At 64.9% G+C, this 111,803-nt stretch carries 108 protein-coding genes, 1 tRNA gene and 1 riboswitch (2 of these 110 only partly in view); of the genes, 42 read left to right on the forward strand and 67 right to left on the reverse strand.

Annotation, left to right across the window (positions count from 1 at the left end; genetic code table 11):
- The 3 genes from sphantq_RS05895 to sphantq_RS05905 all read right to left on the reverse strand — a co-directional run.
- Positions 1–1,507, reverse strand: partial view of a xanthine dehydrogenase family protein molybdopterin-binding subunit gene (locus tag sphantq_RS05895; protein WP_272799818.1) — the 5' portion only. 761 nt of this gene lie to the left of the window's left edge; the window shows 1,507 of its 2,268 coding nt (coding positions 1–1,507); it begins with the start codon at positions 1,505–1,507; its stop codon lies off the left edge, out of view.
- Positions 1,508–1,545: 38 nt separating this feature from the next.
- Positions 1,546–1,980, reverse strand: a complete 435-nt coding sequence (locus sphantq_RS05900) for a CoA-binding protein (protein WP_272799819.1) — start codon at positions 1,978–1,980, stop codon at positions 1,546–1,548.
- Between the two features lie 82 nt (positions 1,981–2,062).
- Positions 2,063–3,055 carry an Mrp/NBP35 family ATP-binding protein gene (locus sphantq_RS05905; protein ID WP_272799820.1) on the reverse strand — a complete coding sequence of 331 codons (993 nt, stop codon included), beginning with the start codon at positions 3,053–3,055 and terminating at the stop codon, positions 2,063–2,065.
- A 74-nt stretch (positions 3,056–3,129) separates the two neighbouring features.
- Here sphantq_RS05905 and hflK point away from each other — a divergent pair, with 74 nt between their 5' ends.
- The 11 genes from hflK (at position 3,130) to sphantq_RS05960 (ending at position 21,853) form a co-directional block, all read left to right on the forward strand.
- Positions 3,130–4,257 (forward strand): FtsH protease activity modulator HflK, encoded by a 1,128-nt coding sequence (gene hflK, locus sphantq_RS05910; RefSeq protein ID WP_272799821.1) that lies wholly within the window; start codon positions 3,130–3,132, stop codon positions 4,255–4,257.
- The gene (gene hflC / locus sphantq_RS05915) at positions 4,257–5,105 is read left to right on the forward strand and encodes a protease modulator HflC (protein WP_066604385.1); all 849 of its coding nucleotides are present in this window, start codon (positions 4,257–4,259) and stop codon (positions 5,103–5,105) included. The genes hflK and hflC overlap by 1 nt, the downstream gene beginning before the upstream one ends.
- A 135-nt stretch (positions 5,106–5,240) precedes the next feature.
- Positions 5,241–6,746 carry a Do family serine endopeptidase gene (locus sphantq_RS05920; protein WP_272799822.1) on the forward strand — a complete coding sequence of 502 codons (1,506 nt, stop codon included), beginning with the start codon at positions 5,241–5,243 and terminating at the stop codon, positions 6,744–6,746.
- A gap of 156 nt (positions 6,747–6,902) precedes the next feature.
- Positions 6,903–8,534, forward strand: a complete 1,632-nt coding sequence (locus sphantq_RS05925; RefSeq protein ID WP_066604389.1) for a helicase HerA-like domain-containing protein — start codon at positions 6,903–6,905, stop codon at positions 8,532–8,534.
- A gap of 35 nt (positions 8,535–8,569) precedes the next feature.
- Positions 8,570–8,959 (forward strand): hypothetical protein, encoded by a 390-nt coding sequence (locus tag sphantq_RS05930; protein ID WP_272799823.1) that lies wholly within the window; start codon positions 8,570–8,572, stop codon positions 8,957–8,959.
- Between the two features lie 126 nt (positions 8,960–9,085).
- Positions 9,086–10,390, forward strand: a complete 1,305-nt coding sequence (locus sphantq_RS05935) for an MFS transporter (RefSeq protein ID WP_272799824.1) — start codon at positions 9,086–9,088, stop codon at positions 10,388–10,390.
- On the forward strand, positions 10,387–11,316 hold the full coding sequence (cysK, locus tag sphantq_RS05940; protein WP_272799825.1) for a cysteine synthase A: 930 nt from the start codon (positions 10,387–10,389) through the stop codon (positions 11,314–11,316). The genes sphantq_RS05935 and cysK overlap by 4 nt, the downstream gene beginning before the upstream one ends.
- A 21-nt stretch (positions 11,317–11,337) precedes the next feature.
- Positions 11,338–12,672, forward strand: a complete 1,335-nt coding sequence (locus tag sphantq_RS05945) for a cell wall hydrolase (protein ID WP_272799826.1) — start codon at positions 11,338–11,340, stop codon at positions 12,670–12,672.
- A gap of 330 nt (positions 12,673–13,002) precedes the next feature.
- The gene (gene rpoB, locus sphantq_RS05950) at positions 13,003–17,166 is read left to right on the forward strand and encodes a DNA-directed RNA polymerase subunit beta (RefSeq protein WP_066604411.1); all 4,164 of its coding nucleotides are present in this window, start codon (positions 13,003–13,005) and stop codon (positions 17,164–17,166) included.
- Between the two features lie 84 nt (positions 17,167–17,250).
- Positions 17,251–21,537, forward strand: a complete 4,287-nt coding sequence (gene rpoC / locus sphantq_RS05955) for a DNA-directed RNA polymerase subunit beta' (RefSeq protein ID WP_066604414.1) — start codon at positions 17,251–17,253, stop codon at positions 21,535–21,537.
- A gap of 242 nt (positions 21,538–21,779) precedes the next feature.
- A tRNA-Gln gene (locus tag sphantq_RS05960) sits at positions 21,780–21,853 on the forward strand.
- A 107-nt stretch (positions 21,854–21,960) separates the two neighbouring features.
- On the opposite strand, the gene sphantq_RS05965 is transcribed toward sphantq_RS05960, so the two are convergent.
- From sphantq_RS05965 to sphantq_RS05985, 5 genes are all read right to left on the reverse strand, one after another.
- Positions 21,961–22,275, reverse strand: a complete 315-nt coding sequence (locus sphantq_RS05965; RefSeq protein WP_242495956.1) for a hypothetical protein — start codon at positions 22,273–22,275, stop codon at positions 21,961–21,963.
- A 25-nt stretch (positions 22,276–22,300) separates the two neighbouring features.
- Positions 22,301–23,917 (reverse strand): NAD(P)/FAD-dependent oxidoreductase, encoded by a 1,617-nt coding sequence (locus sphantq_RS05970; RefSeq protein ID WP_272799827.1) that lies wholly within the window; start codon positions 23,915–23,917, stop codon positions 22,301–22,303.
- A 42-nt stretch (positions 23,918–23,959) separates the two neighbouring features.
- Positions 23,960–25,231: a PepSY-associated TM helix domain-containing protein gene (locus sphantq_RS05975; RefSeq protein ID WP_272799828.1), complete on the reverse strand. Its 1,272-nt coding sequence runs from the start codon at positions 25,229–25,231 to the stop codon at positions 23,960–23,962.
- 14 nt (positions 25,232–25,245) lie between these two features.
- Complete coding sequence (locus sphantq_RS05980; RefSeq protein WP_272799829.1) at positions 25,246–27,282, reverse strand: TonB-dependent receptor family protein; 2,037 nt, start codon at positions 27,280–27,282, stop codon at positions 25,246–25,248.
- A 173-nt stretch (positions 27,283–27,455) separates the two neighbouring features.
- Positions 27,456–27,863 (reverse strand): DUF2946 family protein, encoded by a 408-nt coding sequence (locus tag sphantq_RS05985; RefSeq protein WP_272799830.1) that lies wholly within the window; start codon positions 27,861–27,863, stop codon positions 27,456–27,458.
- A gap of 106 nt (positions 27,864–27,969) precedes the next feature.
- Here sphantq_RS05985 and sphantq_RS05990 point away from each other — a divergent pair, with 106 nt between their 5' ends.
- Together sphantq_RS05990 and sphantq_RS05995 are read left to right on the forward strand one after the other, a co-directional pair.
- Positions 27,970–28,380: a MerR family transcriptional regulator gene (locus tag sphantq_RS05990; protein WP_066604422.1), complete on the forward strand. Its 411-nt coding sequence runs from the start codon at positions 27,970–27,972 to the stop codon at positions 28,378–28,380.
- Positions 28,381–28,423: 43 nt separating this feature from the next.
- On the forward strand, positions 28,424–30,226 hold the full coding sequence (locus sphantq_RS05995) for an acyl-CoA dehydrogenase C-terminal domain-containing protein (RefSeq protein WP_272799831.1): 1,803 nt from the start codon (positions 28,424–28,426) through the stop codon (positions 30,224–30,226).
- Positions 30,227–30,283: 57 nt separating this feature from the next.
- Here sphantq_RS05995 and sphantq_RS06000 read toward each other — a convergent pair whose 3' ends face one another.
- On the reverse strand, positions 30,284–30,415 hold the full coding sequence (locus tag sphantq_RS06000) for a hypothetical protein (protein ID WP_269076438.1): 132 nt from the start codon (positions 30,413–30,415) through the stop codon (positions 30,284–30,286).
- Between the two features lie 256 nt (positions 30,416–30,671).
- On the opposite strand from sphantq_RS06000, the gene sphantq_RS06005 reads away from it, so the two are divergent.
- Positions 30,672–31,967 (forward strand): amino acid permease, encoded by a 1,296-nt coding sequence (locus sphantq_RS06005; protein WP_272799832.1) that lies wholly within the window; start codon positions 30,672–30,674, stop codon positions 31,965–31,967.
- 97 nt (positions 31,968–32,064) lie between these two features.
- Here the strand turns inward: sphantq_RS06005 and dnaJ are convergent, their stop codons facing one another.
- Positions 32,065–33,204 carry a molecular chaperone DnaJ gene (gene dnaJ / locus sphantq_RS06010; protein WP_272799833.1) on the reverse strand — a complete coding sequence of 380 codons (1,140 nt, stop codon included), beginning with the start codon at positions 33,202–33,204 and terminating at the stop codon, positions 32,065–32,067.
- Between the two features lie 65 nt (positions 33,205–33,269).
- On the reverse strand, positions 33,270–35,171 hold the full coding sequence (gene dnaK, locus sphantq_RS06015) for a molecular chaperone DnaK (protein ID WP_066604431.1): 1,902 nt from the start codon (positions 35,169–35,171) through the stop codon (positions 33,270–33,272).
- Between the two features lie 174 nt (positions 35,172–35,345).
- Between dnaK and sphantq_RS06020 the strand changes: the two genes are divergently transcribed.
- Positions 35,346–35,822 (forward strand): copper chaperone PCu(A)C, encoded by a 477-nt coding sequence (locus tag sphantq_RS06020; protein ID WP_272799834.1) that lies wholly within the window; start codon positions 35,346–35,348, stop codon positions 35,820–35,822.
- Complete coding sequence (locus sphantq_RS06025) at positions 35,819–36,277, forward strand: vgr related protein (RefSeq protein ID WP_066604434.1); 459 nt, start codon at positions 35,819–35,821, stop codon at positions 36,275–36,277. The genes sphantq_RS06020 and sphantq_RS06025 overlap by 4 nt, the downstream gene beginning before the upstream one ends.
- 320 nt (positions 36,278–36,597) lie before the next feature.
- On the opposite strand, the gene sdhA is transcribed toward sphantq_RS06025, so the two are convergent.
- The 3 genes from sdhA to sdhC are packed head-to-tail and all read right to left on the reverse strand — an operon-like array spanning position 36,598 to position 39,184.
- Positions 36,598–38,400: a succinate dehydrogenase flavoprotein subunit gene (gene sdhA / locus sphantq_RS06030; protein ID WP_066604435.1), complete on the reverse strand. Its 1,803-nt coding sequence runs from the start codon at positions 38,398–38,400 to the stop codon at positions 36,598–36,600.
- Positions 38,397–38,789, reverse strand: coding sequence for a succinate dehydrogenase, hydrophobic membrane anchor protein (gene sdhD, locus sphantq_RS06035; protein WP_066604441.1), 393 nt, complete (start codon positions 38,787–38,789; stop codon positions 38,397–38,399). Before sdhD ends, sdhA begins: the two co-directional genes overlap by 4 nt.
- Positions 38,789–39,184, reverse strand: coding sequence for a succinate dehydrogenase, cytochrome b556 subunit (gene sdhC, locus sphantq_RS06040; protein ID WP_066604444.1), 396 nt, complete (start codon positions 39,182–39,184; stop codon positions 38,789–38,791). The genes sdhD and sdhC overlap by 1 nt, the downstream gene beginning before the upstream one ends.
- Positions 39,185–39,394: 210 nt before the next feature.
- Here sdhC and sphantq_RS06045 point away from each other — a divergent pair, with 210 nt between their 5' ends.
- From sphantq_RS06045 to sphantq_RS06055, 3 genes are all read left to right on the forward strand, one after another.
- Complete coding sequence (locus sphantq_RS06045) at positions 39,395–40,729, forward strand: methyl-accepting chemotaxis protein (protein WP_066604446.1); 1,335 nt, start codon at positions 39,395–39,397, stop codon at positions 40,727–40,729.
- 103 nt (positions 40,730–40,832) lie between these two features.
- On the forward strand, positions 40,833–41,828 hold the full coding sequence (locus tag sphantq_RS06050; protein WP_066604452.1) for a 50S ribosomal protein L11 methyltransferase: 996 nt from the start codon (positions 40,833–40,835) through the stop codon (positions 41,826–41,828).
- Between the two features lie 21 nt (positions 41,829–41,849).
- Positions 41,850–42,566: a dienelactone hydrolase family protein gene (locus sphantq_RS06055; protein ID WP_272799835.1), complete on the forward strand. Its 717-nt coding sequence runs from the start codon at positions 41,850–41,852 to the stop codon at positions 42,564–42,566.
- A 20-nt stretch (positions 42,567–42,586) separates the two neighbouring features.
- Here the strand turns inward: sphantq_RS06055 and ruvC are convergent, their stop codons facing one another.
- The 6 genes from ruvC to sphantq_RS06085 form a co-directional block, all read right to left on the reverse strand.
- Positions 42,587–43,078 carry a crossover junction endodeoxyribonuclease RuvC gene (gene ruvC, locus sphantq_RS06060; protein WP_066604456.1) on the reverse strand — a complete coding sequence of 164 codons (492 nt, stop codon included), beginning with the start codon at positions 43,076–43,078 and terminating at the stop codon, positions 42,587–42,589.
- The gene (locus sphantq_RS06065) at positions 43,075–43,476 is read right to left on the reverse strand and encodes an endonuclease domain-containing protein (RefSeq protein ID WP_082679083.1); all 402 of its coding nucleotides are present in this window, start codon (positions 43,474–43,476) and stop codon (positions 43,075–43,077) included. Before sphantq_RS06065 ends, ruvC begins: the two co-directional genes overlap by 4 nt.
- Before the next feature lie 49 nt (positions 43,477–43,525).
- The gene (locus sphantq_RS06070) at positions 43,526–44,269 is read right to left on the reverse strand and encodes a YebC/PmpR family DNA-binding transcriptional regulator (protein WP_066604461.1); all 744 of its coding nucleotides are present in this window, start codon (positions 44,267–44,269) and stop codon (positions 43,526–43,528) included.
- Between the two features lie 110 nt (positions 44,270–44,379).
- Positions 44,380–44,706 (reverse strand): heavy metal-binding domain-containing protein, encoded by a 327-nt coding sequence (locus sphantq_RS06075; RefSeq protein ID WP_201785498.1) that lies wholly within the window; start codon positions 44,704–44,706, stop codon positions 44,380–44,382.
- Between the two features lie 26 nt (positions 44,707–44,732).
- Positions 44,733–44,975 (reverse strand): DUF2312 domain-containing protein, encoded by a 243-nt coding sequence (locus sphantq_RS06080; RefSeq protein WP_006956223.1) that lies wholly within the window; start codon positions 44,973–44,975, stop codon positions 44,733–44,735.
- Between the two features lie 42 nt (positions 44,976–45,017).
- On the reverse strand, positions 45,018–45,317 hold the full coding sequence (locus sphantq_RS06085) for a DUF1244 domain-containing protein (RefSeq protein ID WP_129925885.1): 300 nt from the start codon (positions 45,315–45,317) through the stop codon (positions 45,018–45,020).
- 122 nt (positions 45,318–45,439) lie between these two features.
- Between sphantq_RS06085 and pyk the strand changes: the two genes are divergently transcribed.
- Positions 45,440–46,897, forward strand: a complete 1,458-nt coding sequence (gene pyk, locus sphantq_RS06090) for a pyruvate kinase (RefSeq protein WP_272799836.1) — start codon at positions 45,440–45,442, stop codon at positions 46,895–46,897.
- A 236-nt stretch (positions 46,898–47,133) separates the two neighbouring features.
- Here pyk and ykgO read toward each other — a convergent pair whose 3' ends face one another.
- Positions 47,134–47,259: a type B 50S ribosomal protein L36 gene (gene ykgO, locus sphantq_RS06095; protein ID WP_004210176.1), complete on the reverse strand. Its 126-nt coding sequence runs from the start codon at positions 47,257–47,259 to the stop codon at positions 47,134–47,136.
- A 198-nt stretch (positions 47,260–47,457) separates the two neighbouring features.
- Between ykgO and sphantq_RS06100 the strand changes: the two genes are divergently transcribed.
- On the forward strand, positions 47,458–48,063 hold the full coding sequence (locus sphantq_RS06100) for a hypothetical protein (protein WP_066604468.1): 606 nt from the start codon (positions 47,458–47,460) through the stop codon (positions 48,061–48,063).
- On the forward strand, positions 48,060–49,190 hold the full coding sequence (locus sphantq_RS06105) for a M14 family metallopeptidase (protein WP_272799837.1): 1,131 nt from the start codon (positions 48,060–48,062) through the stop codon (positions 49,188–49,190). The genes sphantq_RS06100 and sphantq_RS06105 overlap by 4 nt, the downstream gene beginning before the upstream one ends.
- 37 nt (positions 49,191–49,227) lie before the next feature.
- Here the strand turns inward: sphantq_RS06105 and sphantq_RS06110 are convergent, their stop codons facing one another.
- From sphantq_RS06110 to sphantq_RS06135, 6 genes are all read right to left on the reverse strand, one after another.
- The gene (locus sphantq_RS06110) at positions 49,228–49,506 is read right to left on the reverse strand and encodes a DUF2218 domain-containing protein (protein WP_129925882.1); all 279 of its coding nucleotides are present in this window, start codon (positions 49,504–49,506) and stop codon (positions 49,228–49,230) included.
- 1 nt (position 49,507) lies between these two features.
- Positions 49,508–50,167, reverse strand: coding sequence for a PadR family transcriptional regulator (locus sphantq_RS06115; protein WP_272799838.1), 660 nt, complete (start codon positions 50,165–50,167; stop codon positions 49,508–49,510).
- Between the two features lie 120 nt (positions 50,168–50,287).
- Positions 50,288–51,529 carry a threonine synthase gene (locus tag sphantq_RS06120; protein ID WP_272799839.1) on the reverse strand — a complete coding sequence of 414 codons (1,242 nt, stop codon included), beginning with the start codon at positions 51,527–51,529 and terminating at the stop codon, positions 50,288–50,290.
- A gap of 104 nt (positions 51,530–51,633) precedes the next feature.
- Entirely contained in the window at positions 51,634–52,188 is a 555-nt protein-coding gene (gene grpE / locus sphantq_RS06125; RefSeq protein WP_066604480.1) for a nucleotide exchange factor GrpE, read from the reverse strand.
- A complete protein-coding gene (hrcA, locus tag sphantq_RS06130) occupies positions 52,185–53,228 on the reverse strand; it encodes a heat-inducible transcriptional repressor HrcA (RefSeq protein ID WP_066604482.1) in 1,044 nt (347 codons plus the stop codon). The genes grpE and hrcA overlap by 4 nt, the downstream gene beginning before the upstream one ends.
- A gap of 31 nt (positions 53,229–53,259) precedes the next feature.
- A complete protein-coding gene (locus sphantq_RS06135) occupies positions 53,260–53,766 on the reverse strand; it encodes a DUF6438 domain-containing protein (protein ID WP_272799840.1) in 507 nt (168 codons plus the stop codon).
- A 143-nt stretch (positions 53,767–53,909) separates the two neighbouring features.
- Between sphantq_RS06135 and rph the strand changes: the two genes are divergently transcribed.
- Positions 53,910–54,626 carry a ribonuclease PH gene (gene rph, locus sphantq_RS06140; protein WP_272799841.1) on the forward strand — a complete coding sequence of 239 codons (717 nt, stop codon included), beginning with the start codon at positions 53,910–53,912 and terminating at the stop codon, positions 54,624–54,626.
- A gap of 114 nt (positions 54,627–54,740) precedes the next feature.
- Positions 54,741–55,370: an RdgB/HAM1 family non-canonical purine NTP pyrophosphatase gene (gene rdgB, locus sphantq_RS06145; protein WP_066604491.1), complete on the forward strand. Its 630-nt coding sequence runs from the start codon at positions 54,741–54,743 to the stop codon at positions 55,368–55,370.
- A 17-nt stretch (positions 55,371–55,387) separates the two neighbouring features.
- Here rdgB and sphantq_RS06150 read toward each other — a convergent pair whose 3' ends face one another.
- The gene (locus tag sphantq_RS06150) at positions 55,388–56,167 is read right to left on the reverse strand and encodes a hypothetical protein (RefSeq protein ID WP_066604493.1); all 780 of its coding nucleotides are present in this window, start codon (positions 56,165–56,167) and stop codon (positions 55,388–55,390) included.
- A gap of 65 nt (positions 56,168–56,232) precedes the next feature.
- Positions 56,233–56,889 (reverse strand): CAP domain-containing protein, encoded by a 657-nt coding sequence (locus sphantq_RS06155; RefSeq protein ID WP_443021532.1) that lies wholly within the window; start codon positions 56,887–56,889, stop codon positions 56,233–56,235.
- 49 nt (positions 56,890–56,938) lie between these two features.
- On the opposite strand from sphantq_RS06155, the gene hemW reads away from it, so the two are divergent.
- Entirely contained in the window at positions 56,939–58,126 is a 1,188-nt protein-coding gene (hemW, locus tag sphantq_RS06160; protein WP_272799843.1) for a radical SAM family heme chaperone HemW, read from the forward strand.
- 15 nt (positions 58,127–58,141) lie between these two features.
- Here the strand turns inward: hemW and sphantq_RS06165 are convergent, their stop codons facing one another.
- The 8 genes from sphantq_RS06165 to sphantq_RS06200 form a co-directional block, all read right to left on the reverse strand.
- Positions 58,142–59,851 (reverse strand): M56 family metallopeptidase, encoded by a 1,710-nt coding sequence (locus tag sphantq_RS06165; RefSeq protein ID WP_272799844.1) that lies wholly within the window; start codon positions 59,849–59,851, stop codon positions 58,142–58,144.
- Positions 59,848–60,216 (reverse strand): BlaI/MecI/CopY family transcriptional regulator, encoded by a 369-nt coding sequence (locus sphantq_RS06170; RefSeq protein WP_066604508.1) that lies wholly within the window; start codon positions 60,214–60,216, stop codon positions 59,848–59,850. The genes sphantq_RS06165 and sphantq_RS06170 overlap by 4 nt, the downstream gene beginning before the upstream one ends.
- A gap of 556 nt (positions 60,217–60,772) precedes the next feature.
- Positions 60,773–61,102, reverse strand: a complete 330-nt coding sequence (gene grxD, locus sphantq_RS06175) for a Grx4 family monothiol glutaredoxin (RefSeq protein ID WP_066604514.1) — start codon at positions 61,100–61,102, stop codon at positions 60,773–60,775.
- 57 nt (positions 61,103–61,159) lie between these two features.
- Positions 61,160–61,393 carry a BolA/IbaG family iron-sulfur metabolism protein gene (locus tag sphantq_RS06180; protein ID WP_066604516.1) on the reverse strand — a complete coding sequence of 78 codons (234 nt, stop codon included), beginning with the start codon at positions 61,391–61,393 and terminating at the stop codon, positions 61,160–61,162.
- A gap of 11 nt (positions 61,394–61,404) precedes the next feature.
- Positions 61,405–61,728 carry a DUF1476 domain-containing protein gene (locus sphantq_RS06185; protein WP_224548699.1) on the reverse strand — a complete coding sequence of 108 codons (324 nt, stop codon included), beginning with the start codon at positions 61,726–61,728 and terminating at the stop codon, positions 61,405–61,407.
- Between the two features lie 57 nt (positions 61,729–61,785).
- Positions 61,786–62,397 (reverse strand): 3-isopropylmalate dehydratase small subunit, encoded by a 612-nt coding sequence (leuD, locus tag sphantq_RS06190; RefSeq protein WP_272799845.1) that lies wholly within the window; start codon positions 62,395–62,397, stop codon positions 61,786–61,788.
- Positions 62,398–62,506: 109 nt separating this feature from the next.
- Complete coding sequence (leuC, locus tag sphantq_RS06195) at positions 62,507–63,958, reverse strand: 3-isopropylmalate dehydratase large subunit (protein ID WP_272799846.1); 1,452 nt, start codon at positions 63,956–63,958, stop codon at positions 62,507–62,509.
- Between the two features lie 89 nt (positions 63,959–64,047).
- A complete protein-coding gene (locus sphantq_RS06200; RefSeq protein ID WP_272799847.1) occupies positions 64,048–64,746 on the reverse strand; it encodes a glutathione S-transferase family protein in 699 nt (232 codons plus the stop codon).
- A 228-nt stretch (positions 64,747–64,974) separates the two neighbouring features.
- On the opposite strand from sphantq_RS06200, the gene sphantq_RS06205 reads away from it, so the two are divergent.
- A complete protein-coding gene (locus tag sphantq_RS06205; RefSeq protein WP_272799848.1) occupies positions 64,975–66,783 on the forward strand; it encodes a DUF885 domain-containing protein in 1,809 nt (602 codons plus the stop codon).
- Positions 66,784–67,082: 299 nt separating this feature from the next.
- Here the strand turns inward: sphantq_RS06205 and sphantq_RS06210 are convergent, their stop codons facing one another.
- Complete coding sequence (locus tag sphantq_RS06210) at positions 67,083–68,678, reverse strand: isocitrate lyase (protein ID WP_129925870.1); 1,596 nt, start codon at positions 68,676–68,678, stop codon at positions 67,083–67,085.
- Positions 68,679–68,820: 142 nt separating this feature from the next.
- Between sphantq_RS06210 and sphantq_RS06215 the strand changes: the two genes are divergently transcribed.
- On the forward strand, positions 68,821–70,218 hold the full coding sequence (locus tag sphantq_RS06215; RefSeq protein WP_129925869.1) for a helix-turn-helix domain-containing protein: 1,398 nt from the start codon (positions 68,821–68,823) through the stop codon (positions 70,216–70,218).
- Here the strand turns inward: sphantq_RS06215 and sphantq_RS06220 are convergent.
- From sphantq_RS06220 to sphantq_RS06250, 7 genes are all read right to left on the reverse strand, one after another.
- Positions 70,215–70,409 (reverse strand): hypothetical protein, encoded by a 195-nt coding sequence (locus sphantq_RS06220; protein WP_066604534.1) that lies wholly within the window; start codon positions 70,407–70,409, stop codon positions 70,215–70,217. The two genes, sphantq_RS06215 and sphantq_RS06220, sit on opposite strands and share 4 nt — an antisense overlap.
- Before the next feature lie 31 nt (positions 70,410–70,440).
- Positions 70,441–71,379, reverse strand: a complete 939-nt coding sequence (locus tag sphantq_RS06225) for a right-handed parallel beta-helix repeat-containing protein (RefSeq protein WP_272799849.1) — start codon at positions 71,377–71,379, stop codon at positions 70,441–70,443.
- 105 nt (positions 71,380–71,484) lie between these two features.
- Positions 71,485–71,844, reverse strand: coding sequence for an argininosuccinate lyase (locus tag sphantq_RS06230; RefSeq protein ID WP_066604539.1), 360 nt, complete (start codon positions 71,842–71,844; stop codon positions 71,485–71,487).
- Between the two features lie 87 nt (positions 71,845–71,931).
- Entirely contained in the window at positions 71,932–74,544 is a 2,613-nt protein-coding gene (gene metH / locus sphantq_RS06235; RefSeq protein ID WP_129925866.1) for a methionine synthase, read from the reverse strand.
- Positions 74,545–74,631: 87 nt separating this feature from the next.
- The gene (locus sphantq_RS06240; protein ID WP_066604545.1) at positions 74,632–75,678 is read right to left on the reverse strand and encodes a homocysteine S-methyltransferase family protein; all 1,047 of its coding nucleotides are present in this window, start codon (positions 75,676–75,678) and stop codon (positions 74,632–74,634) included.
- A gap of 94 nt (positions 75,679–75,772) precedes the next feature.
- Positions 75,773–76,678 carry a methylenetetrahydrofolate reductase gene (gene metF, locus sphantq_RS06245; RefSeq protein ID WP_066604548.1) on the reverse strand — a complete coding sequence of 302 codons (906 nt, stop codon included), beginning with the start codon at positions 76,676–76,678 and terminating at the stop codon, positions 75,773–75,775.
- Positions 76,675–77,646, reverse strand: a complete 972-nt coding sequence (locus sphantq_RS06250; protein ID WP_272799850.1) for an ArsR/SmtB family transcription factor — start codon at positions 77,644–77,646, stop codon at positions 76,675–76,677. Before sphantq_RS06250 ends, metF begins: the two co-directional genes overlap by 4 nt.
- A gap of 239 nt (positions 77,647–77,885) precedes the next feature.
- Between sphantq_RS06250 and sphantq_RS06255 the strand changes: the two genes are divergently transcribed.
- Together sphantq_RS06255 and sphantq_RS06260 are read left to right on the forward strand one after the other, a co-directional pair.
- Entirely contained in the window at positions 77,886–78,101 is a 216-nt protein-coding gene (locus tag sphantq_RS06255) for a hypothetical protein (RefSeq protein ID WP_037491279.1), read from the forward strand.
- Positions 78,102–78,180: 79 nt separating this feature from the next.
- Positions 78,181–78,423, forward strand: coding sequence for a hypothetical protein (locus tag sphantq_RS06260; RefSeq protein WP_066604551.1), 243 nt, complete (start codon positions 78,181–78,183; stop codon positions 78,421–78,423).
- A gap of 62 nt (positions 78,424–78,485) precedes the next feature.
- Here the strand turns inward: sphantq_RS06260 and sphantq_RS06265 are convergent, their stop codons facing one another.
- The gene (locus sphantq_RS06265; RefSeq protein ID WP_066604552.1) at positions 78,486–78,905 is read right to left on the reverse strand and encodes a glycine zipper 2TM domain-containing protein; all 420 of its coding nucleotides are present in this window, start codon (positions 78,903–78,905) and stop codon (positions 78,486–78,488) included.
- Positions 78,906–79,093: 188 nt separating this feature from the next.
- Between sphantq_RS06265 and sphantq_RS06270 the strand changes: the two genes are divergently transcribed.
- Entirely contained in the window at positions 79,094–80,107 is a 1,014-nt protein-coding gene (locus tag sphantq_RS06270; protein ID WP_066605661.1) for an esterase-like activity of phytase family protein, read from the forward strand.
- Positions 80,108–80,271: 164 nt separating this feature from the next.
- Here sphantq_RS06270 and rpmB read toward each other — a convergent pair whose 3' ends face one another.
- A complete protein-coding gene (gene rpmB / locus sphantq_RS06275) occupies positions 80,272–80,565 on the reverse strand; it encodes a 50S ribosomal protein L28 (RefSeq protein WP_066604556.1) in 294 nt (97 codons plus the stop codon).
- Between the two features lie 167 nt (positions 80,566–80,732).
- On the opposite strand from rpmB, the gene sphantq_RS06280 reads away from it, so the two are divergent.
- Both sphantq_RS06280 and sphantq_RS06285 read left to right on the forward strand, forming a co-directional pair.
- On the forward strand, positions 80,733–80,954 hold the full coding sequence (locus sphantq_RS06280) for a hypothetical protein (protein WP_066605666.1): 222 nt from the start codon (positions 80,733–80,735) through the stop codon (positions 80,952–80,954).
- Between the two features lie 41 nt (positions 80,955–80,995).
- Positions 80,996–81,454, forward strand: coding sequence for a nucleoside deaminase (locus sphantq_RS06285; protein ID WP_066604561.1), 459 nt, complete (start codon positions 80,996–80,998; stop codon positions 81,452–81,454).
- On the opposite strand, the gene sphantq_RS06290 is transcribed toward sphantq_RS06285, so the two are convergent.
- A complete protein-coding gene (locus tag sphantq_RS06290; protein ID WP_272799851.1) occupies positions 81,416–83,323 on the reverse strand; it encodes a hypothetical protein in 1,908 nt (635 codons plus the stop codon). The genes sphantq_RS06285 and sphantq_RS06290 overlap by 39 nt on opposite strands.
- Positions 83,324–83,368: 45 nt before the next feature.
- On the opposite strand from sphantq_RS06290, the gene sphantq_RS06295 reads away from it, so the two are divergent.
- Complete coding sequence (locus tag sphantq_RS06295) at positions 83,369–83,785, forward strand: GtrA family protein (RefSeq protein WP_066604566.1); 417 nt, start codon at positions 83,369–83,371, stop codon at positions 83,783–83,785.
- A gap of 85 nt (positions 83,786–83,870) precedes the next feature.
- Here sphantq_RS06295 and sphantq_RS06300 read toward each other — a convergent pair whose 3' ends face one another.
- The 3 genes from sphantq_RS06300 to sphantq_RS06310 form a co-directional block, all read right to left on the reverse strand.
- The gene (locus sphantq_RS06300) at positions 83,871–84,671 is read right to left on the reverse strand and encodes a LytR/AlgR family response regulator transcription factor (RefSeq protein WP_066604569.1); all 801 of its coding nucleotides are present in this window, start codon (positions 84,669–84,671) and stop codon (positions 83,871–83,873) included.
- Positions 84,668–85,774 carry a sensor histidine kinase gene (locus sphantq_RS06305; protein WP_408021498.1) on the reverse strand — a complete coding sequence of 369 codons (1,107 nt, stop codon included), beginning with the start codon at positions 85,772–85,774 and terminating at the stop codon, positions 84,668–84,670. The genes sphantq_RS06300 and sphantq_RS06305 overlap by 4 nt, the downstream gene beginning before the upstream one ends.
- 77 nt (positions 85,775–85,851) lie before the next feature.
- The gene (locus tag sphantq_RS06310; protein ID WP_066605673.1) at positions 85,852–86,334 is read right to left on the reverse strand and encodes a winged helix-turn-helix transcriptional regulator; all 483 of its coding nucleotides are present in this window, start codon (positions 86,332–86,334) and stop codon (positions 85,852–85,854) included.
- A gap of 112 nt (positions 86,335–86,446) precedes the next feature.
- Here sphantq_RS06310 and sphantq_RS06315 point away from each other — a divergent pair, with 112 nt between their 5' ends.
- Complete coding sequence (locus tag sphantq_RS06315) at positions 86,447–88,552, forward strand: RelA/SpoT family protein (RefSeq protein WP_066604572.1); 2,106 nt, start codon at positions 86,447–86,449, stop codon at positions 88,550–88,552.
- Between the two features lie 160 nt (positions 88,553–88,712).
- Here the strand turns inward: sphantq_RS06315 and sphantq_RS06320 are convergent, their stop codons facing one another.
- Complete coding sequence (locus sphantq_RS06320; RefSeq protein WP_272799852.1) at positions 88,713–89,360, reverse strand: LysE family transporter; 648 nt, start codon at positions 89,358–89,360, stop codon at positions 88,713–88,715.
- A 983-nt stretch (positions 89,361–90,343) separates the two neighbouring features.
- On the opposite strand from sphantq_RS06320, the gene rplJ reads away from it, so the two are divergent.
- Positions 90,344–90,859, forward strand: coding sequence for a 50S ribosomal protein L10 (gene rplJ / locus sphantq_RS06325; RefSeq protein ID WP_066604577.1), 516 nt, complete (start codon positions 90,344–90,346; stop codon positions 90,857–90,859).
- A 72-nt stretch (positions 90,860–90,931) separates the two neighbouring features.
- A complete protein-coding gene (gene rplL, locus sphantq_RS06330) occupies positions 90,932–91,306 on the forward strand; it encodes a 50S ribosomal protein L7/L12 (RefSeq protein WP_066604579.1) in 375 nt (124 codons plus the stop codon).
- 125 nt (positions 91,307–91,431) lie between these two features.
- Here rplL and sphantq_RS06335 read toward each other — a convergent pair whose 3' ends face one another.
- A complete protein-coding gene (locus sphantq_RS06335; protein WP_129925860.1) occupies positions 91,432–92,865 on the reverse strand; it encodes a porin in 1,434 nt (477 codons plus the stop codon).
- A 144-nt stretch (positions 92,866–93,009) separates the two neighbouring features.
- On the opposite strand from sphantq_RS06335, the gene sphantq_RS06340 reads away from it, so the two are divergent.
- Positions 93,010–94,506, forward strand: a complete 1,497-nt coding sequence (locus tag sphantq_RS06340; RefSeq protein ID WP_066605676.1) for an ABC transporter substrate-binding protein — start codon at positions 93,010–93,012, stop codon at positions 94,504–94,506.
- A 90-nt stretch (positions 94,507–94,596) separates the two neighbouring features.
- The gene (locus sphantq_RS06345; protein WP_066604589.1) at positions 94,597–95,019 is read left to right on the forward strand and encodes a DUF4112 domain-containing protein; all 423 of its coding nucleotides are present in this window, start codon (positions 94,597–94,599) and stop codon (positions 95,017–95,019) included.
- Here the strand turns inward: sphantq_RS06345 and sphantq_RS06350 are convergent, their stop codons facing one another.
- The 6 genes from sphantq_RS06350 to sphantq_RS06375 are packed head-to-tail and all read right to left on the reverse strand — an operon-like array spanning position 95,020 to position 100,645.
- Positions 95,020–95,847, reverse strand: a complete 828-nt coding sequence (locus sphantq_RS06350; RefSeq protein ID WP_272799853.1) for a ribonuclease T2 — start codon at positions 95,845–95,847, stop codon at positions 95,020–95,022.
- Entirely contained in the window at positions 95,840–96,706 is an 867-nt protein-coding gene (gene nadC / locus sphantq_RS06355; RefSeq protein WP_066604593.1) for a carboxylating nicotinate-nucleotide diphosphorylase, read from the reverse strand. Before nadC ends, sphantq_RS06350 begins: the two co-directional genes overlap by 8 nt.
- Positions 96,687–98,006 (reverse strand): DUF2254 domain-containing protein, encoded by a 1,320-nt coding sequence (locus sphantq_RS06360; protein WP_066604596.1) that lies wholly within the window; start codon positions 98,004–98,006, stop codon positions 96,687–96,689. Before sphantq_RS06360 ends, nadC begins: the two co-directional genes overlap by 20 nt.
- A 13-nt stretch (positions 98,007–98,019) precedes the next feature.
- A complete protein-coding gene (gene nadA / locus sphantq_RS06365) occupies positions 98,020–99,024 on the reverse strand; it encodes a quinolinate synthase NadA (protein ID WP_129925858.1) in 1,005 nt (334 codons plus the stop codon).
- Between the two features lie 44 nt (positions 99,025–99,068).
- The gene (locus sphantq_RS06370) at positions 99,069–99,782 is read right to left on the reverse strand and encodes a DUF4230 domain-containing protein (protein ID WP_272799854.1); all 714 of its coding nucleotides are present in this window, start codon (positions 99,780–99,782) and stop codon (positions 99,069–99,071) included.
- Positions 99,767–100,645, reverse strand: a complete 879-nt coding sequence (locus sphantq_RS06375) for an MBL fold metallo-hydrolase (protein ID WP_272799855.1) — start codon at positions 100,643–100,645, stop codon at positions 99,767–99,769. Before sphantq_RS06375 ends, sphantq_RS06370 begins: the two co-directional genes overlap by 16 nt.
- Before the next feature lie 145 nt (positions 100,646–100,790).
- Here sphantq_RS06375 and sphantq_RS06380 point away from each other — a divergent pair, with 145 nt between their 5' ends.
- Positions 100,791–101,177 (forward strand): hypothetical protein, encoded by a 387-nt coding sequence (locus sphantq_RS06380; protein WP_129925857.1) that lies wholly within the window; start codon positions 100,791–100,793, stop codon positions 101,175–101,177.
- 5 nt (positions 101,178–101,182) lie between these two features.
- Positions 101,183–102,073 (forward strand): tyrosine recombinase XerC, encoded by an 891-nt coding sequence (locus sphantq_RS06385; RefSeq protein ID WP_272799856.1) that lies wholly within the window; start codon positions 101,183–101,185, stop codon positions 102,071–102,073.
- A gap of 1 nt (position 102,074) precedes the next feature.
- Here the strand turns inward: sphantq_RS06385 and sphantq_RS06390 are convergent, their stop codons facing one another.
- The 4 genes from sphantq_RS06390 to rsmI all read right to left on the reverse strand — a co-directional run bounded on the left by sphantq_RS06390 (position 102,075) and on the right by rsmI (position 105,142).
- Entirely contained in the window at positions 102,075–102,674 is a 600-nt protein-coding gene (locus sphantq_RS06390; RefSeq protein ID WP_066604606.1) for a DedA family protein, read from the reverse strand.
- 156 nt (positions 102,675–102,830) lie between these two features.
- Positions 102,831–103,805: a glutathione synthase gene (gene gshB, locus sphantq_RS06395; RefSeq protein ID WP_129925856.1), complete on the reverse strand. Its 975-nt coding sequence runs from the start codon at positions 103,803–103,805 to the stop codon at positions 102,831–102,833.
- Between the two features lie 144 nt (positions 103,806–103,949).
- Positions 103,950–104,303, reverse strand: a complete 354-nt coding sequence (locus sphantq_RS06400) for a YraN family protein (RefSeq protein ID WP_129925855.1) — start codon at positions 104,301–104,303, stop codon at positions 103,950–103,952.
- Positions 104,300–105,142: a 16S rRNA (cytidine(1402)-2'-O)-methyltransferase gene (rsmI, locus tag sphantq_RS06405; RefSeq protein WP_272799857.1), complete on the reverse strand. Its 843-nt coding sequence runs from the start codon at positions 105,140–105,142 to the stop codon at positions 104,300–104,302. The genes sphantq_RS06400 and rsmI overlap by 4 nt, the downstream gene beginning before the upstream one ends.
- A gap of 11 nt (positions 105,143–105,153) precedes the next feature.
- On the opposite strand from rsmI, the gene sphantq_RS06410 reads away from it, so the two are divergent.
- Complete coding sequence (locus tag sphantq_RS06410; RefSeq protein ID WP_443021534.1) at positions 105,154–106,359, forward strand: penicillin-binding protein activator; 1,206 nt, start codon at positions 105,154–105,156, stop codon at positions 106,357–106,359.
- Between the two features lie 30 nt (positions 106,360–106,389).
- Here sphantq_RS06410 and sphantq_RS06415 read toward each other — a convergent pair whose 3' ends face one another.
- Both sphantq_RS06415 and sphantq_RS06420 read right to left on the reverse strand, forming a co-directional pair.
- Entirely contained in the window at positions 106,390–107,169 is a 780-nt protein-coding gene (locus sphantq_RS06415) for an ABC transporter ATP-binding protein (protein ID WP_272799858.1), read from the reverse strand.
- Complete coding sequence (locus tag sphantq_RS06420) at positions 107,163–108,161, reverse strand: FecCD family ABC transporter permease (protein WP_272799859.1); 999 nt, start codon at positions 108,159–108,161, stop codon at positions 107,163–107,165. Before sphantq_RS06420 ends, sphantq_RS06415 begins: the two co-directional genes overlap by 7 nt.
- Before the next feature lie 83 nt (positions 108,162–108,244).
- Here sphantq_RS06420 and sphantq_RS06425 point away from each other — a divergent pair, with 83 nt between their 5' ends.
- A complete protein-coding gene (locus sphantq_RS06425) occupies positions 108,245–109,054 on the forward strand; it encodes an ABC transporter substrate-binding protein (RefSeq protein WP_272799860.1) in 810 nt (269 codons plus the stop codon).
- Positions 109,055–109,090: 36 nt separating this feature from the next.
- Here the strand turns inward: sphantq_RS06425 and sphantq_RS06430 are convergent, their stop codons facing one another.
- Both sphantq_RS06430 and fdhD read right to left on the reverse strand, forming a co-directional pair.
- Positions 109,091–110,938: a TonB-dependent receptor plug domain-containing protein gene (locus sphantq_RS06430; protein ID WP_272799861.1), complete on the reverse strand. Its 1,848-nt coding sequence runs from the start codon at positions 110,936–110,938 to the stop codon at positions 109,091–109,093.
- Positions 110,939–111,103: 165 nt separating this feature from the next.
- Positions 111,104–111,317, reverse strand: a riboswitch (cobalamin riboswitch).
- A gap of 69 nt (positions 111,318–111,386) precedes the next feature.
- Positions 111,387–111,803: the 3' portion of a formate dehydrogenase accessory sulfurtransferase FdhD gene (gene fdhD, locus sphantq_RS06435; protein ID WP_443021552.1), read on the reverse strand. It continues 396 nt past the right edge of the window; only the last 417 of its 813 coding nucleotides appear in the window; its start codon lies beyond the right edge, outside the window; the stop codon is at positions 111,387–111,389.

The following is a 111,803-nucleotide window of genomic DNA, read 5'->3' on the forward strand; positions in this document are numbered from 1 at the left end:
GCGCCCATGTCTGCGTCAGCGCGCAAGGCGCGGCGACCTTCGCCAGCCAGCCTTCGATCGCGCCGTTGCGGCCGAGCTTGGCCGCCATGCGGGCGTGGGCGGGGGCGCTCGGCCGATCCTGGACCACATCCTCCAACCGCGACCAGAGGAGTTGCACCGGCCGCCCCATGTCGCGCGCCAGCAGCGCCGCCTGCACCCCGGCATCCCAATCCATCCTGCGGCCGAACGACCCGCCAGCATGGAGCGGATAGAGCGTCACCGCCCGTTCCGGCAGGCCCAGCGCATCGGCGATCGCCGCGCGGGCGAGGCCGGGCGCCTGCGTCGCCATCCAGATTTCCGCGCCGTCGTCGGTGACGCGGGCGGTGGCGCACTGGGGTTCGAGCGCCAGATGCAGCCCGGCATCGACCTGATATTCGCTGGCGAGGATGGTCGCCCCCTCGAACACCGGGGCCAGATCGCCCTGGGCATAGAGGCGGCGGCCGTCCGACCCCGCAAAAGCCGCCTCCAGCGCGTCGTCTATGCCACCGCTGCTGACCGGCACGCCGCGCAGCGTGAAGACCGGGTCGGACAGGTCGAGCGCCTTGTTCGCGGCCCACCAGTTGCTGGCGACCGCGGCGACCCAGCGTTCCTGCCGCACGAGCTTGAGGAAGCCGGTGACGCTGCCGGCGGCGCGCTCGTCCAGCCCGGCCAGCAGGGCGTCGCCGATCGGTCCCTGCCGGATCGAGGCATAGACCATGTCGGGCAGACGAATGTCGGCGGTGAAATTATGGCTGCCGTCGATCTTCGACGGGGTATCGAGCCGCGGCAGATCCTGCCCGGACAGGCGGCCATCCTGCCCCTGGCGATAGGGCAGGATATCGGGCAGGTCGAACCGGGCGGCATCCGCGACCACATCGCCGATCTTCGTGCGGCGCGCGCCGCCGTCGGAGATGATGCCATCCTGAATGTCGCAACTTTCCCAGGGAATGGCCCAGCGCGCCGCCGCCGCCTTGCACAGCAGCACGCGGGCAGCCGCGCCAGCATCGCGATAGGCGTCGCGGAACATCGGGACGGAGGTGCCACCGCCGGTCAGCATCAGCGCGCCGCGCGTCGCATATTGGCCGATCGCCCAGTCGCCAGCGTCACCGAGCAGCCGCGTCCAGTCGCTCGCGAGCCATGCGCGCGCCAGCAGGGTGTTGGCGTAGAGCGGGCTGATCGGCGCGCTCTGCACCGCGACTGTGCGCCAGTCCGCGCCCAGTTCGTCGGCCAATATCTGTGGCAGGACTGTGGTGACGCCCTGCCCCATTTCGGTTTGCGGCACGACGACGATGATCTGGCCGGATGCATCGATCTTCAGGAAGGCGTTGACGATGGTTTCGCCGGGACCGGCGTTGAGATTGGGCTGGTAGCTGCGCGGCCATACGCCCCAGGCGAGCAGCAGCCCCGCCGCTGCGCCACCGCCGATCAGCAGCGTGCGCCGGTTGATGCCCTGATGTTTGCCGGATTGCTTCCGCGGGGTGCGCGCCATGCCAGCCTGATAGAACCGCAGGCGCGCGCTGCCTAGCGTTAATCGGCACCTATCGGCGCAAGGCCGAGGCGGGGGATGTCGATCGCGGGACAACGATCCATCACCACCTTCAACCCGGCCGCTTCGGCGCGCGCCGCCGCCGCTTCGTTGACGACGCCCAGTTGCATCCACACCGCCTTGGCCCCGGCGGCGATGGCGTCGTCCACCGCCTCCCCCGCCGCTTCGCTGCGACGGAAGATATCGACCATGTCGACGGCCACGCCGATGTCGGACAGGCGGCCCCAGACAAATTTGCCATGGACATGCTCACCGGCGATCTGCGGATTGACCGGCAGGACGCGATAGCCATGGTCCTGAAGGAATTTCATCACGCCATAGCTGGGGCGGTCCGGGCGATCGGAAATGCCGACCAGCGCGATGGTGCGGATTTCCGACAACAAGGCGGCGATGTCCTGCGGGGCGGTGAGCGGCATGGCGTATCTCCTTTGCGACCGAGATGGGGAAGACGCGGGCGGACGCAAGACGTTCCTTTCCCGGCGCGACCGGGCGCTATAATCAGGCCGATGCCTTAAGCCAGTCGGCAACCTTGCGCGCGATGGCGTGGAAGGCGTCGGCATGGACGCCCTCGCCCGCCGCCGGCGGATCGCCCGCGTCCGAGCGGCGACGGATGTCGATCGCCAGGGGCACACGGCCAAGGAAGGGCATGGACAGGTCGCCAGCCGTGCTTTCCGCGCCGCCATGGCCGAACGGATCGGAGACTTCGCCGCAATGGGGACAGGCATAGCCGGCCATATTTTCGACCAGGCCGACCATCGGCACCCCGGCCTGATGGAACAGGCTGACCGCGCGGGTGGCGTCGATCAGCGCCAGATCCTGTGGCGTGGACACGATCACCGCGCCGGCGGGCTTGTGCTTCTGCACCATGGTCAACTGGATGTCGCCGGTGCCGGGCGGCATGTCGACGACCAGCAATTCCGTCTCGCCCCACTCCGCATCGATCAGCTGCGTCAGCGCATTGCCCACCATCGGCCCGCGCCAGGCCAGCGCCTTGCCCGGCTCCACCAGATGCGCCATCGACAGCATCGGGATGCCCAGCGCGCCGGTGACGGGAATCAGCTTCTTGTCGCGGGCTTGCGGCTTTTGATCTTCGCTCCCCATCAATCGCGCCTGCGACGGGCCGTAAATATCGGCGTCGACCAGCCCGACCTTCAGTCCGAGCCGGTGCAGCGCGACGGCGAGATTGGCCGACAGGGTGGATTTGCCCACCCCGCCCTTGCCCGACGCGACGGCCAGAATGCGCAGCGGCGCCTTGGCGGGCGGCGTTTCTGCGGGCTTTCGCTCCGCGGTCATGGCGATGCGGACGTCGGTGACGCCGGGCACGGTCAGCGCGCCTTCGCGGATCGCCGCGGCCAGCCCTTCGCGCCGGTCGGGGTCCAGTCCACCCACGTCGAGGGCGATGGTCATCACCCCTTCCTTGAGCCGCGGCGCGCTGGCGCGGCCGTCGGTCAGGGCGGTCAGACGGGCGGAGAAATCGGCAAGATCGGTCATGGCCATGCCCTGTAGGAAATAATCGCAGGCATTTGCACTGTTTTTCGGAGAAGAGCCTTCCTATAGAAGGTGGCATGAGAAGAATGTTCGGGTGGATGCCCGCGATCGCAGCGATGGTCCAAGGCCCCTGGGGCGGCAAGAATGACGGACCCGAAGGGGACGGACAGAGGGGTGGCGGCGACGGCGGCCCGCGCAATCCGTGGACCCAGCCGGGCAGACCGTCCGGCGGCCAGAAGGGGCCATCCGCCATCGAAGAACTACTGCGCCGCGGCCGCGAAAGCTTTGGCCAGGGCGGCGGCGGGAATGGCGGTGGCTTCGGCGGGCTTCCCCCGCGCGCGTCGGGCAAGGCGCTCTGGCCGATCGCCATCGCCCTGGTTGTGATATTGTGGCTGGTCCTGACCAGTTTCCATCGCGTCGGCCCGCAGGAGCGCGGCGTCGTCACCCTGCTCGGCAAATATAGCCGCACCCTGACACCCGGCATCAGCCTGACCATGCCCGCCCCGTTCGAGGCGGTGACGACGGTCGATGTCGAGGAAATCCGCACCATCGATATCGGCTCCGCCAGTGCGGAGAGCGAAAATCTGGTGCTGACCGGGGACCAGAATATCATCGATCTCGCTTATTCGGTGCGCTGGAACATCCGCAACCCGGAACTCTATCTGTTCCAGCTGTCGGACCCGGACGCGAGCGTGCGCGAAGTCGCCGAAAGCGCGATGCGCTCCGTGCTCGCCAGCGTCAGCCTGGACGATGCGCTGGGCGCCGGGCGGACCGCGATCGAACAGCAGGTCGAATTGCGGATGCAGGAGATATTGGACGGCTACAAGTCGGGCATCCGCATCCAGGGCGTCGCGATCAAGCAGGCCGACCCGCCGACCGCCGTCAACGATGCGTTCAAGGCGGTGTCCGCCGCGCAGCAGACGGCGCAGACCTACTTGAACGAAGCGCGCGCCGCCGCCCAACAGGTGACGGCCAAGGCGCAGGGCGAGGCCGCGGCTTTCGACAAGGTCTATGAGCAATATAAGCTGTCGCCCGACGTGACCCGCCGCCGCATGTATTATGAAACCATGGAGGGCGTGCTGTCGAACGTCGACAAGACCATCGTCGAGGGCGGTAATGTGACGCCCTATCTGCCGCTGCCCGAAATCAAGCGCCGGGCGCAGCCCACCCCGACGCCAGACGCCACCAGCACGGGAGGCCAGTGATGCCCGGCATATTGCGCCATCCCGTCGCCCTCGCGCTGATCCTGCTCGCCCTGCTGATCATGGTCGGCAGCACCGTGGCGATCGTGCCCGAAACCAAACAGGGCGTGGTCGTCCGCTTCGGCGATCCCAAGGCGATCATCAACCGCTATCGCCCCAACGAAAGTTTCGGCAACACCGGCGCCGGCATCATCTGGCGCTGGCCGTTCGTCGATCAGATCGTCTGGATCGACAAGCGTGTGCTGTCGGTCGAGATGGAGCGGCAGCAAGTGCTGTCGACTGACCAGTTGCGGCTTCAGGTCGACGCTTTCGCCCGCTATCGCATCGTCGATCCGCTGCGCATGTATATCGCGGCGGGCAACGAAGAGCGGGTCGGCGAGGCGCTGCGCCCGATCCTGGGGTCCGCGCTGCGCAACGAACTGGGCAAGCGGCCCTTCGCCGCGCTGCTCAGCCCCGAACGCGGCCAGGTGATGCAGAATATCGAGGCGGGCCTCGACCGGGTCGCGCGCCAATATGGCGCCGAGATCGTCGACGTGCGGATCAAGCGCGCCGATCTGCCCGACGGCACGCCGCTGGAAAGCGCCTTCACCCGGATGCGCACCGCGCGCGAGCAGGAAGCGCTGACCATCCGCGCCCAAGGCGCCAAGCAGGCGCAGATCATCCGCGCGGAAGCCGACGCCAACGCTGCGCGCATCTATGCCGAGAGCTTCGGGAAGGACCCGTCCTTCTACGATTTCTATCGCGGGATGCAGAGCTATCGCTACACCTTCGCGCCCGATCGGCCGGGCCAGACCAACATCATCCTGTCGCCGGACAATGAATTCCTGCGGCAATTTCAGGGACGACGTTAAACTTTCGTCATGATCCCCCGGAGATCATTACGGAACCAGCGTCATTCAATGAGGGTTAAGGCAAGGCGGAGCATCTGAGGGCTTCCTAAAAGTCCCGCCTTCCTTACCATGAAGCTTTGAAGAGGACCGTCACGAGTGCGTTACGCTTATGCCATCACCGGCGCCCTGCTGCTCGGCGGCACCGCCATTGCGGTCACGACCAGTTCCAATGTCGGGGCGCAGACCGCGCAGAATGAAGGCCTCACGGCTGCGGCGCCCGCGGGTGCGCCGGCCAGCCTGGCCGACATGGTCGAGAAACTGCAACCCGCCGTGGTCAATATCTCCACCAAGCAGCGGGTGAAGGTGCAGAATCCTTTCGCCGGCACGCCATTTGGCGAATTATTCGGTCAGGGTCAGGGTGGACAGCCCCAGACCCGGCAGGCGCAATCGCTGGGATCGGGCTTCCTGATCTCCGCCGACGGTTATATAGTCACCAACAATCATGTGGTGTCTGCCGGCGCTGAAGGCGCAAGCGTCGATTCGATCACGGTCACCATGACCGACAAGCAGGAGTTTTCCGCCAAGCTGGTTGGGCGCGACCCTGCGACGGACCTGGCGGTGCTGAAAATAGAATCGCCAAAGCCCCTGCCCTTCGTCAAGTTCGGCGACAGCAGCAAGGCGCGTGTGGGCGACTGGGTTGTCGCGATCGGCAACCCCTTCGCCCTTTCGGGTACGGTCACGGCGGGTATCATTTCCGCCCTGCATCGTGGCACCGGCGGCACCTATGACAAGTTCATCCAGACAGATGCGTCCATCAACCAGGGCAATAGCGGCGGCCCGATGTTCGACATGCGCGGTAATGTCATTGGCATCAACAGCCAGATCCTGTCGCCGTCGGGCGGCAATGTGGGCATCGGTTTCGCGATTCCCTCGGAACAGGCGGCGCCGATCGTCGATACGTTGCGCAAGGGCCAGGCGATCAAGCGCGGCTATCTGGGCGTGCAGATCAGCCCGCTGGGCGAAGACCTGGCCGACTCGCTCGGCCTCGCCAAGAATCGTGGCGAATTCGTCCAAGGCGTGGAGCCGGGCAAGGGCGCTGAAAAAGCCGGGATCAAGGCGGGCGACGTGATCGTCAGCGTTGCCGGCCAGGAAGTGACCGCAGACCAGAATCTATCCTCGATCGTCGCCAACCAGGACATCGGCGCGCGCGTGCCGATCATCCTGATCCGCAACGGCCAGCGGCAGACCGTCACCGCCGTTGTCGGCGAGCGTCCGTCCGAAGACGAATTGAACAATTTCGCCCAACCGCAAGGCGACGAAGATTTCAGCCAGCAGGACCAGAATCCGGGGCAAGCGACACAGCAGGCGCTGGGCATCTCGGCGATCCCGCTGACGCCGGGCATCATCCGCCAGCTCGGCATCGCCGCCGACACGAAGGGCGTCGTCATCACGGCGGTCGATGGGTCGACTGACGCGGGAGCCAAGGGCCTGCGCCGCGGCGATGTCATCATCAGCGCCAACAACCGCCCGGTCGCAAGCCAGGCGGAGCTGGACGCGCAGGCGAAGGCGGTGGCGGCCCAGGGCCGCAACGCTATCCTGCTTCAGGTGCTGCGGCGGGGTCAGCCAGCCATCTTCCTGCCGGTACGTCTGCGCGACAAGTAAGCGGCGCTTGCCGAACCGTCCTAGCCCGGTAGAGTGAGGACATCCTATCAGACCCGTTCGGGCTTAGCCTGTCGAAGCCTTCTTCTTCCCCTGAAGAACAGAAAGGTCCTTCGACAGGCTAAGGGCGAACGGGTTTTTCTTTTCGGAGTTGCAGCAATGAGCGACGGTATCTTCATCGGCCTGGGCGCACCGGAGAAGGAAGGCGGCGTTCCGCAGATGCTGAACCTGCGCCGCGCCAACCGTCATGGGCTGATCGCAGGCGCGACCGGCACCGGCAAGACCGTGACCTTGCAGGGAATCGCCGAGAGTTTTTCCGCGCTTGGCGTCCCGGTGTTCCTGGCCGACGTGAAGGGCGACCTTGCCGGCATATCCATGGCCGGTTCCCCCACCGCCAAAAATGCCGACAAGCTGGTGGCGCGCGCGGCGGAAATCGGCATCAGCAATTATAGCTATGCCGATAATCCGGCGATCTTCTGGGATCTCTATGGCGAGCAGGGCCATCCGATCCGCACCACCGTCAGCGAGATGGGGCCGCTGCTGCTCGCGCGGCTGATGGGCCTCAACGAAACGCAGGAAGGCGTGCTGTCCATCGCCTTCAAATATGCCGATGAGGAAGGGCTGCTGCTGCTCGATCTGGGCGATTTGCAGGCGATGCTGGCCTATTGCGCGGAAAATGCCGATACGCTGTCGGCCCGCTACGGCAATGTCACCAAGGCCAGCGTCGGCGCGATTCAGCGGCAGTTGCTGCAACTGGAAAGCCAGGGCGGCGACCATTTCTTCGGTGAACCCGCGCTCGACATCCACGACATGCTGCAGGTGGACGAAAAAGGGCGCGGTTACGTGAACGTGCTGGCCGCCGACAAGCTGATGCAGAGCCCCAAACTCTACGCGACCTTCCTGCTATGGCTGTTGTCGGAATTGTTCGAGACGCTGCCGGAAGTCGGCGACCCCGACAAGCCTAAGCTGGTCTTCTTTTTCGACGAGGCGCATCTGCTGTTCGACGACGCGCCCAAGGCGCTGACCGACAAGATCGAACAGGTCGTGCGCCTGATCCGGTCCAAGGGCGTAGGCGTCTATTTCGTGACCCAGAACCCGATCGACATTCCAGAGGATGTCGCCGGGCAGCTGGGCAACCGGGTGCAACATGCGCTGCGCGCCTTCACCCCGCGCGACCAGCGGGCGATCAAGGCGGCGGCCGAAACTTTCCGCATCAATCCCGATCTGAACGTCGAGACGGCGATCACGGAGTTGAAGGTCGGCGAAGCGCTGGTTTCGCTGCTGCAGGAGGACGGGTCGCCCGGCATCGTCCAACGCACGCTGATCGCGCCGCCGCGGTCGCGGCTGGGACCGCTGGATGCCAAGGAGCGGGCGATCATCCAGTCGATCTCGCCGGTCGCCGGCAAATATGACGACGCAGTCGATCGCGAATCGGCTGAAGAGATATTGGCCGCACGCGGGCAGGCCGCCGCTGCGGCAGCGCAGGCGCAAAAGGCGCAGGCAGAGGCCGACAAAACCGCCGCCGCCCAAGCCAAGATCGAGGCGAAGCAGCGCGAGGCAGAATTGAAGGCGCAGGCCCGGCGCGAAACGGTGGAGGCGCGCGAAGCGGCCAAGCCCAGCGCTTTCGACAAAGCGATCCAGTCGGCCACGCGGGCGGCGGGCTCATCGGTCGGAAGGCAAGTCGCCAACGAACTGGGCCGCGCCGTGTTCGGCGGCACGAGCCGCAAATCCTCGTCCGGCGGGATCGCCGGCAAACTGGTCCGCGGCATATTGGGCAGCCTGTTCAAATAGGCTATGCTGGTCTACCGGCAGGGAGGCGGTGCGTCATGCAAAAGACAGCGATTTGGACAGTAGTAGCGCTGGTCGCGGCCAGCCCGCTCCACGCCCAGACGATTGATCCCCATCATGTCATCGGCGCTGCGATCGCCAGCGACATCGCGCGCGACCGGCAGGCCGAGCGCGACGCCCGGCGCGCGCCCTATGCCTCGCCAGGCTATGGCGCGATCGCAACGGCCGCCGCCGCACGCGACGCCTGCGCGGCCAAGGCGCTGTACCAGGCCGGCCCCAACGGCAAGCTCATCGGTCGACCCCGCGCCAGCACCATGGCGACCGGATGGGAGGTGGAGGGCGAGATCGGCTTTGCCGAGGGCGGGGTCGTACCCTTCGTCTGCTCCGTGCGCAACGGATCGGTCAGCGGCGTGCTGTTGCAACGCTGATCGGCTATGTGGGGCGGAGCGATGGATCGCCGCCCGCCCCGCTCATAGGTCGCAAAGCAAATCTTGTTACATGGTGGGCCGCACCCCTGTTGCTTCGGCAATATAAGCGCCGCTAAAGCCGTGGCCATGACGGCTGCCCCCTCCCCTCGCCACCCCCTGCATTTCGGCAATTTCCGGGCCTATCTCGCGGGACGGCTGTGCGCCGTGCTGGCGCAATACAGCATGATGATCGTGCTGGCGTGGCAGGCCTATAATATCGCGCGGGAGACGATGACGACCGCAGGCGCTTCGGCGCAGCTTGGCCTGATCGGGCTGGCGCAGTTCCTGCCGCTTTTCTTCCTGACACCCGTCACCGGATGGGTCGCCGACCATTATGACAGGCGGATCATCACCCGGCTGACGCTCACCTTGCTGACGATCGCGGCCGGGCTGCTTGCCTTCGCCACCTATGAAGGCTGGGTCAGCCTGCCGCTGATCTTCGGGATCGCCGTGATCGTGGGCATCGCCCGCGCCTTCAACGGCCCGGCCTATGGCGCGCTGGCGCCCAATCTGGTGCCACCAGCCGCGCTGCCCACCGCTATCGCCATTTCCAGCGTCTCGTGGCAGGCCGGGATGATCGCGGGACCGGCGGTAGGCGGCTATGCCTATGCCGCCACCCCTTGGGGCGCCTATGCGCTGGCGGCCATCCTCTATGGCGTGGCGCTGGGCGCGATGCTGCTGATCGGGCCGGTGCCGCAGCCGCCGCGCGACACCAGCCGCCATCCGGTACGCCAGATGATCGACGGCTTCACCTATGTGAAGGGCAACCGGCTGGTGCTGGCGACGATCACGCTGGACCTGTTCGCGGTGCTGCTGGCGGGCGCGACCGCGCTGCTGCCGGTCTATGCCCGCGACATATTGCATGTGGGGTCGGCCGGGCTGGGCCATCTGGCAGCCGCGCCCGGCATCGGCGCGGCGGCGACCGCGCTCTGGTTCTCCTTCCGTCCGATGAAGACCGAGGTGGGGCTGAAGATGCTGGGGTCGGTCATCCTGTTCGGCCTGGCCACCATCGCGTTCGGCTGCACCGCCTTCCTGCCGCGCGACATCGCGATCGAGGCGGGGATCGCATCGCTGGTGGTGCTGGGCGGCGCGGACATGGTGTCGGTCTTCGTGCGCCAGTCACTGGTCCAATTGCACACGCCCGATGCGATGCGCGGGCGGGTGTCCAGCCTGTCGCAGCTTACCATCTCTGCCTCCAACGAACTGGGCGAGGCGGAGTCCGGTTTCCTCGCCGCGCTGGTCGGCCCTGTCGCGGCGGTGATCGGCGGCGGCGTCGGTGCTATCATCATCACCCTATTCTGGGCGCGACTCTTTCCCGAATTGCGCCTTGCACGAAGCTTCGATCCACCCGACATCGGGCGAGAAGAGAACAGCCAGGAGAAAAACCCATGAAAGCTGCCACGATTCTCGAAACCATCGGCAATACGCCACATGTCCGCATCAACCGGCTGTTCGGCGATGCGCCCGCCGGCACCGAAGTGTGGATCAAGTCGGAACGGTCCAATCCCGGCGGGTCTATCAAGGACCGTATCGCGCTGGCGATGATCGAGGCGGCCGAGGCCAGCGGCGAATTGCAGCCGGGCGGCACCATCATCGAGCCGACATCGGGCAATACCGGCGTGGGCCTGGCCATGGTCGCGGCGGTCAAGGGCTACAAGCTGGTGCTGGTCATGCCCGAAAGCATGTCGATCGAGCGCCGCCGGCTGATGCTGGCCTATGGCGCCAGCTTCGACCTGACGCCGCGCGAAAAGGGCATGAAGGGCGCGATCGAACGCGCGCTGGAGTTGGTGTCGCAGACGCCGGGTAGCTGGATGCCGCAGCAGTTCGAAAATCCCGCCAATATCGACGTGCATGTCCGCACCACCGCACAGGAGATATTGGCCGATTTCGCCGACATGCCGATCGATGCGCTGATTACCGGCGTGGGCACTGGCGGCCATATCACCGGCGTCGCCGAAGTACTGAAAAAAACATGGCCCGCGATCAAGATCTTCGCGGTCGAACCGACCCTCTCCCCGGTCATCAGCGGCGGCCAGCCCGGCCCGCACCCGATCCAGGGCATCGGCGCGGGCTTCATCCCGGCCAACCTGCACACCCAGTTGCTGGACGGCGTGATCCAGGTCGATCCGGCCGACGCCAAGGACTATGCCCGCCGCGCCGCGACGCAAGAAGGCCTGCTGGTCGGCATCTCGTCGGGCGGCACGCTGGCGGCGATCGCGCAGAAGCTGAAGGAACTGCCCGCGGGCAGCCGGGTTCTGGGCTTCAACTATGATACCGGCGAACGCTATCTGTCGGTGCCCGACTTCCTGCCCGAATAGGCTATTGGCGGCAAGCGAGGCATGACCGACCTACCTCCCCCGGCCAGGCCGCATCCTTTCCTGTGGCTGGTCTGGGCACTCCTGTTTGTCGGCCTGCCCGCACTGGCCGCCGCCTGGGACACGCGGGCGCGGCCGGACGCGGGCGCGCGCCGGATGGCCGTGGTCGAAGCCGGACTGATGAAACGCCCCACCACGCCGCCGCCAGTGGAGCCGGTCGAGGTCTTCGCGCTGGAGCGGAACCAGGCGGTGGCGTTCAACGCGACCATCCCCTTTTCGCGCGATCCCAACCCGGCCGCCCGGCCCTTCCGCTTTTCGGGCTCCGAAACCGATCTGGCGCGTGCGACCGATTGCCTGGCGGCGGCGGAAATCTTCGAAGCGGGCGACGACGCCGTGGGCGAACAGGCGGTGGCGCAGGTGGTGCTGAACCGCGTGCGCCACCCCGCCTTCCCCAAGACGGTCTGCGGTGTCGTGTTTCAGGGACAGGAACGGCGCACCGGATGCCAGTTCACCTTCAGTTGCGACGGGGCGCTGACCCGCACGCCGGGCGAGGCCGCTTGGGGCCGCGCGCGCGAGATCGCCCGCGCCGCGCTGGCGGGCAAGGTCTACAAGCCGGTCGGCCACGCCACCCATTATCATACCGACTGGGTCGTGCCCTATTGGAGCGGCAGCCTGGACAAGATCGCGGCGGTCGGCACGCACCTCTTCTTCCGCTGGCGCGGCTGGTGGGGGACGCCCCCCGCATTTCACCAGAGCGACGACAAGGGCGAGCCGCTGATCGGCCGGATCGCGCGCTTCTCGCCTGCGCATCAGGGTGGGACGGATACCCCCTTGATGCCGCCGCCGACCGTGGCGGCGGCGGAGGCTGCCGCAGCGCTCGCCGCCCGGCCGCAACAGACGATCGGCGCGGATTCGCTGGGGCGTACGGTGGCGGGGGTTCGGCTGATGGCGATCGCGCCGGGGGCGAAGAGCTTTCTGGTCGAACTGCCTGCCGGCAGCGGCGGCGCGGATGGCTGGCCGGCGATGGCGCAGACCTTCTGCGCCGGGCGGGTCGAATGCCGGATCATGGCATGGCGGCCGGGCGCTGCGCCTGCGGGCCTGCCTCTCAGCGACGCGCAGATGGCGACGATGAGCTTCGCCTATATCCATAACGCCGGCAGCGGCTTGCAGCGGGCGCTGTGGAATTGCGGGCAGACGCCGCGGACGGCGAAGGAGGAATGTATGCGCCAGCGCGTGCCGACCATTGTCCCCACCCTGCCCACCGAAGCGCTGGCCGGTGTCCGGCGCAAGGGGCGGTTCGAAACGGTGAAGATCGCGCCGGTCATGCCCGCCGGCGAGACAAGAACAGCGACACCTTGAACGCTTGGCGTTTTGGCGGCTTACCTGCCCCCTTCACAAACCGGGCGCCAGCGCCTATATCGGCGGCAATCCGGTCGTCCTCTGCGCTGTGCGTAACGGGATAGGCCGTCCCCCGGATCGCTCGGGGTCTGGCTTCGAATTGCGCGCGAAGCTGGCGGAATTGGGCGAATTTTGGCGGGTCACAAAGTGCTGACAGTGCGGATCGGACAGTCCCGGCCCGCACTTTTTTGCGTGGATTGGCGGGTGCGAATCACCCCCTATTCCATCGCGCTTGGACTGAGTTTTCGCTGGGATGCGGAAAAACGCGACGAATGAAGGCAAGGACAACGCATGGCGACCAGAGCTCTCCCCCCGATCAGCAACACCGGCGCGAAGAAGCGCATCAGAAAGGTGTTCGGCGACATCCACGAAGTGGTGCAGATGCCCAACCTGATCGAGGTCCAGAGGGAGAGCTATGAACAGTTCCTCCGGTCCGACCCGTCGATCGGCTATGTGTCGGGCCTGGAAAAGACGCTGCGCAGCGTGTTCCCGATCCGCGATTTCGCCGGCACCGCCGAAATGGACTTCGTCCATTATGAGCTGGAAGACCCCAAATACGACGTCGAGGAATGCCGTCAGCGCGGCATCACCTATGCGGCGCCGATGCGCGTTACCCTGCGCCTGATCGTATTCGAAGTCGATCAGGACACCGAAACCCGTTCGGTCCTGGATATCAAGGAGCAGGACGTCTACATGGGCGACATGCCCCTGATGACGGGCAACGGCACCTTCATCGTCAACGGCACCGAGCGCGTCATCGTGTCGCAGATGCATCGTTCGCCGGGCGTCCTGTTCGACCATGACCGTGGCAAGACCCACTCGTCGGGCAAATATCTGTTCGCCGCGCGCGTCATCCCCTATCGTGGTTCGTGGCTCGACTTCGAATTCGACGCCAAGGACATCGTCAACGTCCGTATCGATCGCAAGCGCAAGCTGCCGGTCACGGCGCTGCTGTTCGCGCTGGGCCTGACGCCGGAAGATATCCTGGGCGAATTCTACAACAAGGTGACCTATGTCCGCGGTGAAGGCGGTTGGGTGATCCCCTATCTCGCCGAAGCCTGGCGCGGCCTGAAGCCCGCCTTCGACATCGTCGATGCGAAGACCGGTGAAGCGATCTTCCCCGCCGGCACCAAGATTTCGCCGCGCGCCGCCAACAAGGCGGAAAAGGACGGCCTGGAAACGCTGCTGATCCCGACCGAGGAAGTCTATGGCCGCTACAGCGCCTATGACCTCATCAACGAGAGCACCGGCGAAATCTACATCGAGGCGGGCGACGAAGTGTCGCCTGAAAATCTCGAAAAGCTGGACAAGGCGGGCATCGACCGCCTGGAACTGCTCGACATCGACCATGTCGGCACCGGCCCCTGGATTCGTAACACGCTGAAAGCCGACAAGGCCGAGGATCGCGACCAGGCGCTGAGCGACATTTATCGCGTCATGCGCCCCGGCGAACCGCCGACGAAGGAAACCGCCGAAGCGCTGTTCGCCGGTCTGTTCTTCGATCCGGAGCGCTACGACCTGTCGGCTGTGGGCCGCGTGAAGCTCAACATGCGCCTGGACCTGGACGCCGAAGACACGGTCACCACCCTGCGCGTCGAGGACATCCTCGCCGTGGTCAAGGAACTGGTGAACCTGAAGGACGGCAAGGGCGAAATCGACGATATCGATAACCTCGGCAACCGTCGCGTCCGTTCCGTCGGCGAACTGCTGGAAAACCAGTATCGCGTCGGGCTGCTGCGCATGGAGCGCGCCGTCAAGGAGCGCATGTCGTCGGTCGACGTGTCGACGGTGATGCCGAACGACCTGATCAACGCCAAGCCTGCCGTGGCCGCCGTGCGTGAATTCTTCGGCTCGTCGCAGCTGTCGCAGTTCATGGACCAGACCAACCCGCTGTCGGAAGTCACCCACAAGCGCCGCGTGTCGGCGCTTGGGCCGGGCGGTCTGACCCGCGAGCGCGCAGGCTTCGAAGTCCGCGACGTTCATCCGACGCATTATGGCCGTATCTGCCCGATCGAAACGCCCGAAGGCCCGAATATCGGTCTCATCAACTCGCTGGCCACATTCAGCCGCGTCAACAAATATGGCTTCATCGAAACGCCGTACCGCAAGGTCGTAGACAATAAGGTCACCGACGACGTCGTCTATCTGTCGGCGATGGAAGAAGCCAAGCACACGATCGCGCAGGCGAACGCCGAAGTCGATGCCGACGGCCATTTCGTCGAGGATCTGATCTCCTCACGCGAAGCCGGCGAATTCCTGATGGCGCCGCGCGACCACATCACCCTGATGGACGTCAGCCCCAAGCAGCTGGTGTCGGTCGCCGCATCGCTCATTCCGTTCCTGGAAAATGATGACGCCAACCGCGCGCTCATGGGATCGAACATGCAGCGTCAGGCCGTGCCGCTGGTGCGCGCCGAAGCCCCGTTTGTGGGCACCGGCATGGAAGGCACGGTCGCCCGTGACTCCGGCGCGGCGGTCGCGTCCAAGCGGGCGGGCATCGTCGATCAGGTCGACGCGACCCGTATCGTCATCCGCGCGACCGGCGACATCGAAGCCGGCCAGTCGGGCGTCGATATCTATACGCTCCAGAAGTTCCAGCGGTCGAACCAGGACACCTGCATCAACCAGCGTCCGCTGGTCCAGGTCGGCGATCTGGTCGAAGCCGGCGACGTCATCGCCGATGGTCCCTCGACCGAGTTCGGCGAACTGGCGCTGGGCCGGAACACGCTCGTCGCGTTCATGCCCTGGAACGGCTATAACTACGAAGACTCCATCCTGATCTCCGAACGGATCGTGAAGGACGACGTCTTCACCTCGATCCATATCGAGGAGTTCGAGGTCATGGCCCGCGACACCAAGCTGGGGCCGGAGGACATCACCCGCGACATTCCCAATGTCGGTGAAGAAGCGCTGCGCAACCTCGACGAGGCGGGCATCGTCTATATCGGCGCGGAAGTGGAGCCGGGCGACATTCTGGTCGGCAAGATCACCCCGAAGGGTGAATCGCCGATGACCCCGGAAGAAAAGCTGCTCCGCGCCATCTTCGGCGAAAAGGCGAGCGACGTGCGCGACACGTCCCTGCGTCTGCCGCCGGGCGTCGCCGGGACGGTCGTGGAAGTCCGCGTGTTCAACCGTCACGGCATCGACAAGGACGAGCGCGCCATGGCGATCGAGCGGGAGGAAATCGACCGTCTCGCCAAGGATCGCGAGGACGAACGCGCCATCCTCAACCGGGCGACCTTCAACCGCCTGCACGAAATGCTGCTGACCCAGACGGCGTCTGCCGCGCCCAAGGGCGTCAAGAAGGGCGTCGTGATCGACGAAGCCCTGCTGGCCGAAGTCGAGCGTCACGAATGGTGGAAGTTCGCGGTCGAGGACGACAGCCGCCAGGCCCAGATCGAGGCGATCAAGGGCCAGTATGACGAAGCGGTGAAGTCGATCGTCGACAAGTTCGAGGATCGCGTCGACAAGCTCCAGCGTGGTGACGAACTGCCGCCGGGCGTGCTGAAGATGGTCAAAGTGTTCGTCGCGGTGAAGCGCAAGCTGCAGCCGGGCGACAAGATGGCCGGCCGTCACGGTAACAAGGGCGTCATTTCGCGCATCCTGCCCGTGGAGGACATGCCGTTCCTGGAAGATGGCACCCATGTCGACATCGTGCTGAACCCGCTGGGCGTGCCGTCGCGCATGAACGTCGGCCAGATCTTCGAAACGCATCTGGGCTGGGCCGCCCGTGGCCTTGGCCAGCAGCTCAAGCACGCGCTGGAAGACTGGCGTGAGGCCAATCCGAACCCATCGGCGGGCGACATGCCCGACGCGGTCAAGGAACGGCTGCTGACCTCCTATGGTCCGCGCTATGCCGAGCAGATCGAAGGCCGCTCGCCGGAACAGATCATCGACCTGGCCGAGCATCTTCAGCGGGGCATCCCGATGGCGACGCCGGTGTTCGATGGCGCCCGTGAAGCGGACGTGTCGGCAATGCTGTCGCTGGCAGGCCTGCACACGTCGGGCCAGTCGGACCTGTATGATGGCCGCACCGGCGATCGGTTCGACCGCAAGGTGACCGTGGGCATCATCTACATGCTCAAGCTGCATCACTTGGTCGACGACAAGATCCATGCCCGTTCCATTGGGCCGTACTCGCTCGTCACGCAGCAGCCGCTGGGTGGCAAGGCGCAGTTCGGTGGCCAGCGCTTCGGTGAAATGGAGGTCTGGGCGCTCCAGGCCTATGGCGCGGCCTATACGCTCCAGGAAATGCTGACGGTGAAGTCGGACGACGTGGTCGGCCGCACCAAGGTCTATGAGGCGATCGTCAAGGGTGACGACACGTTCGAGGCCGGCATTCCCGAAAGCTTCAACGTGCTGGTCAAGGAAATGCGCTCGCTGGGCCTCAACGTCGAACTCGCCACGATGGACCCGGTCCTCGACGAAGACGGCGTCGCGCTGGCTGCGGAATAAGGGAAGCTTCGGGCGCTGTCTCCCGACGACAGTGCCCTGCCCCTTCTTCACCCCAGAACTTTACCCTCTAGAGGGACTGAAAAAATGAACGAACTGACCAACTTCGCGAACCCGGTCCAGAAGGCCGAGACTTTCGACCAGATCCAGATCGGCCTCGCCTCGCCAGAGCGCATCCGGTCCTGGTCTTTTGGCGAGATCAAAAAGCCGGAAACCATCAACTATCGCACGTTCAAGCCGGAACGTGACGGCCTGTTCTGTGCCCGCATCTTCGGTCCGATCAAGGATTATGAATGCCTGTGCGGCAAATATAAGCGCATGAAGTATAAGGGCATCGTCTGCGAAAAATGCGGTGTCGAAGTTACCGTGAGCAAGGTGCGCCGCGAGCGCATGGGCCATATCGAACTGGCCGCCCCGGTTGCGCATATCTGGTTCTTGAAGTCGCTGCCCTCGCGCATCGGCCTCCTGCTCGACATGCAGCTCAAGCAGCTTGAGCGCGTTCTGTATTTCGAAAGCTATATCGTCATCGAGCCGGGCCTGACCTCGCTCGACAAATATCAGCTGTTGAACGAAGACGAACTGCTCGACGCGCAGGACCAATATGGCGAAGACGCCTTCTCCGCCGGGATCGGCGCGGAAGCGGTCAAGCAGATGCTGATGGACCTCGACCTGGAAGGCGAAAAGCAGATCCTGCTGGACGAGCTGGCCGTCACCAAGTCGGAACTCAAGCCCAAGAAGATCATCAAGCGGCTGAAGGTCGTCGAAAGCTTCCTGGAATCGGGCAACCGCCCCGAGTGGATGATCCTGGACGTCGTCCCGGTCATTCCGCCAGAACTGCGTCCGCTTGTGCCGCTGGACGGTGGTCGTTTCGCGACGTCGGATCTGAACGATCTCTATCGCCGCGTCATCAACCGGAACAACCGCTTGAAGCGCCTGATGGAGCTGCGCGCGCCGGACATCATCGTCCGCAACGAAAAGCGCATGTTGCAGGAAGCCGTCGACGCCCTGTTCGACAATGGCCGTCGCGGCCGCGTCATCACCGGCGCGAACAAGCGTCCTTTGAAGTCGCTGTCCGACATGCTCAAGGGCAAGCAGGGCCGCTTCCGTCAGAACCTGCTCGGCAAGCGCGTCGACTATTCGGGTCGTTCGGTCATCGTGACCGGCCCGGAACTCAAGCTGCACCAGTGTGGCCTGCCCAAGAAGATGGCGCTCGAACTGTTCAAGCCCTTCATCTACGCCCGCCTCGACGCCAAGGGTCTGTCCATGACCCTGAAGCAGGCCAAGAAGTGGGTCGAGAAGGAACGCAAGGAAGTCTGGGACATCCTGGACGAGGTGATCCGCGAGCATCCGGTCATGCTGAACCGCGCGCCCACGCTCCACCGCCTGGGCATCCAGGCGTTCGAACCCGTGCTGATCGAGGGCAAGGCGATCCAGCTGCACCCGCTGGTCTGTTCGGCCTTCAACGCCGACTTCGACGGTGACCAGATGGCCGTCCACGTTCCGCTCTCGCTGGAAGCCCAGCTGGAAGCGCGCGTGCTGATGATGTCCACCAACAACATCCTGTCGCCCGCCAACGGCAAGCCGATCATCGTGCCGTCGCAGGACATGGTGCTGGGCATCTATTATCTGTCGATGGAACGCGAAGGCGAGCCGGGCGAAGGCATGTTGCTGTCGGACATGCAGGAAGTGCATCAGGCCCTCTTCACCAAATCCGTCACGCTGCATTCCAAGGTCATCAGCCGCGTACCGCAGACCGACGAGGCGGGTAACGCCTATCTCAAGCGCTACGAAACCACGCCGGGCCGTATGTTGCTGGGCGAATGCCTGCCCAAGTCGCACAAGGTGCCCTTCGACGTCGTCAATCGCCTGCTCACCAAGAAGGACGTGGGCGACGTGATCGACGAGGTCTATCGTCATACCGGCCAGAAGGACACGGTCCTGTTCGCCGACGCCATCATGAGCCTGGGCTTCCGTCACGCATTCCAGGCCGGCATCTCGTTCGGCAAGGACGACATGGTGATCCCGGACAGCAAGGAAGGCACCGTCGCCGAAACCAAGGCGCTGGTGGCCGATTACGAGCAGCAATATCAGGACGGCCTGATCACCCAGCAGGAAAAATACAACAAGGTGATCGACGCCTGGAGCCGTTGCGGCGATCAGGTCGCGAACGCCATGATGGACGAGATCAAGGCCCAGCCCAAGGATCCGCAAACCGGTCGCCTCGCGCAGATCAACTCGATCTACATGATGGCGCATTCCGGTGCGCGTGGTTCGCAGGCCCAGATGAAGCAGCTGGCGGGTATGCGCGGCCTGATGGCCAAGCCGTCGGGCGAGATCATCGAAACGCCGATCATCTCGAACTTCAAGGAAGGCCTGACCGTCCTTGAATATTTCAACTCGACCCACGGCGCGCGCAAGGGCCTGGCGGATACGGCGCTCAAGACGGCGAATTCGGGTTACCTGACCCGCCGTCTGGTCGACGTGTCGCAGGACTGCACGATCGTCGAGGAAGATTGCGGCACCGAAAAGGCGCTGGAGATGAAGGCGATCGTCCAGGGCGGCAGCGTCATCGCCTCGCTGGGCGAGCGCATTCTGGGCCGCACCACGGCGCAGGACATCGTCGACAGCAAGGATGGCAGCGTCGTCATCCCGATCGGCACCCTGCTGGACGAACCGATGATCGCGAAGATCGAGGCCATCGGCACCCAGGCGGTCAAGATCCGCAGCCCGCTGATCTGCGAAAGCCGGATGGGCGTTTGCGGCAAATGCTACGGCCGTGACCTGGCCCGCGGTACGCCGGTGAATATCGGCGAAGCGGTCGGCGTCATCGCGGCGCAGTCCATCGGCGAGCCGGGCACGCAGCTCACCATGCGGACCTTCCACATCGGCGGTGCGGCGAATTTCAACGAAACGTCAAACCTGGAATCGATGGCGGACGGCACGATCGAACTGCGCGACATGCCGACCATCACCGACAAGCAGGGCCGTCGCCTGTCGCTCGCCCGCAACGGCGAGATCGCGATCATCGACAGCGAAGGCCGCGAGCGCGAAACCCATCGTCTGCCTTATGGCGCCACCATCCTGTTTGCGGATGGCGACGCGATCAAGAAGGGCGAGCGTTTCGCCGAATGGGACCCGTTCACCATGCCGGTGATCACGGAAAAGCCCGGCATCGTGAAATATGTCGACCTGATCGACAGCAAGACGCTGACCGAGCAGACCGACGAAGCCACCGGCATCGCCCAGCGCGTCGTGACGGAACATCGTGGCGCCGCCCGCACCAAGGAAGACCTTCGCCCGCGCCTCACCCTGCTGGACGACCAGTCCGGCGAAGCCGCCCGCTACATGCTGGCGGTGGGGGCGACCCTGTCGGTCGATGATGGCGCCCAGGTGCAGGCCGGTGACGTGTTGGCCCGTGTCAGCCGTGAAGCGGCCAAGACCCGCGACATCACCGGTGGTCTGCCGCGCGTCGCCGAACTGTTCGAAGCCCGCAAGCCCAAGGACAATGCGATCATTGCCAAGGTGTCGGGCCGCGTCCAGTTCCTGAAGGATTACAAGGCGAAGCGTAAGATCGCCATCAATCCGGAAGATGGCGGCGAGCCGGTCGAATATCTGATCCCCAAGAGCAAGGTGATCGACGTTCAGGAAGGCGATTTCGTCAAGCGCGGCGACAACCTGATCGGCGGTTCGCCCGATCCGCACGACATTCTGGAAGTGCTGGGTATCGAGCCGCTGGCCGAATATCTGGTGGCCGAAATCCAGGAAGTCTATCGCTTGCAGGGTGTGAAGATCAACGACAAGCACATCGAAACGATCGTTCGTCAGATGCTGCAAAAGGTCGAGATCATCGAATCCGGCGACACCACCTTGCTGGTGGGCGAGCAGATCGACCGCGAGGAGATGGACGAGATCAACGCCAAGCTCCAGCCGGGCTTCGCGCCCGCCGCGGGCAAGCCGGTGCTGCTGGGCATCACCAAGGCGTCGCTCCAGACCCGCTCGTTCATCTCGGCGGCGTCCTTCCAGGAAACCACCCGCGTCCTCACGGAAGCGGCGGTACAGGGCAAGAAGGACACGCTGGTCGGCCTCAAGGAAAACGTCATTGTCGGCCGCCTGATCCCGGCGGGCACCGGCGCCGGCATGAACCGCCTGCGCGTAGCCGCCTCGTCGCGTGACGCGGCGCTGCGGGCCGCGCTGCGCGCGTCCAGCCAGGTGGACCTGATCGCACCCAAGTCGGCTGCCGCCGAACGTGCGGCCGAACTGGCGCAGGGTCCAGAAGCGGCGATCGGCAATGATCCGCTGGCCGCTCTTGAAGGCGAAACCCACGGCACCGACGCGGACGCGGGCGATTACCTGCTGAAGAGCGACGGCGAATAAGCCCTTTGAAAGCATGGGAGGCGCTTCCTATATAGGTGGCGGCTCCCATGCCATTCGCTCCCGCAAGGGAGAGAAGCTCATGCCCGCCGGACGCTTCACGCGCTCCGGCGGGCTTTCTTTTTACGGGAAAAAATCGGCAGCCGACTTGCAAAAAAGTGCGTCGATCCGTTTCACAAACCCCTTGACCATCGCCAGAACCGCGCTTATTTGCGGCCTCCCAAGCGCGACGCGCTGGGGATTGATGCCCGATCCTCTAATGGTAAGAGAGCGGACTCTGACTCCGTCAATCAAGGTTCGAGTCCTTGTCGGGCATCCAGAATTTTCCCATCATGATGACCCATTGCCGTCGCAGGCGCGCGCATGGGATCGGCACGCGCCCGTGGCCCCGTGCAGTCCGTGCGCGTTCCATCTGCGGCCGCCCGTTTAGGGAATATCCTTCCTCATCGCGCCGATCATGATGCGCCATACATTGGCGGCGTCGGCCTGATGCGCCGAGAACGGCTCGTCTGGGCTGATATTCTGTATCAGTTCCGCTCCCGCCTCGCTCATCCACGCGCTGGGTTCATGCAGAGCCTCTATCACGGCGAGGGCCTGAGCCATGTAGCCGTGCCACAATAGCCCCCCTTCTACGGCTGTGTCTTCGGTCTTGCCGTCAAGGGCGCACAGGGCGCGGGCGGCGCGTTCGATCGGTGTCATCTTCACAAGGTTGCGGAAGCTTGCGGGTCCGTCAAGCGCCATGCCCGCGCGAATCCTTAATATGCATTTATCCCATGGTGCAGGCGACCGCTTCGGCGACCTTGATGCCATCGATCGCGGCGGACAGGATGCCGCCGGCATAGCCCGCGCCTTCCCCCGCCGGGTAGAGGCCGGTCACGTTGAGGCTCTGGAAATCCTTGCCCCGCGTGATGCGGATGGGCGAGGAGGTCCGCGTTTCCACGCCCGTCATCACCGCATCGGGATGGTCGTAATGGGCGATCTGGCGGCCGAAGGCGGGCAGCGCTTCGTGGAAGGCTTCTATCACATAGTCGGGCAGGCAGCGCGCCAGGTCGGTGGGGGTCACGCCCGGCTTGTAGGATGGCACGACATCGCCCAGCTGCGTCGAGGGTCGGCGAGCCAGAAAATCGCCCACGGTCTGCCCCGGCGCCCAGTAGCAAGAGCCGCCCGCAACATAGGCCATCGATTCCCAATGCCGTTGCAGGTCGATCCCGGCCAGCGGCCCGTCGGGATAGTCGCGCGCCGGGTCGATGCCGACGACCAAACCGGAATTGGCGTTGAATTCCGCGCGGCTATATTGGCTCATGCCGTTGGTGACGACGCGCCCTTCTTCCGACGTGGCGGCGACGACGCGGCCGCCCGGACACATGCAGAAGCTGTAGACGGTGCGGCCATTGGCGCAATGATGGGCCAGGCTGTAGGAGGCCGCGCCCAGATCGGGATGCCCGGCGCAATGGCCGTAGCGGGCGCGATCAACCCAGCTTTGTGGATGTTCGATCCGCACGCCGATCGAAAAAGGCTTGGACTCGATATGGACGCCGCGGCCGTGCAGCATCTCGAAGGTCGGCCGGGCGCTGTGTCCGACGGCCAACACGACATGGTCGGTGTCGATCACGCTGCCATCGTGGAGGACGAGGCCGCGCAAGCGCTGTTCGCCCTCGCCGGTGCGTTCCAGCACCAGATCATCCACCCGATGCTGCCAGCGATATTCGCCCCCCAGCGATTCGATCTGCCGCCGCATCGCCTCGACCATGGTGACAAGGCGGAAGGTGCCGATATGGGGATGCGCTTCCCACAGGATGTCGTCGGGCGCACCCGCGGCGACGAATTCCTCCAGCACCTTGCGGCCCAGGAAGCGCGGGTCTTTCACCCGGCAATAGAGTTTGCCGTCAGAGAAGGTGCCTGCCCCGCCCTCGCCGAACTGGACATTGCTGTCCGGGTTCAGCTCGGCGCGGCGCCACAGGCCCCAGGTGTCCTTGGTCCGTTCGCGCACCACCTTGCCGCGATCAAGGATGATCGGACGAAAGCCCATTTGCGCCAGGATCAAGCCCGCGAACAGGCCGCATGGCCCCGCGCCGATAACGACCGGGCGCTTACCCTGCCAGCCGTCGGGCGCGTGGGTGACGAATTTATAGCTGGTGTCGGGCGTAGGCCGGACGTCATGGTCGTCGGCGAAGCGGGCCAGCACGGCGGCTTCGTCCACGACATCGATATCGAGCGTATAGACCAGCAGAATCGCGCTGCGGCGGCGGGCGTCGTTGCCGCGCCGCACCAGGCTGTGGCCGCGCAGTTCGTGCGGGTCCAGGCCAAGGCGGTCGCAGATGGCGGCGGGCATCGCCTCGGCCGGATGGTCGAGGGGCAGTTTCAGGCCGGACAGGCGGATCATGGCATCGCCCATAGTGCGTCGGGACCGGAAATGAAATGGCGGTCAGGCCATCCGCACCTGCCCGACCAGCCATTCCCCCGCCAGAGCGGCCAGCATCGACAGGCCGGTGAGCGGGAAGAATATGCCCAGTCCCAGCATCAGCGCCGCGACCATGCGCCGGGCGGCGGGCGTGGAGGCAGGCGGCGGGTGCAGGCGGCCATGCTTGCGCCGCTTCCACCACAGGATCGGCGCGGTGACGCACAGCGCCAGCAGGCAGAGGCAGCCCGCCAGCATCAGCAGGCGATTGGCCTCGCCATATTGCTGGCCCTGATGGGCGGCGATGCCCCATTCGACCGCTTTCGCCCCCGGACCGAACATGCGCCAGTCGATATCCTGCGCCACCGCGCCGCTGGCCGCGTCGATGGTCAGGGCGCGGGCGTCGTCGGCGCGTTGCACCAGGCTCGCGACCAGATAGGGCGCGCCGGGATGGGACGGCAGGATGATCTGATAGCCATGACGCAGCCCGCGCATCGCGGCGATCCGGGCGACCGCATCGACACCAATGTCGCCAGGCGCGCCCGCCGCGCCGCCGCCTTCGCGCAGGGTCCAGGGGAGCGCGTCCCTGGCCGGGGCGGTCCAGGGGATGACCGCCATTTTCGGGCGGCCCCAGTCGTTGGCGGCGACGACGGCGCGCAATCCCCCGCCCCAGATGTCGGTCCAGGGCATCCCGGTCACCGCGAGGAACAGGATGACCCCGGCCGACAGGAAGCCCAGCGTGCCATGCAGGTCGCGCCAGAAGATCCGCCCCCCGACCCGGCCCCGGATCGCCAGCGCCCGCTGACCGCGCCGGGGCCAGCGCAGATAGACGCCGGTGACGCACAAGATGATCGCCCAGCCCGCGACGACCTCCACCAACCGGTTGCCGATCGGGCCGGTCAGCGCCAGGCTGTGCAGATCCTTGATCGTCTTCATGACGCCGCCGCGGTGGATCACGCCCAGAATATGGCCGTCAAATGCGTCAACGAGTTGGACAGTTGAATCGCCGTTTTCGGCTTTGGTCGTCACCCGCCAGCTTTCCGTCCGGGCGGCCGGGATCAGCAATTGGGTGACCGGATCGCCCGATATTCGTTGCGTTATCGTAATGATTTGCGAGGGCGGCAGGGTCCGCGCATCCGGCGGCGCGGCGATCCGCACCGGATAGAGCGCCGCCTCCAGCTCCGGCTTGTAGAGATAGAGCGCGCCAGTCACCGCCATCAGCGCCAATATAGGGAGCACGATCAGTCCGGCATAGAAATGCCAGCGCCACATCGCCCGGTAGAATGCGCCTCCCGCCATGGTTCCGCCCTCCATCAGAAGCGCGCGCGCACGCCGCCATAAATGGCGCGGCGTTCGATGGGATAGAAGGCGGCGCTGCCTTCGTCGGCGGTGGTGGCGGCATTGTCCGGCGTGTAGCGGACGAGCGCGCTGATATCGCCGATCGCGCGGCGGGCGGTCAGGTTGCGGGCGTCGAGGAACAGGGTCACGCCATCGCGTAGCTGCGCCTGCGCGCCCAGGTTCAACATCGCATAGCCGCCCACGCGCTTCGTATTGGCATAATCGACCCAGGCGCCCTGCGGCAGCCATTCGACCGCGGGCGAGACGGACAGGCGATCCGTGCCTAGCTGGAGTTCCGCACGATAGGCGTGGCGCGGGATCACCGGCAGGCGGTTGTCGCCGAACTGTGCGTCGTCGCGGAATCGGAAGTCGCTATATTGATAGACCTGCCGCAGGGTCGCCCAAGGCGCGAATGCCAGGTCCAGCCCCGCCTCCAACCCCTGGTGCCGGGTGCGATCGGCGTTGAAAGTGGCGGCGGGGATCGTGCCCGGCACCACGCTATATTGCAGCATCTCCCCCCTTATGTCGGCGCGGTAGAGGCTGATATCCCATCGGGCGATGCCCATCGCGCCGCGCGTGCCGACCTCCGCCGTCCACGCCTTTTGCAGGCCGACCGGGGTGAAGCCCGGCACGCCGCCGGCCGGCGTCTGGCTCAATTCGGCATAGCCCGGCATTTCGACCGAGCGGCTGACATTGGCATAGAATTGCAGGGTATCGGCGGGTTGATAGAGCAGGCCCAGTTTCGGCGCGAAGCTGTCGAAACTGGCCTTACCGCTGCGCGCGGGGGCGAAGCGATTGTCGATCTTGCGCTCGCCAAGGCTGTGGAGGCCGCCCGCGATCAGCCACAGGCCCGGCAAAGGCGCGACGCGCAACTCGCCATAGCTGTTGATGGTCTGCGCGCTGGGCCGCTGATAGGCGGTGGGCGCGCCGGACTTGCCGCCCAGATTGACGAACTGGCGCGACATGCCGTTGCCGAACCGCGCCTGGCTGCCCAGCGTCAGTTCCACCGGCAGGCGACCCAGATCGCCCGCCAGGTCGAGGCTGACGAAGCCACCCCATACCTGCGACCTCTGGTCGATCACCTGATAGATGGGATGGTCGAGTGATTTGGCATTGAAGAAGCCGCCGAAGGCCAGTTGGCCGTGCGCCAGATCGACCGTGGTGCGGTTCTGCAAGCGCATCGAATCGATGTTGCGCGCCTGATCGAGCACGACATTACCCTTGGCCGGATTGGTCAGTGCATCCTTCTCGCTTAGCGCGCCGGCGAGTTTCTGGCGGATCGTCTGGGCGCTGGCATAAAAGCGGGTTTCGATATGGTCGCTGAGTTTCAGCCCGATATTGCCGTTAAAACGCAGCGCCTTACGATCGCCATGGATGCGGTCGCTGTCGGATCGGTCGGCGGTCAGCGCGGCATAGGCGTCGCCATGATCGTCGGCATAGCCATAGGCGATCTTGCCGCGCAGCGTGTCGAAGCTGCCGCCGTCGATGCGGACTTCCGCGCCGGGCGTATTGCGGCCGGTCGGGGTCACCGCATTGATCGCCCCGCCCAGCGTCGACCCGCCGTAACGCAGCGCATTGCCGCCGCGATAGACCTCGATATGCTGGAAGACCTGCGGGTCCAGTTCCTGGAAATCGCCATTATCGTCGGCGCTATTGATCGGCACGCCATCCTGCAACAGCGTCAGCCCGCGCATATGATAGCCGCGCGACAGGCCCGACCCGCGGATCGATATCCGCACCTCCTGCCCGAAACGCGGCTGCGTATAGACGCCGGGCGAAAAGGCGAGCGCATCGCGCAGCGAGACGGCGAGTTTGTTTTCGAACGCTTCCGCCGCGATCACATCGACGCCGCCGGGGGTGCGCTGCAAGCGGGCGGCGGCGGCGTCGACAGCGGGACTGGCGGTGACGATGATGGCGCTGTGGTCGGCTTCGTCGGCGAAGGCCGGGGCGGCGGAGAGGGCAAGGATGAGGGCGCACAGCGGCAGGCTGCGCGTGGCGTGGGTGTGACGCATGGAACGACTTTCTGAGAACGGGCAATGCAGGATCGGCGCGCGGGCGCGACGATCAGGTCATGCCACTTCAGGACCGTTGATCAGGCGCTTCGCGAAGAGAGCCGCGCTTTTCGTCAAGAAAAGGACGGGGCTTCGACAGGCTCAGCCCGAACGGTGAGAGGTGGCGATAGCGTTCAGAAAGTCGTGGGCGGCCCTGATGAGGGCGGCGGCGGCGCGGCGAGGCGGGTGATGACGCCGGTCTTGAGCGCGAAGGCGATCGGGCCGAAGGCGATCTGCCAGGCCGGGAGCGGCAGATCTGCGGCGACGAGCGGCGGCACAACCGGTTGGACCGAGGCGGCGAAGGGGCAATGCTGCTGCCCGGTCATGCCATCGTCCGGCTGGCCTTGCTTGCCCGGCGCTTCCCCGCGCGGGACCACGACATTGACCGCGCCCTGCCCGGTGCAGAGCGTCACCACGACGCCCGTTGCGGTGCGCACCGGCATGAAGCCGGCGGGCGCGATCAACTGGATGGCGAGGACGAGGAGCGCCAGTGCGGCCAACAGCCCGCGCGCCCTTTCCGATTGTCTGATCGCCCCCATCATGGCGCTTCCCTAGCGGCGACGGAGCGTTCTGTCATCCGGTCAAAAGGTCCAACCTGTCCATTCACTCACCTTGACGTAAACGTAAAGCTCGATTACATCTTTCGGCATGAACAACCGCAGCAGCATCGCCGGCATCGAACTGCCCGACCATAGCGAACGGCAGAGCTACAGCATCACCGACCTGTCCGAAGAGTTCGGCGTGACCGCGCGCGCGCTGCGCTTCTATGAGGATGAGGGGCTGATCTCGCCGGAACGGCAGGGGCTGGCCCGCATCTACTCGCGGCGCGACCGCGCCCGGCTCGCCTGGATTTTGCGCGGCAAGCGCGTCGGTTTCAGCCTGACCGAAATCCGCGAGATGATCGATCTCTACGACGCCGACGAAGAGCATGAGGCCCAGCGTCGCGTCACCGTGGACAAATGCAAGGCGCGAATCGACCTTTTGACCCGGCAGAAAGAAGATATCGACGCCGCCATCGCCGAACTGGACGCCTTCGTCGCGACCATCGAACAGCGCTAATTCCCTCCCCTACCCTTCAATAAAAATATCGCAGGAGAAGATCATGCCCAGCTATGCCGCCCCCGTTCGCGACACCCGTTTCGTGCTGGACCATGTGGTCGGGCTGGACCGCTACGCCAATCTGCCCGGCTTCGAGAACGCCACCCCAGACCTGGTCGAGGCGATCCTGACCGAAGGCGGCAAGATGGCGTCCGAAGTGCTGTTTCCGCTGAATGCGGTGGGCGACAAGGAAGGCTGCACCCGGCATCCGGACGGCAGCGTGACGACGCCGACCGGCTTCAAGGCGGCGTTCGACCAGTTCGTCGCGGGCGGATGGACGACGATCCACGGCCCGGCGGAATTTGGCGGCCAGGGCCTGCCCAGCGTGCTGGCGACGGCGGTGGACGAATATGTGCTGTCGGCCAACCAGGCGTTTGAAATGTATCACGGCCTGACCGCCGGCGCGGTCGCGGCGCTGATCGCCAAGGGCAGCGCCGAATTGCAGCAACGCTACATTCCCAAGATGGTGTCGGGCGAATGGACCGGCACGATGAACCTGACCGAACCGCATTGCGGCACCGACCTGGGCCTCATCAAGACCAAGGCCGTGCCGCAGGCCGATGGCAGCTATAGCATCACCGGCACCAAGATTTTCATTTCGGCCGGCGAGCATGACCTGTCGGAAAATATCATCCATCTCGTCCTGGCCAAGACGCCCGACGCGCCCGAAGGCAGCAAGGGTATCTCGCTGTTCGTCGTGCCCAAATTCTTCGTCGGCGACGACGGATCGGTGGGGGATCGCAATGCGGTGTCGTGCGGGTCGATCGAACATAAGATGGGCATTCACGGCAACGCGACCTGCGTCATGAATTATGACGGCGCGACCGGATGGATCGTGGGCGAGGAGAATAAGGGTCTGGCCGCGATGTTCATCATGATGAACGCGGCGCGGCTGGGCGTGGGGCTACAGGGGCTGGGCCAGGCGGAGATCGCGTTCCAGAACGCCGTCCATTATGCGCGCGATCGCCGCCAGGGCCGTGCGCTGACCGGGCCGAAGGAGCCGGAGGAAAAGGCCGACACGCTGTTCGTCCATCCCGACGTGCGCCGGATGCTGATGGAGGCCAAGGCGATCACCGAAGGGCTGCGCGCCTTCATTCTGTGGGGCGCGTTGCAGGTCGACCTGTCGCACCATGCCGCCACCCCCGAAGAGCGGCAGAGCGCCGACGATCTCATCACCCTGCTGACCCCGGTGATCAAGGGCTATGGCACCGACAAGGGCTTCGACGTGGCGGTCGCCTGCCAGCAGGTGTTCGGCGGCCATGGCTATATCTGGGAAAATGGCGTGGAGCAGTATGTGCGCGACGCGCGCATCGCCCAGATTTACGAGGGCACCAACGGCGTGCAGGCGATGGACCTGGTCGGGCGCAAGCTGCCCATGAACGGCGGGCGCGCGCTCCAGGCGTTCCTGAAGATCGTGGCGGACGAAGTAGCCGACGCCAAGGGGCATGAGAAGCTGGGCAGCTTTGCCGAGGCGCTGGAAAAGGCGAGCGGCCAGTTGGGCGCGGCGACCATGTGGCTGATGCAGAATGCGATGAAGAACCCCGACCATGCCGGGGCGGGCGCGCATCATTATATGCACATCATGGGCATCGTCGCGACCGGCCTGATGTGGCTGCGCATGAGCAAGGCGGCGGTGACGCTGCTGGAAGCGGGCGAAGGGGACGCGCAGTATCTGGAAGCCAAGCTGGTGACGGCGCGCTTCTATGCGGAACGGATCATGCCCGATGCAGGGTCGCTGCGTCGCAAGATTGAGGGCGGCGCCGATGCGCTTATGGCGCTCGATCCAGACATGTTCCTGGCCGCCTGACCCGGCGCGACCAGTATCAGACGAAAAAAGGGCGGCCCATCGGTCGCCCTTTTTGCGTCAGGCTGCGAGCGGGATCGGGGTCACATCGTCCTCGACCGGCGTCTGCGCCTTGGCGAGGCCGGCCATATAGCGTTCGCCGATGACGACGTCACGGCGATAGGCGAAATAAAGCGACAGCAGGGAAAACATCGTGGAGCCTCGATTGATAGATTTTGCTGCGTTGCAACATCAAGGTTCATCTGGGCTTCCGGTCGCGCTTTCGCAAATGCAATGCGGGTCGAGGCGATTGCAGTTAATGTAAGTCGGCGTAGCGGGTTGGTCTGGTAGCGACCGAGGACGTGTCCCACTCCCGCTGGCGGGGGCATGGCCGTAAACCACCCATCCTCCCCTCCCCGTGCAACAACCGACCCTAGCCATCGTCCCCCGCCCCCGTTAGCATCCGCCCATGCCAGCCCCCGACATCGCCGCGCCTTCAGCGCCCTCCTCCGCCCGCACCCTGGGCCTGGCCGCCTGCATCGCGCTGGTCATGGGCAATATGATCGGGTCGGGCGTGTTCCTGCTGCCCGCGGCGCTCGCGCCGTTCGGCTGGGATGCGGTGGCGGGATGGGTGTTCACCATCGCTGGGTCGCTGGTGCTGGCCTTCGTCATCGCCCGGATGACCGTCGCCATGCCCGACGCCAATGCATCGCAGATGATCGCGCGCGCCTATGGCCCGCTGGCGGGCTTTGCGATCGGCTGGATCTACTGGTTGTCGATCATCATCACCAACGTCACCATCGCGGTGGCGGCGACCGCGAACCTGAGCAGCGTGCTGCCTGCGCTCGCTGCGCCGGGTATGGGCGCAATCTGCTCGATCGCCTTCCTCTGGGCGATGACCGGCATCAACCTGATCGGCGCGCGGGCGGCGGGCATGACGCAGATCGCCACCACCTGCGTCAAGCTGATCCCCATCATCGTCGTCATGGTGTTGCTGGTGCTGATCCTCTCCAGCGGCGAGGCGCAGGTCGCGCCCTTTCCCGCGCAAGGCCTGACCGGCGCGGGGATCACCGCGTCGGCGGCGTTGACGCTGTGGGCGTTGCTGGGGTTCGAATCCGCCAGCGTCGCGGCCGACAAGGTGCGCGATCCTGCGCGCACCATCCCGCGCGCGACATTGATCGGCACGGCGGGGACGGGGCTGATATACCTGCTGGTCTGTTCAGGCATCGCGCTCACGCTGCCAGCGGCGGAAACGCAGACCGGGTCGCCCTTCGCCGCGTTCGTCAGCCATTATTGGTCGGCGGGACCAGCGCGCTACATCGCGATCTTCGTGGTCGTCAGTTGCCTGGGCGCGCTCAATGGCTGGACTTTGCTTCAGGGCGAAGTACCTTTGGCGATGGCGCGGGCGGGCGAATTGCCGCGCTGGCTGGCTGGCACCGACGCCAAAGGGACGCCGGTGCGCGGGTTGATCCTGTCCACGACATTGGCCAGCCTGTTGCTGGTCGCCAATAGTTTGCAGGGGCTGGTGGCGCTGTTCACGGCGATGGCGCTGCTGGCGACATCGGCGACCTTGTGGCTCTATGTCGGGTGCGCGTTGGCGAGCCTGCGTTTCCGGCTGGTGGCGCCGGCGGCGGTCATCGGGCTTGGCTATGCGCTCTGGACGCTGTGGGGCGCGGGACTGGCGGCCAGCGGGTCGAGCGTCTTGCTGATGGCGGCCGGCCTGCCCTTCTACTGGTGGGCGCGGCGGGAACGACGGTCCTTGTAAGACATCCGTTCGGTTCGCGCTTGTCGAGACCCATTCTCGATACGCCTTCTCGACAGGCTCGAAGGCTACTCGAATCGAACGGCATCTTTTTTAAGGATCAATCCGCCCACAAATCCTTGAGTTTGGAGAAGAAGCCGCTGACCTGCGGACATTCCTCGCCGGTTTCGGTCTCGCGGAAGGCTTCAAGCAGTTCCTTCTGCTTCGCGGTCAGGCGGGTCGGCGTCTCGACGTCGATCTGGACGACCAGATCGCCCTGACCCCGGCCGTTCAGCACCGGCATACCGCCGCCACGCTGGCGAATCTGCTTGCCCGACTGAATGCCGCTGGGAATCTTGATCTCATGCCGCAGGCCGTCCAGGCCCGGCACTTCAATCGATCCCCCCAGCGCCGCCGTCGTGAAGCTGACCGGCGCGCGACAGAACAACGTCGTGCCGTCGCGTTCGAACAGGCCGTGCCGCTTCACATGCAGGAAGATATAGAGGTCACCCGCCGGTGCGCCGCGCGCGCCAGCCTCGCCCTCGCCCGACAGGCGAATGCGCGTGCCTTCGTCAACACCGGCCGGGATATTGACCGACAGACTTTTGGGCTTGTCCACCCGGCCTTCGCCCCGGCAGGAGCGGCACGGGCTTTCGATCACCTGACCTGCGCCATGGCAGGACGGACAGGTGCGTTCGACCACGAAAAAGCCCTGCTGCGCGCGGACCTGGCCATGGCCCTTGCACGTGCCGCAGCTCTTGACCCCGGTGCCGGGCTGCGCGCCCGATCCCTCGCAACTATCGCAGGCCGTGGACACCTCGATCTCGATCTCTGTCTTCTTGCCATGATAGGCTTCGTCCAGCGTGATCTCCATGTCGTAGCGCAGGTCCGCGCCGCGACGATTGGCCTGACGCCCGCCACCCTGCCCGCCAAAGCCGGACTGGCCGAAAATGGTTTCGAAAATATCGCCCAAGTCGGAAAAGCCGCCTGCGCCGCCGCCGTGAAAACCGCCGCCGCCGCCCTGCTGTTGCTGGGTGTAGGCCGCATGGCCGAACCGGTCATAGGCCGCGCGCTTTTGCGCATCTTTCAGGCAGTCGTAAGCCGCCGACACGGCCTTGAACTTCGCTTCGCTGTCGGTGCATCCCCCGGTCTTGTCCGGGTGATATTTCATCGCCATTTTGCGATAGGCGCTTTTGATGGCGCCTCCGTCAGCCGTGCGCTCGATTTCGAGCAACTCGTAATAATCAACTTCGGTCGTCATAGAGGCTCCCGCCCGCTTCGCCCGTCACCCCGGTTCGTACCGGCATGACGGGCGATGGGCATAGATTATGCCTTGTTGTTTTCGTCGACTTCCGAGAATTCGGCGTCAACGACATCATCGTCAGCCTTAGGCGCATCCGCACCCGGAGCAGCGGCCGAAGCCTGCTCCTTCTCGTAGATCGCCTGGCCCAGCTTCATCGCGACGGTCGCGAGTTCCTGCGCCTTGGCTTTCATCGCTTCGGGCTCGCCGCCCTCGATCGCCGCCTTGGTGTCGGCGATCGCGGTTTCGATCTCGCCCTTCAGGCTGGCGTCGACCTTGTCGCCATGTTCGGCCAGCTGCGCTTCGGTCGTGTGGACCAGGCTCTCGGCGTTGTTCTTCGCCTCGGCCGCCTCGCGACGCTTCTTGTCGTCCTCGGCGAAACGCTCGGCATCCTTGACCATCTGGTCGATGTCGGAATCGCTGAGGCCACCCGACGCCTGGATGCGGATCTGCTGTTCCTTGCCGGTGCCCTTGTCCTTGGCCGACACATTGACCAGACCGTTGGCGTCGATGTCGAACGTGACTTCGATCTGCGGCACGCCCCGCGGCGCCGGCGGGATGCCGAGCAGGTCGAACTGGCCCAGGATCTTGTTGTCCGCCGCCATTTCCCGCTCACCCTGGAACACGCGGATCGTCACCGCCTGCTGATTGTCGTCGGCGGTCGAATAGACCTGCGACTTTTTGGCGGGGATCGTCGTGTTGCGGTCGATCATACGGGTGAACACGCCACCGAGCGTCTCGATGCCCAGCGACAGCGGCGTCACATCGAGCAGCAGCACGTCCTTGACGTCGCCCTGCAACACGCCCGCCTGGATCGCCGCGCCCATGGCGACGACTTCGTCGGGGTTCACGCCGGTATGCGGTTCCTTGCCGAAGAACTCCTTCACGGCTTCGCGCACCTTGGGCATCCGGGTCATGCCGCCCACCAGCACCACTTCGCTGATCTCGCTCGCCGAAACGCCCGCGTCGGCCATCGCCTTCTTGCACGGTTCCATGGTCCGCTTGATGAGGTCGGCGACCATACGCTCCAGATCGGCGCGGGTGATCGTCTTGACCAGATGCTTGGGACCATTTTGGTCGGCGGTGATGAAAGGCAGGTTGACTTCGGTCGACTGGGCCGACGATAGTTCGATCTTCGCCTTTTCCGCGGCTTCCTTCAGACGCTGGAGGGCCAGCTTGTCCTTTGTCAGATCGATGCTCTCAGTCTTCTTGAAGTCGTCGGCCAGGAACTGCACCACCTTCGCGTCGAAATCCTCGCCGCCAAGGAAAGTGTCGCCATTGGTCGACTTCACTTCGAACACGCCGTCGCCGATCTCCAGGATCGAGATGTCGAACGTGCCGCCGCCAAGGTCATAGACCGCGATCGTCTTGCCGTCCTGCTTGTCCAGCCCGTATGCAAGGGCGGCCGCGGTCGGCTCGTTGATGATGCGCAGGACTTCGAGGCCCGCAATCTGGCCGGCGTCCTTGGTCGCCTGACGCTGGGCGTCGTTGAAATAAGCGGGAACGGTGATGACCGCCTGCGTGACCGTTTCGCCCAGATAGGACTCCGCGGTTTCCTTCATCTTCTGCAGGATGAACGCGCTGATCTGCGACGGGCTGTAATCCTCGCCACCGGCCTTGACCCAGGCGTCGCCATTCGGACCCTTGGCGATGTCATAGGGGACGAGTTCCATGTCCTTCTTGGTCATGGGATCGTCGAAGCGGCGGCCGATCAGGCGCTTCACCGCGAAAATCGTGTTGTCGCCATTGGTGACAGCCTGGCGCTTGGCCGGCTGACCGATCAGGCGCTCGCCATCCTTGGCGAAAGCGACGATCGAGGGCGTGGTGCGCGCACCTTCTGCATTTTCGATAACCTTGGGCTTGCCGCCGTCCATGACGGCGATGCAGCTGTTGGTGGTGCCAAGGTCGATACCGATTACTTTTGCCATTGTGTCCTCTTTGAACCCCAAATTCTATTCAGCGGTTGACGGCCCAATACCTCACATAAGCGCCAAGGCAAGGCCGGTTTGCAGGTGGGATATAGGCGCGCTTTCGCTTGGCACAAGAAGTTGTGACGATTACCTATGCGGGCGACCGGAAACGAGACAGTCATGGAGCATCCAATGCGCGCGCCCCTTATCCTCTTCGCCCTTGCCGCACCGATGCTGCTCAGTGCCTGCGGCGACCCCGCCCCCAGCTATATCGACCAGGCCTGGGTGCGGCTGTCGCCCAATAAGGACACGCCCTCGGCCGGCTATTTCGTCATCCATGGCGGCGACGCGGGCACGCAGCTGCGCGGCGTGCTGACCGACTATGCGCTCAAGGTCGAAATGCATGAGAGTATCGACAAGGACGGGATGATGACGATGCAGGCGGTCGACAAGGTCGATGTGCCGGCCAAGGCAACGGTCGCCTTCGCGCCTGGGGCTAAACATCTGATGCTGTGGGGCGTCAACGATACGGCGATCAGCCGGGGCAAGATGCAGCTCACCTTCCTGATGGGCAATGGCGACCGGCTGCTGGTGGACGCGGTGATCCGCAAGCCCGAAGCGGCGGGTGCGACCGCCGCCGCCAAGTCGGAGGGGCACGAGGGCCATTGACCAGCCGCGCGCTGACAACGCAGGAGGTTGCGCTGGCGCGCGGCATGTTCGGCGGGGCGATCGATTATAGTCGGGTGCGAGCGCATGAGCGCAAATGGTGGCCGCTCCAGCCCAAAGGGGTGACGATGGCGCCGGATGGCGACCTGTGGTTTCATCCTGACGGCGGGTTGTTCTGCGCGGATTTTTGCGACGGGCCGCTGCATTTGCAGGGGCATTTCATCCACGAAATGACCCATGTTTGGCAGGCGCAGCGTTCGGGAAAGTGGTGGCTGCCGCTGATGCGACATCCCTTCTGCCGCTATGGTTATGATGTGGTGCCGGGACGACCGTTCGACCGCTATGGCATAGAGCAGCAGGCGGAGATCGTGCGGCACGCCTTTCTGTTGCGGCGGGGTGTCGCGGTGGTGGGGAAACCGGGGCTAGAGGTTTATGAGGGGCTGCTGCCCTTTGGTTAAGACGGTTACCAATATTTGGTAGCATCGCGTCATGAGCAGCAAGACCACCTCCATCGCGCCGGGCGATCGCTTCCGCGAATTTGCCGCGCGCAAGGTCAGCGAAGGCCGTTACGGAAGATTTCGTTTCCGACGTCTTTTTGGCGGCTAAAAGACATGCCCGATGATGGGTCGGATCATCCGCATGGCCATGATAGCGTGGACATTGTGTGCGTATTCCATCAGCGGATGGATGCTGCCGCAAAGTTCTGATGCCTGATGCGATACAGAAAGGGCGGACCTTCCGGCCCGCCCTATTCCGCATTCACACCAGATCGCGGCCTTTAATATACGCGCGCCTTGGGCTTCACATATTCCGCTTCGTCGGTCATCGTATAGTCGTGGACCGGGCGATAATCGAGCGTCACCTTGCCGCCCGAACCGCCCCAGCCTTCGAACCAGCTGATGGTGTGCTTCATCCAGTTTTCGTCGTCGCGGTTGGGAAAATCCTCATGCGCGTGAGCGCCGCGCGATTCCTTGCGCGCTTCGGCGCCTTCCATCGTGCAGATCGCCTGGCACATCAGATTGTCCAGCTCCAGCGTCTCGATGAGGTCGGTGTTCCAGATCAGCGAGCGATCCGAAACCTTGACGTCCTGCAACCGCTTGTTGACCGCCTGCATCTGGATAACGCCTTCGGACAGAAGCGCGCTGTCGCGGAACACGGCGGCGTGCTTCTGCATGGTGCGCTGCATGTCCAGGCGGATGTCCGCCGTCGGCGTGCTGCCCTTGGCGTTTCGATAATGGTCGAGACGCGAGAGCGCCAGGTCCGCGGCATCGGCCGGCAGCGCCTTGTGCGGCGCGTTGGGCTTGAGATTGTCCTTGAGGAACAAGCCCGTAGCACGGCCGAACACGACTAGGTCGATGAGGCTGTTGGAGCCAAGGCGGTTGGCGCCATGGACCGACACGCAGGCCGCTTCGCCGACCGCGAACAGGCCTTTCACGATCACTTCGGGATCGTCGCCTACCTTGGTCACGACCTGACCATGATAATTGCAGGGGATGCCGCCCATATTATAATGGACGGTCGGCGTCACGGGCAGCGGCTGGCGGGTCAGGTCGACGCCCGCGAAAATCTTGCCGCTTTCGGTGATGCCCGGCAGGCGTTCGGCCAGCACCTTGGGATCGATATGGTCGAGGTGCAGGAAGATATGATCCTTATGCTCGCCCACGCCGCGCCCTTCGCGCATTTCCATCGCCATCGAGCGGGACACGACGTCGCGCGACGCCAGATCCTTGGCCGAGGGGGCATAGCGTTCCATGAAACGCTCGCCTTCGGAGTTGGTGAGGTAGCCACCCTCGCCGCGCGCGCCTTCGGTGATGAGCACGCCCGCGCCGTAGATGCCGGTCGGGTGGAACTGCACGAATTCCAGATCCTGAAGCGGCAGGCCCGCGCGCAGCACCATGCCGCCGCCGTCGCCGGTGCAGCTATGCGCCGAGGTGGCGGAAAAATAGGCGCGGCCATAGCCGCCCGTCGCCAGCACGACCGCATGGCTGCGGAAGCGATGGATTGAGCCATCCTCCATGCAGATGGCGATGACGCCGCGACATTCGCCATTTTCCATGATGAGGTCGATGGCGAAATATTCGATGTAAAAGTCCGCGTCATATTTCAGCGACTGCTGATAGAGCGCGTGCAGCATGGCGTGGCCGGTACGGTCGGCAGCGGCGCAGGTGCGCTGCACCGGCGGGCCGGCGCCCATATTCTGCATATGGCCGCCGAAGGGCCGCTGGTAGATGGTCCCGTCCTCGTTGCGGCTGAACGGCACGCCGGCATGTTCCAGTTCGATCACGGCCGCCGGCGCTTCGCGCACCATATATTCGATCGCGTCCTGGTCGCCCAGCCAGTCGGACCCCTTGACGGTGTCGTACATGTGCCAGGTCCAGTGGTCGGGACTGTTATTGCCCAGCGACGCGGCGATGCCGCCCTGCGCCGCGACGGTGTGGCTGCGTGTCGGGAACAGCTTGGTGATGCAGGCGGTCTTGAGGCCCGCCTCGGCGCTGCCCATGGTCGCGCGCAGGCCGGAGCCGCCCGCGCCCACGACAACCGTGTCGTAGGTGTGGTCGATGATCTTATAGGCTTCGGTCATGGCTTGACGACCCCAATGAAGGCGATCTTGGCGATCGCGAAGACGCCCGCGGCCGCGCCGCCAAAGGCATAGAAATTCAGGACGAGCATGGAGAAGAAGGCCAGACCCTTGTCATGGACATAATCCTCCAGCATCACCTGCATCCCCAGGCGCAGGTGCATGAAAATGCTGACGACCATCAGCATCAACGGCACCGCGACCACCGGGTTGGCGATCCAGCCGACGACGCTTTCATAATCCAGGCCGGGCAGGCTGAGCAGGCTGAACAGCAGCCACAGCGTCAGCAGCAGGTTGCCGACGGCGGTGTAGCGCTGCGCCAGCCAATGATGCGCGCCGTGACGGGCCGAGCCCAGGCCGCGGACGCGACCGATACCAGTACCGTTGCCCATCAGAGCGCCTTTCCGAAGATGGTGAGCCAGACGAGGCCGGTCACGAGCAGCGATGCGATGAAGGTCGCGATCGACCACAACTTGTTGTTCTTCAGTTCGTAACCCGCGCCCATGTCGAGCACGAAGTGCCGCAGGCCAGAGAAGAGATGCTGGAAGAAGAACCAGCTAAGGCCGATCATCACCAGATAGCCGATCGGCGAAGTGGCGCACTTCACGAAGGTCGCATAAGCCTCCGGCCCGGTAGCGGCGGCCATCAGCCACCAGATGAGGCCGAGTGCGCCGGCGGTGGCCAAGCCATTGCCCGTTACGCGGTGCATGATGGAGACGGCCATGGCCGGTCCCCATTTCCAGATCGTCAAATGCGGCGAGAGCGGCCGGCTGTTGGATCGCGCCATGTCTACCCTAGTCCCTGATACGTGTCCCTGAGTCCGCCCCCCTTAGGTGCGATACGCCAAGAGGGCAAGAAGCGGAAAGCGGGAGATTGCCGCTACCCCTTTGGCCAGGTCGGCCAGCCGGGCATATGGTCAGGCATAAGAAGTGATTAACCAACGCGCGCTAAAAGGACGAACACGCACCGATCACGTCATCAGCAGGGACCGTCCTTCATGCCGTCCAATCTTCCTTCCGCCGCCGCCACATCGGATTTTCTGGCGGAGGTCGATCCCACCGGCGACATCGCCCGCGCCGCGCGCGAAGTGGGCGAATTGATCGGCGACGATCTGGGCAGCGTCGGCGCCGCCTTCTTCACCAGTTATATGCGTGAAACGGGGCTTCAGGACCGGCTGGGCAGCGCCGTCATCGCGCGAATCGAGCGCGAAGCCGACACCTATGTCCGCGAAAAGCTGATGCATTTCGCCGAAGGGCGCTGGGCGCGGTCGGCTTCCGATTGCGTGCGCCACGCCCGCAAGCACGACGTGTCAGTGCGCGCGGTTCTGAGCGCCGTCGCCGCCGCCAACGAGCGCATCACCGACATCATCTGGGAACGCTGCCATGATGACGGGCCGCGTTGCCGCCGACTGCTGCGCATGATGTTGCAGATCGCGATGATCGATTCGGGTTTCATGAGCAATGTGCTGGCCACCGACCAGGCCGAAGCGCAGCGCGCCGAGCGCCAGCGTTACGGCACCCTGTTCGAACAGCGCATCGTGGGCGAGATCGACGGCGCGTCCAAACTGGGCGAATCGTTGCGCGAACAGGCCAAGGACGCCTCCGCCGCCACGCGGGGCATGTTGGGCAAGGCGTCCGAAGTCGCCGCCGCCGCCGAACAATCGGCGCTGGCCATGCGCGAGGCCGCCCGCACGTCGGCCGGTCTGATCCGCGCGATCGAGGACGCCCGCACCGAAGTCGAGAGCGCGGCCGAGGTCGCCCAGCGCGCATCCGCCCAGTCGGGTGACGCGGTGTCCATGTCCTCCACCCTGTCCGACCATGCCAAGTCGATCGAATCGATCCTGGGCCTGATCCGCGACATTGCAGGGCAAACCAACCTGCTCGCCCTGAACGCCACGATCGAGGCCGCCCGCGCCGGGGACGCCGGGCGCGGCTTCGCCGTCGTCGCGCAGGAAGTGAAAAGCCTGGCCAACCAGACCGCCCGCGCCACCGACGAGATCGCTGGCAAGATCGCCGACATCCAGGCGTCGACCCGCCAGTCGGTCGAAACCAACGAGCGTATCCGCGATACGGTGGGCGAGGTGCAAGCCAGCGCCGAACGCATCCGCCACGCCATGGATGCGCAGGCGCAGACCGTCACTATGATCACCGCCGCAGTCGATGAAACCGCGCTGGCCGCCGATTCGATGTCGACCACCATTTCGGCGATCCGCCAGGACACCGAAGTCGTGGCGTCGGAAATCGACCAGCTGGAACGCGGCTTCGTCAGCGTCGAGGGCAAGCTCGCCAGCCTGCGCCATGCCTCGTCCGATTTCGGCCGCCAGGTGGCCTGAGCGGCTCTCTCAAGCGCCTATCTCCGTTCGAAACGAACGGATGGCTTGTGCCACCCTGTAGCCCGTCTTCCCCTGCCCCGCCCGCTGGTCTAAAGGCGGCGGGATGAACGATGTCGCCAAGCCAGTCCAAAGCTGGAAAGTCACCCTGCCCTGCACCCGCGCCGAAGCGGAGGCGCTGGACGGGGACATCGCCGCCTTCACCATGATGGAGCAGCCGCCGGTGCTGATGACCAGCGAGGCGACGCCCGATGACGAGGATGCCTGGCGCCTAGACGCCTATTTCGAGGGCAAGCCCAGCGTGGCAGCGATCAAGCTGCTCAAGACGCTGGTGCCCAGCGCCAGCCGCGCCAAGCCCATTGTAGAGGCGCTGCCTGACGAGGATTGGGTGACGCTGAGCCAGCAGGGGCTGGAACCGGTGACCGCCGGCCGCTTCCATGTCCGCAACATCGCCACCGATCCCGAACTGCCCGACCATATCAATCTGCTGATCGAGGCAGGTCGCGCCTTCGGCACCGGACAGCATGAAACGACCGCGGGCTGCCTCGCCATGCTCGACCGGATGCGCCGGGTGGGGATGCGTTTTGCCCATGTCGCCGATATCGGCACTGGCACCGGCCTGCTCGCCTTCGCGGCGCTCAACCTGTGGCCCCGCGCCCATGCGATCGCGTCGGACATCGACGCCGTCGCGGTGGAGATCAGCGCCGACAATGCGCGCGCCAATGGCGTGGCGCTGGGCGACGGACCGGGTCGGCTGGCGCTGGTGACGGCGGCGGGCGGCAACCATCCCGCGCTGATCGGCCGGGCGCCCTATGACCTGCTGATCGCCAATATCCTGGCCGGGCCGCTGATCGAACTGGCGCCAACGCTGTGCGCCCTCGTCGAGGATGGCGGCACGATCGTCCTGGCGGGCCTGCTGAACGAACAGGCGGACGCGGTAATCGCGGCCTATCGCACGCAAGGGATGCGGCTCGCCGAACGCAGCGACCGGGGCGAATGGCCTACGCTGCGCCTGCGCAAGCGGCCCAGTATCGGCTGGAAGCGGCCCCGTCGCATCAATGCCGCCGCGCGCGGCGAAGCCCCCGGCTTCGGCAGCATCTGACCTTTAACGGAGGTATCGTCCATGAGCATCACCCGCACCGTCATCGTTCAGGACATGGCCGGCGACCCCTTCGAGCATGTCGCCGTCGCAGACGAAGCCGTCGGCCCGCGTCCCGGCATCCTGCTCTTCCCCAACATACTGGGCACGAAGGAGGCCGACTTCGCCTATGCCGAGAAGGTCGCGGCGCTCGGTTACGCCGTACTGGTCGCCGACGTCTTTGGCCAGGGCAAGCGCACCACCCGTGCCGACCCCGATGCCGGGCGCTACATGGCGCCGCTGAACGCCGACCGCGCCTTGCTGCGCGACCGGGTGAACGGCGCGCATGATGTGCTCAAGGGGCTGGCGGACGTCGATGCAGAGAGGACGGCGGCGATCGGCTTCTGCTTTGGCGGCAAATGCGTGCTCGATCTTGCTCGCTCCGGCGCGGACATTAGCGGCGGCGTCAGCTTCCATGGGGTCTATGACCCGGTGCCCTTCCCCAACGCGCCGATCACCGCCAAATTGCTGGTCTGCCACGGCTGGGACGGCCCGATCGCGCCGCCAGAGGCGACCGCGGGTCTGGCCCGCGAACTGACCGACGCAGGCTGCGACTGGCAGATTCACGCCTATGGCGGCACCGGCCACGCCTTCACCGACGAGGGCGTCAATATGCCGGAAAAGGGGCTGGCCTATAGCCCAAGCGCCGACCGGCGCAGCTTCCGCGCGATGACGGATTTCCTGGGCGACCTGTTCGGATAAAAGCCGAAAACAGGACTGTCTTAACGGGTCGGAATGCGCCGGGCGCTGGCGAGATGATGGGCGTGGGTGATCGCCACCGCCAGCGCATCGGATGCGTCCGGCCCCACGATCTTCGCGCCGGGCAGCAGGCGCGACACCATCGCATGGACCTGCTCCTTCGACGCATTGCCGACGCCAACCACTGATTTCTTGACGAGGCGCGCGGCATATTCGCCGACCTCCATGCCCGATCGCGCGGCATTGAGCAGAATTACGCCCCGCGCCTGCCCCAGCTTCAGCGTCGATTGCGGGTTCACATTGACGAACACTTCCTCGACCGCCGCGCCATCGGGCCGATGTTCGAGGATCAGGTCGGTCAGCGCCAGGTCGAGCGCCAGCAGTCGCGTGGACAGCGCCATGCTGCTGTCGGTCTTGATCTGGCCATTGCCGATATGGGTCAGCCGATTGCCATCCGCGGCGATCAGGCCCCAGCCGGTGGTGCCAAGGCCGGGGTCCAGGCCGAGCAGGATCATAAACTCTCTGAACTTAGCCCCTCCCCTTCAGGGGAGGGGTTGGGGTGGGGCCAGCGATCCGGCAGCGTTTCAAGCTGCGTCATGATCTGCACCAGAACGCCTTCGACATTCTCGGCAACATCCCGATTCGAGACGTGCAAAACAGCAACGCCCATACCGGTCAGTTCGGCGTCTCTGACAGCCATTTCGTCCACATCATGCGTGTCACCATCGACTTCGATCGCGAAGGCTCTGGCAGGGCAGAAGAAATCGACAATCCGATTGCCGATCACATGCTGACGACGGAATTTATAGCCAAGCTGAGACCGGGACAGGTGACGCCAGAGGATCACCTCAAAGGGTGTGGCGTCATGGCGCATATGCGCTGCATTTTTCAGCAATCGCGGGTCTTGCGCCATTCCCCACCCCAACCCCTCCCCTCAAGGGGACGGGCTATGTACGAGCATCTTAGCCCAGCTTCTCCATCACGTCGTCGGACACTTCATAATTGCCCCAGACGGTCTGGACGTCGTCGTCATCCTCCAGCGTGTCGACCAGCTTCATCAGCGTGGCCGCATTGGCCTCATCGACATCGACGGTGATCTGCGGCTTCCAGGCGAGCTTGGCGCTGTCGGCCGCGCCCAGCTTGGCTTCCAGCGCCTTGGCGACTTCGTGGAGCGCGTCCATCGCGGTCCAGATTTCATGCTCGTCCTCGTTGGACGACACATCCTCCGCGCCCGCTTCAAGCGCCGCTTCGAAAATCGCGTCGGCGTCCCCCGCGCTTGCCGGGTAGCTGATGAGGCCGACACGGTCGAAGCCATGGCTGACCGCGCCCGACGCGCCCAGATTGCCGCCATTCTTGGAAAAGGCCGTGCGGACATTGGTCGCGGTGCGGTTGCGATTGTCGGTCAGCGCCTCGACGATGATGGCGATACCGGCCGGGCCATAGCCCTCGTAACGCACTTCCTCGTAATTCTCGCCGCCCGCCGCGTTCGCCTTGTCAATGGCGCGCTGGATATTGTCCTTGGGCATCGACTGGGCCTTGGCGGCGTTGACCGCCAGGCGCAGGCGCGGGTTCATGTCCGGGTCGGGCATGCCCATCTTGGCCGCGACGGTGATTTCGCGGCTGAGCTTGGAGAACATCGACGAGCGCTTCTTGTCCTGCGCGCCCTTGCGATGCATGATGTTCTTGAATTTGGAATGGCCTGCCATGGTCCTGAATTCTTATCTGCCGGTTGACTGTGATGGGCGCCCTTACACCAACGGCCGCCCAAAGGGCAACCGCCAGCGCATCCTTCAGTCTCTGCCGGATGGGCGAGGGATCAGTAGAGGATCGCGGTGCCCGATGCCGACACCATCAGCATCGACCCGTTGGAGCCGATGACTTCATAGTCCAGATCGACGCCGACCACGGCATTGGCGCCCAGCGTCGCCGCGCGCGTGCGCATTTCGCCCAGCGCCTGATCGCGGGCGCGTTGCAGCACATCCTCATAAGCGCCCGATCGCCCGCCCACGATATCGCGGACGCTGGCGAACAGGTCGCGAAACAGGTTCGCGCCCACGATCACCTCGCCGGTGACGATGCCGAGATAGTCCTTCGCCGGCCGCCCTTCCAGACGGCTGGTGGTGCTGACGATGATCTCGGACATGGGCGTTTCTCCTTGATGATAAAAACTTATTCCATGCCCAGCGCGGACAGATAGGTCTGGAGGATCGCTTCCATCTCCTGCCGGTCATGCGGCTGCATCTTACGCAGACGGACGATCTGGCGCATGATTTTGGGGTCGTAACCGGTCGCCTTGGCTTCCAGATAGACATCCTTGATATCGTCGCCGATGCCCTTCTTTTCCTCTTCCAGGCGCTCGATGCGCTCGATCAGAAGGCGGAGTTGGTCGGCGGCGACATTGGGTTCTGTCATGGGGGAGTATCTCCGGTAGATGTGAATCGGTTGGAGGGCGTCCTAGTGATTGTCGGCGTTCTTCGCCACACTCTCTTTCATCCGCACGATCTGCTCAGGCGTCGCCTCGCCCTGATGCCGGTCCTTCCATTCCGCAAATGGCATCCCGTGAATGATCTCGCGCGCCTGATCGCGCGTCAGATCGCCGTCCGCCTCCGCGATCCAGTCGGCCAGGCAATTGCGGCAGAAGCCCGCCAGCCCCATCAGATCGATATTCTGGACGTCGGTGCGGTGCTGCAAATGCGCGACCAGGCGGCGGAAGGCGGTTGCGGCCACGGCATCTGTGACTATGGTGTCGGTCATCGGCGTGAGGAACCTTTCGCTGATCTACATCATCCTGTCGTGCAGCACGGATAACCCATAACGACGCACTGGCAAGGCCTACAAGGCCAAGCCGGGGACGATCATGACGGTCAGGAGAAACCATGACGAAGTTACCGCCCCGCTCGCGCAAGGTTCGCATCCTGGCGACCCTTGGTCCTGCGAGCGATACGTCCGAAATGATCCGGGCGCTGTTCATCGCCGGGGCTGACGCCTTCCGCATCAATATGAGCCATGGCGCGCATGAGGATCATGCCGCGCGCATCGCCATCATCCGCGCGCTGGAAAAGGAATTTCAGCGGCCAACGACGATCCTGGGCGACCTGCAGGGACCAAAGCTGCGCGTCGGCGCCTTCGAAAAGGGGCTGGCCATATTGGAGACGGGCGCCGCCTTCACCCTCGACCGGGACGAAACGCCCGGCAATGCCCGCCGCGTCAACCTGCCCCATCCCGAAATCTACGCCGCTCTGGTGCCCGAAACCCGGCTGCTGCTGGACGATGGCAAGCTGGTGCTGCGGGTGAAGGCGATTGGGCAAGACCGGATCGACACGATCGTCGAAGTCGGCGGCGCCCTGTCCAACCGCAAGGGCGTGAACGTGCCCGACGTGGTCGTGCCGGTGCCGGCGCTGACCGACAAAGATCGGCGCGACCTGAGCTTCGCCATGAGCCAAGGCTGCGACTGGATCGCGCTCAGCTTCGTCCAGCGGCCCGAAGATCTGGCCGAAGCGCGCAAGTTGATGGGCGGCTATGGCGCGCTGATGGCGAAGATCGAGAAGCCGTCGGCCGTGCAGCGACTGGAGGAGATCATCGAACTGGCCGACGGCGTGATGGTGGCGCGCGGCGACCTGGGCGTCGAACTGCCGCCCCAGTCGGTGCCGCCGCTGCAGAAGCAGATCGTCGCCACCGCGCGGCGCATGGGGCGGCCTGTGGTGGTTGCGACCCAGATGCTCGAATCGATGATCAAGTCCCCCTCCCCCACCCGCGCCGAAGTGTCGGACGTGGCGACCGCGGTCTATGACGGGGCGGATGCGATCATGCTGTCGGCGGAGACGGCGGCGGGCGACTGGCCGGTGGAGGCGGTGACGATGATGGACAGCATCGCCCACAGCGTCGAGCGCGATCCGGGCTATTTCGGCCGGCTCCATTATACCGAGACGAAGCCCGATCCGACCACCGCCGACGCGCTGGCCGAAGCGGCGGGGAACATCGTCGCGGTCGTGGGGGCCAGCGCCATCACCTGCTTCACTTCATCGGGCAGCACTGTGCGCCGCGTGGCGCGCGAACGGCCCGATGCGCCGATCCTGGCGCTGACGCCGCGCACCGACACTGCGCGCAAGCTGGGCCTGACCTGGGGCGTCCACGCCATCCGCACCAAGGATATCGGCACGTTCGAGGAAATGATCGGCAAGGCGCGGCGCATGGCGCTGCGCCATGGCATGACCGAAAAGGGCGGCAAGATCGTGGTGCTGGCCGGCGTCCCGTTCGGCACGCCGGGATCGACCAATGTGCTCCACGTCACGGCGATTCGCGGTGACGAGTTGAAGGGCCGCGACGAGGGTTGAGCGCAGCGCGCCCCGACAACACCCTCCGTTCGCTTCGAACGAAGTCGGGAAGCGGGTAACGCTATCCCTGCGTGTCTCGACTTCGCTCGAAACGAACGGCGATGGGTAACAGGAGTCCGATTCGGGCGAATCACCCACCCCATGCCAACGCGGAAAGGCGCCCGATCATCGACCGGGCGCCTGCCACATTGCATGAAGACCCACCGCCCCGAAGGGGGGCGACAAGCGCCTGCCTATTAGCCCTGGCGGGCCTTGAAGCGGCGGTTGGTCTTGTTGATAACATAGGTGCGGCCGCGACGACGGATCACGCGGTTGTCCCGGTGGCGGCCCTTGAGCGACTTGAGCGAGTTGCGGATCTTCATGGCAGACGGCCCTTGATGAATCTGGTGTGGTCGAATTTCGAAGCGCAGCCCCTATGGGTCGGGCCGGCCAAAGTCAAGGGCGGCAGGCGCTCTTTTCCCGCTGTTCATCCCCCGTGCAGCAAGGTCGTGGCTTCACGCGTTGGAGGGGATTATGCTCTCCGCGCCGTTACTACGGCATATGCCCGTTGGAGTTTACCCATGTCGAAGCGCCTGATTCTCGCCGCTTGCCTTGCCCTGCCGCTTTCTGCCTGCGCGACCGCCGTTCCGCCGGTGGAAGTGACCCGCTTCCATGTCGACAATCCCGCCCGCGCCGGCACGATCGCGGTGGAGGAAATGCCCGGCAACCCGGACATCAGTCTGGAATTTCGCACTTATGCTGCTGCGGTATCGCAGGAATTCCAGCGTGTCGGCTTCACGCCGGCGCCGGCCGGCGGCCCAAGCGACTATGTCGCATCGGTCAGCTTTCGTCGCGCCTTCCGCCCGTCCGGCGTCGATCGCAGCAGCGACAAGCCGGTCAGCGTAGGCGTGGGCGGCGGCATCGGCGGCGGCGGCGGCACCTTCGGCGGGCTTGGCCTGGGCGTCGGCATCAACCTGTCGGGCAAGCCCAAGGATATCGTGACGACCGAACTCCATGTGCAGTTGCGCCGCCGGGCCGATTCGACCGCCATCTGGGAAGGCCGCGCGTCGACGCAAGGACGGCAGGGTACGCCGGCCGCGCAGCCGGGGATCGCCGCACAGAAACTCGCCGCGGCCCTGATCGGGGGCTATCCGGGTGAATCGGGGCGCACTATAACGGTCAAATGACCATCAACATTTCCAGCGGCTTTGACAGCGGCAATATTCGCGTCCTCTCCATCACCCACACCCCGGCCGGCGTCCGCGCCGATCTGGAGATCGTGACGGATCATCAGAGCGACTTTTACCAATGGTTCCATTTCCGGCTGTCCAACGCGGCGGGCCGCGCGGTGGAAGTGCGAATCGTCAACGCGGGCGGATCGGCCTATCCCGACGGATGGGCCGGCTATAGCGCGCGAATGAGCGAAGATCGGGACAATTGGGTCCAGGCCGACACCAGCTATGCCGATGGCATACTGACGATCCGGCTGGAGCCGGACAGCAATGCGCTATGGATCGCCTATTTCGCGCCCTATTCGATGGAGCGCCATCACGACCTGATCGCCTGGGCCGCGACCCAGCCGGGCGTCGACCATCGCGAACTGGGGCTGACCCTGGACGGCCAGCCGCTCGACATGCTGACGATCGGCGACGGGCCGAAACAGGTCTGGCTCTATGCGCGCCAACATCCCGGCGAAACGATGGCGGAGTGGTGGATGGAAGGCGCGCTGGAGCGGCTGTGCGACGAGGAGGATGCGGTCGCCCGCCTGCTGCGGCAGAAGGCGACAATCCACATCATCCCCAACATGAACCCGGACGGCAGCCGCCGCGGCCATCTGCGCACCAATGCGGTCGGCGTGAACCTCAACCGCGAATGGCATGAGCCGACGGCCGAGCGTAGCCCCGAAGTGCTGATGGCGCGCAATGCGATGGACGACACCGGCGTCGATTTCGCCATGGACGTGCATGGCGACGAAGCGATTCCCGCCGTATTCATCGCAGGATTTGAGGGTATCCCGTCGATCACCGATCGGCAGGTCGCGCTCTATCATCGCTATCGCGACACGCTGGCCACGCGCACCCCGGATTTCCAGACGCGGCTGGGCTATCCGGTGGCGGGCGCGGGCAAGGCGAACCTGTCCATGTCCACCAACCAGCTGGCCGAACGCTTCGGCGCGGTGGCGATGACGCTGGAGATGCCGTTCAAGGATAATGACGACCTGCCGGACGCCGATTTCGGCTGGTCTCCGGCGCGGTCGATCCAGCTCGCCAAGGATTGCCTGGCGGTGCTGGCGGAGATGATCGAGGATATTTGAGGATCGACATGTTCCCGCGAAAGCGGGAACATGCAACCTAACGCCAATCGAACGGCAGCGGCGCTTCGCGGAAGGCGAAGCGGTCGAGATGGTCGGCGACCACCTGCTTGAACTTCTCCACATCGGCGTCTGCGTTCGGCTCCAGCATCACCACCAGCGCCTCTGGCTGCGCCGCCATGCGGATCGGCCCCATCGGGAAGGCGATGACCCCCTGTTCGGGGCTGAAATCGGTCTCGAACTTGTGGCTCCAATGCTTGCACAGCTGCTGGAGATAGCGGCTGGCGTTCGTGGTCGGCACGTTTGCGGTCACGGTCATGTCAGAGTCTTTCGATCTTGCTCGCAGCCTCGTCGATCAACGACGCGACATCGAACATGGTCTGGTTATCGGCGCCTTCCTTTTCAAGGCGATGCTGGATGGCGATGCGCAGATTGTGCAGCGCGCGGCGCACCGGCGCGCCATCGACCCGCTCCGCCTTCTGCGCCAGCGCGGCCAGCCGGGCCAGCGCCAGGTCGAGCGCGGCCTTGCGCTCCTCGATCTGGACCTTCCCGGCATCGGTGATGGCGAAGCGTTTGCGGCTGCCTGAGCCTGATCCCAAGGGCGGTTCCTCGACGATCAGATCCATTTCCGCCAACATAGTCAGCGTAGGATAGACGACGCCGGGGCTGGGCGCATAGGCTTCGCCCGACAGCGCCTCGATCGCGCGGATCAGTTCATAGCCATGGCGCGGCTCGTCGGCGATCAGCTTCAGCAGGATCAGGCGCAGCGTTTCATTGTCGAACAGCCGTCGGCGACCACCGCCGCCACCGCCGCCACCGCCGCGGCCGCCGCCGCGCAAACCGTCTTCGCCAAAGGGATCGCCGCCGAACGGGCCGCCCCGCCCGCCGCCACGACCAAAGCCGTCAGGTGAACCGAATCGGCCAGCGCCGGGGTGATGACCGCCATGGCGGCCGCGATGAGAGTGAGGAAAATGCATCATTGGGTCTTTCATATATGTCATGATGCATTGCGATATATCTTACAAATGTTCGCCGTCAAGAGTTACGATAGATCTTAATTGTATTTTGTGGTCGCGGCGTTGAGACGCCCGCATGTTGGCCTAGAGCGCGGCGAAATCGATCGGTGCGTGGCGATCCAGCGTGCGGCTTTGGTCTTCCAACGGATATTTCAGACCGCTGGCGCAATTGAACAATACCACCCGCTCGTCCCGTCCGATTAGCTCCTCGTCCAGCGCCCGTTGATAGGCAGCCAGCGTCGCACCGCCCTCCGGGCAGAGCAGCAACCCGTCGTCGCGCGCCACGTCGCGCACCGCCGCCATGATCGCCGCATCGGGCACGGCCAGCGCCGCGCCGCCGCTGTCCCGCACCGCGCGCAGGATCAGGAAGTCGCCCACCGCGCGCGGCACGCGGATACCCATGGCGACGGTGTGGGCATCCTCCCAGCGCTCGGCGAACTCCACGCCCTGTTCGAACGCGCGCACCATCGGCGCGCAGCCCTCGGCCTGCACCGCGAACATCTTGGGACGTTTGGAACCGATGAAGCCGATCTTCTCCAGCTCGTCGAACGCCTTCCACATGCCGATCAGGCCGGTGCCGCCGCCAGTGGGGTAGAAGATCGCGTCGGGCAGTTCCCAGTCCAACTGTTCGGCCAGTTCCAGCCCCATCGTCTTCTTGCCCTCGATCCGGTAGGGCTCCTTGAGCGTCGAGAAATCGAACCAGCCGCGCGCCTTCGCCCCCTGCCCCACGATCGCCCCGCAATCGTCGATCAGGCCGTTGACGCGATAGACGCGCGCGCCCTGCGCCGCGATTTCGCGCACGTTGATCTCCGGCGTGTCGTCGGGGCAAAAGATGATCGCCTCCATCCCCGCTACGGCGGCATAAGCGGCCAGCGCCGCGCCGGCATTGCCGTTGGTCGGCATCGCCACCTGGGTCACGCCCAGTTCCTTGGCCATGGACACCGCCATGACCAGGCCGCGCGCCTTGAAGGAGGCGGTGGGCAAGCGCCCCTCATCCTTGGCCAGCAGATGTGCCCCGCCCAGCCGGGCTGCGGTGCGCGGCAGCGGGATCAGCGGCGTCGCATTTTCGCCCAGGCTGACGATATTGGAAGTCTGCCGCACCGGCAGCAATTCGCGCCAGCGCCACAGGTCCATCGGCCGCGCAGCAAGCGCTTCCTTGGTCAGTGTCGCCCGCACGCCGTCAAGGTCATAGCGCACCAGCAACGGCTTCCCCGCCGCCGACAACCCATGCAGTTCATCCGCCGCATAACGCTCGCCGGTCAGCGAACATTCCAAATGGGTGACGAAAGTGGGACGATCGGTGGTCAGGTTGAAGTTGTGCAACACAATAATCTCCGTTCGGGCTGAGCCTGTCGAAGCCCCGCCCTTCTCTTCAGAAAGTGGGGCCCTTCGACAGGCTCAGGGCGAACGGGATAAACAACCCGGTGTGATTATTCCGGCGTCTTCGCCACGCTGACCATGGCGGGCCGCAGCAGGCGGTCCTTTATCATATAGCCGGCCTGCATCTCGATCAGGATCGTGCCCGGCGCGGCGTCGGCCGACGGGACTTCCATCATCGCCTGATGCTTGTTGGGATCGAGCGGCTGGCCGACCGATTCGATCTTCGTGATGCCGTTGCGGCCGAACACGCTGTCCAGTTCGCGGCCGGTGGCTTCCAGGCCCACGACCAGCCCCTTGAACTTCTCATCCTCGCGCAGGTCGGCGGGAATGGCGGCCAGCGCGCGGCTCAGATTGTCGGCGACCGACAATATGTCGCGGGCGAAAGCGGTCGCCGCATAGGCGCGCGTATCGGCCAGTTCCTTTTCCAGCCGGCGGCGCACATTCTGCGTATCGGCATGGGCGTAGAGAATATCCTGCTTGGCGGTGGCCAGTTCCGCCTCCAGCGCGGCGATCTTCTCGGCGGCGGCATCGCCCGCGGGCGCGGCGTCTTCCGGCAGCGCGTCCACGACTTCGGTGTTTTCGATAGTGTCTTTTTGTTCGCTCATCTCATCAATCTCGATAGCGTCTGTGCTGTGAAGTCCACCATGGGGATCACCCGCGCATAGTTCAAGCGCGTGGGGCCGATCACGCCGACCACGCCGACGACCCGGCCGTCCGCGCCACGGTAGGGCGCGGCTATGACCGAAGAACCCGACAGGGAAAAGAGCTTGTTTTCCGACCCGATGAAGATTTTGGTCGCGCTGCCGGCCAGCGCGCTTTCCAGCAGGCGGGAAATCTCCTGCTTGCCTTCCAGCTGCTCCAGCAATTGCCGCACCCGTTCCAGGTCCGCGGCGGTGCCGTCATCGATCAGATGCGCCTGCCCGCGCACGATCAGCACCGGCCGGTCGTCGGCATCGTGCGACCAGATGGCGATGCCCCGTTCCACCAGTTCGCGCGCCGCGCCATCGAGCAAGCTGCGCTCCGTCTCCATCTCGCGGCTCAACTGGTCGCCCGCCTGACGCAACGTCATACCGGCAAAGCGCGCCGACATGAAATTCGCCGCTTCGTTCAGCATCGACGGGGTGACGCCGGGCGGCAAATCCAGCACGCGATTTTCCACCGATCCGTCCTGCCCCACCAGCACCGCCAGCGCCTGACGATCATTCAAGGGTACGAAGCCAAATTGCCGCAGCACCGGCTCGCGCCGTGGCACCATGACGATGCCGGCGCAGGCCGACAGGCCCGACAGCGCCGCGGTGGCGGCGGACAGCGCTTCCTCGATCGGGCCGCTTTCGACCAGCCCGGCCTCGATCGCGCGCCGTTCTTCCGCCGATGGCGCGGCCGCCTGCATCATCCCATCCACAAACAGGCGCAGCCCTGTCTCGGTCGGCATCCGCCCGGCCGACGTATGTGGCGCGGCGAGCAGGCCCAGTTCCTCCAGGTCCTGCATGACGTTGCGAATCGACGCCGGCGACAGGCTGAGCGATGCGATCTTGCTGATGGTGCGCGATCCGACCGGCAGGCCGGTGCCCAGATAGCTTTCCACCACCACGCGAAAGACATCGCGCGCGCGATCGTTCAATTCGGAGATGGGGGTTATCGACATGCGCCTTATCTAGGCAGGCCGGGGCGCCGGCTCAAGGCGTGACCGCCTTGGGATTGAGCATGGGCTGGACATCCAATATCTTCGGCACCGCCGCCAGCGCGACCCGCAATCGGCCGTAGCGCGCATCCATGCAACCCGACTGGAATTCCAGCCGCGTCGCGTCCTGCCCCGGCCGGGTCCATTCCACGACATAGCCGGGCATGTCGGTGGCGAACCGATCGCAATTCTGGCCATGGGCGATCTTCCGCACCGTGCCCGCCGCCGGGCGATGCGGCGCCAGCGTCGTCACGAGCCGGCGATATTGCGCCGCCGTGAGGGTAAAGCGCGTCGGACCGGGAACGGATGTGAAGCGTTCCGGCTCCAGCAGGCCCGACCCGTCTGGCGACACCTGCACCGTATAGGCCGGGCAAGCGCCAAAGCAGCGCCCGGCGGTGAAGCGGATGATGTCGCCCGGCGCCTTGGGCGGTTCCAGCCCCGGTTCGGCGGCCGTGCAACCAGCCAGCAGCAGCATGGCAGTGAGTGTCGATATGCGTCCCATGCCCCCTCCTTATCGCCTAATTGTCGCCGTGACACTGGCAAGAAGCGTCGTCGGGCGCTAAGCGGCCTGTTAAGTGCGCTTTTGGGCGCATTGGCGGCATCCGTCAGGGATGGCCGCCATCTGAACGCTTCGGAGTAGAAATTATGCGTCCTTCCGGCCGCGCGCCCGACCAGATGCGCGACATCACCATGGAGCCTGGCTTCACCATCCATGCCGAGGGAAGCTGCCTCATCAGCTTCGGCGATACTCGCGTGCTGTGCACCGCATCGGTCGAGGAGAAGGTGCCGCCTTTCCTGCGCGGCAAGGGGTCGGGCTGGGTCACGGCCGAATATGGCATGTTGCCCCGCGCCACCCATACCCGCGGCAGCCGTGAAGCGGCCAAGGGCAAGCAATCGGGCCGCACGCAGGAAATCCAGCGCCTGATCGGCCGGTCGCTGCGCACGGTCGTGGACCTCAAGACGCTGGGCGAGCGCCAGATCGTGGTCGATTGCGACGTGATTCAGGCCGATGGTGGCACGCGCACGGCGGCCATTTCGGGCAGCTGGGTCGCGCTGCGAATCGCGGTCGACAAGCTGCTGGCGTCGGGCGCGCTCAAGGAAGACCCGATCATCCAGAAGGTCGCGGCGATCAGCTGCGGCATTTTCGAAGGCACGCCGGTGCTCGACCTCGACTATGCCGAGGACAGCAATGCCGAAACGGACGCCAACCTGATCCTGACCGGCGACGGCAAGTTCGCCGAAGTGCAGGCGACGGCCGAAGGCGCCGCGTATGACGAGGAAGAGCTGCTCCGCCTGCTCCGCCTCGCCCGCATCGGCTGCGCGAAGATTTTCGCCGCGCAGGACGTAGCGACGGGACGGTAACAACATCTGCCTCCGTTCGTTTCGAGCGAAGTCGAGTTCAGCGAAGCTAAACGCTATGGATGCGCTATCCGCTTCTCGACCAGGCTCGAAGCGAACGGAACGAATGGGAAATTTATGACCGACCAATTCGGACAGGAACAGGCGATCCGCAAGCTCGCCCCCGGCAAGCTGGTGATCGCCAGCCACAATCCTGGCAAGGTGCGCGAAATCGCAGCATTGCTTGGCCCGTTCGGGATTGAACCGATTTCGGCCGCGAGCCTGGACCTGCCCGAACCGGAGGAAACGGGCACCACCTTCATCGCCAATGCGGAATTGAAGGCGATGCAGGCGGCCGACCTATCGGGCCTGCCCGCGCTGGCTGACGACAGCGGCTTGTGCGTCGAGGCGCTGGGCGGCGACCCCGGCCTCTTTTCCGCGCGCTGGGCTGGCCCGACCAAGGATTTTGACCTCGCCATGCGCAAGGTGTGGGACGGGATCGAGGCCAAGGGCCCGGACGCCGGCCATGACGCCCATTTCGTCTGCGCCCTTGCCCTCGCCTGGCCCGATGGTCATGTCGAAGCGTTCGAGGGGCGGATCGACGGCGCGCTGGTCTGGCCGCCGCGTGGCGACAAGGGCTTCGGTTATGACCCCATGTTCATGCCGCACGGTCATGACGTCAGCTTCGGCGAGATGGACCCGGACGCCAAGCACGCCATGAGCCACCGCGCCAAGGCCTTCGAAAAACTGGTGGCCGCGGTTTTCTGATCAAGAGTGGCGCCATTTCATCGCGTCGGCGCCGCCTTCAGCTTCGCCTGCCCGATATGCCAGCGCAATTGGGCAGGCGACGCGCCGTCCACATCATTAACCCGCCGCACGACATAGTCGCCGACGAAACGCTGGCGGGTGCCGTCCTGCAATTGCGAATCGACCGTCACCGGCACCGTCTGGTAGATTGATCCCGCGCCGCCATCGCCCGGCTCCAGCTGGCCGATCGTCACCCGCGTCGATCGGGTGCCAGCGAACCCCGCCTGAAACTTGTCCAGCGTCTGGTTGGGCGGGCCATTTTCGCCCCATTGCGCCCAGGCCACGCCATAGTCGCGGGCGTTGAGCGCGGAATAATAACGCTGCACGACCGCCACGGCCGCCGCCATGCTCTTGGGCGCGGGATCGCATTCCGGCATCGGGTCGCCCTGACCGTCGAACAGGGCGCAGCTGCGCGCAATCTCATCCTCGATCATGGCACAGCTATTGGCGGCATTGCAGGGCGGGTGGGTGGCGGGCGACACGTTGCGGCAGATGGCGACTCGCTTGGCCGCCGCGGCCGACCCGATATCCGCCGCGCAGGATAGCGGCGCAGCGGGCGCCGCTGCGTCAGCCGCCGACGCCGCATCGGGAATGGGCGTCTGCGCCCCATTGTCCGGCGCAACCCTGGTCACGGCGGGGGCGGAGATAGCGGCGTTGTCGGACCCGCCCTCCGCCTTGGGCGGCGTCGGCGCGCCACACCCGGCCAGCCCGATCAGCGCACAACCCGACAGGGTCCATGACAGCAGAGCGATGCGCATCCTCTTCTCCTTTTGGCGACATGCCCTGTCCAATGCGCGCCCCCGGGAGAAATATCCATAGCCGCCTATGGCGCTGCGCTCGCCACCTGGGTCTGCGCGCCCGGCGTGCCTGCCGTCGGCGGAGCGGGTTCATCGTCCGCATCCATCGGCCCGCGCCCGAACGCATTGCCGGCCGGGAAATAGCGGCACACCAGATAATCGGCATTGGTCCCTTCGCCCAACGCGCAGCCGACCTTCCGCGTGCCGCGCCAGATCATCTGGGTATAATGGCCGACATCCTGCCAGCGCCCGGTGCTGCTGAGGTCGGGCAACTTGCCTGCAATTCGCGTGAAGCGCTTCTCTTCCAGAAACGATCCCACCATGACCTGATAATCGTAGAGACGGCGCGGCCCCATCCACAGATTTTCGCCGCTCGGGATGGCTCGGCCGGCCCGCGGCGAATGGCGGAAAACGCCGCTGCGCGCCATCTCCCCGGCGTAACGCGCCGCATCGGTCGCCAGCGCCTGGTCCCAGTCCAGCAGCGGCAGACCCAACGAGGCCCGCTCGCCATTATGCGCGTCCAGCATCGCCGCGCGCAGCAGCCTATCGCTCCGCGCGGCCTCCGCCATGCCATAATAGGCGGCTGACATCACCGCGATCGCGGCGCCCGCCTTGGGCGCGCGCCCGTCGCTATCGCTCGCCGCCTGCGCGCCGCTCGCCGTCGCCAGAAGAACCGGCAGCATCGCTGCCCATAGCGAAGCGCGCAAAAACGCTTTAGGGCTGCCCCCAGCCATGTCGTCTCATTCCCCCCAAAATCCGCCGGCCCCTGCTTGCGTGCCGGCAGACGCCCAAGCCTTATATATCCACTGGCCATTTTGCGTATCCAAATGTCCCTATTGCGATTTTAACAGTCATGTCCGCGATGGCGTGGACATCGATGCGTGGCGCGCTGCGCTTTTGGCCGACATGGCGCATGAGACGGCGCTGACCGCGGGGCGGCGGCTTTCCTCCATCTTCTTCGGCGGCGGCACGCCCTCGCTGATGCCCCCTGCTTTGGTCGAAACGCTGATCGACGCGGCGCAGGACCATTGGGGCTTCACCCCCGACATAGAAATCACGCTGGAGGCCAATCCCAATTCGGTCGAGGCGGCGCGTTTCGCCGATCTGGCCGCCGCCGGGGTCAACCGCACCTCGCTTGGCCTGCAGGCGCTCGACAATGAGGCGTTGCATTTCCTCGGCCGCGCCCATGACGTGACGGAGGGACTGGCTGCGCTCGACACCGCGCAGGCCGTGTTCGACCGGGTGAGCTTCGACATCATCTATGCCCGCCCCGGCCAGAGCGAGGCGGACTGGCAGGCCGAACTGGCCCGCGCCTTGTCCTTCGGCACTGGCCATCTCTCGCTCTATCAACTGACGATCGAACCCGGCACGCGCTTCGCCACGCTGGTCGCGCAGGGCAAGCTGACGCCCGCCGACCCGGACCATGGCGCGACCCTGTATGAACTGACGCAGGCGATGACCGGCGCGGCCGGCATCCCGGCCTATGAGATCAGCAATCACGCCCGACCGGGCCAGGAAAGCCGCCATAACCTGACCTATTGGCGCTATGGCGACTATGCCGGAATCGGGCCGGGCGCGCATGGCCGCCGCGGCGGCATGGCGACGATGCGCCACAAGAAGCCCGAAAACTGGATGGGCGCGGTCGGCCGCAACGGTCACGGCCTCCAGAGCGAAGAGCCGCTGTCGGGCGAGGACCGGGCGCGCGAGGCGCTGCTGATGGGATTGCGGCTGGGCGAAGGCGTCGATCTGGCCCGCATCGCCGCCGCGTCGGGGATCAAGGCCGACCGGCTGGTCGACGAACGAGCGATCGACCAACTCGCCGACCTCGCCCTCATCCGCCTGACCGGCAGCCGGTTGCAGGTGGCCCCGGCCGGCATGTTGCTGCTCGACGCCATCCTGCCCGAAGTGGTGGCGGTCTAGGGCCGCTCGGTAATATCAGGGCTGGTCGTTACGCAGTTCCGCGATCGACTGGTCGATTTCACGCAGCGCCTGCGCGCGGGCATAGGCAGGCATGGACGTGTTGCGGGCGATCTGGCCCCGCGCGGTGCGCAGGCCATTCAGCGCCGCAACATGGTCGGAACGCGCGGCGCGTTCGGCGCGGACTTCGGCGATGTCGGCCTGCCGCTCCGCCCGGTCCGCCTGAAGATCGGCCGCCTGCTCGGAACGGCGGGCCGCCCGTTCGGCGCGGGCCTCGGCAATATCCGCCTGCCGCGCGGCGCGATCGGCTTGCATCCCGGCCATGTCGGCGGAGCGTTGGGCCGCCCGCTCGATCGCCGCGTTGCAGATACGCACCCGGATATGGCGACGGCCATTGGCGTCCACGCTTTCGCGGCGGGTGGTGGCGTCCCTGCCGCCATCGCAACCTTCGCGCACATCGACCACCGGCACCATCCGGGCGATGTCCGCCTCCGTCGGGATACGGTACGTTTCGACACGACCGTCGGCATGGGTGACGGTCATCCGACCCTTTTCATTGCGCACGACGGGGGGCGCCGGCGGCGCGGGCGGCACCGGGGCGATCATGTCGGCGGCGGGCACGATCGGCGCGGGCGGGGCCATGGGCGCTGGCGAGGGCCATGCATCATCGGCCGCGCTGGCCGCCGGGACGGCTGGCACAGAAGGGATCGCCGCACCTTCGGCCAGTGTCGGCACGGTCGCCGCTACGGGCTGCGACACCAAGTTGGACAGTTTGGCGAAGTCGGCGCCTTCCACCTTGTCAGTGATCGCCGCCATCTGCTGCGCGGCGCGGCTGCCCGATGCGGTGAGCGCCAGGCCGGCGGCGGTGACGATGGCGACGGCGGCCATGCCCCAACTGATACGCTGGAGCGAAACATCATGGTTGGACAGCATTTTCAGCCTCCCTTTCAACGTCGTGATGCGGGTGAGATGGCAGGCGCCGGCGAACTGCCGTCCGCCCGCCGCCTTCAAGATGGCCCGGCCATAGGCATGGGCCTGGTCGCGGCCGTAGAGCGAGAGAACGCGCGCGTCGCAGGCGGTTTCCTGATCGGCGCGATAGGCGCGATAGGCGATCCATGCGACCGGATTGCACCAATGCACCGCCAGCAGCAGCAGCGCGATCATGTTGGCGGCCAGGTCGCCGCGCTCATGATGCGCCCGTTCATGGGCGATCGCCATATCCTGTTCCTGCGCGTCATAGCGCAGCGCGAAATCGGCGGGCAGCACGATATAGGGGCGCAACACCCCGAAGGCGAGCGGCCCGGAGGCATGGGGGCTGGTGATGAGGCGGATGCGCCCCTCCTCCCCGATCGGCGTCGCGCCATCCAGCATATGGCGGCGGAACCGCGCATAGCCCACGGCCTGCACCGCCAGGAAAGCGACCAGCCCGACGAACCAGAGGCCGATGCCGATCTCCATCCAGGGGAAGGACGGCGTGGACTCGGCGACAGATGCGGCGGGCGCGACCGTCAGCAGGTCCGGCAGGCCGACCTGATCGACCGCGACATGCAACGGCGAGGGATCGACGTCGCCCGGTAGCGTCGGCAGCAACATCCGCGCCAGCGGCAGCGCCCAGAGCCAATAGGCCGCCCCCGCGCCCAGCCAGCGCGCCACCGGCCGCCGTAACAACATGACCAGCGCCATCAGCAAAGTGGTGGCGATCAGCGTTTCGGCCAGCCAGACGCTCATGATTTCAACCCCTTCAGGATGGCCTCAAGCTCGGCGATATCGTCCGCCGTCAATTGATCCTGTTGCGCCAACTGGGCGACCAGCGGCGACACCCGCCCGCCAAACAGCCGGTTCACCAGCCGCCCGGATTCGCCCGCGACATAATCGTCGCGCGCCACCATCGGGCGATAGAGAAAGCGGCGGCCATCCTGGTCGGCGGCGATGATATCCTTGGCCATCAGCCGCGACAGCAAGGTCTTGACCGTTTGCAGGCTCCAGTCGCGGTCGGCGGCGACCCGATCCGACACGTCATTGGCGGTCTGCGGCGCGGTTTCCCACAACGCCTCCATCACCACCAGTTCCGCTTCGCTGATCTTCTCAGTCACCTGGCCTCACCCGACTCGCATATTTAACAACCACAGATGTAATCGCATCGATTACGGATGTAGTCAATGGGCGTTCGCAGCGGTGGAGCGTCACACTTCGCGTTGAAAAGGCGCGATATGTCGGAAAATTTGACAAAGCGGATGAAGGCGGTCGAGGCGTTAACCTTTGGAACCCGCGCTTTCCTGCAAACGCACCATTGTGGCACAGTCATTGCGACATTGGTCGCGTTCCCACCGTTTACCTATCGGGGGATGCAGGCCGTCTCCGCCAGCATCCCCCACCCGGTGGTGCTTCTCCCTTATCCTCGACCATGGTCTCGATGTGACTGGGTGCAACCAGAATCGGACATGTCCCCCCCCCCCCCGCTGGCGGGAGGGAGTTAGGGGGTGGGCAGGACGTCGCAACAGCCCACCGCGCTGCGACTAACGCGCTTCGCGCGCAAGTCTCGCTGCCCCTCCCGCAAGCGGAAGGGGAATGGCGGACAGCCACTCAAAGCAACAAAAAAGGGCGGCCGAACCCGGACCGCCCTTCGCAAACCGTCAGACCCAGCCCCGCTTAACTGGCGGCGACGCCCTGGTCGGTCATCAACTGCTGCAATTCGCCAGCCTCGTACATTTCCATCATGATGTCGCTGCCGCCGACGAATTCGCCCTTCACATAAAGCTGGGGGATGGTCGGCCAGTCGGAAAAGGCCTTGATGCCCTGCCGCACAGCCTGGTCCTGCAAGACGTCGACCGTGTCATAGGCGACGCCCAGATGCTCCAGGATTGCGATGGCGCGGCTGGAAAAGCCGCATTGCGGGAAGAGCGGCGTGCCCTTCATGAACAGCACCACGTCATGGGCGCCCACAAGTTCGGCAATCCGCTGATGCACGGCGTCGGTCATGTCTAAGGTCCAGTCCTGTCTGGCGCCCCGTCCGCGGAGCGCAAATCTATCGCAAGGTTAGTTGGGAACGGCGGTGGTCAGTTGCAAGGCGTGCAGCACGCCGCCCATGCGTCCGCCCAGCGCCGCATAGACGGCGCGTTGCTGCGCGACCCGGCTCATGCCGCGAAAGCTTTCCGCCACGACTTTCGCCGCATAATGATCGCCATCCCCGGCCAGGTCGGTAATCTCGACCTCAGCATCCGGAATCGCGGTGCGGATCATGTCCGCAATATCGTCGGCGGCCATCGGCATGGATCGTCGCCTTACTGGGCTTCGATGAACATGCGGCGGGCGATCACCGCCTGCTCGTCCAGCGCGGCGCGCACGCCCGGCTCGTCGATGTCGATCCCGGCCGACGTCATGTCGCCCACCAGCTTGCGGATGACGTCCTCGTCGCCCGCTTCCTCGAAATCGGCCTGCACCACCGCCTTGGCATAAGCGTCGGTTTCTTCCGGGGTGAGGCCCATCTTCGCCGCCGCCCATTCGCCCAGCAGGCGGTTGCGCCGCGCCTGGATGCGGAACTGCAGTTCCTGATCGTTGGCGAACATATTTTCGAACGCCCGTTCGCGATCGTCAAAGGTGGTCATGCGTCAAAGCCCCGTTGAAATGCCGTCTGATTACGAAAGATAGGCAGAAGCGCGTCGTTACGCAACGGCCGCGGGCACGATCCAAGGGCGATCCTGCGCCTGTTTCGCCTCATAGCCGCCGATCAGATCCGACTGGTCCAGAGTCAGACCGATCTCGTCCAGCCCGCCCAACAGGCAATGTTTGCGGAAGGGATCGATTTCGAACGTGAAGCGATCCTGAAATTGCGTGGTGACGGTCTGCGATTCCAGATCGATATGGATCGGATCAGGCGTCCCGTTCACGCCTTTGGCGACGTCCATCAGCCGGTCGATGGCCGCCTGCGGCAGCACCACGGTCAAGATGCCGTTTTTGAAGGCGTTTCCAGAGAAAATGTCGGAGAAGCTGGGCGCGATCACCACCTTGATGCCGAGGTCGCCGAGCGCCCAGGCGGCATGTTCGCGGCTGGACCCGCAGCCAAAATTGTCGCCCGCGATCAGGATCGGGCTGCCGACATAGGCGGGATCGTCAAAGACGTTGCCCGGTTCCTTGCGCAGCACTTCGAACGCGCCCCGGCCCAGGCCATTGCGCGAAATCGTCTTGAGCCAATGCGCCGGGATGACGATGTCGGTATCGACATTCTTCATCCCGAACGGATAGGCCCGGCCGTCGACGGTCGTCAGCTTGTCCATTAGTGAACCTTCTTCGCCTCGGCGGCCGGCGTGTCTTCGGCCCGGCCCAGGGTCGCGGCCATGGCGGCGCTGGCCAGTGCGCCCAGCGTCAGCAGCCAGAAAATCTTCTTCATGCGACCACACCCTCTTTGTTATTCAGCAATTCGCGCACATCGGTCAGCCGCCCGGTGATGGCCGCCGCCGCCGCCATGGCGGGCGACACCAGATGGGTGCGCGATCCCGGCCCCTGGCGGCCCATGAAATTGCGGTTGCTGGTCGAAGCGCAGCGTTCGCCCGCGGGCACCTTGTCCGGGTTCATCCCCAGGCACGCCGAACAACCCGGCTCGCGCCATTCGAAACCGGCGTCGAGGAAGACGCGGTCCAGCCCTTCTTCCTCCGCCTGGCGCTTGACCAGGCCGGAACCGGGCACGACCATGGCGTGCTTGATGCCCGCCGCGATATGGCGGCCCTTCAGTAACGCGGCGGCAGCGCGCAGATCTTCGATCCGGCTGTTGGTGCAACTGCCGATGAAGATATGTTCTATGGCGACGTCAGCCATCTTCTGCCCGGCGGTCAGGCCCATATAGTCGAGCGACTTCTGCGCCGCCGCCTGCTTGGACGGATCGGCGAAGCTCGACGGATCGGGCACCACGCCCGTCACGGCGACGACATCCTCCGGGCTGGTGCCCCAGGTGACGTTGGGCACGATGTCGGCGGCGTCGATCACCACGGTCTTGTCGAACACCGCGCCCTCGTCCGGATGCAGCGTGCGCCAATAGGCGACGGCCGCGTCGAAATCCGCGCCCTTGGGCGCCATCGGGCGGCCCTCGATATAGGCGAAGGTTTTCTCGTCCGGCGCGAACAGGCCCGACCGCGCGCCCGCCTCGATCGACATGTTGGCGACGGTCAGGCGACCTTCGATCGACATGTCGCGAAACACGGAACCCCGATATTCCATGACATAGCCGGTGCCGCCCGCCGTGCCGATCGTGCCGCAAATGGCCAGCGCGACATCCTTGGCCGTGACGCCCGGCGCCAGTGCGCCATCGACGACGACGGCCATCGTCTTGGATTGCTTGAGCAGCAGCGTCTGGGTGGCCAGCACATGCTCGACCTCCGACGTGCCGATGCCAAAGGCCAGCGCGCCCAGCGCGCCGTGCGAGGACGTATGGCTGTCGCCGCAGACCAGCGTGGTGCCGGGCAAGGTGAAGCCCTGTTCCGGCCCGATGACGTGGACGATGCCCTGTTCCGCATCGGCGTCGCCGATCAGGCGCACGCCGAACTCCGGCGCATTGCGCTCCAGCGCGGCCAGTTGCTGGGCGCTTTCGGGATCGGCGATCGGGATGCGCTTGCCATCCGCGTCGCGGCGCGGCGTGGTGGGCAGATTATGGTCCGGCACGGCCAGCGTCAGATCGGGCCGGCGCACTTTTCGGCCGGCGAGGCGTAGCCCTTCGAACGCCTGCGGGCTCGTCACTTCATGGACGAGGTGGCGGTCGATATAGATGAGGCAGGTGCCATCGGGACGCCGTTCGACGACGTGCGCGTCCCAGATCTTTTCGTAGAGGGTGCGAGCTTTGACCATAGTCCTCACCCCCTAGACCCGTCGGGGCAATCGGGAAAGGGGGTGAACGACCGATTTGTCCTGTTTTCGCCATCAGGCGGGCAAGAATGTTACACCGCCCGATAGTCCGCGATGATCCTGCCCGCCGCGCCCATCTCCGCCTCATGGCTGTCCTCACGCCAGCTTTCCGCCAGCGCCGCTTGCTCCCACCGGAGCATGGCGGGATGGGCCAGCATATGATCGACCCAGGCTTGTGCTTGCGGGCCGACATCCAGCCCATAGGTGCGCACGCGGAACGCCACCGGCGCATAGAAGGCATCGACTGCGGTGAAGCTGCTGCCGGCGAGGAAGGGACCACCGAACCGGTCCAACCCCTGCTCCCACAATTCCCGCAGGCGGGCGATGTCCCGGCCCAGCGCGGGCGAGTGGACATGCGGCTCGACGCGCACGCCCACATTCATGGTGCAGTCGTTGCGCAAGGTCGAAAAGCCGCTGTGCATTTCCGCCGCAGCGCATTGGGCAAAAGCGCGCGCAGCCTCGTCCGCCGGCCAGACGCCAGGATGGCGGTCCGCCAGATAGAGGATGATGCCGAGCGAATCCCAGATGGTGCGCTCTTCCCCATTGGCCCTGTCGATCAGCGCCGGCACCTGTCCGGTCGGCGAGAAACTGCGGAACGCCGCATAGTTGGTGGCGGACGCGAACGGCTCGATCCGGTCTTCGAACGCGATGCCCAGCGCCGTCATCAGCACCCAGGGGCGCAGCGACCAACTGCTGTAATTACGATTGGCTGTGATGAGCGTGTAGGCCATGCGGTTCCTCCCTGTGCAAGGTGCGCGCTTTTTAGCGTATCGGGTGGCGGCGAAACAGCTGCAACGATCCGTGCAGCTTACAAGCTGGGCTTATGCAAACTCCGTGCTCCCGCCTGCGCGGGATCACATGACGTTGAACCCTAGCCAAGCCCTTCTCATCGCGGCACAAGGCCTCATCGCGGGCGGCGCCCCCTTGCCGCCCTCCCTTGATCCATGGAGCATTTTGTCGTGAACCGACGCCAATTCCTCGCCACCAGCGGCGCCACCGCCATCGCCGCCGCCACCCCCAGCGCCTTTGCGCAGGCAGGCGGAGCCGACACCCGTTTCCGCGCGATGCTGGACGATTTCTTCTACGCCCGGCTCGCCGAATCGCCCGAACAGGCGACGCGCCTCGGCCTCGACACCGGCGCGCGCGCGGCGCTGCGCGGCAAGCTGTCCGACACCAGCGCCGCCGGCGCGGCCCGCGACCTCGCCCGCACCAAGGCGCAGGCGAAGCGGCTGGCCAGCGTCGATCGCGCCAAGCTGAGCCAGGCCAGCCAGCTCGACTATGACGTCGTCGCCTATCAACTCGACCGCGCCGTTGGCGGCGAACGCTTCGGCTATGGCGAAACGGCGGGCCGCTATGCGCCCTATATCCTCAGCCAGTTGACCGGCAGCTATCGCGAAATTCCCGACTTCCTCGATTCGCAGCATCGGGTGAAGGACGCGGCCGACGCCGACGCCTATCTCGCCCGTCTGGAAGCCTTCCCCGCCGCGATGGACGGCGAACTGGCCCGGCAAAAGACGGACGCGGCCAAGGGCGTGTTCGCGCCGGACTATATCCTCGACACGACGATGAAGATGCAGGCGGCGCTGCGCGATCAGCCCGCCGCGCAGACGGTCCTCGTCGCCAGCTTCGTCAAGAAGCTCGCCGCCGCCGGCCTGCCGCCCGAACGCGCCGCCCAGGCGGAAAAGATCGTCGCCGAGAAAATCTTCCCCGCCGTCGATCGCCAGCGCGCGCTGGTGCAGCAGCTACGCGCCAAGGCCAGCCATGACGCCGGCTGCTGGCGTCTGCCCGCTGGCGAGGCCTTCTACGCCGCCGCCGCTGAGGCCGCGACCACGACCAAGCTGACGGGCGATGACATTCACCAACTGGGCCTGGATCAGGTCGCGCAGATCAGCGGCCGGATCGACGCGATCCTGAAAGGCCAGGGGATGAGCCAGGGCACAGTCGGCGACCGGCTGGTCGCGCTCAACAAACGCCCCGATCAGCTCTTCCCCAACACCGATCCGGGCCGCGAGGCGCTGCTGGCGCAGCTCAACACCCAGATCAAGGCGATGCAGGCGCGTCTTGGCGAATCGTTCAACACCGTGCCCAAGGCCCCGGTCGAGGTCCGCCGCGTGCCGGTGACGATTCAGGCGGGCGCGCCGGGCGGCTATTATCAGAACGCCTCGCTCGACGGATCGCGGCCGGCCATCTATTATATCAACCTGCGCGACACGTTCGACCGGCCCAAATTCGGGCTGGCGACGCTGACCCATCATGAAGCGGTGCCGGGCCATCATCTGCAAGTATCGGTGGCGCTGGAATCCGATGCCATTCCCATGATCCGGCGGCGCGGCGGCTATAGCGGCTATTCCGAAGGCTGGGCGCTCTATTCGGAGCAACTGGCCGACGAAATGGGCATGTATGAAGGCGATCCGCTGGGCCAGGTCGGCTATCTCCAGTCGCTCCTGTTCCGCGCCACCCGTCTGGTGGTGGACAGCGGGATGCACGCCAAGCGCTGGAGCCGGGAAAAGGCGACCGATTACCTGATCGCCACCACCGGCATCGCGCGCGGCCGCAGCCAGGGGGAGATCGACCGCTATACCGTCTGGCCGGGCCAGGCGTGCAGCTACAAGATCGGCCATACCGTGTGGACGCAGTTGCGCGACGAGGTGAAGAAGGCGCAGGGCGACAGGTTCGACCTCAAGGCCTTCCATGATGTGCTGACGCTGGGCGCGATGCCGCTCGACATCTTGAAGCAGACGGTGCGGCAGCGGATGGGGGTCGCTTAACATATACACAGGTGTTCCCGCCAAGTGGGAACACGCATTCCTTGGAAAACACAAAAAAACGACCCGGCGGTGCGCCGCCGGGTCGTCCAGTTTCTTCCACCCAAATCGCGAGGCGGTGTCGAAGCCCCCGCGCTTTGGCTTTTCTTGCGGCCGGCACGCCGCAAATTGCACTTCCTATGCTCCTCAATATCCGTTCAGGCTGAGCGAAGTCGAAGCCCTTGCCGGAGCGAAGCAAAGGCGCCTCGCTCCGCTCGGTTGAACCCTTCGACTTCGTTCAGGGCGAACGGAGTATATGATTGCTAGGCCGCAAACTGGTTCATCGTGTTGTGTGCGCCACCGGCCTTGAGCGCTGCTTCCCCAGCGAAATAATCCTTATGATCGTCGCCAATATCGCTGCCGCTCATATTTTGATGCTTCACGCAGGCGATGCCCTGGCGGATTTCCTTGCGCTGGACGCCCTCGACATAGCCGAGCATCCCGGCTTCGCCGAAATAGTCCTTGGCCAGGTTATCGGTGCTGAGCGCCGCCGTATGATAGGTCGGCAAGGTGATGAGGTGGTGGAAAATCCCCGCCCGCGCCGCCGCATCCTTCTGGAAGGTGCGGATCTTCTCGTCTGCTTCGCGGCCCAATTCCGTCGCGTCATAGTCCGCGCTCATCAGCTTCGCCCGGTCATAGGCGCTGACATCCTCGCCGGCTTCGACCCAGGCGTCATAGACCTGCTGGCGGAAGTTCAGCGTCCAGTTGAAGCTGGGCGAATTGTTGTAGACCAGCTTGGCGTTGGGGATGACTTCCCGGATGCGGTCGACCATCGACGCGATCTGCTCGATATGCGGCTTTTCTGTCTCAATCCACAGCAGGTCCGCGCCATTCTGAAGGCTGGTGATGCAATCGAGAACGCAGCGATCCGCCCCGGTGCCCTCGCGGAACTGAAACAGGTTGCTGGGCAGGCGCTTGGGGCGCAACAGCTTGCCGTCGCGGTTCAGGATGACATCGCCATTCTTCGCCGTCGCCGGGTCGATCTCCTCGCAATCGAGGAAACTGTTATACTGGTCGCCAATGTCGCCTGCTTCCTTGCTGACCGCGATCTGCTTGGTCAGGCCCGCGCCCAGCGAGTCGGTGCGTGTGACGATGATGCCATCATCGACGCCCAGTTCCAGGAAGGCGTAGCGGCACGCACGGACCTTCGCGAGAAAGTCTTCATGCGGCACCGTGACCTTGCCGTCCTGATGACCGCACTGTTTTTCGTCGCTGACTTGGTTTTCGATCTGAAGCGCGCAGGCGCCCGCCTCGATCATCTTCTTGGCGAGCAGATAGGTCGCCTCGGCATTGCCGAAGCCCGCGTCGATATCCGCGATGATGGGGACGACATGGGTTTCGAAATTGTCGATGGCATGGGTCAGGCGCTGCGCCTCGACTTCGTTACCAGACTCGCGCGCCTTGTCGAGATCGCGGAACAACATCCCCAGTTCGCGGGCGTCGGCCTGCTTGAGGAAGGTGTAGAGTTCCTCGATCAGCGCCGCGACGCTGGTCTTTTCATGCATCGACTGGTCGGGCAGCGGGCCGAAGTCGCTGCGCAGCGCCGCGACCATCCAGCCCGACAGGTAGAGATATTTCTGCTTGGTCGTGCCGAAATGCTTCTTAATCGCGATCAGCTTCTGCTGGCCGATGAAGCCGTGCCAGCAGCCCAGCGACTGGGTGTAGTTGGCCGGGTCCAGATCATAGGCGGCCATGTCGCGGCGCATGATGCCAGCGGTATATTTGGCGATGTCGAGGCCGGTGTTGAAGCGGTTCTGGAGCTTCATGCGGGCGACGGATTCGGCGTTGATGCCGTCCCACGTGCCGGGGTGGCTGCCGATGAGGCTCTGCGCCTTTGCGATATTGTCCTGATAGGTCATGGGCCGTTGTCCTTGCGGTCGGTGAGCTGTTGCCCCTCGCCTACGCCCCCCTTGCGCAGCGCGGCAGTCCTCCTGAAGTTCAGTTGTCGATCTTTACAAAAATCTGCTGTAAAGTTGTAAAGCCTGCACAGGAGCATGAGTCATGGCCAAGGATCGTCCCGTCTATATGGGGCCGCGACTGCGGCGGCTGCGGCGTGAACTGGGCCTGACCCAGGCCGACATGGCCGCCGATCTCGACATTTCCGCCTCCTATGTGGCCCTACTGGAACGCAACCAGCGCCCTCTGACCGCCGACATGCTGTTGCGGCTGGCGCGCACCTACAAGCTGGACATGGCGGAGGTGGCGGGCGACGGCGGCGCGGAACAGACCGCGCGGCTCCAGGCCGTGCTCAAAGACCCGATGTTTGCGGACATCGACCTGCCGCAACTGGCGACCGGGGATGTGGCGGTCAATTATCCCGGCATCACCGAAGCGCTGCTGCGCCTCTACACCAGCTATCGCGAGGAGCATCTGGCGCTGGCGGATCGGGGGGCGGACACGGAACCGCAGGAGGATGTCGCCGATCCCGTCGCCGAATCGCGCCGCTTCCTCGCCGCCCGCCGCAACAGCTTCCCCCTGTTGGACGACGCGGCGGAGAAACTGGCGACGGAGGCAGAGGCCGAAGGCGGCCTCATCGCCTGGCTCAAGGCGCGCCACAATCTCCGCGTCCGCCGCCTGCCCTCCGACGTCATGGCCGGATCGATGCGGCGGCTGGACCGGCATCGCGACGCGGTGCTGCTGGACGACACGCTCGACAGCGCGAGTTCATCCTTCCAACTTGCTCTCCAGATCGCCTATCTGGACATGCGCAAGAGCTTCGACGCGATCCTGAAGGACGGCCAGTTCGCCAGCGAAAGCGGCCGCCGCCTCGCCCGCCGTGCGCTCGCCAGCTATGGCGCCGCCGCGATCCTGATGCCCTATACCGCCTTCGCCAAGGCGGTCGAGGCGCGGCGCTACGATGTGGAGGCGCTGGCCCGTCAGTTCGGCGCCAGTTTCGAACAGACCGCCCATCGCCTGACCACATTGCAGAAACCGGGGCAGGAGCGTGTTCCTTTCTTCTTCCTGCGCGTCGATCCGGCCGGCAACGTCTCCAAGCGGCTGGACGGCGCGGGCTTTCCCTTCGCCCGCCATGGCGGCTCCTGCCCGCTCTGGTCGGTGCATCGCGTGTTCGAAACCCCGCGCGAGGTGGTGACGCAATGGCTGGAACTGCCCGACGGCCAGCGCTTCTTCTCGATCGCGCGCACGGTGACGGCGGGCGGGGGGGGCTGGGGGGCGCCACGGGTCGAACGCGCCATCGCGCTCTGCTGCGCGGCCGACCATGCCCATCGCCTGATCTATACGCAGGACGCCCCGCCGCCGGAGCCAACCCCAATCGGCGTCACCTGCCGCCTGTGCCACCGCAGCCAGTGCATGGCCCGATCCGCCCCGCCGATCGGCCGTGACATGCTGCCCGACGATTATCGCCGCACCCGCACGCCATTCGGCTTTGCGGATGGTTAGCTTTCGATCAGGTCCAGATAGGCGACGACATCATTGTCGGTGGCGAGGAACAGGCCGTCCTGCACCTCTACCGACTGCTGTTCCGCGACATGCAGCGCCTGACTCAAAGGGCCATACATGATGGTCCGGGCCGCGCCGTCATCGCCCAGATGATAGAGGCGGACGGTGGCATTGTCATAGGTGCTGCGCATCGCCGCCTTCTACCACGACGCCGCGCCCAAGTCAGCGCCGATCCTTGACCTTCATGCTGGGCGCCAGCTGGTTCGCGCCGATCCGCACCGCATCGTCGGTGAAATTGGCGACGAAGGTCGAGTTGCGATCCACGCCCGGCACGAAGCCCGCCTTGTTCCCCTCGATCACCAGCCCCGCGCTGCTATGTTCGCGGCCTTCAGGGGCCACGGTGATGAAGGCGGACCAGTTATCCTTGTCCTTGCCCTGCACCATTTCATTGCCCGTGATGCTGCCGGTCGCGCCGTTGGACAGGTCGATCATATAGTTGGTCAGATGCCCGGCGCTGTCGTCGAAACTGTTGCCGCTGATGGTGACGCGGGCGGTGCGGGTTTTCAGATAATGGCCGCCATCGCCCTGGTCGAAGCGGCTGTTGGTGACGGTCAGGCTGGCGAGGCGGCCGATATAGATGCCGTGCGCGCAATCCAGATCGCGGTCGCAGCGCCCCAGATGGCGGAAGGTGGATTTGTCGATGACCACCTGCCCGCCGTCATAGTCGCCGGTCAATATGCCTTCCTCGCTGTTGCGGAACAGGCTGTTGCGCACGGTCAGGCTGCCGCTTTCCAGCCGGATGCCCGCACCGTTGCCGTCAGGCACACGCATATTCTGGAAGATGATGCCATCGACCGTGCTGGACCGGCCGCGCAGGACGAACCCGCCCTTGCCCTCGCATACCACGCCGTCGAAAATAGCCGTGCCCGGCGTCGCCGCGCGGATGGTGACGTCGCCGCCCTGCTGCACCGCGCATTGGCGATAGGCGCCGGGCGCCACCACCACGGTCCCGCGTCCGTCGCCGATCGCAGCCAGCGCATCGCCCAGCCGGGCGTAGGCGCGGCCGCTTTCCGCCACGGTGAAGGGCGCGCCGCCGCCCTGGGCGAAGGCGGTGGCGGTGATCGCTGCGGACAGCAGCAGAGTCGTGGACAGGATGCGCATGGCGACAGGCCTACAACGCCCGACCCCATGCGCCAACGCACGGATAGGGTTAACGAAAAACCGCCCCATCGCGGGACGGAAGCGGCGTCCCGCGTTAACGCCGCGTCATTCCCACTTGGCGGTCGCCTTCTGCGTCTTTTGGTTCCAGAAAATCTGGATCTTGCTGATCGTGCAGAGGTCGAAATTGGTCCAATAGGCTTCGTCGCCGTCGGTGAAGATGACCTTCAGGTCGTAATTGCAGATGGCGTTCTTGGCCTTGAAGGTGATCGGCACGGAATGCGCGTCCTCCAGCACCTCGTCCTCCATCACGTCATCGCCCCAATTTTTCGACTTGGCGGGCGAGACATAGACTTCGGCGATATCATAGCCGGTCTTGTTGAACAGCGTGAAGTCCTGGTCGCCAGCGACAGCAGGCGCGGCAAGCATCAGGGCGCAGGCGCCCAAGGCAATAGACATGATCTTCATAGGAGTCCCCCGATGTCGACCGGAAGGATCGACATCGGACGGCATAATTTATTCTAGATACGGCAACAAGCGGTTGTTTTTCGTATCTTAATCCAGATTGGGACGCAGATAGCGCTCGGCCGTTTCCAGGTCGATCCCGCGCCGCTGGGCATAATCTTCCAACTGGTCCCGACCCACGCGGGCGACGCCGAAATATTCGGCCTGGGCATGGCCGAAGTAAAAGCCGCTCACCGCCGCAGTCGGCAGCATCGCGAAACTCTCCGTCAGCGTCGCGCCGGTCGCATGATGGGCGTCCAGCATGTCGAACAGGATCGGCTTCAAACTATGTTCCGGGCAGGCCGGATAGCCCGGCGCCGGGCGGATGCCGCGATATTGCTCCTTGATCAGCGCTTCGTTGGTCAACTGTTCGCCCTCGGCATAACCCCACAGCGCCGTGCGGACATAATGGTGCAGCCGCTCGGCAAAGGCTTCGGCCAGACGATCGGCCAGCGCCTTCAAAAGAATGTCGGAATAGTCATCGATCGCGTTCTTGAAGCGCGCCAGATGCGGTTCGATGCCGTGGATCGACACAGCGAACCCGCCCATCCAGTCGCCGTCAGGACTGATGAAGTCAGCGAGGCACATATTGGCCCGCCCTTCCCGCTTCTGGATCTGCTGGCGCAGCATCGGCAGGCGGACATGCTTTTCATCCTCGACATGGACGATGATGTCGTCGCCCCCCATGTCATTGGCGCGGCGGCAGGGCCACAGGCCCGCCACACCGCGCGCGGTCAGCCATTTATCCTTGACGATCTTGTCCAGCATCGCCTGCGCGTCGGCGAACAGGCTGGACGCGCTTTCGCCCACCACTTCGTCGGTCAGGATCGCGGGATAATTGCCCGCCAGTTCCCACGCGCGGAAGAAGGGCGTCCAGTCGATATAGGGGACCAGATCGGCCAGATCCCAGTTCGGGAAGCGATGCACGCCGGGCAGGCGCGGTCGCGGCGCCTTGAGGCTCTCGTCGATTTCGAATCCGTTGGCGCGGGCGTCCTCGATCGGCACCAGCGCGCTTTGCCCCTTGTTCGCGCGGGCGACGCGGACATGCTCATAATCATCCTTGGTCTTGGCGACGAAGGCGTCCTTCTGCGTTTCGGACACCAGCGCGGTCGCCACGCCCACGGCGCGGCTGGCGTCCAGCACATGGACGACCGGGCCGGCAAAGGCCGGATCGATCCGCAGCGCGGTATGGACGCGCGATGTCGTCGCCCCGCCGATCAGCAGCGGCATCACCATGTTCGCGCGCTGCATTTCCTGCGCCACGGTCACCATCTCGTCCAGCGAGGGGGTGATGAGGCCCGACAGGCCGATCATGTCGGCGTCATGATCGTTCGCGGCCTTGAGGATGTCCTGCCACGGCACCATCACGCCCATGTCGACCACGTCGAAGCCGTTGCACTGGAGCACCACGCCGACGATATTCTTGCCGATATCATGGACGTCGCCCTTGACCGTCGCCATGATGATCTTGCCCTTGCCCTTGGCGCCCGGCTCCTTGGCGGCCTCGATAAAGGGCAGCAGATGCGCGACCGCCTTCTTCATGACGCGGGCGGATTTCACCACCTGGGGCAGGAACATCTTGCCCGCACCGAACAGGTCGCCGACCACGTTCATGCCGTCCATCAACGGCCCTTCGATCACCTCGATCGGCTTGGCGGCGACAAGGCGGGCTTCCTCCGTATCCTCGACCACATACATGTCGATGCCCTTGACCAGCGCATGTTCCAGCCGCTTGGCGACCGGCCAGCCGCGCCATTCCTGCGCCGCCTTTTCGGTCGCCGCATCCTTGCCGCGATAGCTTTCGGCCAGCGTGACCAGCCGCTCCCCCGCGTCGGGATCGCTGTTCAGCAGCACGTCCTCGCACGCCTTGCGCAGCACCGGGTCGATCGTGTCATACACATCGAGCTGGCCCGCATTGACGATCGCCATGTCGAGGCCGGCGGGAATGGCGTGGTAGAGGAACACGCTGTGCATCGCCCGACGCACCGGCTCGTTGCCACGGAAGGAGAAGGAGAAGTTGGACAGGCCGCCCGAAATATGGACATGCGGACAGCGCGCCTTGATCTCCCGGCACGCCTCGATGAAATCGACGCCGTAGTTGTTATGCTCCTCGATCCCCGTCGCCACGGCGAAAATATTGGGATCGAAGATGATGTCTTCGGGCGGAAAACCGATCGTCATCAGCAGCTTGTAGGCGCGCTCGCAAATCTCGACCTTGCGCTCTTTCGTGTCGGCCTGGCCCGTCTCGTCGAACGCCATGATGACCGCCGCCGCGCCATAGGCCATGCATTTGCGGGCATGGAACAGAAAGGCTTCCTCGCCCTCCTTCATGCTGATCGAATTGACGATCGGCTTGCCGCTGACGCATTTCAGGCCCGCCTCGATCACATCCCATTTGGAAGAGTCGATCATCACCGGCACGCGGCTGATGTCCGGTTCCGACGTCATGAGCTTGAGGAAGGTCGTCATCGCCTCGACCGCGTCGAGCAGCCCCTCGTCCATGTTGACGTCGACGATCTGCGCGCCATTCTCCACCTGCTCGCGCGCGATGTCGATCGCGGCGGCATAGTCGCCCGCCATGATCAGCTTCTTGAACTTGGCAGAGCCGGTGACGTTGGTGCGTTCGCCGATATTGACGAAGGTGGCGGTGGATTTCTGAGTCATGTTTCAAAGGGTCCGTTCGCTTCGAGCGAAGTCGAGAAGCATTCGCGCCCGTGTCTCGACTACGCTCGACACGAACGGCGGTTGGGTTCAGGCGGCGATATGCATCGGCTCCAGCCCCGCAAGCCGCGTCACGACCTCCAGTTCCGGCACCAAGCGCGGCTTGTGCCCCTCCAGCGCCTTCGCCACCGCGCCGATATGCGCGGGCGTCGTGCCACAGCAGCCACCGACCATATTGACCAGCCCCTCATCCACCCAGTCGCGGATCAGCCGCGCGGTGGTTTCGGGCAGTTCGTCATATTGCCCCAGTTCGTTGGGCAGCCCCGCATTGGGATAGGCCAGGATCAGCGTGTCGGCGTTTTTCGACAGTTCGCTGAGATAAGGCCGCAGCAGGTCCGCGCCGAACGCGCAGTTCACCCCGATGGTCAGCGGCTTCAAATGGCGCAGCGAATACCAGAAGGCGTTGATCGTGTGGCCCGACAGGTTGCGGCCCGACATGTCGGTGATGGTGAAGCTCAGCATCAGCGGCACCGATCGGCCCGCCGCTTCCTCCGCCTCGCGCGCGGCCATGCCCGCCGCCTTGGCGTTCAGCGTATCGAAGCAGGTTTCGACCAGCAGGAAATCCACGCCGCCCGCGATCAGCGCATCGCACTGTTCGCGATAATCGGCCTTGAGCGTATCATAATCGACCTCGCGATAGGCCGGATCGTTCACGTCCGGCGAAATCGACAGCGTCTTGTTGGTCGGGCCGATCGAACCGCATACGAAGCGCGGCTTGCCATCGGTCGCCGTCGCCTTCTCGCACGCGCTGCGGGCCAGCTTGGCCGCCGCGATATTGATGTCCCAAACCAGATGTTCGCAGCCATAGTCGGCCATCGCGATCTTGGTCGAGCTGAAGGTATTCGTCTCGATCATGTCCGCGCCGGCCGCCAGATAGGCGGCATGGATGCCCTCCACGATGTCCGGCCGGGTCAGGCACAGCAGGTCGTTATTGCCCTTCTGGTCCTTGGCCAGATCGAGCGACCCGCGATAATCCGCCTCGGTCAGCCCATGTTTCTGGATCGACGTGCCGTATCCGCCATCGAAAATCAGGATCTTGTCGGCAGCCAGTTGGCGCAATTTTTCTTCGGCAGTCATATGCTCCCTCTCCCCGTTCGGTTCGAGCTTGTCGAGAACCCTCGCGCGACCAGTCCTCGACAAGCTCGAACCGAACGGAGGGGGTTAATCCGTATCAGGCGTCCACCGCCGCCTTGGCCCGAAGGCCCAGCAGATGACAGATCGCAAAGCTGAGTTCCGCCCGGTTGAGCGTATAGAAATGAAAGTCGCGCACGCCGCCTGCATAGAGGCTGCGGCACAGTTCCGCTGCAATCGTTGCCGACACCAGTTGGCGCGAGGCGGGATGATCGTCCAGCCCTTCGAACAGACGCGCCATCCAGTTGGGCACCTGCGTGTTGCACATGGCGGCCATGCGCTGGGTCGCGGCGAAATTACTGACCGGCATGATGCCCGGCACGATGTCGGCCGTGATACCGGCCGCCGCCGTCTTGTCCAGGAATCGGAAATAGGCTTCGGGCGAAAAGAAGAATTGCGTGATCGCGCGGGTCGCCCCGGCGTCCAGCTTGCGCTTGAGATTATCGAGATCGCTCTGCGCGCTCGCCGCCTCCGGGTGGACTTCGGGATAGGCCGACACCGAAATCTCGAACGAGTGCCGCTTCATCAGCCCGTCGACCAGCTCGGCCGCGCTTTTATACCCGTCCGGATGCGGCTCGAACGTCCCGCCCACCTCTGGCGGATCGCCGCGCAGCGCGACGATATGGCGCACGCCCGCGTCCCAATAGGCGTCGGCGATCTCGCCAATCTCATCCTTGCTCGCCGCGACGCAGGTCAAATGCGCCGCGGCCGCCAGCGGCGTTTCGCTGGCGATGCGGGCCACCGTATTATGCGTCCGCTCGCGCGTGGAGCCGCCCGCGCCATAGGTGACGGACACGAATTTGGGGGCCAGCGGCGCCAATGTCTCGATCGCCGACCATAGCTGCGCTTCCATCTTCTCCGTTTTGGGCGGGAAGAATTCAAAGCTGACACGGGCGTCGCCGGCCAGGTCCGCATAGAGCGGTGCCGCGGGATCATTCAGGGTCATGCGGAAATCCGTTCGTCTTGATGCCGGATGCGCGCGCTCCCGCGCCGTCCCAGCCACAGTTGCACCGTCAATTCCTGGCCGGGCAACGTCTCCACCCGCTCCAGCGCCAGGCCCGCCTGCGCGAACCAGCTTTCGATCTGCTCGTCGGAAAAGCCCAGTCGCGCATGTTGGTCGCGCAGCCGCAGCTCTTCGCGTTCATGCGCCGCGAAATCGGCGATCAATACCCGGCCGTTCGACGCCGTCACGCGCGCGGCTTCGGCGATCACCAGTTCGGGCGCCTGCGCATAATGCAGCACCTGATGCAGCACCACCGTATCAGCGCTGCCCGGCTCCAGCGGCAGGGCGGAAAAATCGCCCAGCAACAGCGCATATTTGTCGCCCGCATCCTGCGGCAGTTTGGCGCGGGCCAGCCGCAGCATGTCCGGGCTGCGATCGAGCGCCGTCACCTGATCCGCGGCATCGCCCAGCAATTCGATCATCCGGCCAGTGCCGGTGCCGATGTCGAGCAGATGGCCTATGGGTTCGCGGCCCAGCAGCGCAGTCATCGCCGTCTCCACTTCGGCTTCGGCGACATGAAGCGAGCGGATCGCGTCCCATTCCTCGGCATGTTCGGCAAAATAGCTTTCGGCAGCGCGCGCGCGGTCGGCGCGCACGGCCGCCAGACGCGCCAGATCGGCCGCCTGCCACAACGCCTCGCTGTCGGACGGCTCCAATCGGTCGAACAGGGTCAGGAAAGGCGCGACCACCCGCGCCTTGCCCAGCCGCAGGAACACCCAATTGCCTTCTTTGCGGCGCTCCACCAGTCCTGCTTCCGCCAGGATGCGAACATGGCGCGACACCCGCGGTTGGCTCTGCCCCACGACCTGCGCGATCTCCCCCACCGCCAGCTCCATCGCCCGCAACAGGTGGATGATGCGCAAGCGCGTCGGGTCGCCAAGTGCCCGGAAAATATCGAGTGCCGCCTGCATATGGGCATCATATAAAGAAATCTTTATATACGTCAATGCGATCATTTGATTGGGCATTGTTCCGAGCGTTTTTCGACCGCACTGCAACAAAAGGGCGCAGGATCGACCTTTCGCCCGCATGAATGGGATTGCCTTGCTCCGCTCAAAGCATTACGAATCGGCGCGCAGGCGCAATGGGGGGTGAGCTTTTCTCCGAGAGTGGTCTGCAATTTGTTTTTCTCAGAGAGGGGTTTGTGCCCATGACCAAGTCGATTGCTCTTTCGCTCGTTCTCGCCGCTTCGCTCGGCCTGGCTGCTTGCTCAGGCGGCACCGAAAACGCCGCCAACAACGCCGCCAATTCGGCCGAGAACGCGTCGAACGCTGCCGACAACGCCATGAACGCTGCGCTGAACGCTGCCGACAACGCCGCGAACGCTGCGTCGAACGCGACCAACAACGTCGCCAACGCGATGTAATCAGGTCCTGTTCGGCTCTTGAAGTTATGAAGGGGGTCGCACCAGCAAAGGCGCGGCCCTTTTCGTTGGAGCGCCGTCTATGATCCGCATCTTCCTGTCCATGGCCGTGGCATTCGCGCTGGCGGCTTGCGATTCCGGGTCGCAGGATGGTGTCGGCGGCGTCAGCGCCGGTGAGGCCAAAGCGCTCAATGAGGCGGCCGCCCGGCTCGATGCGCGCGCCGGCGCTGCGCGGAGCGGCGACCCCGGTCTCAATCCCGCCGCCGTCGCGGCCGCACGCGCCGACCGGAACCGCGTCCCACCGCCGCCACAGCCTGCGCTCTGACACATGAAAAGGACCGCCCTTTGCAGGACGGCCCTTCCCGATTGGTCAATGCAGCGGGGGTCTTAGCAGTTTCGGTCGATCGCGCGGCCGGCCAGCGCACCCACGCCCGCGCCGATGATGGCGCCGGTGGTGCCGTCGCCGCGACGGCCATAGCGACCCGAACTCCGGCCGACTTCATTGCCCAGCAGACCGCCGGCGATCGCACCGATGATGGTGCCGCCCGTGCCATTGTCCCGGCAGCGATAGCCGCCGCGATAGCCGCGATAGCTGTTGCGATAATAGTCGCCGCGATAGCCACGATTATACCCGCGATAATAGCGATCGCCGCGGTAGCCGCGATTATATCCGCGATAATAGTCGCCGCGGTCATAACCACGCGAATAATGATCGCGCGCCATCGCCGGGGTGGCCGTCACGGCCGCGAGGGAGGCAGCGCCCATCGCCAGAGCGGCTCCCATATTCACAAGAAATTGCATCTTCATGGCGTTGCTCCTCAATACCATCCTCTTGGGCGGTCGCATGAAAAACACGGGATTGCCCTTCGATTGACGTCTGTATGCATGAGTCGGCTTGAGCCAAGCCTGAATGGGGGTGACAGCCCCCGTTCAGATGGACACGGCCTGTCACAGCCCTGCTGCGTCCTGCCGGATTATGCCCTATGGCAGGCGCGATGCAGCGAATCCTGATCGTCCTTGCCCTTGCCGTCCTGCTGCTGCCGGCCCCGCACATGGGCAAACCGGAAACAGTGACGGCCGGGGCGCTGCTGGTGACGGCGCGCGCGCTGCCGCTCAGCAGTATCGATCCGACTCTGGATCATGTCGGCGTGCTCGCCTATCTCGGCGGCTGGGAGCTGAAAAGCGCCAATCCCGGCTTCGGCGGCCTGTCCTCCCTGCTGGTGTCACCGGCAGGCGATATGCTGGGCCTCAGCGACTCCGGCATATTGATGGGTTTCCACATCGGCCCCGGCGAAGGCGAAGGCCATCCCTTCATCGCGCCCCTGCCCGTCCGCGCGCAGGACCGCCATCGCCCTTGGTGGGCCTGGGATTCGGAATCCATGACGCGCGACCCCGCGACCGGCCGCTATTGGGTGGGCTTCGAACTGCAACAGGCGATCTGCCGCTACGCGCCCGGCTTTGCGCGGGTGGAGGCGTGCCGGACCTGGCCCGAAATCCTAGCCTGGCCCAAGACCGGATCGATCGAATCGCTCGCCCGCCTGCCCGACGGCCGCTTCCTGGCGATCGGCGAGATGGGAATGACGCCCGACGGACGGCACGACACATTATTGTTCGCGAGCGACCCGGCGGAAAAGGACACGCCCGCCCCCATCCACATGCGCTACACCCCGCCGCGCGGCTATCGCCCGACCGACGCGGTCGCGCTGGACGACCGCCACCTGCTGGTACTCAACCGCCGCCTGACGATGGAGCAACTGTTCACCGCCACGATCGCGATCGTCGAACTACCCGAAAAGCTGGAGCCGGGCACGGACCTCAAGGCCCGCACCCTCGCCCGGCTGGCCCCGCCGCTGCTGGCCGATAATTTCGAAGGGATCGCGGTCAGCCGGGAACGCGGCCGCCCGATCATCTGGATCGTCTCCGACGACAATCACGAATTCTTCCAGCGCACTTTGTTGCTGAAGTTTGAGCTGCTGAAATTTGGGCTTCCCGACGATCCGTCACGTTAGACGCGACCTGGATCAAAGCGCTCCGTGCTCCCGCGTCGGGGGGGAACCCAGTCCCACCGCCAATCTGGGTTCCCGCCTGCACGGGAACACGCATCATGTAAAACACGACGCAAAAAAGCGGCCTGTCGCCAGGCCGCTCCTTATGCCGAAACGAATCGCGGGAATCAGGCTGCGACGGCAGCCTTTTTCTTGACGATGTCGCGCTTCAGGCGCCGGGCCTTGAGCGACAGCTTGTCGTCGCTGGTCTTGACCAGCCAGTTGTCCAGGCCACCATTATGTTCGACCGAACGCAGACCATGGGTCGACACGCGCAGCTTGACGCTGGTTTCCAGGGTTTCGGAGATCAGCGACACGTTCTGCAGGTTCGGCAGGAACACGCGCTTGGTCTTGTTATTGGCGTGGGAAACATTGTGACCCACCTGGCGACCCTTGCCGGTCAGCTCGCAAATGCGCGACATAGTCAATCAACCTTTGAATTCGGGTTCGTTCGGAAAGCCGCGCCGATAAACAGATTCGCGGCCAGCGTCAACCACGAGCGCAAATTTGACCCTGCCGATCGTGGCGCTTGCGCAACCATTTCGCCCGCCCCCGCGTTCATTCCTCCAATTGGACATAGGAGGAATATATGCGTTTCATCGGCGGACTGTTGCTGATCGCGCTTATCGTGGTCGGCGTAGGGATAGCAACCGGATTCGTCGACCTTCAGAAAACCAGCGAGGGTCGCCTGCCCGAAATCGCGATCAAGGAAGGCGCGCTACCCAAATATGAAGCGAACGTCGCCAAGGTCGAAGTCGGCACCCGCAACGAAACGGTCGAAGTGCCCACCGTCGCGGTCAAAAAGCCCTGATACTTTCGCCAAGCGCCGTGATGCTGTAACGGCAGGGGCCTATGGCCCCGCCCTTCCCCCTCCCCGCGCCTATGCGCCGCGCGCTGGACCTCGCCGCCCAAGCGCAGGCGGCGGGCGAAGTGCCGATCGGCGCGGTGGTGACGAAGGATGGCGCGATCATCGGCGAAGGGCAAAATCGCAATCGTCGCGACAATGATCCCACGGCCCATGCCGAAATCGTCGCCATGCGCGCGGCGGCGACCCATCTGAACGATTTCCGCCTGACCGGCTGCGACCTGTGGGTCACGTTGGAACCCTGTCCGATGTGCGCGGGAGCCATCTCCCACGCCCGCATCGCCCGGCTCTATTACGCCGTCGGGGACCCCAAGGGCGGCGCCATCGAGCAAGGCCCGCGCCTTTTCGGCCAGCCCCAATGCCTGCACCGGCCAGACGTCTATGGCGGTCTGGCCGAGGTCGAAGCCTCAACGCTGCTGCGCGCCTTCTTCGCCGCCCGGCGCTGAACGCTTCGCATAGTCGATGCGATAGAGTTGATAAGGCAATGTCATGCCGGTCTTGAGCGCCACCGGCGCCAGCCAGCGCGGGATCGTTCCCCGCATCAGCCCGGCATAGAAGCCGCGCGGGCTGCGCGACTGGTAGATCGTGCCTTCGGGGAAATTAGGGCAGACCAGCAGATAGGTGGCATGATGCTTGGCCGCGATCGGGCGGAAGGAGTCTGCCGGCCCGTCATAGGCGTGATGGATGTCCAATATCGTCGCCCCGTTGCGATGATAAGGGCCAGCCAGCGCACTATGATGGGTGGTCGCGATCAGCCGAGGCCCCAGATCGACCATGGTGAAGATCGTCGCCGGCGGCAACTGGTTCAGCACTGCCAGCGCCGGCAAGGTGCGGCAGCGCCCGTTCGCCTTCTTGATGGCATCGGTCCGAGCAACCGCCGACGGCCGCCAGGGCTTGGGCTTCCTTCCCGTCGCCTCCTGATACAGCTTCACCACCTGCGGGTAGAGCGGATAGGCGAAGGCGATCGCCGCCAGCAACACAACGCCCGCCCCCGCCGCGATCTTCACTCGGCGCGATCCCATCACGATCATCGCGATCAGCCGGTGCGCGGCCCAGGCGGCAGGCGGGATCGCCAGCAATTGCGCCGCCGGCCCGGCGCGTAGCTGCCAAAAGAGCAGCGCAGTGGAAAACACCATCATCAGCCCGACCGTCGCCCAGGCCCAGAGCCGCTCGCCGTCGCGGCGGGCGTCCCACAGCGCCCAGACCAGCCCGATCAACCCCGCCAGCGGGAGCGCCAGCAACGGCACCACCATGCTCTGCGCCTGCGCCGTGATCGGCTTGGCCTCGCGGATGTTGGCGAGCCACAGCCGCTCCAACTCCGGCGAAATCTGATAGGGGGACAGGCATTGTGGCCAGCTCAGGTAAAAGAATAGGCCAGCCGCCCCGCCCACGACCGCGCCCGCCGCCAGCCGCGCCGCCCACCCCCGTAACGGCAGGCGCGACAGCAGCACCATGCCCGCCGATGCCGCCCCGAACACGGCGACCCAGATCGGCGACAGCGCATCGCACACTTGTCCCCGATTGGCGTAGCTGGCGAACAGCAGATAACAGAGCGACGTCGCGCCCCCCAGGCTCAGCGCATAAGGCAGCATCCGCCGCTCCGCTCCCGGCCGGAACACCCAGCGCAGCGCGATCAACCCGCCGCCCGCCGCCAGATAGACGATCATCTCCATGCCGATGGCGATCGAAAGCGCGCTGCTGACCCCCGCCATCACGCCGCCGCGCAGCCGGTTGGCGTCGATCACCCCCGCCAGCATCGTCACCGCCAGCGCCAGTTGCCAGCCATGATGGTCGATCCGCATCGGCGCATACATGCCCAGCCCCATCTGCGCGGCCAACGGCGCCAGCACCGCCAGCAGCCAGCCGTTAGGCCCCGCCAGCCGCCGCCCGATAAAACCCAGGCTCAGCATCAGAAGCAGCAGCGGCAGCAGCGGCGCGATCCCGCAGGCCAGCCGATCGGCCAGCCCCTGATCGACGAAGGCGCGAAAGAAGAGGATCAGGCCCGCGATCGGCAAGTCGACCAGCCGCGACCAGTGGATGTTCGCCCCGCCCGGCGGATCGAGCCGATATTGGCGCAGATCATACCAGCCTTGGCCCGCCAGCCAGTCCTTCACCTGCGCATAGCGGATATTGTCGTCTGTATCGCCCAGCACCAGCCAGTGGATGGCGGACCAGCGGGTCGCGACCATAGTCACCGCGATCACGATCCAGATCAGCAGGGTCAGCCATTTCCAGTGCCGCTGGGCGTAAGCGGTCAGGATCGCCATCCAGTGAAGGGCGCGGGCGCGCAGGGTGTCGCGACTATGCAAGGTCATGGCTGTGGATTAGAGGCTGCGAACCAAAGCGCAACGGGGAGCTGCATGAAAATCCTGCAACGATATTATGCGGAGCATGGCGCGCTGTTCTGGCAGATCGTCCGCTATGGCGTGACCGGCCTGTTCGTCACCGCCTGCCAGGCGGCGATCTACTGGTGCCTCGCCGCGCTGGCCGGCTTCCATCCGCAAGTCGCCAACCTGATCGGCTATGCCGCCGCGGTCGCCATCGGCTATGTCAGCCACAGCCTCTTCACCTTCCGCGGCCATGGCGGGGAAGCGAACCATGCCGCGCGCGGCGCGAAGTTCGTGGCGGTGTCGCTCATCAGCTACGCGCTGAACGCGCTTTGGGTCTATCTATGCGTCACCCATATGCACTGGCCCGAATGGTCGCCCATCCCCGCCATGGTCTTCGTCACGCCCGCCGTCATGTTCGGGTTGAACCGACAATGGGTGTTTAAGTAACACCGCCCGATATCCGCGCAGGCGGGAACCCAGTTCATACGGTAGGACTGGGTTCCCGCCTGCGCGGGAACACGGCAGCCCTAATTCAATGCACGAACCGCGCCACCACATCGCGGTACGACCGGCTGACCTTCACCTGCGCGCCGCTTTCCAGCACCAGGAAACATTCGCCATTGGTGTGCGGCTTGACCTGCCGCACCTGGGACAAATTCACGATGGTCGAACGATGGACGCGCTGGAAATTGCGCGGGTCGAGCCGCTTTTCCAGATCCTTCATCGTCTCACGCAGGATCAGGCTATTGTCGGCGGTGTAAATGCACATATAGTCGCCCGCCGCATCGATCCGCTCGATCGAATCCACATCGACGCGGAAAATCTGGCCGCGATCCTTGATGTTGATGAGCTTTTCGAAGCGGTTGGACGCAGGCGCATCGTCATCGGCGGCGAAATCGGTCATCGCCTGCGGCGCGACCTCGGCCAGCACCTCGCGCAGCTTCTCGATCTCCTGCACCTGCCGCTTTTCGTTCAGCCGCTGGCGCACCCGGTCGAGCGCATCGGCCAGGCGGCCTTCGTCCACCGGCTTCATCAGATAATCGACCGCCTGCGCCTCGAACGCGCGGATCGCATGATCGCTATAGGCGGTGCAGAAGATGACGAGCGGCGGCTCCACCTCCATCAAACCCTGGACGACGGAAAAGCCGTCAAAACCGGGCATCTGGATATCAAGGAACACAAGGTCGGGTTTATGCGTCTTGATGGCGCGGATCGCTTCACGGCCGTTATTGCAGGTTTCGATAATGTCGACATCCTCATGCGCTTGCAGACGCAGCGCAAGCCCTTGAATGGCCAGGCTTTCGTCATCGACGAGGATTGTTCTGATGGTCATGCGGCCACTTTCGATGTTTCATCCATATTCAGCGGGATTTCGATGATGACCGAAAATCCGCCCGGCGTGGAACGCGTTTCGAAGCGCTGTCGTTCCCCGAAGGCCTGAATTAACCGGTCCCGGATGTTCGGCAGGCCGATCCCCGTCCCCTCGCTCATCGGGATGTGCGGCCTGATTCCGCTTTCATTCAATCCCGGCCCGCTGTCCGATACGACGATCCGGACATTATCCCCGGCAGGCTGCGCGCTGACCGCGATTTCGGCGCCCTCTTCCTTGGGCGTGACCGCATATTTGATCGCATTTTCGACCAGCGGTTGCAGCAGCAGCGAAGGCAGGCGCGCCTGCGCCACCGCCGGATCGATGATGAAGGATGGGCGCAACCGCTCCTCGAACCGCATCTTCTCAATCTCCAGATAGAGTTTGAGCGTTTCGATCTCCTGCTCGATCGTCACTTGCGCCGTCGGCTCGTTGATCAGCGTATAGCGAAGGAAGGAGGACAGCCGCGACAGCATCGCATTCGCCCGGTCCGTCTGTTTCAGCAGCACCAGCGTCGATATGCTGTTGAGCGTATTGAACAGGAAATGCGGGTTAAGCTGATAGCGAAGCATCGCCAGTTGCGCATTGGCCGCCTGATTTTCCAGCAGCAGCAACTGGTCCGCCTGCTCCTCGACCGTCAGGTAGAAATTGATCGCATAATAAAGCGCCGACCAGGCGCCCAGCAGCGTCATCGACAGATAGAAAGCGCCCAGGAACAGTTGCAGCCCCGCCGTCTCGCTCCCCCGGTTCTGCGTCGAAAAGACCCAGGCGTCGATGAACGCGACCAGCCCTGCCGCCGCGACCACGGTGACGATCGACACGCCCCAGGTCACGATCGGCCGTTTCTTGACCAGAAACCGAAACATCACCGCGATCAGCAGCGTCACCGAATAGCCGGTGACGGTCGAAATCAGCACCGGCACCAGGCTGGAGAGCGGCTGGCCATTGGCGATGGTGGAGGAGCCGCGCAGCAGGAAAGCGCCGGCCCATCCGACCGACTGCAAATTCCAGAAGGCGCGGTTCTTGTCAGCGAAAAAGGGCTGAGGCTTGATGCGGGGCACGGTCACGGACATTGCGTGCAGGCTTAGGCGATTTGGGCCTGCGGTCAAAGCGGGTTTGAGAGCGCCCGTGTCGCTGGCGCGGTTCAGGCCGCCGCGGCCGGCTCTTCGGTCATCGGCGTCACCTCGTCGGTGCACAGCCAGACCAGGTCGGACAGGTCCAGCGTGCGGCCGTCATGCGCCAATATGCCGATCGGGCGGATCGGCTGGCCATCGCGCTTGTCCGCCAGCACCTGGCACGCGGGCGTGCCGCAGCCCCATCGCTCGCCCCACTGGCGCAGCGCGATCATGGCGGGGGCCAGCCCCTGCCCTTTCTCGGTCAGCCGATATTCGACCTTTCGCCGGTCGCACTGCATCGGCTCGCGCACCAAAATCCCGTTCTCGACCAGCCGGGCGAGCCGATTGGCCAGGATGTTGCGCGCAATCCCCAGCGTCGACTGGAATTCCTCGAAATGGCGGATGCCTGACAAGGCGCCGCGCAGGATCAGGAACGACCAGCGTTCACCCATCATTTCCAGCGCGCTCGGCAGCGCGCATTGTTCCAGATCCTGGGCCAGATTATGTTTCATATGTCGCCCCGCATAGCGCAAAGCTTTCAGCGTTGCAAAATCGCCGCCTAATTCGTGCAAGATGGGATTTTTTTGTTGCACGACAAGGGTCTTCCAACACAATCGGGAAACGATGCTACGCCAATATGAACTTGTCGAACGGGTAAAGCGCTACGATCCCGATGCGGACGAAGCGATGATCAACCGCGCCTATGTCTTTTCGGTCCAGAAGCACGGCTCCCAGAAGCGCGCCAGCGGCGATCCCTATTTCAGTCACCCGATCGAGGTGGCGGGCATCCTGACCGACTTCAACCTGGACGACCAGACGATCGTCACCGCGCTGCTGCACGACACGATCGAAGATACGCTGGTCACCTATGAGGAGATCGAAAGCGCGTTCGGCAAGGATGTCGCCCGCATGGTCGATGGCGTCACCAAGCTGTCGAAGATCGAGGCCATGTCCGAAAATGAGCGGGCCGCGGAAAATCTCCGCAAATTCCTCCTCGCCATGTCGGACGATATCCGCGTGCTGCTGGTCAAGCTCGCCGACCGGCTGCACAATATGCGCACGCTGCACTTCATCAAAAATCCCGACAAGCGCCGCCGCATCGCGCGCGAGACGATGGATATCTACGCGCCCTTGGCCGAACGCATCGGCATGTATGACTTCATGCGCGAGATGCAGCTGCTCGCCTTCCGCGAGATCGAGCCGGAAGCCTATGCCAGCATCACCAGGCGGCTGGAGCAGCTCAAGGAAGGCGGCCATGACAAGGTTGACCGGATCGGCGCGGAACTGCAATTGCTGCTGGCGGGCAAGGGCATGTCGGTCAGCGTGTCGGGCCGCGAAAAACACCCCTTCTCCATCTGGAAGAAGATGCAGGAACGCCATATCAGCTTCGAACAACTGACCGACGTCATGGCCTTCCGCGTCATCACCGACAGCCATGAGGCCTGCTACCACGCGCTCGGCATCATCCACCAGACCTTCAAAATGGTCCCCGGCCGCTTCAAGGATTATATCTCCACGCCCAAGCGCAACGGCTACCAGTCGCTGCACACCACCGTCATCCATCAGGACAATGCCCGGATCGAGGTGCAGATTCGCAGCCGCGACATGCATAATGACGCCGAACTGGGCCTCGCCGCGCACTGGGCCTATAAGCAGAAGGGCGACGCCACCGACCATCATGCCGCCTGGCTGCGCGATCTCGTCGAAATACTGGAACAGAGCCAGGACGCCGACGAACTGCTCGAACATACCCGCATGGCCATGTATCAGGACCGCATCTTCGCCTTCTCGCCCAAGGGGGAGCTGCACCAGATGCCCAAGGGGTCGACCCCGGTCGATTTCGCCTATGCCGTCCACACCTCGCTCGGCAACCAGACCGTCGGGGCCAAGGTCAACGGCCGCGTCGTGCCGCTGCGCACCTCCCTTGAAAATGGCGACCAGGTCGAAATCCTTAAATCCGAAGGGCAAGAGCCGCAACCGGGCTGGCTCACCTTCGCCATCACCGGCAAGGCCCGCGCCGCCATCCGCCGCTACATCCGCCAGAAGCAGCGCGGCGAGGAGATCAAGCTTGGCGAAAAACTCTATGAGGAAATCATCGGTCGCTTCTCCCCCGACCTCGCCAGGGAACTGGGCGACAAGGCGCTGACCGCTGCGCTGAAGCGGCTGAAGCTGGACGACCGGGCCTCGCTGATGGTCGCGATCGCCACGCATCGCCTGCTCGATTCCGAAGTCATGGAGGCGCTGATGCCCGGCTCCACCAGCGCGCAGGGCATGGAGGAGGCGCATCCCCGCCAGCATGAACCCGTCTCGATCCGCGGCCTGACGCCCGGCATCGCCTATCATCTGGGCGATTGCTGCCATCCCGTCCCCGGCGACCGCATCGTCGGCGTGCGCCGCACCGGCGAACCGATCGAGGTCCACACCATCGACTGCCGGTCGCTGGAGGTGGAGCAGGACGACGACTGGATCGACCTGGCCTGGGACGGCAAGTCGAAGGGCGGCACCGCCCGCCTCTCCGTCATCGTCAAGAACCAGCCCGGCGCGCTGGCCGCCGTCGCCAACCTCTTCGGCGCGACCAAGGCGAATATTCTGAACCTGCAACTGGTGAACCGCGAAGGCCCGTTCCACACCGACGTCATCGACCTGGAAGTCGCCGACGCCCAGCATCTGAACCGGATCCTGTCGGCGCTAAGGGCGATCGATGTCGTGGTGCAGGCGGATCGGGTTTAGGGGGCGACGAAAAACTTCCTTAGAAGGGTTGTCGCGCATATATACAACCCGACGGTGATTTCCGCACAATCTCTGATTCAGAATCGGGATTTATCCTGCCATTCGTTAGGAATTTCAGGAAATCGCGTGCGCCTCTGACGGCTACATGTGATTGTCGTCATCATGTGATACCTATGGCGCTAAACAGAAGGCCGCCACCAAAGATGGCCATCAGCGCGCCTGCGACAGCATCGAGCCAGTAGGTGAGATGCCGTGCGCCATCGGACTGCGCCATGAAAGCCATGAACTGCGCGAGCAGTTGATGATAGATCAGGTCAACGGCGATAATCCCCAGCAACACCATGAGGCGTATCTCTGTGGGGACGGCTTGTCCCGCTACCGGAGCGAACAGACCGAAGAAGAATACGGCCATTTTTGGGTTCCCGATTGTCACGGCGAAGCCTTTTGAAAGAGCGTCCTTCAATCTCGCGGTGTCAATGTTCGACCGGCTATGCTGCGATGGTTCCAAGGTGTTATCTGCCGCCCTAAAATGCGATCGAAGAAGGGCTGCGCCGAGAGTAATGAGGTAAATGCCGCCACCGATCTGGATCATGGTGATAACCCAAGGAAATGCCGTCAGCAGGACGCTTATGCCGAGTAATGCTGATACGGCATATATTGCGGCGGCGAGTGTCACGCCCAGTGCGGCACACGCACCGACCATCCTTCCGTTGGCGATAGTGGCGCGCGATACCGCAACGAAGCTTGGCCCCGGCAGAGGGACCGCGACGGCATAGATCAGAATGACGGCGAGGGCTGAAAACGTCATGGGGCTTTCCCTTTAAGGGCCGCCGCAACAGGTGACGTTCAGAGATTAAACCATTCGCCCCGGCACGGCGGCGATGGTCGCAGATAAATGACGACAAGCCGCTCCCTACAGGAAGCGGCACCAAACTGCGCTAAAGTTCGAAATTGGAAGCGTCATGGTCACAACAGATGCCATGTGAAAGGCGTCCTGCCAAGCGGCTAGGGAGTTTCGGTAGCCAGTTGCCCGACAAACAGGTGTTGTCGTCATTCGGCAACATCCAACATACACTCAATTCAGTTGCAAAGCGGCGTCGTGATCCTGTTCCGGACCGATGATCCGGTGAATGAAGATGCGGTCCGGTTCGACGGAGTAGAGGATTCTATATCCCTTGTAAGACCGGCGCCTGATTCCATGCTGTTCGTAGCGCGGGACCAGCGGGAAGGCGCGGGGCATATCACCTAGCCGCTCCCCGCCCGGCCCGTCGCCGCACCCGGACCAAGGCGCATCATCGGCGCGCCACTATGACCCGATCGTGACCCAACACACGCGCAACAGGCGCGTCATCGATACCCACCTGTGCCCCAACAGCGGCTTTCCCGTTACCCCGCCGCCTTATTTTTCCACATTTTGCGTCGCCACACCCCGACAACGGTGTGAACTTCGCCGCCAGCGCCCCGCTGTGATCCGCGGCCAACGCCCCACACCCCCGCCCCACGCCACTTTCCGCGTGACATCCCGCCCCTTTTCCCATAAAGGCGCCAGCAGCGAACCCTTCGGGGTTCACCGTCCGAGACAGTTGGTGAAGGGATCTGCCCTTCTTAATCTCCAGCCTAGACGGGGAAAAGTTCTTTGCCGAACGGGTCATGCACCCGATTCGGGTCTGCCTGTTCCTTGATGGATGCGGGCCAGTCGATCTCTCCCCTCGGACTTAGTGCCCCATGCCTTCGGCGTGGGTTTAGTCGTTCGCTCGTGCAAGCGGCGCGGACATGAAGTGGAGTAATGGCATGGATCGTAATCAGAAAGCTGAGGTCGTTTCCGCGCTCAACGCAGAGCTGGCAGAAGTTGGCGTGGTCGTCGTGACCCGCAACCTCGGCATGACCGTCGCACAATCGACTGTCCTGCGCCAGAAGATGCGCGACGCGGGCGCCACCTACAAGGTTACGAAGAACCGCCTCGCCCGTATCGCCCTTGATGGCACGGCCTATGGCCCGCTCAGCGACCTGCTGACCGGTCCCGTTGGCCTCGCCACCTCGGCCGACCCGGTCGCAGCCGCCAAGGTTGCGGTCGATTTCGCGAAGACCAACGACAAGCTTGAGATCGTTGGCGGCGCGATGGGGCAAATGCTGCTCGATGCGGAGGGCGTCAAGTCCCTGGCATCGATGCCGTCGCTGGATGAACTGCGTGCAAAGCTGGTCGGCCTTATCGTCGCTCCGGCTACCAAGCTCGCAACCGTCACCCAGGCACCGGCAGCGCAGCTGGCGCGCGTCTTCAACGCCTATGCGGAGAAGGAAGCGGCGTAAGCCGACCTTCACCCGGAACATCTTTGAACCCAATCTGACGGGGCGCTTGGCCCCAATCAAGGAACTAGAAAAATGGCAGACATCAACGCTCTGGTCGAACAGCTTTCGGCCCTCACCGTTCTCGAAGCTTCCGAGCTGTCGAAGGCTCTGGAAGAAAAGTGGGGCGTTAGCGCCGCTGCCGCCGTCGCCGTCGCTGGCCCGGCCGCTGGCGCCGCTGCTCCGGCTGCTGAAGAGCAGACCGAATTCGACGTGATCCTGACCGGCGACGGTGGCAAGAAGATCAACGTCATCAAGGAAGTCCGCGCCATCACCGGCCTGGGCCTGACCGAAGCCAAGTCGCTGGTCGAATCGGCTCCCAAGGCCGTCAAGGAAGGCGTGAACAAGGAAGAAGCCGAGAAGGTCAAGAAGCAGCTTGAAGAAGCTGGCGCGACCGTCGAGCTGAAGTAATCGAAAACGCCCCGCAGTCACAAGCTGCGGGGCGGCCGATCCGGCTCCGGCCGGACGAAAAAGGGCGACACCTTGTTATGGGTGTCGCCCTTTTCATGTGCTGGGGTTGGGGGATGCCTCCCCGGTCAGTAATTCCATTGCACCTGGGTACGGATCAGGTCGCCTTCGGCGCGGCCGGTGCGCCGTTCGTCGGCTTCGGCGCGCTTCATCCGGGCATAAGCGACCGTGAATTCCAGCGCCTTCCACGGCTGCCATTCCAGGCCCAGTTCGAACTCGTCGGTTTCCAGGCGCGGCGCGTTGGTGCTGGCCTTCCACCCGCCGCGATAATGTTGCCAACGGCCATAGGGCATCAGCGCGCCGACCGAGTCCGTCGGCAGGCGATACATCATCTGGACATAGCCGCCGCGCAGCTTCTTCGTTTCAATGGACAGGCTGTCGCGGTCATATTCCGGTCCCTTGCCCCAATTCCATTCGGCCTGGATGCCGAAAGGCTGCGGATAGAGCATGGCGTGGAGGCCGACGCGATTATCCTCATAGGCGATCGTGCTGACCGCCCCGCTGCGCAATTCGGGCTGCACCTTGTTCAGCATCGCCGACCCGCCGATTTCGAACACCTGCCCTTCAAACGCATCGCCCAGCCCGTCCAGCGCGAACGGCCAGGTCGCAAAGGCGACCTTCATCAGCCCGCGATTCTGCTCGGTCCGGTTGGTGCCCTGCCCGTTGAACACGCCGACGCCAAAGGCGCCATAATTGCCGAACAGCTTCTGACCGTCATGCCCCAGCCGGTCCCAGATCTTCTGCACCGACGGCGGCGTATAATAGCCCACCACGCCCAGATCGCGCTCGCTGGGCACTGCGCTGTTGATCGCATCGCTGCGGTCCAGCGTCAGCCGGTTGGACGATGACTGCATATTCTCCCAGCCATAGGGCACTTTGGACTGGCCAAAGCGCAGGCGCAGGCTCTTTTCTTTGTCGAGGAACACATCGGCATAGGCGTCGCGCAACTGGGCGAAACCCTCGCGCCGTTCCGTGCCCGCCTGATTGTTGACGGCGGTCGCGAAGTCGGACTGGAGGTAGAGCGAGACGCGATCGGAGACATCGCCTTGGAGCACCAGCCGCGCCCGACGGAGCGAAAAGCCGCCGCGATCCGAAATCGAACTGTCATGCACCGACCGCAGGCGCGATACGCCCGCCGCCGCCGTATCGTCACCGGACAGGAAGCCATTATAGCGCATCTGGGTATAGCCGCGCAGCGACAGCTTTTCATACCAGGCCTTGGCCTTTGGCGCGGCGGACGATGCCGGGATGGCCGGCGGCGCGATCGACGCGGCGAGCGCGACCGGCGTGGCGGACGATGCCGGCGCGGACGCCGGCGCAACAGCGACAGGTTGCGCGCTCTGGCCCGCGGCCAGCGCCGCGGTCAGCGCCTCCACCTGGGCCCTGAGCGCGTCGATCTGGCGCTGCAAATCGGCGCTGCTTTGCGCCTGCGCCGCCACCGGCATATGTATCATCAGCAGCGCCAGCGCGGTGCCGCCAGCCAGTCGCAGTCGGAGCGTCATACCTATACCTTTCCTGTTCCGCGACGCCCGTATGAAACTTTAGTTACATCTTGGCGTCTATCTCATGTCTCTTTTGTGACAGTCGCTTTTTGATCCGATCGCCGGTTGGCGGCGCGGTTTCGCCGGGCTAAGTCCCTGAACATCATGTTCGCTGTTCCGCCCTTCCCTATCGCCTGCCGCCGCGCCGCCCTGATCGCGGTGGCGGGACTGGCCCTGCTGGTGGGCGGCTGTTCCGATGAGGGCCGCGATCCTGTCGTCGTCAGCGTAATGGGCGATCGCGACGATTTTGCGAAACCGCTGGCGCACCTGCCCGATCCGGGCGCCAAGCTCATTCTGGAGGCGACGGCGCAAGGGCTGGTCGCCTTCGATGCGGGTGGCGAGATATTGCCGGCGCTGGCCCAGCGCTGGATCGTCGAGGATGGCGGTCGCAGCTATATTTTTCGCCTGCGTCGCGCATTCTGGGCCAATGGCGCGCGGGTCACCGCCCCCGACGTCGCCAGGATGCTGATGGCGCGGATCGAATCGCTGCGCCGCCTTGATCCCGACGGCCCGCTGGACGCGGTGCAGGCGGTGGTGCCGATGACCGGCGAGGTGATCGAAATTCGCCTGGCCGCGCCACGCCCCTATGTGCTGCAAATGCTGGCCCAGCCGCAAATGGCGGTGCTGTCGCGTGATGGCGGCACCGGCCCTTACCGCCGCCGAACGCAGGGCAATGCCCAGTTCCTGACGCCGATCGACCGCAACAGCGGCGACGACGTGGCGGCGGATGAGCCGGTTCCGCCCTGGCAGACGCGCGTCCTGCGCGCCGAACGGGCGGCGCTGGCGATCATCCGGTTTCGCGAAGGCGACGCCGCGCTGGTGCTGGGCGGCCGCTTCACCGATCTGCCGTTGCTGGTGCCGGCGGGGATCGACCGCGACAATGTGCGGATCGATCCTGTGCGTGGTTTGCTGGGCCTGGCCGTGACCAGCCGCGGCAAGCTGCTGGACGACGCCGCGATCCGCGCCGCCATCAACATGAGTATCGATCGCAGCCAATTGCCCGCGCTGTTCCCCCTGGGCGGCTGGGCGACCAGCGAACGCATCCTGCCCGATCCGATGGATCTGGGACGGGCGCCCAGCGATCCGGCCTGGGCGGGGCTGTCGGTGGAACAGCGCCGCGCGCAAGCAGGGGCGAGCGTCACCCGCTGGCGCGCCGACAATGGCGACCCTCCGCCGCTCCGCATCGCCCTGCCGAACGGTCCGGGCGCCACGCTGCTGTTTGGCCTGCTGCAGCGCGATCTTGCCGCCATCGGGCTGCCTGCTCGGCGCGTCGCCACCACCGCGGATGCGGACCTGCGCTTGATCGACGAAGTGGCCGCCTATGACAGCGCCCTCTGGTATCTCGGCCGCATCGGCTGCGCCCGCAAGATCCATTGCAGCGACGTGGCCGATGCCCAGCTTCAGGCCGCCAGCCTCGCCAGTTCAGCCGAGGAGCGCGCCGCCCGCTTCGCGCAAGCCGAAGCCCAGATGGTCGCGCATGACGGCTATATCGCGCTCGGCGCGCCGGTGCGCTGGTCGCTGGTCGCCAAGCGGCTGACCGGATTCCAGCCCTCCGCCCGCGCGCGTCACCCATTGAACCATCTCTTCCGCACTACCAATTAGGCGTTTGACCGTGCGCGCAATGAACCCCCTGGGGGTCGGGCGCGTATGTCAATCAGGCGCCCATCCAATATCGGGCAAGGAGGCACGCAGATGGCGATTTCGCAGGACCAGTTCGACCGAATCGCGCGGGAGTTGCCGGGTTTCGGCCGCGACCCTGCCTCCATCCGCCGCCGGATCGAAGCGATGGAGGCGATGTTGGAGGGGCTGTTCGTCATTCCCGGCACCAATCGCCGCGTCGGCCTGGACAGCCTCGTCGGACTAATCCCCGTGGTCGGCGATCTCGCCACCGCCGCCATGGGCGCCTGGATCGTGTGGGAAGCCCGGAACCTGGGCATGTCGAAATGGCAGATCACCCGCATGGCCGCCAATGTCGGGGTCGATACGCTGGTGGGCGCCATTCCCTTCGCGGGCGACCTGTTCGATTTTCTCTATAAATCGAACACCAAAAATCTGCGGATCATCCGCAAGCATCTCGACCGCCACCATCCCGCGACCGTGACGATCGACGCCTGATCAACCGGCGCTGTTGCCCAGCGGCTGGACCTTAGGGTCCAAATCCAGGATCAGCCCCGGTTTGCGGGCCGGGCTGGTTCGCCGTCTGGGCGTGCTTACCGGTCGCCGGGGGTTCGCGATCACCGACCCCGGTTCGATCCGCAGATAGCTGGTTGTGGACGCGCCGCCTTGATGGCTGGGGCAGCGGGTGAATTCCAACGCCCTGTCCATGCATAGCCAGATTTCGCTCAGCCAATTGCCACGCACCGTGGTTACGCGCAGCATGTCGGCGCGCAGCCCCTTGTTAGCGCGCGCAAAAGCCTCCGCAAACTGGCCGACGGTCAGCGTCGGTCGCCGTGCCAGCGCCGCCATATCAGGATAGCGCAGCGACTGATAGAAAGCGCGCGACAGGTTGAAATACAGCTCCGGCTTCGTCGTCATGCAGGTGCCATGCTTGGCCCATTCATGCTGGAGCAGCTGGACCGATGGCGTCGTACAGAGATTGGCGCGCAGCACCTGCCGTGGCAACAAGTCGGCCGGACGGCAATATTGCGGCCATTCCCTGCCCATTCCGTCGGGCCACAGGCCGTGCAGGGTGAAGCCGAACCGTCCGTTGCGCCCCCCGCACTGGAGTCGGCTGGCGGCTCCTCGCGCGGTCGAGCAATATTGCGGCGACCAGCTAAGCGCCAGCGTATAGCTGCCGATCGGCAGAACGCGCTTAGGTTCCTTGGCGCTGGGCGCCTCGATCTGCGGCCGGGGCAACGAGCCGGCCATGCTGCACTGGGCCGACTGCGCCAGGGCAACGCCGGGAATGGCCAAAGCGGCGATGGCGATCGCAGCCCTAAGCATAAGCGAAATCCAGTCCGATGTCCGCGGCCGGGGCCGACTGGGTCAACCGCCCGACGCTGATATAGGTGACGCCGGTCTGCGCCTTCGCGCGGATCGTCTCAAGCGTGACTCCGCCCGACGCCTCGGTCGGCACGCGCCCGGCCACCAAGGCCACCGCCCCGCGCAGCGTCGCCGCGTCCATATTGTCGAGCAGCAAATGGGTCGCGCCTGCGCTTAGCGCCGGTTCGATCTGGTCCACCCGATCGACCTCCACGATGATGCTGGCGACCCCGGCGGCCACGGCGCGGCGCACCGCTTCCTCGACCGATCCGGCGACCGCGACATGATTGTCCTTGATCATCGCCGCATCCCACAACCCCATGCGATGATTGGTCGCCCCGCCCATGCGGGTCGCATATTTCTCCAGCACGCGCAGGCCGGGGATCGTCTTGCGCGTGTCGAGCAGGGTCGCGCCGGTCCCGTCGATCGCATCGACATAGGCGCGGCTCATCGTCGCGATGCCGGTCAAATGCTGGACTGTGTTGAGCGCGGACCGCTCCGCCGTGAGCATCGCGCACGCCCGCCCGCGGATACGCATGATGTCGGTCCCGGCCGCCACCCGATCGCCATCCTGATGCAGCAGTTCGATCGCCACATCGGGGTCGAGCGCACGGAAGAAAGCGACCGCGATCGGCAGTCCCGCCAGCGTCACGTCATCGCGACTGTCCATCACCCCTTCGAACACCGCATCGGCCGGAATCACCGCCTCGCTGGTAACGTCCCGGCCATCGGGGCCAAGATCTTCGGCAAGGGTAGACGCGACGAAGGCGGCAAGGTCGAAGCCTGGGAGCGAAAAGATATCAGGATAAAAGCCGTTCATACCCGCCGTCTTTCATGGCTTCAACGAAATCGCAATAGCGCGCGTCCAACTCGTCCAGTGACGGCCCGGCCAGTTCCAGCCGTGCCTGCGCCATAAGCAGCGCCCCTTCTTCGCGCAGCCTCACGCGCCTGCCATGCAGGCGCAACGGCGATGCTGCGCCCAGCAGACAGTCCAGAAACTGCGCCGCGGCGATCGGACTGGTCGCCGCTGCCGCGCGAACGCCACCGAAGCCGCGGCGCACGAAATGATCGAAATCGTCATTCATCGGCACGACTCGATTCCAGTCATAATCGCCCTGGTCCGGTCCGCCGCGCAGGTCGCGCGCGCCGATCTGCGCCGTCGCCGCGCCCAACCAGTGCAGGGCGGTAACTGCGGTGAAGGGATCGTTGATGCCCGGCGACAGCGCCCGCAGCGCGATCTCCACCAGTTCGTCGATCAGAAATTCGATATCCTGCGCGGGCGATCGCATCGCGCCCAGCGAAAAGCAGCCGCGCAGCCTGTCCCGCATCACATCGTCCACCTCGACGCCCACAACGGCCAGCAGTTCCACATCGGGATGAACGAAATCGCCAGGCCGCAGCCGCATTTCGATCCGGCATCCCGTTTCACGCGCGATCCGGTCCAACCCGGCGAAATCGACGATCTGGATATAACCCGTCCCGATTGCCGCGACTGAAGCGCCCAAAGGTGGTTGGTCGCGCTGCTCTTCGACGCAACCTTGCGGGAAGCGGTCACGTATCGCACGTAGTAGCCGCTCCCCTATCCCTTCCAGCACCGCGTTGATGCGGATGGATGCGGGCACATGATTGAGGAAATAGACCAGCACCGCGATCGAGGCCGCCATCAGCCCGGTCGCGACCATCAGGGATAATTGCGGCACGAAACCGGGATCGCCGGCCGTTTCATAGGCGTCGCGAACCACGCGCAGAACCATGACGGCATAAACGAAAGTAGCGATGAAGGTCGCCAGCGACAGCTGGTTGCCGCGATCTTCCATGAAATTGGCAAGCAGGCGCGGGCCATAGCTGCCCGACGCATAGACAACGGCGGCGATGGTGATGGAAAAGACCGTCGATGCGACGCCAATCATCGACCCCGAAATGACGTTCAGGACGTTGCGTGCGCCCTCAGGCCGCGCCTGGTCCACCCATTCATGGCTCGTCAGCCACGCGGTGGCGCCGTGGCGGTCCAACCAGACGGTCAGCATCGCCAGCACCGCCGCGGTCAAGGTGAAGAGCGCGGGGTAGAGCCAATAGCTGGCCCTCGTCCCCTGCCAGAGCGCACGTAATCGGGCGACCATCACCAATCAACTTTCAGGGCCGCGCGCCCGCATCTCTGGCGCCCACGTCTCCCTGGCCCACGGTCCCGCTCGCCATTTCCAGCATCCGGTCCAGGCTCTTCTTCGCCTGCAACCGCAGCGTTTCGTCCATTTCGATCCGCGGCTGCAAATCGCGCAGCGACAAATACAGCTTCTCCATCGTGTTGAGCGCCATATAGGGGCAGATATTGCAGTTGCAGTTGCCGTCCGCGCCGGGCGCGCCGATGAAATTCTTGTGCGGCACCGCCTTTTCCATCTGATGGATGATATGCGGTTCGGTCGCCACGATCAGCGTGTCGCCCGGCATCGTCTTGGCGAAATCCAATATGCCGCTGGTCGATCCGACATAGTCGGCATGATCGACGATATAGGGCGGACATTCGGGGTGCGCGGCGATCGGCGCGTCGGGGTGCTGAACCTTGAGTTTGAGCAGTTCGGTCTCGCTGAACGCCTCATGCACGATGCACACGCCCGGCCACAGCAGCATGTCGCGGCCCAGTTTGCGCTTGAGGTAGCCGCCCAGATGCTTGTCGGGACCGAAGATGATCTTTTGGCTCTGGGGTATCTGCGCCAATATCTTTTCCGCCGAAGAGCTAGTGACGATAATGTCGGACAGCGCCTTCACCTCGGCCGAACAATTGATGTAGCTGAGCGCGATATGATCGGGATGCGCCTCGCGAAACGCCTTGAACTGGGCGGGCGGGCAGCTGTCCTCCAATGAACAGCCCGCGTCCATGTCCGGCAGCACGACGATCTTCTGGGGCGACAGGATTTTCGCCGTCTCCGCCATGAAGCGCACGCCGCAGAAAGCGATCACGTCCGCATCCGTCTCCGCCGCCTTGCGCGACAGTTCCAGCGAATCGCCGACAAAGTCCGACAGATCCTGAATTTCGGGCGACTGGTAATAATGGCCGAGGATGACGGCGTTGCGCTCCTTGCGCAATCGGTCGATTTCGGCGCGCAGGTCGGTGCCTTGCGGGATTCCCGTGATCGCGTTCATACCCTGATACTCCTCGGTCCCATGGCTGGCCCTTTGTCCGCGCCCTAGCGCTGTGGCCGCCTGTTGGCCAGTACCTCGTTGATCGGCGTTGTGACGTCCCACTGTTCCTTGCTGCGTCTTTCCGACGGGAAAGTGACGATCACCCGCGCGTCGCCAAAGCCCATCGCAGCCAGCGGCGCGCCCATGATCTTGCCCACCGCCGCGCGCCCATATTCGCGCGCCTGCGCCATGCGTTCGGGCGAGCGCGCCGATGCCGCGGCGCGGGCCTGCGCATGGGCGGACACTTTCCGGCTGAGGGCCTCGCCCGCCGCCCGCGTCACGAACAGGCCGCTGGTCCGCACCAGCGTCCGGCGCGCCTCGTCGACATTGGGCTTGTCCGGCGTCACATCGGGCGCATTGACGATCAGCGTGCGGCTCTTCTCGTTCCACTCCAGATCGCGCGCGCTCAGTCCCGACAGATCGATGAAATAATCGACCGAATAGGACATCTTCACCACCTGGTCGGATTTCAGCCAGCCAAAGCCCCGCACGTCCTGCGCCGTGCTCTGGACCGTGCCGTTCAGCCGCGACACGCGCAGGTCGCTGGCGCCTGCGATCTTCTCCGCGATGATCTTCGTCACCGCGGACCCGTCATCCTCGACCGCGACCACATAGTCGCGATCATAACGCTGCCACCCGACCAGCATCGCCGCGCCCACGCCCAAAATCAGCAACGCGGCAAGGACGGGACCGACATAGCGCCTCAGCGCGTCTGCCATCGCCCATCCTCCAGCGGCGCGGCCAGACCGCGGCCGTCCAGGTCGATCAGATGCGCCAGCACCGATCGCCCCGCCGCGCCATAGAGGCGCGGATCGACGCCCTTGTACATTTCGGCCACCATGTCGGGGATGGCGCTGTCGCCGTTGCGCTCCAGAAAGCGCAAAATCTGCCCCTCGCGCTGCTTGCGATGGCCCATCATGCCGCGCACCAGCCGCTGCGGCGTCTCGATCGGTTCCCCATGCGCGGGATAATAGATGACATCGTCCCGCTCCAGCAGTCGCTGCATCGAGCGCATATAGGCGTTCATGTCGCCATCGGGCGGCGAGATCACACTGGTCGACCAGCCCATCACATGGTCGCCAGTAAAAAGGGCCTTCTCTTCCAGCAAGGCGAAGCAGAGATGGTTGGACGTATGCCCCGGCGTCGCCACCGCCTCCAGCGTCCAGCCCGGCCCGCTCACCTGCTCGCCATCGACCAGTACTCGGTCAGGCCGGTAATCGGCGTCGAAGGCCGCGTCCGCCCGCGGCCCGTCATCCTCCAGCGTCAGCGGCGCACAGCCGATGACCGGCGCGCCGGTCAGGTCGCTCAGCGGCCTGGCGGCCGGGCTATGGTCGCGATGGGTATGGGTGCATAATATCGCCACCACGGAGCGTCCGGCAATGGCGGCGGTCAGCGCGGCGAGATGATCGGGGTCCGCGGGACCAGGGTCGATCACCGCGACCGCCTCGATTCCCACGACATAGGTCTGCGTGCCGGTATAGGTGAAGGGCGACGGATTGGGCGCCAGCACCCGCGCCACCAGCGGAGACAGCGGCATCAGGACGCCGGTCGGCAGGTCGGCCGGATCGAAAGGTGTTGCCATGCATCCCATGTGTCCATTTATGCGCGGATTTCAAGGGCGTCGAAAAGGCCTTGCCCGGCCCATAGATAGGAAGACGACAAATGAAAGATTGTCGCATCAACGGCTAATCGCCTAGACAAGGCGGATGCGACCTCCCGTCATAGCAATGGCAGCCATCGGCTTTATGGCGTTGGGCGGTTGCGACACCTATACTGTGCCGGTCGATGCCACCTACAAACGCCCCGCGTTCGACGGGACGTCGGTGGATTATGTCGATTATCGGCTGAACCTGACCGTTCCTGCCCGGTACGCCCCTATCATGGCACGGAATTTGGCCAGCACCACAGCAACCATCGCCGAGTGCGCGTCTGGTGTGGCATTCGCAAAGGTGCCGAATTTGACGCAAAATAGGGAGATGGGCTTCCAAAGCCAGTTTCGCCTCAAATATACCGTGCCGATGAACCATATGTGCGTGACCGTCGCAGGCGGACGCCTGTTCGAACGGTTCGAAACCTTGCCAACGCCACTTAAACCGCTGGTCCTGTTACAGTGACCAACATGACCCCCGCCCTTCCCGAACGCTGGCGCCAGCATCTCGCGCTCGACCGACGGCGCTCTGTTCACACCGTCCGCGCCTATGTCGCCACCGCCGAGCGGCTGATCGCCTTCCTCGAACAGCATCGCGGCGAAGGCGTCAGCCCCGCCACGCTCGCGCACATCGATCAGGCCGAGCTGCGCGCCTTCCTCGCCAGCCGGCGGACGGACGGCATCGGCAATCTCTCCGCCGCCCGCGAACTCTCCGCCGTGCGCGGCTTCCTCAGGTTCGTCGGTGGCGACGACGCCCGCGTGCCGCTGCTCAAGGGGCCGAGGGTCAAGCGCGGCCTGCCCCGCCCCATCTCTCCCGACGAAGCCGTCGCGCTGGCGCAGGACATCGCCGAGACGGCCCGCGAAGGCTGGATCGGCGCGCGCGACTGGGCGGTGCTGCTGCTGCTCTATGGCGCAGGCCTGCGCATCGGCGAGGCGATGGGCCTGCATGGCGACATATTGCCGCTGGGCGACACGCTGCGCGTCACCGGCAAGCGGGGCAAGACCCGCATCGTGCCCCTGCTGCCGCAGGTGCGCGCCGCGATCGACGCCTATGTCGACGCCTGCCCCTATCCGCCCGCCCGCGACCAGCCGCTGTTCCGCGGCGCGCGCGGCGGGCCGCTTTCCCCTGCGCTCATCCGCCGCGCGGTGCAGGGCGCGCGCGGGCGGCTCGGCCTGTCGGACCGCACGACGCCCCACGCGCTGCGCCACAGTTTCGCCACCCACCTGCTCGGCCGCGGCGCGGACCTGCGCTCCTTGCAGGAGCTATTGGGCCATGCCAGCCTGTCCTCGACCCAGGTTTACACCCAGGTCGATGCCGCCCACCTGCTCGACATCTATCGCAACGCCCATCCCAGGGCGTGAATCAACCCTTGGGCCGCCAGGTCGCGAGCCGCCAGAGATAGAGGATCACCGCGCCCACCACGCAGGCGGTCGCCACCGGGCCGACATAATGGTCTATGTCCCGGAAATTCTGCCCCAGCACATAGCCGGCATAAGCCAGAATGACATTCCAGATCAGCGCCCCGCCCATCGTCCACAGCAGAAAACGGACATGCCCCATGCGGAACAGCCCAGCGGGCAGCGAGACCATGGTGCGGAAGGCGGGCATGAAGCGAAAGACGAAGACGACGATCTGGCCATATTTGCCGAATAGCCGGTCCAGCGCCTCGACATCGCGCCATTCCAGCGTCGCCCAGCGGCCGAAGCGATCGACCAAGGGTTTCAGACGCTCGAAGCCCAGCACATGGCCGACCAGATACCAGAAATAATTGCCGATCGTGGTGCCGATCGTGCCGGCCAGCAGCAGCCAGCTCATGTCCATCCGTCCCTGCCCGACGCGGATGCCACCAATCCCCATGATGAGTTCGGACGGGATCGGCGGAAAGACATTCTCCAATATCATCAGCAGGAAAATGCCCCAATAGCCGCCCGCATCGATCAGGCGCAGAACCCAGTCAGTCATGAAATATCGCTCACTTGGTTCTCAAAGGGCACGAAGATGGACTAACGCGCCACCCTCACTTCCGTTCGCCCTAGGCCTGTCGAAGGGCCTAACTTTCCTTTGGCAATGGACTTCGACGTTGCTTAGCCGGAACGGATTTGAGGAACAGCGACATATCTACGCCGCCGCCCGCGCCGCCAGCCGGGCGTCGATCGCGTCCCAGATCAGGCCGCCGGTGTCGGTCCCGTCGAACGCATCGATCGACACGATGCCCGTCGGCGAAGTCACGTTGATCTCGGTCAGCCATTCGCCCCCAATCACGTCGATCCCCACGAACAGCAGCCCGCGGGCCTTCAACTCCGGCGCCATCGCGGCGCAGATTTCGCGCTCCTTGTCGGTCAGCAGCGTCTTGGCCGCCGATCCGCCCACCGCCAGGTTCGACCGGATTTCGCCCGCGCCCGGAATACGATTGACCGCGCCCGCCACCTCGCCATCGATCAGCACGATGCGCTTGTCGCCCTGCGCGACGCCGGGGATGAAGGCCTGGACCATGAACGGCTCGACCCACGACGCCTTGAACAACTCCACCAGTGACGACAGGTTGGCCCCATTCTTGCCGACATGGAAAACCGCCACGCCGCCATTGCCGTACAGCGGCTTGACCACGATTTCGCCATGCTCCGCCAGGAAGCTCTTCACCTCGCCCAGGTCGCGGGTGATCATCGTGGGCGGCATGAAGCGCGCATAATCGAGCACGAACAGCTTTTCGGGCGCATTGCGGACGCTGGCGGGATCATTCACCACCAGCGTCTCTTCCTGCACCCGTTCCAGCAAATGGGTGGCGGTGATGTAGCTCAGGTCAAAGGGCGGGTCTTGCCGCATCCACACGACATCGACGTCGCGGCCCAGGTCCAGCACCTCTTCCGGGCCAAAGGCGAAATGGTCGCCCTCCACTTTCTGCACATTGACCGGCCGCGCCTTCGCCAGCACGCGACCGTCGCGAAAGGTCAGGTCGGGCGCCAGATAATGATAGAGCCGGTGCCCCCGCGCCTGCGCCGCCAGCATGATGTGGAAGGTCGAATCGCCGGCGATCTTGATGTCCTCCATCGGGTCCATCTGCATGGCGACGGTCAGGGGGTTGAGTTCGGTCATGCGCGTCATTCCCTTAAACCGTTCGGTTCGAGCAGCTTCGAGCTTGTCGAGAAGCGCCCGTCGAGAACCCTTTCTCGACTGCGGTTCTCGGCTTCGCTCGAACCTCCGCTCGACACGAACGGGATTGATGGATGGGGCGGGCCTTCACCCCCCATGCCAGACATTGGCCAGATGGCGCGGCGCACGCCCCGGCGCAAGGAGGATGACGTCGATTCGCATGTCGTCCCCCGGTTTCGCCAGTTCGTGCCACAATATTTCCGCCGCCTTCGCGACCCGCGCCAGCCGCCGCTCGTCGATCGCCAGGTCCAGTTCCGCCGCGCTCGCCCGCGCTTTCACCTCGACAAAGGCCAGCATCGCCCCCCGCCGCGCGACCAGATCGACCTCGCCAGCGGGCGTACGCATCCGGCGGCCGACAATCTGCCAGCCCTTCAGCCGCAGCCACCAGGCGGCGATGCGTTCGGCCTGCCGCCCGCGCTTCTCCGCCGCCGCTCTCGTCACCCCTTCAATTCCGTCGCCCGATCATAGAGCGTCCGCCGGTCCAGCCCTAATTTCTTCGCGACCTCGCCCGCCGCCTTCGACACCGACAGCCGGGTCAGCGCCTCCCGCAACGCCGCGTCGGCGTCCTCCGTGCTGGCGGGCGGCGATTCGCCCGGCGGGCCGACGGTGACGACGATCTCGCCCTTGGGCGGCGCATCGGCATAGCGGGCGGACAGTTCGGACAGCGTACCGCAGGCGGTTTCCTCGAACGTCTTGCTGATTTCGCGACTCACCGCCGCCTCGCGATTCCCCAGATGCGCCGCCATGGCCGACAGGCTTTCCGACAATCGCGGCCCGCTTTCGTAGAAAACCAAAGTCGCGCGCAATGCCGCCACCTCGTCCAGCGTATCGCCCCGCGCCTTCGCCTTGCTCGGCAAAAATCCCATGAACAGGAAGCGATCGGTCGGCAGCCCCGACAGCGTCAGCGCTGCGATCGCCGCGCTTGGCCCCGGCAGCGTCGTGATCCTGCGCCCCGCCGCCCGCGCGTCGCGCACCAGCTTGTAGCCCGGATCGGAAATCAGCGGCGTGCCCGCATCCGACAGCAGAGCGATCGATTCGCCCGCCATCCGATCCACCAGCCGCTGGCGCACATTTTCCGCGCTATGATCGTGATAGGGCACCATCGGCCGGTCTGAACCGGCATGGCGCAACAGTCGCGCGCTCACCCGTGTATCTTCCACGGCGACCACATCGGCCAGCCGCAGGACTTCAGCCCCGCGCGGCGTAAGGTCACCAAGGTTGCCGATCGGCCCAGCCACGATATAAAGCCCAGGCTCAAGCCCAGAAGTTCGAGTTTCCATAAGGACGCCAGATGACAGAGACGGATGCCCCCCGGCAAGCAAATGTGTTCGCTGCCATGAAGCGCGGCGCGCGCTGCGCCTTCATGGGGGCGGCGCTGTTCCTGGCCGCCTGTCAGTCGATCGTGCCCAAGGGGCCGGCCCCCGCGCCGCCCACCGGCCCGGTCCAGCCGACCGGCCCGGAAGTGGTGCAGGGCCTGCCGACCGACGCCACGCGCCATCGCGTCGCGCTGCTGGTGCCGATGAGCGGTCCCAATGCGGGCGTCGGCCGATCGATCGCCAACGCCACTACGCTGGCGTTGATGGATACCAAAACCGACAGGGTTCGCATCACCACCTATGACACCGCGCTTGGTGCGGCTGCGGCGGTGAACAGGGCGCTGGCCGACGGCAACCGCCTGATCCTGGGACCGTTGCTGGCGGAGGACGCCCGTGTGATCGGGCCTATCGCCGCGCGCGCCAATGTCCCGGTCATCAGCTTCTCCAACGATAACAGCGTCGCGGGCGGCGGCGTCTATATCATGGGTTACAATCCCACCCAGTCGATCGAACGGGTCGTCGGTTTCGCCCGCGAAAGAGGCCTGAGCCATTTCGGCGCGCTGATCCCGCGCGGCACCTATGGCGAACGGGCGGGCAATGCGCTGCTGCGCGCGGTCGAGCAGGCTGGCGGCACCGTCGTGTCCATGCAGACGTTCGACCGCAGCCCCGCCTCGATCACGGCAGCGGTCAAGAAATTGCAGGCGTCATCCAGCTATGATGCGCTGCTGATCGCCGACAGCGGCCGCGTCGCGCTTCAGGTCGCGCCGATCGTGCGCAAAAATGGCGGCGCGACCGCGCGCCTGCTCGGTACGGAACTGTGGAATACGGAAGGCACGCTGGCCGCCAGCCCGGTGCTGCGCGGCGCCTGGTTCGCCAGCGTTTCCGACACGCTCTATCGTCAACTCGCGACCAAATATCGCGCCCGCTACGGCGCATCCCCCTTTCGCCTGTCCTCGCTCGGCTATGATTCGGTGCTGCTGACCGTCCGCATCGCGCAGGACTGGAAGCCCGGATCGCCCTTCCCCGCCGCGCGCCTGCGCGACGTAGGCGGTTTCTCCGGCATCGATGGCGCCTTCCGCTTCAACCGCGCCGGCGTCGCCGAACGCGCGCTGGAAGTCAGCGAAGTCGGCGCTGGCGCCGTGACCGTCGCCGATCCTGCACCAAGGGGGTTTGGGGAGTAATCCAGACCCCGTTCGCTTCGAACGGATATCTTATTCGTTAACCCGCGCCATCGGCACAATCAGCGGCACGTCCCCGTCCCGCTCGATCCGCGCCGTCACGCCATAGACCCGCGCCAGCGCACCCGCCGTCAGCACGTCCATCGCCGCGCCATCGGCCACCAGCGCCCCGCCGTCCATCAGCAGCAGCCGGTCGCAATAACGCGCCGCCATGCCGAGGTCGTGCAGCACCGTCACCACCAGCGCCCCGCCGCGCGCCTCGCCGCGCAGCAGGTCCATGACGTCGATCTGATGCCCCGGATCGAGCGCGGCCAGCGGCTCGTCCGCGATCAGCCCGTGCGCGCCCACCGCCAGCGCCCGCGCCAGCAGCACCCGCGCGCGTTCGCCACCCGACAATTCGGTCGCGGTCCGACCCTTCAGATGCTGCACATCGGCCCGGACCATCGCCGCCTCGATCACCGCTTCATCATCCGCCGACATCCTGGACAATGGCCCCAAATGCGGCAATCGCCCCAGCGCCACCAGCCGCTCGACGCTGAGCGGCCAGTGCAGCGTCTGGCCCTGCGGCAGATAGGCGACGGCGCGCGCCATCGCCCGCCGGTCGAGCCGCGTCACGTTCTGTCCGTCGATCAGCACCCGCCCCGCCTGCGGCTTGACCAGCCCCAGCAGCGCGCGGATCAGCGTGGACTTGCCCGCACCATTGGGACCGATCACGCCCACCAAAGCCCCCGGCTCCAATCTCACGTCCACATCCCGCACCGCTGCGTGGCGGCCCAGCCGCACCGTCAGCCCCTGCGCCGATATCGTCACCATAGCCGCCGCTCCTGTATCAGATGCGCCAGGAAGACGGGCACGCCCAGCAGCGCGGTCACCACCCCCAGCTTCAATTCATTATTGGTCGGGATCAGCCGCACCCCGATGTCCGCCAGAGTCAGCAGCGCTGCGCCGCCCAGCATGGACGGGACCAAAACGGACGATGGCGACCGGTCGGTCAGCGGTCGGACCAGATGCGGCACGATCAGCCCGACGAACCCGATCGCCCCCGACACCGCCACCGCGCCGCCTACGCCGATCGCCACGCCCAGCATCATGCGCAACCGCGCGACCGACAGGTTGACGCCCAGCGCCTGCGCGCCATCCTCGCCCAAGGTCAGCGCATCGAGCGTCCGCCCGTCCGCGATCAGCAGCGCCGCGCCCACGACGACGCAGGGCAGCGCGATCCAGACATGGGCATAGCTGCGATTTTCCAGACTCCCCATCAGCCAGCTCATGATTTCCATCGCAGCGAAGGGATTGGGCGACAGGTTGAGCGCCAGGCTGATCCCCGCCCCCGCCAGCGTCGCCACGGCGATGCCGGCCAGGATCAGCGTCAGTGGGCTTTCCACCGTGCCCGACAGCGCGAACAGGGTCAGGATGGCGACGAGTCCGGTCAATATTGCCAGCAGCGGCAATATCATCGGATGCAACTGCGCCAGCCCGAAATAGAGCGCGCAGACAGCCCCCAGCGCCGCCGCATTGGACGCACCCAGCACCGACGGCTCAGCCAGCGGATTACGCAGATAACCCTGCAACGCTGCCCCCGCCAGCCCCAGCATCGCGCCGACAACCAAGCCCAGCAGCATCCGCGGCAAACGCAGGTCCAGTATGATGGTGCGGGCGACCGCATCGCCGCCGCCGGTCAGCACAGCCCAGACGCGCGCTGGACTGATCGCCACCGCGCCCAGCAGCACGGAGCCGAAGGCGGTGCCGAAGACCAGCAGCAGCAAGCCGGGGATCAGCAACGGATGATGGCGGCGCGCGGTCACTTGCGCGCGCCTTGGCGGTTGGCAATGCCGCGTGTTCCTGCGAAGGCGGAATCAAGTCCCGCTATTGGATTCAACACGCTTCCATGATCCGCCCCCTGATGATCGCGGCAACCGCCCTGCTCGTGCTTGCCGGCACGTCCGCATCGGCCGCCCCGCGCCGCATCGTGTCGCTCAACGTCTGCGCCGACCAATATCTGCTGGCCCTCGCCGATCCGACCCAGATCGCCGCGCTCAGCAGCAACGCCCGCGATCCCGAACTCTCCGCAGCGGCGATCAAAGCGCGCGGTTTCCGCACGCTGCGCCGTCCCGCGGAGGAAGTGCTGGCGATCCGCCCCGACCTGATCCTGGGTTTCCCGATCGGCCCGAATGCGGTAGCGGGCGCGCCGCCGGGCCAGTGGCGCACGCTCGGCCTCGCCAGCGCCGACAGCTATGCCGCGATCCTCGACCAGATCCGCCAGATGGCGCGCGCCATCGGGCATGTCGATCGCGGTGAAAGACTGATCGCGGCCATGAACCGCGACCTCGCCGCCCTTCCTCGCCCCAAACACAGCGGCGTCGCGGCCTATTATCAGCGGCGCGGCTATATGACCGGCACCGGCACGCTGATCGACGATCTGATGCGCCGCGTCGGCCTCACCAACCTCGCCGCCAAACTCGGCAAACCGCCGCTGGCGCAAGTGCCGCTGGAAGAAATGGTGGCGGCGCGGCCCGACTGGCTGATCGTGGAAAGCGCCACCGACCGCGTGGTCGATCAGGGCACCGAAATGCTGCACCATCCCGCGCTCGCCGCCGTTCCGCGCATCAGCCTGCCGCAAAGCTGGACCGTGTGCGGCGGCCCCGCCTATGTGCAGGCGGCGCGCACCATCATGGCGCGACTGAACGCGCTGCGCTGAAGGGGCAGGCATCACGCCCGCCCCCTTGCCTGTCGATCAGAAGCGAACACGCACGCCGCCATAGGCAGCGCGGCCATAGGAGCCATAGCCATAGGCCGTCTGGTACGTCTCATCGAACAGATTGTCGATGCGACCATAGACTTCCAGATGCGCGCCCAGCGGCATCGAGGCCCGCACCCCGGCCAGCGCATAGCCGTCCAGCCGCCGCGTATTGGCCGCATTGTCGAAGCTGTCGCCCACCATCGTGACCGTCGCGCCGGTCGACAGGCCGAACGACCAGACATAGTCGGCCGACACGCTCACCGCATTGGCGGCGCGGCGGGCCAGGCGATTGCCATAGTTGGCCGACCCCGCCGACCGATCCCGCGCATCGACATAGCTGTAGCTGCCGGTGACGGTCAGCGCATCGACCGGCTTCAGCGCGATCGACGCTTCCACGCCCTTGGCGCGGGTGCGGTCCAGATTATTATAACCGCCAAAGGGTGGCAGCGAGGAATCATAATTGATCTGGTCGAGCGTGTCGCGGCGGAACGCCGTAACCGACAGCATCGCCCGCCCGCCATCCAGGCTCTGGTCAAACCCGATGTCGTAGCTTTTCGACCGCTCCGGCCGCAGCGCTGTATTGCCGCTATAGATGTCATATAGCTGATAGAGCGAAGGCGCCTTGAATCCTTCGCCATAGCTCAGCCGCACATTGGTCGCGCCGCCATTGGGCGAATAATTGGCGTTCGCGCCAAAGGTCGTCGCCCCGCCGAACTGGCTATGGTCGTCATGGCGCACGCCGCCGGTGACGGCCAGGCCTGCGAAGGGCTTGACGATCGCCAGCGCATAGACGCTGTCGATATTGATCTTCGCGCTCGCCGTGTCGCCAAAGCCGAAGAAATCATAGTCGGGCCGTTCATGCTCATAGCCAAACAGCAGCTTGGCCTGCTCGACCGGCGCATAGACGCCCTCATATTCGAACCGCAGATTTGTGCCCGAATAGCCATAATCGGGATCGGTGCCGCGCACGAAATAATAGTCGCGGTCGTTGCGCAGATATGTGACGGCGGCGCGATTGGTCAGCTTGCCATCCAGCAGCGCCAGGTTGAGGCCCGCATAGCCGACATATTGGTCAAGCTTGCTCACATCGCTGCTGTCGGCAGGCGCGCCGAAGAAGCTGTCATAGTCGATGTCCGCATGGATATAATAGCCACGAAGGTCCAGGCTCAGCGCCTCGGTGAAATTCAGCGTCAGCCGCGCGTTGGCCGCGATATTCTCGGTCCCGTCGCGCTCCGTGCCCCCGGCTGCCGACGAAATGCCGTCGGTACGGAAATAGGCCGCGCCGATCCCGCCCGCGGCGATGCCGCTGGTGCCCGACACGTCCGCCTTGGCGTTCAGCGTATCGCTATAGCCATAGTCCACCGATGCGTTCGCGCCAAACCCTTCAGCCGGCACGCCGGTCATCACATTGACCACGCCGCCGATCGCCTGGCTGCCATGCACTACCGAGTTGGAGCCGCGCAATATCTCGATCCGCTTGATATTGCCGGTCAGCAAAGGCCCGAAATCATAACCGTCACCGATGCCGCTGGGATCGTTGACCTTCACCCCGTCGATCAGCACCAAAGTCTGCGTCGTTTCCGCGCCGCGCAGCGACACGCCGGTCACCCCGCCGGTCGATCCGTTGCGGTTGAAGCGCACGCCCGGCGTCGTCGCCAGCAGGTCGACCACATCGATCGCCTGCCGCGTCTTGATCGTCTCCGCGTCGATCACGGTGATCGCTTGGCCGACCTCGTCGCGCGACTGCGCGATGCCCGTGGCGGTGACGACGATCTGGTCATCCTGCGCCAGAACCGGCGTCGCTACGATCAGCGCCACCAGAGAAATACCTGTTTTCAGCATATATAACCCCCCGGCGCCGGTGCGACTTGGGCTGGGGCGTCCGCAACGCGGTCAGGCAGAGGCAAGGGATGGCGCCATATCCCGTCCACAACCCGATGCGGCCCCGGCCGCATGGCGTCGCTCGACGGAAAACCACCGTGCCCCGGCCATCCCCTGGACCAAAGCAAGAGCGACCAAGCGCCGGCAGGTCTCCTGGCTCGCGGGTCGCAGCACGAATGCATAGCCTTCCCGGACATCGGTCCAGTGGCCGGTCTTTCGACCATATGCATCGCACTATCCGCTTACAGTTGCAGGGACAGCCACGGAATTGGGCGCTCGCACGCCCGCACCGCATTCCCGATTAAGCCCCTGACGGGGCACCGGCGCGATCATCTCGCAGGGGAAGCCAAGCCGCCCCTGCGCCGCGCGCTGTAGGGGAAAGCGGATGCAATGCCAAGCCGTCGCCGGTTTAGGGCAACAGCCTGTGGCCGCGCAGCAACAGCGCATCGCCCCGCGCCAGCACGACCAGCGGCAGGCCGGCCGCCTCCGCGCGAGTCGCGGCCAATCGCGTCGGCGCGGAAATGGTGACCAGCATCGGGCACTGGCTCAGCACCGCCTTCTCCACCAGTTCATAGGAACAGCGCGACGACAGCAGCGCGAAACCGCCGTCCCAGTCCGCCCGTGCCCTGTCTCCTTGGCGCGCCATCGCCCCGATCAGCTTGTCGAACGCATTATGCCGCCCGACATCCTCTCGCACCAACAAGATCGCGCCATCCGCGCCGACCCAGGCGGCGGCATGGGCGGCCCCGGTCGCCGCGTTCAACGGCTGATGATCGCACAGCCCCCCCAATGCGCGAAAGATGGCGGCGGGGTCCGCCCGCGATAC

This window comes from Sphingobium sp. AntQ-1 (assembly GCF_028538045.1).
Classification (GTDB): Bacteria; Pseudomonadota; Alphaproteobacteria; order Sphingomonadales; family Sphingomonadaceae; genus Sphingobium; species Sphingobium cupriresistens.

What these genes read in the sequence shown, in the direction of transcription:
- sphantq_RS05900 (WP_272799819.1), bottom strand. Translation starts at nt 1,980, where the DNA reads ATGCCGCTCACCGCCCCGCAGGACATCGCCGCCTTGTTGTCGGAAATC.
- sphantq_RS05905 (WP_272799820.1), bottom strand. Translation starts at nt 3,055, where the DNA reads ATGACCGATCTTGCCGATTTCTCCGCCCGTCTGACCGCCCTGACCGAC.
- hflK (WP_272799821.1), top strand. Translation starts at nt 3,130, where the DNA reads ATGAGAAGAATGTTCGGGTGGATGCCCGCGATCGCAGCGATGGTCCAA.
- hflC (WP_066604385.1), top strand. Translation starts at nt 4,257, where the DNA reads ATGCCCGGCATATTGCGCCATCCCGTCGCCCTCGCGCTGATCCTGCTC.
- sphantq_RS05925 (WP_066604389.1), top strand. Translation starts at nt 6,903, where the DNA reads ATGAGCGACGGTATCTTCATCGGCCTGGGCGCACCGGAGAAGGAAGGC.
- sphantq_RS05930 (WP_272799823.1), top strand. Translation starts at nt 8,570, where the DNA reads ATGCAAAAGACAGCGATTTGGACAGTAGTAGCGCTGGTCGCGGCCAGC.
- sphantq_RS05935 (WP_272799824.1), top strand. Translation starts at nt 9,086, where the DNA reads ATGACGGCTGCCCCCTCCCCTCGCCACCCCCTGCATTTCGGCAATTTC.
- cysK (WP_272799825.1), top strand. Translation starts at nt 10,387, where the DNA reads ATGAAAGCTGCCACGATTCTCGAAACCATCGGCAATACGCCACATGTC.
- sphantq_RS05945 (WP_272799826.1), top strand. Translation starts at nt 11,338, where the DNA reads ATGACCGACCTACCTCCCCCGGCCAGGCCGCATCCTTTCCTGTGGCTG.
- rpoB (WP_066604411.1), top strand. Translation starts at nt 13,003, where the DNA reads ATGGCGACCAGAGCTCTCCCCCCGATCAGCAACACCGGCGCGAAGAAG.
- rpoC (WP_066604414.1), top strand. Translation starts at nt 17,251, where the DNA reads ATGAACGAACTGACCAACTTCGCGAACCCGGTCCAGAAGGCCGAGACT.
- sphantq_RS05965 (WP_242495956.1), bottom strand. Translation starts at nt 22,275, where the DNA reads ATGGCGCTTGACGGACCCGCAAGCTTCCGCAACCTTGTGAAGATGACA.
- sphantq_RS05970 (WP_272799827.1), bottom strand. Translation starts at nt 23,917, where the DNA reads ATGATCCGCCTGTCCGGCCTGAAACTGCCCCTCGACCATCCGGCCGAG.
- sphantq_RS05975 (WP_272799828.1), bottom strand. Translation starts at nt 25,231, where the DNA reads ATGGCGGGAGGCGCATTCTACCGGGCGATGTGGCGCTGGCATTTCTAT.
- sphantq_RS05980 (WP_272799829.1), bottom strand. Translation starts at nt 27,282, where the DNA reads ATGCGTCACACCCACGCCACGCGCAGCCTGCCGCTGTGCGCCCTCATC.
- sphantq_RS05985 (WP_272799830.1), bottom strand. Translation starts at nt 27,863, where the DNA reads ATGATGGGGGCGATCAGACAATCGGAAAGGGCGCGCGGGCTGTTGGCC.
- sphantq_RS05990 (WP_066604422.1), top strand. Translation starts at nt 27,970, where the DNA reads ATGAACAACCGCAGCAGCATCGCCGGCATCGAACTGCCCGACCATAGC.
- sphantq_RS05995 (WP_272799831.1), top strand. Translation starts at nt 28,424, where the DNA reads ATGCCCAGCTATGCCGCCCCCGTTCGCGACACCCGTTTCGTGCTGGAC.
- sphantq_RS06000 (WP_269076438.1), bottom strand. Translation starts at nt 30,415, where the DNA reads ATGTTTTCCCTGCTGTCGCTTTATTTCGCCTATCGCCGTGACGTCGTC.
- sphantq_RS06005 (WP_272799832.1), top strand. Translation starts at nt 30,672, where the DNA reads ATGCCAGCCCCCGACATCGCCGCGCCTTCAGCGCCCTCCTCCGCCCGC.
- dnaJ (WP_272799833.1), bottom strand. Translation starts at nt 33,204, where the DNA reads ATGACGACCGAAGTTGATTATTACGAGTTGCTCGAAATCGAGCGCACG.
- dnaK (WP_066604431.1), bottom strand. Translation starts at nt 35,171, where the DNA reads ATGGCAAAAGTAATCGGTATCGACCTTGGCACCACCAACAGCTGCATC.
- sphantq_RS06020 (WP_272799834.1), top strand. Translation starts at nt 35,346, where the DNA reads ATGCGCGCGCCCCTTATCCTCTTCGCCCTTGCCGCACCGATGCTGCTC.
- sdhA (WP_066604435.1), bottom strand. Translation starts at nt 38,400, where the DNA reads ATGACCGAAGCCTATAAGATCATCGACCACACCTACGACACGGTTGTC.
- sdhD (WP_066604441.1), bottom strand. Translation starts at nt 38,789, where the DNA reads ATGGGCAACGGTACTGGTATCGGTCGCGTCCGCGGCCTGGGCTCGGCC.
- sdhC (WP_066604444.1), bottom strand. Translation starts at nt 39,184, where the DNA reads ATGGCGCGATCCAACAGCCGGCCGCTCTCGCCGCATTTGACGATCTGG.
- sphantq_RS06045 (WP_066604446.1), top strand. Translation starts at nt 39,395, where the DNA reads ATGCCGTCCAATCTTCCTTCCGCCGCCGCCACATCGGATTTTCTGGCG.
- sphantq_RS06050 (WP_066604452.1), top strand. Translation starts at nt 40,833, where the DNA reads ATGAACGATGTCGCCAAGCCAGTCCAAAGCTGGAAAGTCACCCTGCCC.
- sphantq_RS06055 (WP_272799835.1), top strand. Translation starts at nt 41,850, where the DNA reads ATGAGCATCACCCGCACCGTCATCGTTCAGGACATGGCCGGCGACCCC.
- ruvC (WP_066604456.1), bottom strand. Translation starts at nt 43,078, where the DNA reads ATGATCCTGCTCGGCCTGGACCCCGGCCTTGGCACCACCGGCTGGGGC.
- sphantq_RS06065 (WP_082679083.1), bottom strand. Translation starts at nt 43,476, where the DNA reads ATGGCGCAAGACCCGCGATTGCTGAAAAATGCAGCGCATATGCGCCAT.
- sphantq_RS06070 (WP_066604461.1), bottom strand. Translation starts at nt 44,269, where the DNA reads ATGGCAGGCCATTCCAAATTCAAGAACATCATGCATCGCAAGGGCGCG.
- sphantq_RS06075 (WP_201785498.1), bottom strand. Translation starts at nt 44,706, where the DNA reads ATGTCCGAGATCATCGTCAGCACCACCAGCCGTCTGGAAGGGCGGCCG.
- sphantq_RS06080 (WP_006956223.1), bottom strand. Translation starts at nt 44,975, where the DNA reads ATGACAGAACCCAATGTCGCCGCCGACCAACTCCGCCTTCTGATCGAG.
- sphantq_RS06085 (WP_129925885.1), bottom strand. Translation starts at nt 45,317, where the DNA reads ATGACCGACACCATAGTCACAGATGCCGTGGCCGCAACCGCCTTCCGC.
- pyk (WP_272799836.1), top strand. Translation starts at nt 45,440, where the DNA reads ATGACGAAGTTACCGCCCCGCTCGCGCAAGGTTCGCATCCTGGCGACC.
- ykgO (WP_004210176.1), bottom strand. Translation starts at nt 47,259, where the DNA reads ATGAAGATCCGCAACTCGCTCAAGTCGCTCAAGGGCCGCCACCGGGAC.
- sphantq_RS06100 (WP_066604468.1), top strand. Translation starts at nt 47,458, where the DNA reads ATGTCGAAGCGCCTGATTCTCGCCGCTTGCCTTGCCCTGCCGCTTTCT.
- sphantq_RS06105 (WP_272799837.1), top strand. Translation starts at nt 48,060, where the DNA reads ATGACCATCAACATTTCCAGCGGCTTTGACAGCGGCAATATTCGCGTC.
- sphantq_RS06110 (WP_129925882.1), bottom strand. Translation starts at nt 49,506, where the DNA reads ATGACCGTGACCGCAAACGTGCCGACCACGAACGCCAGCCGCTATCTC.
- sphantq_RS06115 (WP_272799838.1), bottom strand. Translation starts at nt 50,167, where the DNA reads ATGATGCATTTTCCTCACTCTCATCGCGGCCGCCATGGCGGTCATCAC.
- grpE (WP_066604480.1), bottom strand. Translation starts at nt 52,188, where the DNA reads ATGAGCGAACAAAAAGACACTATCGAAAACACCGAAGTCGTGGACGCG.
- hrcA (WP_066604482.1), bottom strand. Translation starts at nt 53,228, where the DNA reads ATGTCGATAACCCCCATCTCCGAATTGAACGATCGCGCGCGCGATGTC.
- sphantq_RS06135 (WP_272799840.1), bottom strand. Translation starts at nt 53,766, where the DNA reads ATGGGACGCATATCGACACTCACTGCCATGCTGCTGCTGGCTGGTTGC.
- rph (WP_272799841.1), top strand. Translation starts at nt 53,910, where the DNA reads ATGCGTCCTTCCGGCCGCGCGCCCGACCAGATGCGCGACATCACCATG.
- rdgB (WP_066604491.1), top strand. Translation starts at nt 54,741, where the DNA reads ATGACCGACCAATTCGGACAGGAACAGGCGATCCGCAAGCTCGCCCCC.
- sphantq_RS06150 (WP_066604493.1), bottom strand. Translation starts at nt 56,167, where the DNA reads ATGCGCATCGCTCTGCTGTCATGGACCCTGTCGGGTTGTGCGCTGATC.
- sphantq_RS06155 (WP_443021532.1), bottom strand. Translation starts at nt 56,889, where the DNA reads ATGCTGCCGGTTCTTCTGGCGACGGCGAGCGGCGCGCAGGCGGCGAGC.
- hemW (WP_272799843.1), top strand. Translation starts at nt 56,939, where the DNA reads ATGTCGTCTCATTCCCCCCAAAATCCGCCGGCCCCTGCTTGCGTGCCG.
- sphantq_RS06165 (WP_272799844.1), bottom strand. Translation starts at nt 59,851, where the DNA reads ATGAGCGTCTGGCTGGCCGAAACGCTGATCGCCACCACTTTGCTGATG.
- grxD (WP_066604514.1), bottom strand. Translation starts at nt 61,102, where the DNA reads ATGACCGACGCCGTGCATCAGCGGATTGCCGAACTTGTGGGCGCCCAT.
- sphantq_RS06180 (WP_066604516.1), bottom strand. Translation starts at nt 61,393, where the DNA reads ATGCCGATGGCCGCCGACGATATTGCGGACATGATCCGCACCGCGATT.
- sphantq_RS06185 (WP_224548699.1), bottom strand. Translation starts at nt 61,728, where the DNA reads ATGACCACCTTTGACGATCGCGAACGGGCGTTCGAAAATATGTTCGCC.
- leuD (WP_272799845.1), bottom strand. Translation starts at nt 62,397, where the DNA reads ATGGACAAGCTGACGACCGTCGACGGCCGGGCCTATCCGTTCGGGATG.
- leuC (WP_272799846.1), bottom strand. Translation starts at nt 63,958, where the DNA reads ATGGTCAAAGCTCGCACCCTCTACGAAAAGATCTGGGACGCGCACGTC.
- sphantq_RS06200 (WP_272799847.1), bottom strand. Translation starts at nt 64,746, where the DNA reads ATGGCCTACACGCTCATCACAGCCAATCGTAATTACAGCAGTTGGTCG.
- sphantq_RS06210 (WP_129925870.1), bottom strand. Translation starts at nt 68,678, where the DNA reads ATGACCTATCAGGACAATATCGCAAAGGCGCAGAGCCTCATCGGCAGC.
- sphantq_RS06215 (WP_129925869.1), top strand. Translation starts at nt 68,821, where the DNA reads ATGGCCAAGGATCGTCCCGTCTATATGGGGCCGCGACTGCGGCGGCTG.
- sphantq_RS06220 (WP_066604534.1), bottom strand. Translation starts at nt 70,409, where the DNA reads ATGCGCAGCACCTATGACAATGCCACCGTCCGCCTCTATCATCTGGGC.
- sphantq_RS06225 (WP_272799849.1), bottom strand. Translation starts at nt 71,379, where the DNA reads ATGCGCATCCTGTCCACGACTCTGCTGCTGTCCGCAGCGATCACCGCC.
- sphantq_RS06230 (WP_066604539.1), bottom strand. Translation starts at nt 71,844, where the DNA reads ATGAAGATCATGTCTATTGCCTTGGGCGCCTGCGCCCTGATGCTTGCC.
- metH (WP_129925866.1), bottom strand. Translation starts at nt 74,544, where the DNA reads ATGACTCAGAAATCCACCGCCACCTTCGTCAATATCGGCGAACGCACC.
- sphantq_RS06240 (WP_066604545.1), bottom strand. Translation starts at nt 75,678, where the DNA reads ATGACTGCCGAAGAAAAATTGCGCCAACTGGCTGCCGACAAGATCCTG.
- metF (WP_066604548.1), bottom strand. Translation starts at nt 76,678, where the DNA reads ATGACCCTGAATGATCCCGCGGCACCGCTCTATGCGGACCTGGCCGGC.
- sphantq_RS06250 (WP_272799850.1), bottom strand. Translation starts at nt 77,646, where the DNA reads ATGCAGGCGGCACTCGATATTTTCCGGGCACTTGGCGACCCGACGCGC.
- sphantq_RS06255 (WP_037491279.1), top strand. Translation starts at nt 77,886, where the DNA reads ATGACCAAGTCGATTGCTCTTTCGCTCGTTCTCGCCGCTTCGCTCGGC.
- sphantq_RS06260 (WP_066604551.1), top strand. Translation starts at nt 78,181, where the DNA reads ATGATCCGCATCTTCCTGTCCATGGCCGTGGCATTCGCGCTGGCGGCT.
- sphantq_RS06265 (WP_066604552.1), bottom strand. Translation starts at nt 78,905, where the DNA reads ATGAAGATGCAATTTCTTGTGAATATGGGAGCCGCTCTGGCGATGGGC.
- sphantq_RS06270 (WP_066605661.1), top strand. Translation starts at nt 79,094, where the DNA reads ATGCAGCGAATCCTGATCGTCCTTGCCCTTGCCGTCCTGCTGCTGCCG.
- rpmB (WP_066604556.1), bottom strand. Translation starts at nt 80,565, where the DNA reads ATGTCGCGCATTTGCGAGCTGACCGGCAAGGGTCGCCAGGTGGGTCAC.
- sphantq_RS06280 (WP_066605666.1), top strand. Translation starts at nt 80,733, where the DNA reads ATGCGTTTCATCGGCGGACTGTTGCTGATCGCGCTTATCGTGGTCGGC.
- sphantq_RS06285 (WP_066604561.1), top strand. Translation starts at nt 80,996, where the DNA reads ATGGCCCCGCCCTTCCCCCTCCCCGCGCCTATGCGCCGCGCGCTGGAC.
- sphantq_RS06290 (WP_272799851.1), bottom strand. Translation starts at nt 83,323, where the DNA reads ATGACCTTGCATAGTCGCGACACCCTGCGCGCCCGCGCCCTTCACTGG.
- sphantq_RS06295 (WP_066604566.1), top strand. Translation starts at nt 83,369, where the DNA reads ATGAAAATCCTGCAACGATATTATGCGGAGCATGGCGCGCTGTTCTGG.
- sphantq_RS06300 (WP_066604569.1), bottom strand. Translation starts at nt 84,671, where the DNA reads ATGACCATCAGAACAATCCTCGTCGATGACGAAAGCCTGGCCATTCAA.
- sphantq_RS06310 (WP_066605673.1), bottom strand. Translation starts at nt 86,334, where the DNA reads ATGAAACATAATCTGGCCCAGGATCTGGAACAATGCGCGCTGCCGAGC.
- sphantq_RS06315 (WP_066604572.1), top strand. Translation starts at nt 86,447, where the DNA reads ATGCTACGCCAATATGAACTTGTCGAACGGGTAAAGCGCTACGATCCC.
- sphantq_RS06320 (WP_272799852.1), bottom strand. Translation starts at nt 89,360, where the DNA reads ATGACGTTTTCAGCCCTCGCCGTCATTCTGATCTATGCCGTCGCGGTC.
- rplJ (WP_066604577.1), top strand. Translation starts at nt 90,344, where the DNA reads ATGGATCGTAATCAGAAAGCTGAGGTCGTTTCCGCGCTCAACGCAGAG.
- rplL (WP_066604579.1), top strand. Translation starts at nt 90,932, where the DNA reads ATGGCAGACATCAACGCTCTGGTCGAACAGCTTTCGGCCCTCACCGTT.
- sphantq_RS06335 (WP_129925860.1), bottom strand. Translation starts at nt 92,865, where the DNA reads ATGACGCTCCGACTGCGACTGGCTGGCGGCACCGCGCTGGCGCTGCTG.
- sphantq_RS06340 (WP_066605676.1), top strand. Translation starts at nt 93,010, where the DNA reads ATGTTCGCTGTTCCGCCCTTCCCTATCGCCTGCCGCCGCGCCGCCCTG.
- sphantq_RS06345 (WP_066604589.1), top strand. Translation starts at nt 94,597, where the DNA reads ATGGCGATTTCGCAGGACCAGTTCGACCGAATCGCGCGGGAGTTGCCG.
- sphantq_RS06350 (WP_272799853.1), bottom strand. Translation starts at nt 95,847, where the DNA reads ATGCTTAGGGCTGCGATCGCCATCGCCGCTTTGGCCATTCCCGGCGTT.
- nadC (WP_066604593.1), bottom strand. Translation starts at nt 96,706, where the DNA reads ATGAACGGCTTTTATCCTGATATCTTTTCGCTCCCAGGCTTCGACCTT.
- sphantq_RS06360 (WP_066604596.1), bottom strand. Translation starts at nt 98,006, where the DNA reads ATGGTCGCCCGATTACGTGCGCTCTGGCAGGGGACGAGGGCCAGCTAT.
- nadA (WP_129925858.1), bottom strand. Translation starts at nt 99,024, where the DNA reads ATGAACGCGATCACGGGAATCCCGCAAGGCACCGACCTGCGCGCCGAA.
- sphantq_RS06370 (WP_272799854.1), bottom strand. Translation starts at nt 99,782, where the DNA reads ATGGCAGACGCGCTGAGGCGCTATGTCGGTCCCGTCCTTGCCGCGTTG.
- sphantq_RS06375 (WP_272799855.1), bottom strand. Translation starts at nt 100,645, where the DNA reads ATGGCAACACCTTTCGATCCGGCCGACCTGCCGACCGGCGTCCTGATG.
- sphantq_RS06380 (WP_129925857.1), top strand. Translation starts at nt 100,791, where the DNA reads ATGGCAGCCATCGGCTTTATGGCGTTGGGCGGTTGCGACACCTATACT.
- sphantq_RS06385 (WP_272799856.1), top strand. Translation starts at nt 101,183, where the DNA reads ATGACCCCCGCCCTTCCCGAACGCTGGCGCCAGCATCTCGCGCTCGAC.
- sphantq_RS06390 (WP_066604606.1), bottom strand. Translation starts at nt 102,674, where the DNA reads ATGACTGACTGGGTTCTGCGCCTGATCGATGCGGGCGGCTATTGGGGC.
- gshB (WP_129925856.1), bottom strand. Translation starts at nt 103,805, where the DNA reads ATGACCGAACTCAACCCCCTGACCGTCGCCATGCAGATGGACCCGATG.
- rsmI (WP_272799857.1), bottom strand. Translation starts at nt 105,142, where the DNA reads ATGGAAACTCGAACTTCTGGGCTTGAGCCTGGGCTTTATATCGTGGCT.
- sphantq_RS06410 (WP_443021534.1), top strand. Translation starts at nt 105,154, where the DNA reads ATGACAGAGACGGATGCCCCCCGGCAAGCAAATGTGTTCGCTGCCATG.
- sphantq_RS06415 (WP_272799858.1), bottom strand. Translation starts at nt 107,169, where the DNA reads ATGGTGACGATATCGGCGCAGGGGCTGACGGTGCGGCTGGGCCGCCAC.
- sphantq_RS06425 (WP_272799860.1), top strand. Translation starts at nt 108,245, where the DNA reads ATGATCCGCCCCCTGATGATCGCGGCAACCGCCCTGCTCGTGCTTGCC.
- sphantq_RS06430 (WP_272799861.1), bottom strand. Translation starts at nt 110,938, where the DNA reads ATGCTGAAAACAGGTATTTCTCTGGTGGCGCTGATCGTAGCGACGCCG.